Below are 115,343 nucleotides of genomic sequence, written 5' to 3'. Positions count from 1 at the left end.
TTTCGAGTTCCTGCATCGTTTCGATCGTAAAGTGTGCCCCGTTTTCAATGAAACGATTACGAACCACTTCCATTTTTCCGCGAAGCTCTACCGGATTCATATTTTCAACTTCCTCTTCCGTTAAACCGAGCTCACTACTGCCAAGAATTACACCAACTGTCCACATTCCAGCATTTCTTCCCTCTTTCATATCTGATACCGTGTCTCCAACTTTCATCATATGATTCATTGGATATACACCAAGTTCCATCGCATTTTTATAGCACATCCACGGGTATGGACGACCTGCTGGAACATCATCTGGTGTAACGAGAAAATCAGGTTTATATCCTTGTAATGCTGCTCCCTTTGCTACAATGTCCATCATTTCTCTCGTATAACCAGTTGTTGAACCAATTTTAATGCCTTTTTCTCGTAATGAAGCAATCACTTCTTTTACTCCATTAATCGGCGACACATAGCGCGGTAAAATGGCGAAGAGAATTTCTTCAAATTCTTCATACATCTCATGAATGTCTGCTTCTGTTGGTAATTGTCCGAAGACACGATTCCACTCACTCGCAATACGAGGCATCTCTGTTAGTGCCCTTACATGATCTATTTTTAATAATCCCATTGGCTTACGAGCTTCTTCAGCTGTAATTTCAACACCACGTTTATGAAAAATCTCCATAAATACTTCCAGTGGTGCAAAACATCCGTAATCAACTGTCGTACCTGCCCAATCAAAAATAACTGCTTCCATTTTCATTTTATCCATCACCTTTCTTACTTATCTTTTTTGCCATTGCGACGTTCGGTTACGAAGAGCTTTCGTTCCCCATTCATATAAAACTCTCACTACAATATTTGTAACAACAATGAGTACGCTCATCGCAGCCGCTGGTGCCACATTTCCTGCATCATCCATATTTACAATTGATACAGCAGCTAGTTTAAAATCAGCTGCGTACAAGAAAACAACTGCCGATACGGTTACCATTGAATTGACGAAGTAGTACATAACCATTTCTAAAATTGCTGGTAAACACATCGGGACTGTTACTCGAAGGAATGTTTTATAAAACGGAATGCCCATAGACTGCGAAACAAGTTCAAACTCTCGATCTAGTTTCTTTAAAGCGGTCGTTGCCGTAACGAATGTTACAGAGTAAAAATGAATGATATTTACTAATACTAAAACGGCAATTGTGCCATATAAGGAATGAAACGGATTCGTTACTGAAAGTCCAAGGATTTGAATCGTTGGTTGACTAAAGAAAAAGACGTATCCTAACCCAAGCACTAAACCTGGAATCGCCAAAGGTACGATAGAGAAAAAGTAACCTGTTTTCCGGAAAAATTGTAGCTGATCTATTTTCTCAATTGCATATGCGAATACAAATGTTAAAATCGCCCCAATAACCGCTGTAATTGCTGAAACAATTACGCTATTTTTAAACGCTTCAAGTCCATCTCCTGTTAAACTTGAAAAATTAAAATGCTCAAATGTAAAGCTCATATTATATGGCCATACTTTCACACTTGCAGCAATGCCGACTGCAACAAACAAAAGAATAATCATAAGAGTAATTACACTACAATATATGAATGAGATTACATCTCTTTTCTTATTAGCTGTTATTCTGTATGGTACTGCTTTTGAAGATAAGAAATTCGCCTGCTTTCTTTGCGTAATACGATCAACTGCAAAAGCAAAAATAGCTGGGATTAATAAAATCATTCCGACAGTTGCACCCATCGGCATATTTTGCTGTCCAATTACTTGCTTGTATACGTCAGTAGCAAGTACATTATATTGCCCACCAACAATTTTTGGTGCTCCAAAATCAGTGAAACTAAGTGTAAACACAACGAACATTGCACTAATTAATCCGTACTTTACACTAGGTAAAGTAACAGTGAAAAACTGCTTTGTTTTACTCGCTCCTAACATATTAGAAGCTTCATATAAACGATAATCGGAGCCTTGAAAAGCAATTAATAATATAAGAAATGCTTGTGGAAATGTATACATGACTTCAGCCATTACAATTCCTACTGGGCCATATAAAGGGATTTGTATACCTTCAAATAAACCAAACATCCCTTTCGTTACTAACCCTTGATTACCAAATAAATAGGTAAGCGCAATACCATGCATCATCGTTGGCGCGAACAATGGCAATAATGCTACGTATTGAAATACACGCTTTCCAAAAACATTTGTACGAGCAATCGCATATGCATAAGCGAAAGCCAATGCAACTGAAATGATTGTTGTAGTGCCCGAAATCCATACGGTATTTTGTAATGACTGAACTAAAGTTGGTGTTGTGAAATATTTACTGAAATTCGCTAAACCAACGAAAGCTCCATCTTTATCATAAAAAGCTTGTGTAAATAGTTGTAATAGCGGTAATACAAGTATGATAAGAAAGGAAAGAATCATACCAATAATTACGAGCCTTTGGATCCATTCCTCTTTTCCTATACTTCTCTTAATCTTTTTTTTCGTACTTTCTACCTTATAGTTTTCTAACATCTCCATCTATACAATGACCTTCTTTCCATATGACAACATATGATTTTCTGAGAAAGAGATTTGAATGGGCTTTCCTTTTCTAATAGCCTTTGCCTCTACTTCCGATGCCAATATATCCACTACAATTTTATCATTATAAAGATGTGTTTTCTCTTCTATAACCCGCACTTCCGTCCGGTATACAGATCCACGAAACTCCATACTTTCCACAACTGTCTTAATTCCATCCTTTTGTACAACTGTTACATGTTCAGGACGAATTGCATGTTCTTCGTTATTTTTCGAAAAGAAATTAATAGAGCCAATAAAATCTGCCACAAACGGATTGGCTGGTCTTTGATAAATCTCCTCTGGTGTTCCAATCTGCATAATTTCCGCATGATTCATTACAACAATTTTATCAGCCATCGTTAATGCCTCTTCTTGATCATGCGTTACCATAATAGTTGTTACTCCTACTTTTTCTTGCAAATCACGCATTTCTCTACGCAATTTTTCACGTACTTTTGCATCTAAAGCAGATAACGGCTCATCGAGTAACAAAATATCCGGAGACAGAGCGAGCGCACGTGCAAGTGCTACTCGCTGCTGTTGTCCACCAGACATTTGAGCAGGATATTTATCTTTTACATTCAGCAAATCAACAAGTTCTAACGCAGCTAGCGCTTTCTCTTTTACTTCTGCTTTTCCATATTTTTTTGTCTTTAAGCCGTATTCAATATTTTCAAGTGCTGTTAAATTCGGAAATAATGCATATGATTGAAAAACCATTCCGAAGTTCCTCTTTCCAGGCGGCAATGCTGTAATATCTGTTCCATTCACAGCTATACTACCTGTTGTTGCCTCTTCTAGCCCCGCTAAAATTCGAAGCAACGTCGTTTTCCCACAACCACTCGGGCCTAATAAACAAACAAACTCATTTTTTTTCACTGTAAAAGAAATATCTTTTAACGCTGTAAACGCATCAAATTGCTTTTGAATGTGTTGAATTGATAAATATTCGCTCATTTTTCTCTCTCCCACTTACTTACTTTTTAGGTTCTGCTTTTTGGCCAAACTCTTTTTCCCAACGTTCTAAAATTTTGTCACGATTTTCTGCTGCCCATTTGAAGTCATTCTTTTTGTATAACTTTTCTGTTACATCTTTAGGGAATCCATCTGGAAGTTTATAATCATTTTTAATTGTCGCAAATCCGTTTTTCTCGAAGTATAACTTCATTACATCATCTGTAATTGCCCAGTCTAAAAATGCTTGAGCTAATTTATCATTTTTTGCATTATCTTTCTTAATAAGTGCGTTCGCTTCTACTTCCCAGCCTAATCCTTCTTTCGGTAAAACAACTTCAACAGGTGCACCTTTTTGTTTCTCTTTCAAAGCACTATAAACCATCGATACGCCAACTGGATATTCACCTGCACCTGCTAATTTCGCTGGTTTTGAACCTGAATGAGTATAAGTTGCCATATTATCATGAAGTTTCTTCATGTAATCCCAGCCCTTATCTTCTCCCATAATTTGTAGCCATGCAGAAACCGTCAAAAATCCTGTTCCAGAAGAAGCTGGATGTGGCATAACAAGCGTTCCTTTATATTCTGGTTTCGTTAAATCTTCATATGATTCTGGCATCGGTAAATTTTTCTTCTTTAACTCTTCTTTATTCACTGCAATTCCCGTCATAAATGCAGTATTACCTACCCATTTTTCTGGTTTCTTATCATCTTTAAATTGCGGAAGAACACGATCCGCTCCTTTAGGAGAGTACTCTTTTAACATATCTTTTTTCTCTAAAGCTAATAGACTAGACGCCGCAGTTCCCCATACAACATCTGCTTGTGTATTTTTTCCTTCAGCTAGCAATTTCGCTGTAATAACTCCTGTTGAATCACGAACAATGTTCAACTTCACATCTGGGTATTTCTTTTTGAAGGAATCAAGATAAATTGGTACAAGCTCTTCTTCAATCGCTGTGTAAACAGTTAATGATCCAGATAATTTATCATCTTTCACTTTTGCTCCAGCACTTTCTTCTTTCTTTGCACCACACCCCATTAGTAACGAAAATACCATTCCAGTTGCTACAGCTTTAAAGATTGTTTTTTTCACTGTTTCTCTCTCCTTTTACAAATCTTATGTACAACTCAAATATATACAACTAGTGTAAAAGCAGTATTAAACCAACATTAATCTTTTGTTTGTTGTTTGTTTTTGTGTAATACGTTGCTACTTCTATGTTTTTTCGCATTTTTCTGCCATTAATAAATGCGAAATTTACAAATAATTAAAAAAACCTTTATAATCCCACAAAAAAATGAGGCGTTTGTAAAAAACGCCTCATTTTTGTTTACCTTTTTTTGAATTACGATTAGCATACTTTGCACTATTTTCTCCTTCATACTCTAATGCAAATTCTGCATCTGGTAAGCTTTCTTTCGGAGTTTTATTATTATTAATTGCTGCATTTTGTTTTACTTTTCTTTTTACCAACGTACTCACCTGCTCTCACTAAATAACTTTCTATTCTAGTTTGATACAACTTAAAATAATTATTACTGGGAAGTGTTAACAAGTACATAAGAGCTTATAGATGGAAATACTACATACGAACAAATCATTACAAAAAGGAGCGATTACTTTGAAGGAGAAAGAAACGATCCAATCGCCAATTTTAGACGAAACGCTCCCGCATCAAATGAATTTCCCATCATTTAAAGGAACGGGAAAACAAATGCAACAACCTTTTGTAAATCAATACGACGTTGTTATTGGTGATAGTAAATATAATTCTGAAAACAGCCCTCTTACTAATTGGAGTGATGAGGTAGATCCTGCCATTATGGCTGGGGAAGAATGGATACACCCTACAAATGATATTGGGTGGATTTCAGAAGAAAATCAAGAACTACTAAAAAACGAGGTTGATAACAAAAATGATGCTTTTATGCATCCTCAATTTGGAATTAACGACTAAAAAACCATTCTACCTAACTAGGTAGAATGGTTTCATACTATCCAATAATAATTCGCTCTTTCGGATACTTATAGCGAGGTGGTTGCTCTCTTCCACCACTAGCTAAAATAAATGTCAAAATACCAACGCGTCCGATAAACATAAGTACGATTAATACAAGTTTACCAGCAGTTGTTAAATCTGGAGTAATACCTGTTGATAATCCAGTCGTCCCGAAAGCAGAACAAACTTCAACTATTAAGCTCATAAGTGGTACATTTTCCGTAATGGATAAAATAAATAGCGCTGAAGCACATAATAAAATCCCCATCGTCATAACAACTGATGCTTTCAATACATCTTCTTCATGTAGCTGACGTTTGAAAACTCGGACTGTTCTCCCGCCCCTTGCAAATGTATATAACGATAATATACTAACAGCAAATGTCGTTGTACGTATCCCGCCCCCAACTGAACTTGGAGATGCTCCTATGAACATTAATATACTCATAAATAAAAGCGTTGGTTGTGACAATTCACGTATATCCATTGTAGCAAGCCCACCACTTCGCGTCGTCACAGATTGGAATAATGTATAAAATACAGTTTCATGCCATGACTTCCCTACTAAGAAATGATTTCGTTCTAATAGAAAAATCATAATTGTTCCAACAATAACAAGTGCAAAAAATGTTGTTGTCGTCAATTTTGTAAATAACGAAAAGCGAAAGAGTTGCTGTCTCCTCTTACTCAGGAATTGCTTTACTTCCATTAACACTGGGAAACCAATAGCTCCTAGAATAATAAGCAACATATGAATCATCTGAACAATATAATCTTTTTTGTATGGAATCAGTGATTGTCCAGTTAAATCAAATCCTCCGTTCGTTGTTGCACTAACAGCGGCAAAAAAACCGTGAAAATACGCTTCTTGCCAAGTCGGAAAATACATTAGAAATCTTGTACCTAACAGTAACGCTCCAATAAGTTCTATTGAAATAATTACAATTAAAATGGAACGCATCAATTCCACAAGACCTGCCAAATTTCCTTGGTTATGGTCTGCCATAATTAATCTTCTTCTTTGCAAACCAATCTTTTTACCCGTTATAATCCAAACGAATGTACCAAGTGCCATAATTCCTAGTCCGCCTAATTGTAAAATAAGGGCTAAAACAATAATTCCTGCCGTTGTAAACGTATCTGGAATAGTAACAACAGAAAGCCCCGTCACACTTACAGCACTAACAGATGTAAACAGCGCATCTATAAATGTCCATTTCACACCAGGCTTCGTAACAAATGGTAAACTAAGCAAAATTACCGATACAACTACCGCTAGTAAATAAAATAAAACGATAAGCTGCACGGGACGTAATTTTTGTAAAAACTTTTTTATCTTTCTCATTCCATCACTTCGCTACCTTTTTTTCTATCGATTAAATAAAGAAAAATCATCACTTTCTTTATTTGTAAATAACTGCTGAAATAGTTTCGCAAATACCATTCCGTATACAGTTCCATTTCCCCCATACGGCAGTGCGTAATATAAATTATGTATCTTTTTATCTTCTTTTAAAATAGGAAGACCGTCATGACTACCACCAAATGCCGCTGCCCAATAGTATTCTGCCTGTATATTATTAAACTGTGGGAACATTTCTTTTACAATGTTAATAAGGATATCACGCTTATGCAATAATTTCGTATCACCGATATTTTGAATTTTCAGTGCCTCATCTAATCCGCCTACAATAATGCGATTTTGATACGTTCGAAAATACAAGTATGGACGTGCAGTTTCCCAAATTAATGATTGCTCATGCCAACCTTCAAATTGATCTATCGTATTTGTCACAACTGCATAAGATGTTTCTACTGTTGTGTTTTTTTCTTTCTTGCCAAAAAGCGGTTCATAACCTGTTGCCATAATAATATTCTTTGCTACGATTTTATTTCCTGTTTTCGTGTAACAAATTAAATCATTTTGGATTTGTTTAATATGTAATGCCTCTGCATGTTCATATATAGTAGCGCCCATTTGTTTCGCTTTATGCAAAAGACTATGCGCTAATAAATATGGATTCACTTCTGCATCACCGCTTGTATATAACGCTGCTTGTTTTGCAAATGAATAGCGTTTTTTAATATCAGACTCTGTAAAATATTCAACCGGAAATCCATAATGGCGTAACGTATTATATTCTTCTTGTAAAAATGAAACATCCTCATCTCTACTAGCATAATACAGACTCTTTCGCGGAATAAAATGGGGATCAATATCGAGAGTTGGCACAACCTTCTCCATTGTTTGCAGCGCTTCATAACAAATTCTATATGCTCGTACCCCTTTCTCTTCACCAAATGTATGAATAAAAGAGGTCAACGATTTATCATGAACAAATTGTAATAATCCTGTATTTGCAGCTGTGCTTCCACATGCAATTGCTCTTTTTTCAATGAGCATAACACGCATTCCAATTTTCGCTAACGAATACGCTATTTGAGCACCTGCTTCTCCACTTCCAATTACAAGCACATCACATATCATATCATTTTCTAACGTTGGATAACAAGGTACAGAAACTCCATCACTCCAAAACAACTTACCAGTCATAAGCTTCATAATTATACTCCTACAATGTAATTTTCACCTTCCTATGTTTCGTCATTTTTCATAAAAAAATCCAACTAACATACGCTAGTTGGATTTCTTTTCTTTAATTAGAACGCTCTTCAAGCCAATTTCCAACCGTCGGATATGTTTGCTTTACAGCCGTTCCACCATACACAATAGACATATGTCCTGTCGGTAAACATACATACTGTTTATCTGTGCTAGAAATATGATCAAGTAAAGCCTCTACTTGACATGGCAGAGCAATATGATCACGTTTCGCTGAAATATTTAAGACATTCGCCTTAATATTTGCAAGGTCTACCTTTTGTCCGCGAATAACGAGTTCACCCTTCACTAATTTATTATTTTGATAAAAATCACGAATCCATTGTCTATATGATTCACCTGGGAATGGAATGCCGTCACCAACCCACTTTTGAACTAACTTCCAGCTTTCGACGAAGCGCTCATTTTCTGAACGATCGACTAAAGCAACATATGGACCAACAAAGTTTGTAATTGGTTTTAACATCTTATTTCCGAAATCAATCATTTCAGGTGGAATATTTCCGAATGTATCAACCGCTTTATCTAAATTGAAATACTTCTCATCTAATAAAGGACCGTATAATCCTGTTTCAGAGAAATCAAAAGGACTTGTCATAAAAATCAAGTTACGAATTGGCATGTCCGGATGAAGCGCTGCATAAATAGATGTTAACGTTCCACCCATACAATAACCAAGTAAAGAAATCTCGTCCGATTTTGCAGTTCTCATTACTTTTTTCACTGCTTTTGCAATATAATCAAACACGAAATCATCAAATTTCAAATGACTATCTTCTAAACCAAATGTGCCCCAATCAAGCATATACACATCAAAACCACGATCTACTAAATATTCCACTAAACTATTTCCTGGAGTTAAATCCATAATATACGGTTTATTAATAAGAGCATATATTAATAAGATTGGAACTCCCTGTGTTTTTTCTTGTTTTGGAATGTAACGATAAAGCTTCGTTTTATTCTTCGTCCAAATAACCTCTTTCGGTGTTAAACCAACTTGTGGTTCTGGTTCGCGTAATAAAATTTCGCTCGCTCTTTTCACACGGCGATATGCTTTGCGATATTCTTCTGGGTACAACTCCAATTGCTTTTCCCATTCTGTTACGAATGTAGTCATTTTTTTATCTCCTTTTCGGTCGATTTCTTTCTAAAAAAAGAAGTGCATTCCTGCTATGGATATGCACTTTTTTCTTACCTTATTACATGTATAATCCACCGTTAATGTTTAATTGCTGACCAGTGATATACGCACCGTCACGGCATAGATATACTACACCTTTTGCAATTTCATCAGCTTGGCCAAAGCGTTTTTTCGGGATTTTCGCAACGATTTTTTGACGTACTTCTTCTGGTACCTCTGCTACCATTTCAGTATCAATAAACCCTGGGCAAATTGCGTTTACAGTTACATTTGTTTTTGCAAGTTCTAACGCTAATGATTTTGTAAATCCTAACATACCTGCTTTTGCTGCTGAGTAGTTTGTTTGTCCAAATCCACCAGCTTGACCAATAATAGAAGAAATACTAATGATTCTTCCTTCTTCTGCTTCCGTTATGTATGGAAGTACAGCACTTGTCGTATTAAATACGCTGCTTAAGTTCACGTCAATTACGCGCTCCCAGTCTTCACGATTTAACTTTTTGAATGTACGATCTCTTGTAATACCAGCATTATTAACAAGAATATCAACTTTACCAAAATGATTCACAGCTTCTTCTACAAGTCGGTTTGCGTCTTCTACTTTAGAAACATCCGCTTGAACTGCATAAACGTCATGCCCTTCTTTTCCTAGTTCATTTACTAAGTTTTCAGCTGCTTCTTTACTGCTGTTATAGTTAATAACAACTTTTGCTCCCTCTTGTGCTAATGCTACTGTAATTGCTTTTCCAATTCCTTTTGCCCCACCTGTTACGATTGCTACTTTGCCATTTAATTGAACCATTTCTTTTCCCCCTTAAATGAATTTGTGAGCGATTATTATAAATCATTTTGGTACTCATACTAATAGAGTCCATATATTAATTATGTTTCGTTGTTTATACATGAAAAAGAGATTCTCCCTCTCTCTTTTACACGTTATAAACAAACGCTATTATCATTTTTTATTTTCTGGCTTATTCGCAGGTTTTACCTCTTCTTTTACAGGTACTTGTAGTTTAGCTAGTACTGCATTTTGCTTTTCTAGCAATTCTAAAATTTGATCAACTTTCGTTTCTAACGTGCGAATATCTTGTTTCACTTTCGTAACATCACGCTTTAATGTAGGAGCTTGTCCTAATGAATCCACTTTCTCTTCTAGAACTTCCTCGATGTTATCAACTTTATTTTCTAAGTTAATAACAAGCGTAGCTACTCTAGCGATATCCTCTTTCGTTGGCACGTTCACTTGTTCTAAATAACTTTTTGTTGTATCATTTAATGCTTTTTGATAAAACAAATTCAAGTCTAGAACGCTGCCCATCCAAGCAGAATATTCTTCTGTTTTAATTGTTTCATTGAGCGCTTTTCCCCAAAATGTTTCGGTTTGTTCATAAGCATTTTTCCATGCTTGCAATGGATCGAATTTTTGATCAATCACTTCGCCTACACTCCCTTTTTCGTTTTTGAAACAATTCAACCTATTCACTATTTTCTAATATTCTGAAAAAAACTTCAAGTCTATATTTTATTTTTCTTTATTTTCCAACAAATGTATTGACATTAAAAACAGATAGGTGTAAATTGCACTTATAAGCAAAAAATTCCATCTAACTGATTCATGAGGTGATGCACAATCATGCTACATAATGAACCAGAACAACGCGAAAGTTTGGAAAACAACCAAACGAAACAACCAAACTCCATGCCAAAAAACTTCTTAGTTCCCTTCTTACTTCTCTGTCTAAAAGACTGGAGTCTTCATGGTTACAAACTTATTCAAATGCTAATGGATATCGGCTTTTCTTCTGTGGACCAAGGTAATGTATATAGGACACTACGCAAATTAGAAAAAGAAAACCTTATTTCTTCTACTTGGGATACAAGCGAAGGAGGGCCAGCAAAAAGAATTTATTCTTTAACTGAATATGGAGAGAAATATTTAGCAACATGTGCAACTTCTTTTGAGCATTACCAAAATATGCTGCGGACGTTTTTCACGTTATATACGAACGCTTTCTTTCCATTTGCCACTACTTCTCCAGAAAAGGATGAAAAGGATTCTTCATCTTCACCTGGTGGTACAGCAGAGTAATCTGCGTTCACAATATGCAAAAAAACATTTGGAGGTCAAACAATGGAAACTAAACCATACGAATTGGTCGATGCATTTTGGAAAAACTGGTCTCAATCTCTTTCCCTCTTCTCTTCAGCTGGGAAACAATTAGAGCAACTTACTTTAGAAACGTTAAAACAACAACAAGACGCTTTGCATAAATTAACATCAGGAGTAAATGAACTAGAAAAAGAATTACAACAATTCACAGCTCAGTTCAATAACCAATATACAGATTACGTGAAGCAATTAACTGGAAACTCCTTAAATGATCAAATTAACGAGTGGCAAGAAAAATGGAATGAACTTTCTACTCAAATGCACCAACTTACTGTTTCTCCTACGAAAACATCTTTGTCTATTCTTACTCAAACTAGCGGTCAATTTGAAGAAACAACAAAGCACTTTATCGAGCAACAACAGTCGCAACGTGAAGAGGTTCAAAAACAGTTAGAAGTTTTTTTGGGAGAGTTCAAGTCCAAACAACTCGAACTCGCAAAGCAGTTCGAGGAAAACTCAAAAAATCTATTTACTTCCATCAAGTAAGAAAAATGTGGCAACTAACTGCAGCACAAACAAAACTCTTTCTTCCTCCTACTACATCAAGATGGCTTACATTTTTCGATATGGAAAAGAAGGAGGACAAAATGAATCCATTTCAAGAAGCACAAACTGTTCCGGAGCTTCGTTACGATGAGATTCAAGTCGGTGATCAAGCATCACTAACAAAAAAAATTACGGATGAGGATGTTATCAATTTTGCAAAATTGACTGGAGATGTAAATCCTATTCATATTTTAGATTCTTTTGCAAAAACGACAATGTTCAAAGAACGTATTGCCCATGGCATGCTCGTTTCAAGTTTTATTTCTACCATTCTTGGCACGAAACTCCCTGGCAAAAATACGATTTATTTATCACAAAACGTTTCATTCCGTGCTCCTGTCAAAATCGGAGATACACTTCGCGTTGTGGCAGAAGTTATTAAAAAACGTGATGATAAAAAAATCATTACATTGCAAACAAACATATATAATCAATCCGATGATATTGTCGTGGAAGGTACAGCGACAATACTGAAAAAAGAGTAGCAAATTTGCTACTCTTTTTTCTATCCAAGAACTTCTAATCACACCGATTACTTCCGTGTATGAGTACGTCGTTTCCACATAAAATAACGGTACCAGTTTATATAGCACTTAAATAAAGTGAAGCTTTAATCCGTGTAATTTGTTTATCACCACTGATTATTAGCCTTCGCCAATCGAGCTTTTATAGGCAGCTCGCCAATAGTGGGATAAACTGGACTACTAAGAAGGATGTGTCTCAACATGGTAAAAACAAACAAATTACTAGTTCCAGGTGCAGAACAAGCGCTTGAACAATTTAAATATGAAATCGCTCAAGAATTCGGTGTAAGCTTAGGATCAAATACAGCATCTCGTTCTAACGGCTCTGTTGGCGGTGAAGTAACGAAACGTCTTGTTGCTTTAGCTCAGCAACAATTACGTGGATGATCATATAACATATGGCTTAGAGGCAGATATTCTCTGCCTCTTTCTTTTTTAACATACATAATAATGCTTTTTCACATACTAGTAAGAACAAATTGAAAGGAACGATATGTAACATGAAACGGATTAACATTAGCATGAGTCCTCCCCGTGTTCTTACTCTATCTTTTATTATGTTATCAATTATCGGTACATGCCTATTAAAATTACCAATTGCTACAACAACGTCTATTTCATGGCTCGATGCCTTATTTACAACAGTTTCTGCTTGTACTGTTACAGGACTTGGTGTTGTGGACACGGGAAAAATATTTACCTTGTTTGGACAATGCGTCATTTTAACACTTATACAAGTTGGCGGACTTGGTATTATGAGCTTCGCCGTTTTAATCGCAATTATGCTCGGTAGAAAAATCGGTCTTCAAAATCGGATTTTATTACAACAAGCATTAAACCAAACAAATGTCGGCGGAATCATTCGCCTTGCAAAAGCATTATTTATATTTTCTTTTACTGTAGAATGTATTGCCACTTTACTTCTCTCCTTTGAATGGGTACCAAAGTACGGGATTGCCAAAGGAATATATTACAGCTTTTTTCATTCTATCTCAGCCTTTAACAATGCTGGTTTTTCCGTGTGGAGTGACAATTTAACGTCCCACTCCCATAGCATTCTCGTCAATCTCGTTATTTCTTCACTCATTATTTTAGGAGGGATCGGTTTTACAGTTATCGTAGATATAAAAAGAAAGAAAAACTTTAAAAACCTTACTTTACATTCAAAACTTATGCTTACTTCTACTCTTATCGTAAATATTATTGCTACAGCTTTTATTTTTATATTCGAGTTCCATAATTCACTTTCCATGAAAGGTTTTACCCCATTTGAAGAAGGTATGGCTGCTTATTTTCAAGCGATTTCGACGCGCACTGCCGGATTTAATACTGTGGATATCTCTGCATTATCAAAGCCTTCTCTTTTATTAATGATGCTTCTTATGTTTATTGGCGCTGGCAGTGCTTCAACTGGTGGCGGAATTAAGTTAACGACTTTTTTAATTATGTTTTTAGGCGTATTTAAATTTTTGCAAGAACAAGATGATATTGTCGTGTTTAAAAAATCCATTAAAGATACGCTCATTGTCAAATCATTAACCATTACCATTATTTCAATTTCGTTTATTTTCCTTTCTATTTTAATTCTAAGTATTACTGAGCGAGTTCCTCTACTAATGAGTGCTTTTGAAGTATTTTCAGCATTTGGAACTGTCGGTCTTAGCATGAATTTGACGCCACACTTAACAATTATCGGTAAAGTAATTATTATCTTTATGATGTTTTTTGGAAAAATGGGGCCTTTAACATTAGCTTTTTCATTTGCACGTAAAAAGCAAAGAAAAATAAAATATCCAAACGAAGATATTTTAACAGGTTGACAACCGTATAAATTATCCATATAATGAAAATACAATAACATATCTCCAAAGGGGAGTAGCGTCCAAGAATATTTCTTGGAAACAAAGTCGTCATTACGTAGAACATAGTTCTTCCGGCTTTGTTGACATTTTCATTACATATGTCTAGCAAGACCTTTGCCTATCAACGGCAGAGGTCTTTTTTGTTTTTACCAATTCCTTCCACCGTTGATGCGCGGGAGTATGGGGAATCTAAACAGTGGGGAAATTCTTCACTTGTTTAGAATTTAGAGAAATGAGAGGAGAATGTACATGGATGTATCATTATTATTGGAGTATGGTTGGGTATTACTCATCCTAATTGCACTAGAGGGGATTTTAGCAGCTGATAACGCCCTCGTTCTTGCAATTATGGTAAAACATTTACCAGAAGACAAACGAAAGAAAGCACTATTTTACGGATTGGCAGGAGCGTTTGTTTTCCGCTTCGGATCGCTATTTATGATTTCATTCTTAGTCGATGTATGGCAAGTGCAAGCGATTGGTGCAATTTACCTTATGTTTATCGCTGGTAATCACTTATTTAAAACGTACGTTAAAAAGAATACACATGAAGAAACAGAAGAAAAAGAAACAGAGAAAAAACAAGAGAACTTTTGGTGGACTGTATTTAAAGTCGAAGTTGCTGATATTGCCTTCGCAGTCGATTCAATTTTAGCGGCTGTTGCATTAGCAATGACATTACCGAAAACAGGATTAGGTACGATTGGTAGTCTTGATACTGGGCAATTCGTCGTTATCTTTGTAGGTGGACTTATCGGATTAATCATTATGCGATTTGCAGCATCTGCTTTCGTACAAATATTAAAACGTAAACCAGGACTTGAAACGGCAGCATTCTTAATTGTAGGCTGGGTTGGTGTAAAATTAGCAGTTTATACGCTAGCACACCCTGCTTTAGGTGTCCTTCCGCACTCATTCCCAGAATCTACTCCGTGGAAACTTACATTCTGGAGCGTATTAATCGGAATCGCAGTTTGTGGTTGGTTCTTCTCGAAAGAGGTAGAAGTAAAAGTCGAAAAGAATTTAGACGAAAAAGCGCTGTAATTATAGCGCTTTTTCTTTTTCTCTCGTTTCAACCTCCTCACTATTTTTAGAAAAAATTCCATTATACCGCCTTTTGTAAACGCTTCCTTCATAGATGTATGTCCTTTTTGTGAAACATTGAACAAACTTATTGAAACTGAGAACAAATCCATGTACTTTATTCATATAAAGAGTATTTATAGACGATGTATTAAAGGAGCGTATTACTCATGCTAGAACAAGGATTAGACTACGTTGTAAAACTGGCTAAGAGCAAAAAGCAAATGCTAGATACAAATTCAATGCAATATTTCATTCGCGCTGCACTTGCTGGCATTTATATCGGTTTTATTATTGTACTATGTTTTAAATTAGGTAACTTTTTTCACATTGCAGATTCACCAGCAACTTATTTAGCTGAATCCATGTTTTTCGGAATTGCTCTCGTACTTATTATATATGGCGGTGCTGAGTTATTTACTGGCAATACAATGTACTTTACAGTGGCAACTTTAAGAAAAGAAACAACTATTTCTGATACACTTCGTAACTGGGTTGCTTGTTATGCAGGTAACTTAGCTGGCGCTTTATTCTTTGCCTTACTATTTTACGCAACTGGAATTTTCCAAGCAATTGATCATGGTCACTTAATGAATAAAGTAGTTGAAGGAAAGATGAATACACCTACAATGCAATTATTCTTTAAAGCGATTTTATGTAACTGGCTCGTATGTCTTGCTTGCTTCTTACCTTCTCAAGTAAAAGGTGATACAGCAAAAATAATGATGATGATGCTACTTGTTTTCACATTCTTCTTATCTGGTTACGAGCATAGCATTGCAAACTTATCACTGTTTGCTTTATCTTTAGTATCACCACATCCTGATACAATTTCTTTTGCGGGTGCTATTCATAACTTAATTCCAGTTACACTTGGTAACATTATTGGCGGATCGGTATTTGTCGGTATGGTATATCATTACTTAACAAAGAAAGCACCTGATGTTAAGCAAGAAGAAACTGAATTAGTAGCCGCTCAAACAGAGGAAATCATTCCTTTACAAGCTCATGTGAAACATTAAAAACTCCAAAGTCTTACTTTGGAGTTTTTAACTCCCTACATATTTAACGACAATATGAGGATGAATTTCCCCTTTTTCTTTCGCTTTCTCAATTCTCTGCTTCATCTGGTGCATACCGATGACATCATTTGTATGAAGGTGAATCTCATTAACATATAAACCTTCCGTACAAAAGGCTTCTACAAAATCTAACCCGCTCTTTTGCCTCCATCCCATGTTAAAGTCAAGAGAAAGGATGTTTACCTTATTACTCCGAACAAATTGTAACGCAGATTCTACTGTAGTTGCCAAAGCATATCCGAACGGACAACTTCTTTGATCATCCATATATACATTCATTTTCTAGCTCCTTTCTATTTTGCATATACAACTAACACATAGCATATTGCTCCAAGGCTAATAAAAGGGCCAAATGGAATTGGGGTTCTTACTTTTATGCGCTTTAATGCTATACCAATTCCAAAAATACAAAGACTAAAGAAAGATGCTAAAAATAAAGTCATAAAAATACCTTTCACTCCTATTATAAATCCGAGCAACGAAAGTAATTTCACATCACCTCCACCAAGACCATCTGGATAAATCCTTTGCATGCAATATAACAAAATGAATATAGTTCCACTACCAGCTATACTATCTATCCAAGTAACTAACGGTACAAAAATACATTCTAAAATAAGCAAAAGTGCAAACCAAATTAAAATACGATTAGGTATTAACATATACACAAAATCTGTAACTGAAATAATAAGTAGTAAAGAAAGAAGCGATAAAATGATGATGAGCTCTCGTTCAATTCCAATTACATATACAGTAAGAAAAAATAAACTCCCTGTAACAAATTCAAATGTTATGTACAAACTTGGGATTTTTCTTTTACAATTCGTACAACGCCCTTTCTGCATACAAAATGAAATGATTGGAATAAGTTCTTTTGGCTTTAACGTATATTTGCAGTAATGACAATATGAACGTGGTGTAATAATAGATTCACCCACTGGAACTCTCATCGCAATCACCATAAAGAAAGAACCAAACACCATCCCTGCTAACAATGCATATAAATAAGTGAACATCCCTTCCTCTCCTTTCCAAAAGAACATAGCAAAAAAAGGAGAGAACTTCTACTTCATATTATCTTTATTCTATTAAAAAAGCAGGCCGTTTTCCGGCCTGCTTTCCCCTATTTTATACGATGAAATATACTGCTTTTAATGGTCCGTGTACCCCGACAACAAGATTCATTTCAATATCTGCGGAGTTACTTGGTCCTGTTATAAAGTTGATACAAGATGCCACTGCTTCGCCTTTTTCCACACGAGAGTTCATATGTTGAACTGCTTGCGTAATACGAGGTACAAGTGTTTCACGTGGAATAATAGCAAAGTATACAGTTGGTAAAAAATGCAAAGAACGCCCTTGTCCTTTATGACTTTGTACAACAATCGTACCAGATTCAGCTAAAGTATAATCACTAAATGCGATACCGATATTCGCTTTTTCCGCTAAACGCATATTCTCTTCTTTTTTCTCAGGATCCCATACATTTACTTCAACATTTTGTTTCGGAAGCTCTTCTTTAAATAAAGAAGTCAATCCATATGAATCAAAACGTTCGTCTGCTGATAATATAATAGGTCCCCCGCCGTTTTCAACGATTACTTTTTGAATATCTTCACGTAAACGGTCGTTTGTCGTTTCCACAACAGTTGTATGAATGTTTGTACATTGATTTTTAAATACTTCTAACAATTCTTCTTGTGAATAATCTTTTAACGTTTCTTCATTCACATTATTTTTCCATACTGGACGTTCTACACCTTCTGTCTTCCGCCCACGTCCGAGTTCTTTTGCGATATTATCTAGAAAGGACTCACGGTTTTGAATTAATCCTGTCATTATTTATCCCCGCCTTTCTTATGATCTTTATACCAATCACGGAATCGTTCTTTACTTGGCGCCGGGAATTCACGAATATCTGTCCAGTTTTTAAGTGGTCCAACACCTTTTGATACGCGGTTACCAGATGTAAATGGACTCATTGCTGCCGGTGCCATTTTCGATCCCATTTTATATAAAGCTGCTGAAGAAGCACCCATGCTAAACATTTTCATTGCTAATTTTTCTGCAAGTGGGGCACGGCCTTCTTGTTCAACGATAACTTGACGATGTTTTAACAATAAATCATGCAATGGAATTTTTACTGGACAAGCTTCTGTACATGCTCCGCATAAACTAGATGCATATGGAAGTTCTTTGTAATCATCATATCCACCTAGAAGTGGTGTTAATACTGCACCAATTGGTCCTGAATAAATAGATCCGTATGAATGTCCACCAACGTGACGATATACAGGACATACATTAACACAAGCAGCACAACGAATACATTGCAGCACTTGACGGAATTCAGATCCAAGAATTTGAGATCGGCCATTATCAACAACGACTAAATGAAACTCTTCTGGCCCATCTACCTCTTCCTCTTGAATTGGTCCTGCTACCGTTACATAACTTGTTAACTTTTGACCTACTGCACTACGACATAGTAAACCAACTAAAACATCTAATTCTTCCATTGTCGGAACCATACGTTCCATACCCATTACTGCAATTTGTGTTTTCGGAATCGACATAACAAGATCGGCATTACCTTCATTTGTTACTAAACAAAGAGAGCCAGTATTTGCAACAGCGAAGTTACAACCTGTCACTCCAATTTCTGCATCCATAAATTTCTCACGAAGTTGTTTACGAACAAACTTTGTCATTTCGTATGGATCATCAGAATTTTCATATCCAAGTTTTTCTTTAAACACATCACGAATTTGCGTTCTGTTTTTATGAAGTGCAGGCGCAATAATATGTGAAGGCGGATCGTTATCTACTTGCAAGATATACTCTCCTAAGTCACTCTCTAACACTTCACAACCGATTTCTTCAAGCGCATGATTCATACTAATTTCTTCAGTTACCATTGATTTTGATTTTACAACTTTCTTCGCTTGTTTCTTTTTCGCAACGTCTTGAATATACTTTGCTGCTTCCTCTTTCGTTTTCGCAAAGTAAACATGACCGCCTCTTTTCGAAACATTTTCACTTAACTGCATTAAGTAATAATCAAGATTTTCTAGCGTATGCTGGCGAATTTGTTCACCAAGTTCACGCCACTCTTCCCAGTTTCCTAATTCTTCCGCTGCTTTTAATCGATTTGTATATAAACGAGTTTGTGCAGATGATACAGCCCCGCGCATAAACGAATCTTGAATTCCATCGCCTACGCGATCATTAAATTTTTTCTCACTGATTTTCATAGACATAGCTTATGTTCCCCCTTCATGAGCGGCTATTCAATACCTCAGCAATATGCATTACTTTTACTTCTTTACCTAAACGCTCAATACGTCCGCCAATGTTTAACAAACACCCACAATCTGCACCGATTAAATAATCAGCACCTGTTTCCATAACACTATCAACTTTCTCATCTACCATTTGCTCAGAAATAGGTGTCATCTTAACTGAAAACGTTCCCCCAAAACCACAACAATTTTGTACGTTTGGTAGTTCTCTTACAGTTAATCCTTTTACATTTGATAATAAAATTCCTGGAGCCTCTTTTACTCCAAGCAGACGTGTCATATGGCAAGATTTATGAACAGTTGCTATCCCAGGTAAACTTGCGCCAACATCTGTAACTTTTAAAACATCTACAATAAATTGTGTAAATTCATATGTTTTATCAGCTATCTTTTGTGCACGTTTTGCCCATTTCGGATCATCTTTAAAAACATGTGGATACTCGTGAAACATTGTCGCACAAGAACCGGATGGCGTAACGATATATTCTGCATCTTCGAAAGTTTCAATCATATGTTTCATCGCTTCTTTTGCTGCTTCTACATGGCCGCTATTATAAGCAGGCTGACCACAACAAACTTGTGCTTCTGGAAATTCAATTTCACAACCTAAACGCTCCAATACTTCTACTGTTGCCTTACCGACATTTGTTTCAAACATATCGACTAGACAAGTAACAAATAAAGTAACTTTCATAATTATTATTCCCCCTCATTACAACTTCGCCAACAATCATATGGTCATCAGATGACTTGCAAAGAAGAAATAGGCTCAACCATAGCCTAACTCTCCCTCTTCTAAAGAAAACGCTTACTCAATCTTTCTCTATTTTATCAGAAAAATGGAATTTTAAAAGATTAAATTACGAATTTATATCGCTTTTACCTATGACAATATGTTCTACATTTGTTAAATGATCTAGCATTGCTTGCTGTGCTAATTCCACATCTTGCTTTAACACCGCATCATATATAACTTGATGCTCTTCTAAAAGTCGTTCTGCTGTTGTTTGTTCACCATATAAAATAATGCGTCTTGATTCACCAATCGTTTCAGCAATCATTTCTGAAACATGATTCATAAGTTCAAGTAGGATGTTATTATGTGAAGATTGTGCAATTCCCATGTGGAACTGAAAGTCTGCTTTTTCACCAGCTTTCTCATCTCCAACGCTCTTTGCCATTTCATCTAACCAATGCTTCATATTTTGTAAATTATCTTCCGTACGTTTTGCCGCAGCTGCTCGAACTGCCCCCACTTCAAGCACCTTTCGTACTTCTAATAAGTTCAAAATATCCTCTTTCTTCATTAACAACCTATTATTTAATGATTTCGTTAATGAAGAAGAATCGAAATTCTTCACATATGTACCTTCTCCTTGCTTCATTTCAATTAAGCCCATTGCCCTTAGCGCACTTAGCGCTTCACGAACAGCAGATCTACCAACTTGAAACTGCTCGGCTAATTGATGAACAGGAAGTAGTTTGTCACCAGGTTTTAGTGTGCCATTTTTAATCATTGTTAAAATAGCTTCAGATACTTCTTCGTAAATTTTTTTCGGTTTAATAGATTTGTACTCCAGTTAAATCACCTCAGTATCTTCCAAACAACAATTGAAACGATTTATAAGAATTTAGCATCCATAACTATTTTAGAACGAATTAGTAAGAAGTACAAATGTTTTGTTCATAAAATAGTCAAATTCTTAATATTTATTGGATATTAATCAATATCTTTCCGTGCAATTATTAACTCTCAATATAGAGAGCATGTCCCCAAAGTTAGAACATGCTCTCCTCATCTTGTACTTTTAGTGTAATAATAACTGTCGTGCCCTTACCTTTTTCACTTTCTATTCTCCACTGTCCATCATGTATATGAACAATTTGCCTTACAATAGCAAGGCCTAAACCTGTTCCACCATGCTGACGACTTCTAGCTTTATCTACTCGGTAAAAACGCTCACCAAGATTTTCTAAATGCTCTATATCAATACCTATTCCCGTATCTTTTATTTTCAGCTCACAATAATCATCTTTCTTATCTAAGCTTATTATGATATCCCCGTTTTGATTTGTGTACCGTATCGCATTGTCTAACACGTTGTGAAGTACTTGTTGCATACGATCCTCATCAATCATTACGATAATTTCAGGATTTAAATCCGTTGAAATACGAAGCTTTTTTTCTATAAATTGTAACTCATAAGTATCTAGTACATCTTCAATAAGCTGTGAAAAAACGATAGGTTGCTTCTTTAGAGGAAAATGTTCACCTTCTAATTGTGCTAAATCTAATAAATCATGAACGAGTCGCTGCATGCGATCTGCTTCTTTATGGATGAGCTGCGTTACTTTTTCCTGCTGCGGCCCTTTTGCTACACCGTCTAAAATGGCTTCACTATATCCTTTAATATAACTAAGTGGTGTTCTAAGTTCATGCGAAACATTAGCTAAAAACTCCTTACGCTTTACGTCTTCTGCCTCTAAAGAATTTGCCATTTTATTAAATGCTTTTCCCAATCGTCCAATCTCATCTTCTGAAGAAATCGTAATCCGTTCTGAGAAATCTCCGGTAGCAAGATGATTCGCGACCCGTTCCATTTGTGAGAGTGGCTTCGTAATCGCAATAATAATTTTTCTACCAACCCATATCGTAATTAAAATCATTGCAATTGCTAACGGCGCTAAAATAAGACCCATATCAAATATCAAGTCTTTTATACTTTTTAAAGGAATATAAGAGTATACAATTCCAACTAATTTTTTATTATCTAAAACAGGGATGACAACACCCATAATATTACGATCAAAATGCTCTTCATATCCTATCTTTGTCACAGTTTTCCCATCTAATAGTGCTTGTCTATCTCCTTCACTTATAAGAGAATGATGGTGCACATCAAAAGGCAAACAAGCGCTTAAATCACGTGGATTATACACAAAAAGGACGTCTGAACTAGATATTTGATCATATGCCCTTACTTTCTCTTCAAAAGTGGATATTCCTTCCCGTTTATCATATTGCGTGGCGAGACGCTTTCCTTCCATTACTAATGAATCTTTTAAATTATCGACGTATAACTTTTCATACGAGTATAAAGATACAAAATAAAGAAAGGAGACTGTTACACATACTGCACATACTACTGTAAGCCAAAGCTTTTGTACCATCGTAAACATACGTTACACCTCAAATTTATAACCTACACCCCAAACGGTTTGAATGTAGTTTCCACTTTCTCCGAGCTTCAAACGCATCGTTTTCACATGCGTATCTACTGTTCTTGTACTTCCTGCATAATCATATCCCCACACCTTTTCAAGTAATTGCTCACGACTAAATACTTGTCCATTATGTTGGCAAAGAAAATATAGTAAATCAAACTCTTTTACCGTAAGAGAAATCGACTCTCCATTCGTCTCGATTCTCCTACTTTTTTCATTTATAAGAATCGGTCCAAATTGAATCTCTTCTTGCTGCTCTTGCTTTGTATACCGTCTTAAAACAGCTTCCATACGAGCAATTAGTTCACCGGGACTAAATGGCTTTACAATATAATCATCTGCCCCCATCCGTAAGCCGTTCACCCTATTCCACTCTTCACCTTTTGCAGTTAAAAATATAATAGGTACATCTGACGTTTTTCGAATCTCTTTACAAACTGAAAGCCCATCCATCTCTGGCATCATAATATCCAATACAACGAAATCATAATGATCCGTCTCTAAATTTCGGAGAGCCTCTTTCCCATTTTCAGCTTCTCCCCACTCGTATCCGAAGTTATCCAAGTACATACCGACAAGTTGCCTCATATCACTTTCGTCATCTACAACTAGCACTCTATATTTACTCATTGTCCTTTCCCTTCTCTCTCTATGAGCTGAAACGGCCCTTTTCCGACTTTAATTGTTTGTTTTATTTTCATATTCTTTATATCCATTACGCATACTTCATCGCTATCATAACTAGCTACATATCCTTCTGCACCGCTTTTCAAAAATGCAAATGGATTAGATCCTACTTCTGTAGATCCTACCTCTTGATACGTACTTGCATCAAACTTTCTAAGCGTATTAGAACCATGACTTAATGCATATACGTACTTATCATCCCTCGTTATATTCACAGGCATAAACGGAGCGTGTAAAGAGCGTACCATCTCTCCACTCTGTAAAGAATACACTAATACTTTCTCATTCACTTGATTTCCATCACCATGTCCGCCAATCCATATTTCTTTCCCATTAGCACTAACCGTTGCTCCTGTTGATGCCGGTGGAATCATAAAGGATTGTATAACTTCTTTTTTCTTCGTATCAATTGTCGTTAGTTTCGTATCATAAAAGTTCAATACAGATAACTGCTTATTATGCTCTACCATCGTTAACGGTCCTTTTCCTGTTGAAACACTACCCATCTCTTTCCCTTTTACCGTAAAGAACCTTACCTTTTGTTCATTTTGATCGGCAGCAAATAATTGTTTTCCATCTTCTGATGCGATAACATTAGCAATTCCTTTTCCCGTCTTGTATTTGTCTACTTGTCTTCCTTCTGCCAGTGAGTATACATACATATATTCTAACTGCTTGCCATAAACAAGTATGTCCTCACCATCTCGAAGTAGTGTAACCCCCGTAATCGGTTCATTCAATTCCCATGTTGTTATTAGCTTCTTTGTTTTTTTATTAATAAAACTAATACTACCTTCTTTTATATTAGTTGTTATAATAACACTTTTATCTTTAGCAATTGGTGTATACGAACTTCCTTGGCACCCTACTAATAGAAATAAAAAACAGAGAAGAAAAAGATACTTTCTCAAAAGATTCCCTCCATCTTCGGATGATTTCGTTATAATTGTAAAATAACAAATAAATGTGTGGAAAATGTGAAATCTTCCATTATTAATAAACTTACATATATAATGTACAACAAATAGAATTTGAGGTGTGCAAATTATGCTTTTTCCTGATTTAGCAAATAAAATTGTACGTGAAGTACGCAGACTAATTACTGAAAATATTATTATCATTAATATACAAGGATTTATTATCGCAAGTACAGATGCGGAAAGAATCGGTCAATTTCACGAAGGGGCGCTCCGCTGTGCGAAACAAAAGAAAACTGTCATTATTACAAAAGATGATGAACGACGTTTGCAAGGCGTGAAGGCTGGGATGAATCTCCCGTTACTATTCCATGACGAAGTAATCGGTGTCATTGGAATTACAGGGGAACCTAGGGATATTTCCCAATACGGAGAAATATTGCGCAAAATGACCGAATTGTTAATTCACGAAAATTATTTTTTAGAACAACTAGAGCTTGAGCAACGTTCTTATGAAGCATTTGTTTTTGATTGGCTTCAAAGCACAGACTGGTCTCCAAGTTTTCTTGATCGTGCAAAAACGCTTGGCATTGATTTATATAAAAAGAAACAACTTATTTTATTATCAATCGCCCGAGATAATACGATGCTCCAGCGTAAAATTTGGCAACACATGCGCAACATTTTAGCAAAAGAAGATTTATTTGTTCGCTGGGGAAATGATCGGTTTATTTTATTTACAACAATGCAATCTAAAGAGCAAACCTTTCAATTTTTAAAACGGTTAAAACAAGACTGTGAAACTTTATTTTCTATCACGCTATATATCGGAATTGGACAAACAGTTATCCCGAGCGATATGAATGTATCATATGAACAAGCATTACGCGCTCTTTCTGTTTCCCTTGAAACAAAAGGAATTGTATTTTAATGAAGATTTACGTTTAGAGATGTGCTTACAAGATATTTCTACTGGAACTCGGAAAGAATTTCTCCAGCGTACAATTGAAAACTTATTATCATCTAATGAGCTTATGCACACTTTGCACTTATTTATTGATTACAACCAATCTTATAAACAAACAGCAGAAAAATTACATATACACATTAATACGCTGCATTATAGATTAAAAAAAATCGAGGAACATACAGGACTTGACCCTAAACAATTTAAAGATTTAAACGTTTTGTACTTTGCACTTCTATTATTAGATAATCATACAAAAAAGAATGAGAAAACAGACTAATCTTTAGATGATTAACCATAGAAAGAACCCCCCTACTTTTTTTATCATTATAATGAAAGCACTGTTACAACGTTTTTTATTATTACTAAATACGTTAACAGTTTGAGGGGGATTTCTAATGTTAGAAAAGCAAATTATTGATTCATTCGTATCCATTGTTGGCGAAAATAATGTAGATACATCCAATATGGGGCGTTTAACTTATAGTTATGATGCCACTCCAAACTTCCAAGCGATGCCTGATGCAGTCATTGCTCCTCGTAATACAAATGAAATAGCCGAAGTGTTAAAAGTGTGTAACACTCATAAGATCCCTGTATATATTCGTGGCTCTGGAACCAACCTTTGTGCAGGAACGTGTCCATTAGAAGGCGGTATCGTCCTTATTTTCCGCCATATGAACAAAATTTTGGAAATTGACGAAGAGAATTTAACAATTACTGTACAAGCTGGTGTTATTACACTTGATATTATTAAAGCAGTAGAAGAAAAAGGATTATTTTACCCACCAGATCCAAGCTCTATGAAAATTTCTACAATTGGCGGTAATATTAATGAAAACTCGGGCGGATTGCGTGGTTTAAAATATGGCGTAACACGTGATTATGTAATGGGGCTTGAAATTGTCTTACCGAATGGCGACATCATTCGCACTGGTGGTAAATTAGCAAAAGATGTAGCTGGTTATGATTTAACTCGTTTATTTATTGGTTCTGAAGGTACACTTGGTGTTGTAACAGAAGCGATATTAAAACTTGTTCCTATGCCTGAAACGAAGAAAACTATGCTCGCACTATATGAGGACATTAACGAAGCTGCACGTGCTGTCTCTTCCATTATTGCAAATAAAATCATTCCAGCGACACTTGAGTTTTTAGATCAACCGACAATTGAAGTTGTAGAAGAGTTTGCACAAATCGGTTTACCAACTGACGTAAAAGCAATTTTATTAATTGAACAAGACGGTCCACCTGAAGTCGTCAATCGTGATATTGAAAAAATGGCTAACGTTTGCCGCACCATGAACGCGGTTGATGTTCGCGTTGCAAAAGATGAAGCAGAAGCAGATGCGCTTCGTACAGCACGCCGTAGTGCATTGTCTGCACTTGCAAGACTAAAACCTACAACAATATTAGAAGATGCAACTGTACCACGTTCACAAATCGCTCCAATGGTTGAAGCAATTAATACGATTGCAAAAAAATATAATATTCCTATTTGTACTTTTGGGCATGCTGGTGATGGCAACCTACATCCAACTTGTATGACAGATGCCCGTAACGAAGAAGAAATGCACCGAGCTGAGCAAGCTTTCGCTGAAATATTTGCGAAAGCGATTGAGCTTGGTGGCACGATTACTGGTGAACATGGTGTTGGTGCGATGAAAGCTCCATATTTAGAAATGAAATTAGGTAAAGAAGGTATTGCTGCAATGCAAGGTATTAAACAAGCCTTTGATCCAAATAACATTATGAATCCTGGAAAAATGTTCGCGAAAGACTCTCGTAAAAGAGTGGTGGTTGAGCGATGACAACATTAAATAAGGAGAAAATTCAAAAGGAATTTAAAGAACGATTAAATGAAGATGAACTATTAAATTGTATGCGATGCGGTTTTTGTTTACCTACTTGTCCTACTTACATTCAATCTGGATATAAAGAATCACACTCACCACGTGGACGTATCGCCTTAATGAAAGCAGTCGTTGATGGCTTAATTGAACCCGACGAAGATGTTGAAAATACATTAAACGTCTGCCTTGGTTGCCGCGCTTGCGAACCTGTTTGTCCATCCGGTGTGAATTACGGACATTTATTAGAAGAAGCTCGCGACATTATTAATCAAAATAAAAAATTTTCAATGCCAGTGAAAGCCGTTCGTAAAGTAGTATTTGAAGGGTTATTCCCTCATCAAAACCGTATGAGAACACTAACTGGACTCATTGGATTTTATCAACGCTCTGGTTTGCAGACGCTCTCACATAAAACGGGGATTATGAAGCTATTCCCTGAAACACTGGCAACAATGGATCTTGTCTTACCGAAAGCTCCTAAAATGAAAGAAATGAAAAATCGCCCTGAATTTTTACATGCTGAAATTACAAAGAAAAAACAAGTTGCTTTCTTCACTGGTTGTTTAATGGATACGATGTTTTTAGAAACAAATAACGCAACGATGAAACTTCTTCAGCTTGCCGGTTGTGATGTCGTTATTCCAAAAACACAAAGTTGCTGCGGGGCATTACACGGGCATGCTGGTGAAAAAAGTGGTGCAAAAGAATTAGCAAAACGAAATATACAAGCATTCGAAGATTTACAAATCGATTATATCATTACGAATGCAGGTGGCTGCGGAGCTTATCTCGTAGATTATGATTATTTATTAAAAGATGATCCTAAATGGGCAGAGCGCGCAAAGCAGTTTGTTTCTAAAATTAAAGATATTACTGCTATACTAGTAGAACTAGATTTCCATAAGCGAACTGATTTACGACTTTCGCCACAAATTATTACGTACCAAGACTCTTGTCATTTACGTAATGTTATGCGAACATCTTCTGAACCTCGTATGTTGCTTGAGGCCATCCAAGGCGCAACATATCGTGAAATGAAAGATGCGGACCGTTGCTGTGGTTCTGCTGGTATTTATAATATTGTTCATTCAGAGTTATCAATGGACTTTCTAGATTACAAAATGGACCGTGTGAATGAAACAGATGCAGCGACAATTGTTACTGCAAATCCTGGGTGTCTATTACAAATGAAACTAGGTATTGAACGCGAAAAACTCTCTCATAAAATGCGTGGAATTCATATTGTAGACTTATTATTAGAAGCAATTGAAACCAACTCGTAATAACTCGTAACATACGTAACAATAGGAAAACGGCTATCTCTTCCGTCTATGTAAAGAGATAGCCGCTTTTTTGTCCGCTACAAAATTAAGAATATGTTACTTTATAATAAAAAAGAACAACAGAAACATTACAGTTTTGTAAAAAACAATCCAGTATATTCCTCAAAAAAACACATGAACCGTTGATACAATAGGATTCTCATTCTTTCATATAGGAAACTTCATCCAAAAAATCTCCATTTTTAGTAAGGATGAAAATGCGGAAAATTCCTTTTATACTCTAGCTTTCTCCTCTCTCCTCTTCTCTACTACTCTAGGATAAATTAGGTAAATTTTAAGTCTATGAATTTTTTTCCATCTTTTTTCTTGCAAATTATATGCTACGATAAATTTGTCAGTCGGACAGGCTGTCAAAAACAAATCGTGTGAAAACAATTTAAAACTTTACATAGGGGGACACACACATCATGAAAAAGCGTGTTTTATTATCTGTAGCTGCTGCAACAGCTCTTACTCTAGGAGTATCATCTTTAGATGCACAAGCTGCAACAGTACAACCATCTAACATAAAGGTTCAAAATATTCAGCATTCTAGAGTTGTTATGAAGCAAATGAGCCAACAAGAATTACAAGCATTCTTACAATCTATGGGAATCGAATCTTTAGCACAATGGAATCAAGGACAGTTCCAACAAGGTTGCTTCATTCCTGGTCAACAGCCTACTGAAAATGTTGTTACTGAACAACCAACAGCTAAACCAGAAACTCAAAAACCTGTAGAACAAAAGCCTGTAGAACAAAAGCCTGCTGAAGAAACAGCTAAACCAGAAGCTCAAAAACCTGCTGAAAATAACGGTACACAAAACAATAACAATCAAAACGAAACTCAAAAACCTGCTGAGCAAAAGCCTGCTGAAGAAGCAAAATCTTTAAGCGAATTCGAACAACGCGTTGTTGAATTAACAAACGCAGAGCGTACAAAACAAGGCTTACCAGCATTAAAAATCGATACCGAATTAAGCAAAGTAGCACGTATTAAATCTGAAGATATGCAAAAGAATAACTACTTTGATCATAACAGCCCTACATACGGGTCTCCGTTTGACATGATGAAGAAATTTGGTATTTCTTATAAATCTGCGGGCGAAAACATCGCTCAAGGTCAACGTACACCAGAAGAAGTTGTACAAGCTTGGATGAACAGTGCTGGACACCGTGCAAATATCTTAAATAGCGGCTTCACTCACATCGGTGTTGGCTATGTAGAAAGCGGAAACTACTGGACACAACAATTTATTACGAAGTAAATAGAAAAAAAGAGTCTTCTCCTAGAAGACTCTTTTCTATGTTTCATAGCTTTCTAATATGTATGCGTATAAAATGTAGAACATAAACAAAATAGACCCACAGCTTATTACACTAATTAACAGATAAAATCCCCACTTCAAGTTCAAAAATAACGACAACAATATGCTGCATGCCATCACTTGAAAGATTCGTCTACTAACTAAACGAATTTTTTGTAATTTAATCGGTTCTTTCTCAGTACCCTTCGCCTTTTTAAACTCTTTGCTAAGCATAAAAAGAAACATACTAATTCCAATTGTTAGTCCTGTTTGAAAGGATATAATATTTCCTAAATTAATCAAGAGAATGAGCATATGGATAAACAACATAAATAAAGTAACACTCTCTATAAATCCACTTATAATGAACTGCTCTCCTTTATTAAACTTATATATATTATGTGAAATAATATACACTAATCCATGTAAGAAAATAATAAGACAAGGAATAAATAATATAACAACTTGTTTACTCATATACTCGTTTGGCACACCACTCTCGTTCCAATGTACTGCCATGCGACTTGATAAATATGGATAGAGGCATAGAGTAAATAAAAGACAAGCGAAAAATATTCCTAGTATATATTTATATTTGACCAAGTGATTCTCACCTCTCTTTTCTCTTTACGGCTTCGCCTCTTTTAGAGAAATCCCTGCAAAAATCTACCTTTCTCAATGTAAAACTTACATTTTACGCATTTGTTCTTTGAAATTCTTTCATTTTATTGTTTAAACTTGTAGGGAACGGTACTTCAACTTCGATCTCTTCTTTCGTAATTGGATGCAAAAAATTAATTTTCATCGCATGCAACGCTTGACGGGACATATATTTTGTTTGTCCACCGTATAATACATCCCCAACTAATGGATTTCCATTATAGCTCATATGAACGCGGATCTGATGGGTTCTACCGGTTTCTAATTGTAACGTTACAAGGGTAGTATCTTGCTTCTTAAAATATTTCTCTACTTTATAATATGTTATAGCTTGGTCACCCTTTTCAGATACGCGGCGCCTTGTAGCGTGATGTCGATCTCTTCCGATGGCCACGTCAATTGTGCCCTGCTTCTTTTTTACTTTCCCTTCAACAAGTGCCGTATACGTTCTTTTAATCTTTCGTTCCATTAATAGACGATCCATAATCGCACCAGCTATTCTATGCTTCGCGAATACAACCCCACCTGTCGTATCTTTATCTAGCCGATGAATATGACGAACCTTCGTCTCTAAACCTTGCATTTGAAAATGAAAAGCAACAAGATTTGCAAGTGTTCCCGTCCCATTTTTTTCAGAAGGATGCGTATCCATTTGCTCCGGCTTATTTACAATGATTACGTGATCATCTTCAAACACTACATCTAATTCACCGTATTCCGGCTCTACGCCGTACTCCTCCTCCATAAACATATGAACTTGCAACTTATCTCCTTCTTTTAAAAGTTCACTCCATCTCCTCTGTTCGCCGTTAATTGTAACCCCCTTTTCCATACGAAGCTGATGTAATAACTTTTTCGGTACTTCCCATTCTACTTTTAACAACGACTCAATGCTTATACCATTCCATATCGCTGGAACCGTAATTTCGCACCATTCGCCCTTTTTCTTCGTTTCCATACTATATCACCTTATTTCTATTGATTCCCCTATTGTAACGGAAAACACTATATGATGCACCGTCAAAAATAAAGGGCAGCCTACAAACAGACTGTCCTTTACGCTCTAATCCTTTTCATTTCCTGCAACACTTCTTCAGCTTTTTGTTCATACGATAAATCTTTAAAGAAATCTGCCAATCGTTTATAGTCGTTGTACGTATCTAATAAGTCGTCTATCTTCTCCACTTTCATAACTTGCTGTTTTTGCTTCATTTTTACTGGATAACGATACCCCGATACTTCTTGTATTTTGTAATATTCTTCTTCTACTTGAATAACCTTTACAAGTTCCTCCTCTTCCGCATCCATCGTATACCCGTCAAATTCTCTAAGCAACTCATATATAATATGAGTCCATTCATCTTTTGGATAAAACCCTTTTTCTAACCGATAACCGACAATGCGATACATATGCCCATCGTTTTCAGCAAACTGTACTGTATCATTTAGCTTAAACTTAAAATAACGAAACATTGCCTTCACCTACTTGTATGTATTGTTCTTATCACATACTATTTGCAAAATATAGGCCTTGCTATTCATAAAAAAATACTCATCTTATAGATGAGTATTTTTTTATGATGATTTTTCTCTTTTCTTTCGAAATGGTAACCACCAGTTCCAATCTCCAAACAATTTCATTAAACTTGGTACAAGCATAAGTCGAATAATTGTTGCATCAAGAAATATCGCTAACGCAACACCAATACCCATCTGCTTTACTGGTAAAATATCAGTAAAGGCGAATGCACCAGTAACAACAATCATAATTAAAGCAGCGGACGTAATGATGCGGCTTGTCGAGACAAGCCCTTCTAGCGTTGCTTGATCGTTATCTCCTGTTTCCTCATATAACTCATGCATTCGTGAAATAAGAAATACTTCATAATCCATGCTTAGTCCAAATACGAGACCGAAAATGAAGATTGGCAAAACAAATAGAACTGAACTCTCATCTAATCCGAAATGACCACCTTCAAATAACCAAATAACAATTCCAATTGTTGCACTTAAACTAAGTACATTCATAATAATCGCCTTTATTGGAATGAGTATAGAACGGAATGCGAATAATAAAATAACAAAGGTTGATCCAAATATAACAGACATACCAATTGCAACTTTATCTTTAATTTCATCTTCTAACTCTTGTTGGAACGTTGTCATCCCGCCTAAATAATAAGTAACATCGTTTTCTTTATAATTCTTTTTGAAATCACGAACCCATTGTTTAGCTTTTTCCGTACGTGGTTTTGTATCTAGGAAAACTTGAATTGTCGTCTTATTCCCTTTCGTATACGCTTCAAATACAGGAGCTATTTTCGCCGCTTCCGGTGATTGTAACATTCCCGCAACTTGATCTGCTTTCATCCCATTTAGCTCGTTATATACACTTTTCACCTTATATACTTGCTTATCATCTTTTAACTTTTGAACGACATTTTCTACCTTTTGTAAGCTTTCTTTTTCTGTTATATCATTCTTCGTCTCTACTACTAAAGTAACATCGGCGTGTGTTTTGACAGTCTTATTAAAGGCTTCTTCATACTTCTCAAATGCAACTCTCGTATCACTCTTTTCTGGTAATGCTTCGACACCAGGAAACTGCAAATTAGCTGTACGTAGTGGTAATAAGCAAATAACAATAAATGTTGTAACAGCAACAATCATTACGATTGGATGTTTCATTACAAACTGCGCAAATTTACGCCATACATTCGATGGAGTAGGTGCTACCTGATTCTTTTTTAATATTCTTTTTCCGATTAAAGATAACAGTGCAGGAAGGAGTGTGAGTGAAAATAAAATGCTCATAATGACAACAATCATCCCGCTAATGGCAACAGATTGAATATAGTCTATCTTAAAGAAAAATAAACCGGATAAACCGACGAATACACATAACCCTGAAAATACGATAGCGCGTCCCGCGGTTTGATACGTAATCGCGATTGCCTCTTTCACTGTTCTCTTCGCAACTTCCTCTCGAAAGCGATTTACAAATAACAGTGCAAAATCAATTGATAATGCGAGCCCAATCATCGGTGCAACATTTAACACGAAAATAGATAGCTCTTTATCAATACCGATAAAATATAAAATCCCCATCGTACTAATTACACTTAGTAGCCCATTTAAAATCGGTAAAATAGACGCAAGCAGACTACCAAATGAGAATAATAGTACGAGAAAAGCAATAGGTAAACCGATCATCTCTGCTACTTTTAAATCATTTTGTGTTCTTTCATTAATCTCTTGATTAATTTTCGGATACCCTGTCGATGTTACTTTTAATACTGCACTACTTTCTTTCTTGATTTCATCAGCGAATTGCAATGTCTTTTCCATTCGATCTTTATTTGTTTTCCCGGAAAATAAAATCGTCGCATAACCGATATCATCTTGTAGCATCTCTTTATTTTCTATTGGATGATGGAAAGACTCATATGTTTCTTTCTCTTGAATATGTTTTATAATTCCCTCTATACCTTTTTGAAACTGCTCATGTGAAGCATCCTTGTTCTTCTCAAAGATGAGTAAAAGTGTATCCTGAGACTGCTTAAAATCTTTATCTAAAATTTCTTTCGTCTTTTGATAATCTCCTTCCGTTTGGAAACCATCACCACCTAATACTCCTGGAAGTTTCGGAGCAAAAATACCGAGCGCTATCGCTAATACTATTAATGCTACGATTACTGTATAACGGAATTTATACAAAAAAGCCCCTAACTTCCCCCACTTATCAATTTTATGTACATTTGTCTTCACACATTTCCACCTACTTTATATAATTCCATTGTCACTTATACTGTATCATATCTTTGTATAAACAAAAAATGTCTGGAAACACTATAATGATAGTTTTTCCAGACATTTTTCTATCTCTCTTTATTAAGCTGAAGCCTCTCGGTAAGTAAACGATGACAATAAATCGCTATAATTAACAAAATCCCACCTACGCAGTAACCAGCTAAAATATCAGTCGGATAATGAACATTTAAAATAACTCTACTTAATCCAATCAATATAATTAATATGCCCAGCAAAATCGTAATACCACATTTCCCAGCTACACTCTTCAAATTGGCAGCAATGATATAGGCAAGAAAACCAAATGTCATAATAGATAGCATTGCATGTCCACTTGGGAAGCTATATCCAAGTGCGTCAAGTGCCTCATTTAATGACGGACGGTCTCTTTTTACAATTTCTTTTATCCCTTTATTAACAAGATGTGTCGTTAATATAGCCATTGGATACACAATCATAGCAGCATAATAACGTTTTTTCCAAAAAACGAGCAAACTTATAATTAGTGTCGTTATAACTCCAATTGCAGATCCTAACTTTGTAACGTATGTGAAGAATGTAAGTGAGCTTTCTGTTTGTAATCCTTTTACCATCCCGCGGACATATGTATCCACTGCTGTAACTCCGCATGCTTGTACTCTCCAAGCGATAATGCCGAATAAAGCAAGTAATAAAATCATACACATGAACTCATATCGATGTAACTTTTTCTTCAAACGATTTCCTCCTACTTATGAAAAAATGCGATTTCTATTCAGAAACCGCATTTTCTTACTTATTTACCTTTTGTTTTCAACTCTGTCCAGTAGCGATCGTAGTCTTTTAACTTATCGTCTACATCAACAAGCCATTCTGTACGATTTAATTCTTCTGGTGATAAGAAGATCATGTGGTTATCACGATATTCTTTACTATGAAGAGAACGAGCTTTTTCATTTGGATTACTGTAACCAATTGACTCGTAGTTTTTCACACTTACTTTTTCATCTAATAAGTAGTTCATAAACTTCTCTGCAAGTTCTTTATGTTTTGCACCTTTTGGAATCGCTAACGTATCAGCCCAAATTGTACCGCCTTCTTTTGGTACAACATATTCTACATCTTTATTATCTTTTGCGATAAATGCTGCGTCTCCAGACCATACAGTCCCGATCCACGCATCTTCAGTAATGAATTTTTGTTTAATGTTATCTGTATCAAATGCTAGTAAGTTTGGAAGTAGCTTCTGTAAATCAGTAGCTGCCGTCTTTAACTGCGCATCGTCTTTTGTACTATTAGAGAAACCGTTTTTCTTAAGTCCCATTCCTAATACTTCACGAGAATCATTTAATAAAGTAACATGTCCTTTATATTTATCGTTCCATAAATCAGCCCAGCTTGTAGGTGCTTCTTTCACATACTTTTTATTGTATGCAATTCCTGTTACACCCCAAGTATATACTAGAGAGTATTTATTCTCTGGGTCAAATGGAGGTGTTTTAAAATTAGAAACTAGATTTTCGATATTTGGAATATTCTTCTTATCTAGCGGCTCTAATAAGTCCATTTTCGCCATTGTTTTAACCATGTAATCAGACGGCTGAATTAAATCGTATTTCGCACCGCCAGCTTGTAATTTTGCAAGCATTTCTTCGTTACTTGCGTATTTATCATAGTTAATTTTCACGTTATATTTCTTTTCAAAATCCTTTAGAACTTGCTCATCAAAATTATCAGCCCAGCTATAAATATTTAATTCTTCTTTCTTCTCGCCGCAACCAGCAAGTACACCTGCAACAAGACTGAAGCTAATTGCTGCACCAGCTAATCTCTTCATTAATTTCATCGGTTTATTACCCCCTCGTACTTTCTATATCATTCGTATTATAAAGGAAGGTGTCCTCCAGAGTTTTCTTCACCATCTGCACCTTTGTTACGGAAAATTTCAGATAAAACCATTAATCCTACGATAACAACAATTAAAATTGTAGAAAGGGCATTAATTTCAGGCGATACTCCGCGCTTAACCATACTGTAAATGTATAATGGCAATGTTGTTGATCCTGGTCCTGATACGAAGAAACTAATTACAAAATCATCAATTGATAATGTGAATGTTAATAGTGCTGCTGAAACAACTCCCGGCGCAATGGCTGGAAATGTTACATAGCGAAATGTTTGCCACGGTGTTGCCCCTAAATCATTTGCAGCCTCTTCTAAATCACGTCCCATACTAGAAAGACGTGCCGCTAAAATAACAACAACAAATGAAATACTAAATGTAATGTGCGCAATAATAATCGTTACTTGTCCAAGTTCGATACCTAATTGGCTAAATAAGATTAGTAAAGATAATCCCATTAAAATATCAGGAATTAAAATTGGTAAGTATACAAGGCCGTTAATAGCTCCTTCAAAACGATATTTATAACGATGTAATGCAATCGCAAAAATCACACCAAGAATGGTCGTTACAACCGTCGTTATAATCGCAATCGTCATACTATTTATAAACGCATCAATAACATCTTGTTTTTGAAATAAATCTGTATACCAATGGAATGTAAAGCCTTCCCATTCCGCATTAATACGGGAATCGTTGAAGGAATATACCATTAAAACCATCATTGGAAAATACAAGAATAATAAAATTAACCAAGAATAAGAAACTAAAAACTTCTTCATCGTTGCCTATTCCCCTCCGTTCTCATCATATTTATATACCTTCGTTGCACGATAATATAAGTAAATTAACAGAACAGAGAATAGAACAACGATAATTGATAACGCAGAACCAAACGGCCAGTCACGCGCACCTAAGAATTGGTTTTGAATTACGTTTCCGATTAATGCTACTTTCGATCCGCCCATTACATCTGATACAACAAACATTCCAATAGAAGAAACGAATACTAAAATAGAACCAGTAGCAACTCCTGACATTGTCATCGGTAATGTTACATTCCAAAATGCCTTTACTGGTGTTGCACCTAAATCATAAGCTGCTTCTAGCTTGCGCTTATCAAGCTGCTCAATAGCCGCATACACTGGTAAAATCATAAATGGTAATAAAGAATAAACCATCCCTAGTACTACAGAAGGTGTGTTATATAGTAAATTTAAAGGCTCACTAATAATACCTAGTTTCAATAGCAATGTGTTCACAAGACCTTGTGAACGTAAAATAACAATCCATGCGTATGAACGAACAAGGAAGTTAATCCAGAATGGAATCGTTGCTAATAATAATAGAATGGAACGATATTTACGATCAACAATTGTAATTGTATACGCAAATGGATAACCGATTAATAAACATAGTACTGTTGTAATAACAGCTATCTTTACTGTTTCCCATAACGTACCCATATACAGCGGATCAAACACACGCACTATATTATCTAGCGTAAACTGCATTTCCACTGTCCCGTATGCTCCGCGCTGTAAAAAGGCGAATGCTAATACGAATAGAAGCGGAAATAAGAAAAAGATTAACAGCCACGTGACCGTAGGTAATGCGAGTAATTTCCCTTTTTTCAATTTAAGGTCACCTCGTCCTCTTGCTCCCAGCCTACGTATACATTATCTCCAATGCTCCACTGCGCTGCTTCTTCAGCAGTTTGGTATGCCATTAGTAATTCCGATGTTTTCTCATCACGTACATAAAGCTTTTCCATATTTCCAACAAACTCAATATCTTCAATATGCCCAAGATGGTATTCTTTTAAAATTGGTTGCTCAACCGAACGAACTTTTACATTTTCAGGGCGAACTGCTACGTAGTTTTCCCCATTTTTCACTATATTATTTTCACCGATGAACGTTGCAACGAACAACGTTTTCGGTTGATTATAAATTTCTTTAGGCGTGCCGACTTGTTCGATATGCCCTTTATTCATAACGACAATACGATCACTCATGCTCATCGCTTCTTCTTGATCGTGCGTTACATATATGAACGTAATTCCTAAATTACGTTGTAAGTTTTTCAATTCACGTTGCAAATCTTTTCTTAACTTAAAGTCAAGCGCTCCAAGTGGCTCATCTAATAGTAATACACGTGGGTTGTTTACAATTGCCCTAGCAATTGCTACACGTTGCTGCTGCCCACCAGAAAGCTTCGAAGGTTTACGATTACGGAACTCAAGTAACTGCGTTAAACGCATTGCCTCTTCAGCACGTTCTTTCTGTTCTGCTGCTGGTACTTTTTGCATTTTCATACCGAAACAAATATTTTTTTCGACATTCATATGTGGGAATAGTGCGTAATGTTGGAACACTAAATTCATATGACGCTTGTACGGCGGCAAATCATTTATTTTTTCATCGTCTAATAAAAGATTCCCTTTAGTTGGAGTTTCAAAACCCGCGATCATACGAAGTAAAGTCGTTTTCCCGCAACCACTCGGTCCTAAAATCGTTAAAAATTCTCCTTCTTTAATGTCTAAAGAAAGAGGTGGGATAATCACTTGATTTCCAAAATGTTTTTCTACTGCTTCAACTTTAATAATCTTTTTCATTTTCCCGTCCTATCTACCTTAAATTTAAATTTTTATATTCATGAATAAATATTTATGTTCTATAGACTATTTTTTGTTTCGATCCAAACAAAAATGGTTATTTAGCAAGCGTTCTCTTCTATTCTTTATGTAGTATGTTTGATTCATTTTCGCACGATACATATGTCGAACAGAAAAACCCCTTCCATTGCGAAGGGGCTTTTATCATACGGCTACGCCTACTGATAAACACCATCATCATTTTAACAACTTTCGTATAAATTTTAAAGCACTTTTTGTAGAAGAATAACGAATTTTCATATCGAACGCTGTAGATTGGGACAAAATGCTTTTATAATGGGAAAAAGTTCGAAAACTTTCTTTACCATGATATCCTCCTAATCCACTGCTTCCAACGCCCCCAAAAGGTAAATATGGCGTTGCAAGATGATATACAACATCATTTATACATCCTCCGCCATATGAAATATTTCTAGTAACCTTCTCTTGTACACCTTTATCCTCAGAAAATACATATAGTGCTAACGGCTTTGGATGTTGCTGAATCGTTTCAATTACATCTTCTATTTTGTCATATTCTAGTATTGGTAAAATCGGGCCAAAAATTTCATCTTCCATCACAGAGTCTTGCCATGTAACATTTGTTAATACTGTCGGCTCAATATGTAACGTTTCTTTCTTATAATTCCCACCAATCACTGGATTACCGTCTTGTAAAAATGTACATAAACGTTCAAAATGACGCTCACTCACAATTCGTACGTAACTGTCATTTTGTAAAGCATCTTTTCCATACTGCTCTGCAATTTCATGTCGCAATGCCTTGATTAACTGTTCTTTCACTGACGAATGAACGTACATATAATCAGGCGCCACACATGTCTGCCCAGCATTCAAAAACTTGCCCCAAACAATACGTCTTGCCGTTACATCTAGCTTTGCATCTTTATGTACAATGCATGGACTTTTCCCGCCAAGTTCTAGCGTAAGAGGCGTTAAATTTTTCGCCGCTGCTTCCATGACAACTTTCCCCACACCAACACTACCTGTAAAGAAAATATAGTCAAATGGTTCCTTTAACAAAGCCGTACTTTCTTCAACACCACCTTCTACTACCGCCACAAGTTCTTCTGTAAATAACTCTTCTAACATTTTCACAAGAACCTTTGAAACATTTGGTGTTAACTCAGAAGGCTTTAAAATAACTGTGTTTCCCGCTGCTAGGGCTCCAACAAGAGGCGCGATTGCTAATTGAAACGGATAATTCCATGGTGCGATAATAAGCGTTACACCGTACGGTTCTGGTACTATTTTCCCCTTTGATCCAAAATGCGTAAGAGCTGTTCGAACACGTCTTGGTTTACTCCATGATGAAATATGTTGCATTTGAAAAGAAATTTCTTTTAGCACATATCCGATTTCTGTTGTAAACGATTCGTGAATTGACTTATTTAAATCTACTTTCAGTGCTTGAAAAATTTCATCCTCAAAACGCTGAATCCCATCATAAAGCTTCTGTAAATTACTCTTTCTTATTTCTACACTTCTCGTATGTCCTTTATAAAAATATTCCTTTTGCTTATTTACAATAGAAGAAATACTCATTCATTCACCTTCTCCCACTATTTTTATCCAGTTCTTTCATTATTTATATAGAAACAACATATAAAACTTTTTTATTCGTAAAGTTACATTATATATAACTTTTTCTTTTATATAAAATTCATTGCTCAAAAAAACTACCGAAAGAAAATCCCTCGGTAGTTTTACTGTATTAACGATATAAACGAACAGCACCTGCAGAATTATCATCAGCTTGTCCTACTACTTCAAACTTCAGACCAAGATTCGGTAAAATACGTCCTGCATCTGGAATCTGCTGATTAATATACGTCTTAGAATCATCAAACTTCGGTACGCCCGCTAAACCATTGTACGTGAACGTTCCGCGCGTTGGAGATACAACTTTCCAAGCTGGCGTTTTATCGAATGAGAACGCCGCATCAGCGATTTGGAATCGTGTACTACTCTTAACTGTTGGTTTACCATTTAAAGTTCCTACAATTGCTTCTGGGTGAGAATCAACTACACCAAGGAAACCGTGTCCTGGATGTACACCCACCCAGTTATCTGTGTAAGCTGAATCCGCATACCATACCACCATACCAGTGTTATATTCTGGACCACGAGCAAATTTCAATGCTTTATCTGCACCAGCATAGTTTCTCCACTCTACATAGTAGTTATGTTTTTTCTTCTCTGTTCCATTAGATACAACGAAACCATTTAATTTTAATTGTGGTGTACCTTCTGCATCATCAGAGAATGCAACTTTACCATCTACTGTTAATGACGCATTATCAAGAGCGAATCCATTTAATGCTAGACCACCATCAGTAATGTAATCAAATGTTAATTTCACTTTCTTACCTTTGAACTGACTTAAATCGTATGATTTGTCAATCCATTTTCCATTTGTCGTATCTGCATTTCCACTATTTGCTTTCTCACCAAGACGTTCAATTAACGTTTGTTTACCGTCTTCTGTTACAGCGTGTACTTCAAGGAAATCGTAACCTGCTTCAATTTCATATAATGACTTGAAATCGAATTTCGCATTCGTTGCATTCGTTAAATCGAACAGCGGTGTCTCCATTTTTGTGTGAAGGTCATCACCTTTTGTGCTGTAATAATATTGTTTACCGAATGCTGGCTCAATCGTTTTTACATCTTTATCTGGTAAGTTAACACGAATCAGGCCTGGACGATCCGACTTCGTAACACTTTGATCTAAATACGTTGCAAAACCGATACCTTTGTTTAACTTATCGTAATCTACCTCTGCGATATTCGCCCAGCTACCACCGATTGTTTTTTGGAAAAACTCTTTATTTTGCGGTGAAAAACTTGTTGGCGTTGTTCCTGCGATTTTACCAGCCCAGCTTCCGCCACTCATAATAGACCAAGCTTCAACCGGCTCACCATTACCGCTATATTGTGTATCATACTCATCTGGAAGACCTAAGTCATGACCATATTCATGTGCGAATACACCAACTGCGCCATCTTCTGGTTCAATTGTGTAGTCAAACGCAGCCATCTTCCCGCCCCAATATGGAACTTTCGCTTTCGTACCTTCGATTTGGAATGGTTTTGGTCCAACTGTCCAGCGATGTGACCAAATTGCGTCGTCGCCTAATTTACCGCCACCAGCTTCTTGTCCAACACCAGCATGAATAATCATTAAATGATCGATTAAACCGTCAGGTTGATTTTTATTTCCATCTTCATTTACATCATATTGATCAAATTGATCAAACTCTGATAAATCAATACCGCTATCTACAGCTGCTTTTAGTGCATCTTTTACTAAATCACGCGGTCCTTTTGGTCCTTTATTATCATGGCCGCCATTTGGAGAATCTGCACCATAATCAGCTGCTTTACCTGGAACTGTTAACCATTTTGTAACTGTTCCATCCACTGTGTAGCTACCACCAGATTGTTCTTCATAATATTGTTTAAACGTTTCAATTTTACTTCCATCATCTAACGTAAACGGCTCGTTACCGAATAACATTTTTTCATAATGTTCTTTATTAAAATCGTTCGAATACATATAGCCAGGTTCTTTATCAATATTGTTATGTTTGAAATCAGCGTACTCTACAAGTAAAACGAGTACTTTATCTTTACGAACTTCACCGTTATACTCTTTTTGTTTTGCTGATGAAGTTGGTACTTTACCATTTAGTCCGCCTTTAACTGGGCCTGTTCCTGCTGCAGTCCCGTTTGCTGGCTGCTCTAATTTTTCTTTCGTCTCTGCCTTTGCATCTTTTACTTTCTTTAAAAAGTCAGATGCTTCTTTTGTAAGTTGGTCCCCATTTGCCTGTTCTTTGCCAGGATTTTCACCCTTCTTGTTCTCTACATACTTTTCGACCGCTTTTTTTGTCTCTTCACTTGAAGCTGACTGATCAATTACCCCACGTTTTTTTAGCGCATTTGCTAATCTTTCTTCTGGGATTAAGTGGTCATCAACTGGGCTCGTAGCTGTCTTATTCACAGGCGTTTCTGCATACGCAGATTGGCTTCCAGCTCCAAATGAAAGGCCTAAAGCAGCTGTCAAAGCAATTGTTGATAACACTTTAAATGGTTTCTTTTTCATCCCTTATTTCCTCCCCTAATAAAAAATATGTATTACATATTGAATTTTATTAAAAATTCAATATTTTTTCAATATTTAGTCATATTATGTAATTTTTTTAATATATTTGTAAAAATTTCTTAGTTAGTATACGAATATATCACAATTTATTAATGTTTTCTGAAAATATTGATAAATTATAGCGAACACTTTATAATTTTTACTGAGGGAATTTAATGGGGATTTTATCTACACAATATTCGATAATTTGACACATAAATATAAAATTCGGTTCAATTATCGTCTACTATGTAGCTGCAATTATGACCAATAATTAGGGAGGAATCACACTTGTACAAAGATAAGGCGGACTCACTAGATCCAGAATGGATTGATTTAATACTTGAAGCCCTAGATTCTGGTATTGCCCTGCAAGAGATCGAATACTTTTTTCAACGTATGAAGCAAACGAGCCAAGCACAATAGCCTCGTTCTTTTTAACGAAGTTTATGTTATAATAATGACATCATAAGACGACTACACATTGATAGAAAGGTGCGCAAATATGATTGGAGAACGTATAAAACGCCTTCGTTTACAAAAAGGGATTTCATTAACAGAACTCGCCGAAAAAGCTGGTGTCGCTAAATCTTACATTAGTTCCATAGAACGGAATTTACAAAAAAACCCTTCCATTCAGTTTCTTGAAAAAATTGCAGCAGTTCTACAAATTCCAGTTGATACTTTACTTCATGATGAAACAACAACAGAAAGCCACCTGGACTCCGAATGGACACAACTTGTTAAAGATGCAATGAGCTCCGGTGTCTCAAAAGAACAATTCCGTGAATTTCTAGAATTTACACAGTGGAAGCAAAATCAAAAATAATATATATGAAGGAGCATATAAAACTAGCGCTCCTTTTTTCTTTATAAAAAAAAAGCGGGAGATACCCGCTTTTTGATTTATTATTTTTCTTCGCCATCTGTTTGGCTCGCGTTGAATGTCCATTCTAAGTTTAATGAATCGCCTTGGAATTTATTTTGATCTTTACCATCATCTTCGAATACAAATTGTACCCATAGATAGTCTTCTGATCCAGCTTCTAAACCACCTTTTTCACTCCATTCAGGAGCAAAAACATCTTTAGCAACAACGTCTGGATCTAACGTTTGTAATTCTGCTAATGTTGTTTCATAAACAGGTTCACTTTGTTTATCCCAGTTCCAAATGAATTTCACTTTAATATGCTTACCAAAGTCTTCTCCAGCATTATCGCCTTTTGCATCTTTCACAGAATACTTTGTCGCTAATTTAACGTCTTTAATCGCTAAAGTACCGCTATTCTTTAATAAGAACTCTTTCTTAACAGAATCCCCTGGTTTTAAATTATCAATATTTACAAGCGTTTTAGGGTTTAATGTAAGATCTAACGTCCCAGCTGCAAATGTATTGTTTGATACTTCTTTATCGCTAAAGTAAGCGAATGTTCCTCCACCAATTAAAGATAACCCCAATGCTGCTGATGCAACTCCCATACCTAATTTCTTTTTCAGACTCACAATCAATTCCCCCTAGCTGTTTTTTGTATTTTTACATTGCTATCTCTTATTTGAAATAAGAGATATAACTAAAACTATATTAGCTAAGCTAATATTTGTTCTTTCTAAAGACCTTATGTTCATTATAACGAACAAATCTATGTAAACACAATATATATTTTCAAGTATTTTTATTTCTCAATATTGTTTTGATTTTTCAGAAAATAAAAGATTAATACTTTACTAATTTAGCACTTGCTCCACACTCAAATACATTTTATAAGAAAAAGAAAGTAAGACAAAAAGGTGAGGGCTGACGTTCCCTCACACTCATATAAACATTAATATTTTTTATAGCTATTTGCAGCTTATTCATTCGTTTTCTCTTGCACCACATTATTATTTTTCAATTGTTTCACTGGATCAGTTGAAGTAGCCTTTTCATACTCCATTTGATCAGACTGTTTATCTGTTTCTATTTTTTCTGTTCTTCTAGCTTTTTCTGCTCTTCTACTTTCTTCTGTTCTTCTGCTTTCTTCTGTTCTTCTGCTTTCTTCTGTTCTTCTGCTTTCTTCTGTTCTTCTACCTTCTTCTGTTCTTCTGCTTTCTTCTGTTCTTCTATTTCATTCTGTTTCTTTACCGTTTCATCTTTTAATAGTTGTTGTAGAGCCTGAATTTGTTCATCAATTGCTGGCAAACTAGCCTCTTTATCAACATAATCACGCTTCTCTTTAATACTATGAAAACCTTCGTTCACATACGAGGATACTTGCTGAATTGATTCACTTTTATTCACTTTTAATTCTTCTTGTATTTGATTGTAAGGAGTTTCTATTAAAGTATATACTTTTTGTAAAGCCTCCTTCTCAGAAGCAATTTTCTCACGTCCTTGCTGCCATACAACAATTGCCTGTTCTATTTCTTCAATAGAAGTAACTTTCAATTTCGCTTTCATTTCTCCATACTCATGTCCAATATACTGTTTATGTTGCTCAGCTTGCTCCTTTAACGTATCAACTGTTTTCGGAAATATAATCGCTGTAGAAAGAGTGGCTTCTACTTTCGTTTCATGAATAAATGCAGCTTCTGTATACGTCATCATTTGAGAGCCTAAATAAAACGTAATAGAGCACATACACGGCAATATAAGCATCTTTTTTAATTTGCGAGGTGTTTTCAGCATCTGAATCTCTCCCATCGAACAATGTGTTCTTTATACAGAACGTTACTTTCATTATAATAAAGACTTGTACAAAATGATAGCCATATCCTAGAAAATACATTCCAATCCACGCTATTTAACTGTAAAAGGGGCTATCAAGGTGATAGCCCCTTTTATATTATATTATCTTTCTGTACCATCTGTTTGTTGTGCATCAAACGTCCAAGTTAAATTTAGTTTATCGCCTTGGAATTCATTTTGGTCTTTTTTATTATCAACAAACTCGAATTTCACTGTAAATTTATCCGACTTACCTGCAGAAATACCTTTTTCATCCCAGAACCAAGCAGATAAATCATTATCTACCGCTGTAAGTGTGTCACCCTTCAATTTATCTAGTGTTGTTTCTTTTACAATTGTTTCATGCTTATCTACATTTTTTAAGAATGTTACTTTAATATGTTTACCAAAATCATCTTTATTGTCGCCCTTCGCATCGATTACTTTGTAATCTGTTTTTAGTAAAACTTTTTTAATGTCTAAAGAGCCTTTATTTTCTAGTTTAAAATCTCTTTTAATTGTATCGCCAGGCTTTAAATTCGATACATCAACAACTGTCGATGGGTTTGCCGCTAAATCAAGTGTACCAGCCGCAAATGTATTGTTTGACACTTCTTTGTCGCTAAAGAATGCAAATGTTCCTCCACCAACTAATGCTGCTCCTAGTACTGCTGATGCGATACCCATTCCTAATTTTTTCTTTAAGGTCATGTCCAAATCCCCCATAATATATATTTGTTAACTTCCTAATAGGAAGATATAACCAAAATAACTATACGGATTGTTCTACTTTTTTATCTTTCTTTTCCCCATCGATACTACGAATAGCACCAAAAATAGAAATTGCGGAATAGCCAAGTAAAAAGACTCCAGGAATAATAAGAAGTAATGCAGCTCCCGCTTTTGAATTCGCATAATTCAGTAAATAACCAACATACGGTACTGTAATGTCTCCGTACTTTCCAATTACGTTCTCTGCAAGTACTGGCTCTAAATCTGCTCCGTTGTTGTTATCCCCTTTTGTTTCATACATTACTTTTCCATTTGTATCTTTCACACCGATAATACGGTGAGTGATAATTTTGTTATCTTTCTCTTTAAACGTAATAACATCGCCTTTTTTATATTTAGAACCATCTTTAGTTGGCTCTACCGCAATAATTGATCCTGTTAAAAATGTCGGTTCCATCGATCCTGATAACACTGTTTTAAATTGATATCCCATCACAGTCGGATCCCCGCCACTCGCTTTTGACGAAATAACTACAAAAGCTAAAAAAACCATCAATGCAAATAAAACAAATGAGATAACGTTGCTAATAATCTTCCAAACTAATTTCATCGTATCTCTCCCTCTCCGCTGTTTTATATTATTTTGAAATTAATAACATCCATACCGTTCTTCAAAAAGAACATATACAAATAATATAACGAACAAATAAGAAATGCAAGGTCGAAATTTACAATTATTTGTAAAATCCGAATTTTTAATCAACATCTCTTTTTAAATATATGTTAATACAACAAAAAACTGCGAACAAATTTCTTCGCAGTTTTCATAACAACTTACTTTTCCTCTGATTTAACCCCTTGTTTATTACGACGCAAAATTACATATAGTAGTGCGCCAAATAATACAATACCTCCTATTCCAATACTTATCATTTTTACATTCGAGTCCTTTACTTCAGGCTCCACTGTATCTTTTTTTGGCATCGCAAAAGTAACATCTTCTTTTGAAAGAACGTTAATAGTCGCGATCGTTTGATTGTTTTTCGTAATATCAACTGCACCAACTATCTCACCACGATGAATTCCTTTATGATACAAAGATTCTTTATCTAATGACGCCGCTCGGAAAGTAGTTTTCACATTTTTCCCTTCATCTTTCTTAAGCATAAGATCTACACTTTTTTCAAGTTCACTATCAACATCTTTATTTAAATACGTTGTCTTTTGATGCCAATTATTTTTATCTAGTACAGTTTGTTTCGCAAATTGGCCAAAAGAATATTCAGCCATCTGCTTTAAATCTTCATAAATTTCAGGTCTTTGAGAAGCCATCACTACATTTATTATGCGATTTCCATCTTTCTCATTTAATAAAACGAGCGTATTACGCGCTTCATTCGTAAAACCCGTCTTACCACCAATACTATATGGATTTTCAAAATAAGTAGACTTATTAAAAATAGATACTGTCTGCCTAGATGTCGTAACCGTCGTTCTTTTCGTATTCATCGCTTGCAAAATTTCAGGATACTTTTGCACACCTCTCGTAATCATTGCCATATCATACGGCGTCGTATAATGATTCGGATCATGCAACCCATTTGGCGTTACAAAATGACTATCTTTAGCTCCTAATTGCTTCGCCTTTTCGTTCATCATATTGGCGAAATTTTCAACACTTCCTCCAATATGCTCCGCAATCGCATACGATACATCATTCGCACTTAACACCATTAAAATCATAAGTGCAGTATCTCTATTAATAGTCTCACCAGCTTGAAACTCAATTTGATAATTACTCTTCTCTTGATCTAATGCTAATTGCGAAAACGTAAATTGATCCTCTGGCTTCGTATGCTCCATCAGCAAAATCGCCGTTAACACTTTCGTCATACTAGCAGGAAACGCACGATGATGTGCATTTTTGTCATATAGGACATCTCCTGTTTTCGCATCAATCGTAGTCGCAAACTGACTAAATACATTTGGCCCTTCCGCAGGTGGCGGTGCCACTTGCTCTGGATTCACTCCAACATTTGTCTCAGCATATAACGTCATAGGTGTCAAAAAAAATAAACAAATAACTATAACAAAAGCCGAAATTTTCTTAAAATTAACCATATGACTCTCCCTTTTCACTTTACTTTCACACTCTATCAAATGACTCTACCAATCTATATGTAATTTGTATTAAATTGGAAGAATATTCACTATTTTTTACTATATCATATTTTTACGATAAAGAACATAAATATACAATAAAAAATAAGAAGGAATTACTCTTTCTTATCCTTCTCATCGATCAACGAGTCTATTAACTTTTGTCCAGCTTCCTCGGCCGTAATCTCATCCGTCATCCCCATAAATGACCAACCTTTAGAATCGACCCACTCAACAAACTCTTGCAAAAACTCATCATGTGTAACATCCACATCAAGAATCGAACCATTAATCGAAATCGTTCTATTTCTAGACACACGCATCTTAAACGTTTTTCTTACCATTACAACTATTCTCCCTCTACTCCTGTATATTTATAAAATAATCTTGTACTTCTGTTATACATGATTTCTTGAAAATTGTAAAAAGGATATATTGGCCAATTTAAATATTAAAAATAAAAATCTCTTATCCTACATAACCTTCATCCGATATATAATTGGTCATAAATTACTGAATACATCCATATAAAAACAAAACAACTTACATTTTATCACACCAAATACACTTGACTTTAGTACAATAAAATGGAATATATTAGAAAACATTAAATTGAGGAGGAACTCCATGGCGCGTTGTACATATTGTAAAACGAAGTGGAAAATAAAAGACGTATGGTCGATACTCGTGACTTTTGAAAAAGATTGTCCATATTGTTTCGGAAGACAATATCTATCAAAGAAAACATTGAACGCTATGCCAGAACTTATAAGCTTACCTTTACACTTCTTATTCCCTTTTCTTGTTGATTTAAGTGATGAAAGTCCTTTGGATTGGTATCGGAAATAATATAACAGCTACATTCAAAACCTACTTTCTATTAAATTCCCTTCTTATTAATTATCCCTTTATTCATTACTAGTATGATTGCACATGCTCCCCCTTTAAAAACTTACTATAAGAATATTGTAAAATTTCAGTTAATTATATATAATTACTTTAACATAATTATTAAAGATGCTAATACATAAGCATTTTTGAAGATCCCGTAGCTCAGCAGGGAGAGCGCCACCTTGACAGGGTGGAGGTCGTGAGTTCGAGCCTCTCCGGGGTCATACAGTTAATTATATCAAGGGTTTGAGTACGTTTCTTAACAATTAAAAATGTTATGGTCATTACCAAACCGGTACGACTAAACGAAAACCACTTCGCAAAAAAATGCGGGGTGGTTTTTTGTTGTTAAAATTTGCTGTCCTTGATTTTTTGGACGATAGAGAGTTTAAGAATGTTACACCGAAAACGCTACAAAGCTATCGGGATATTCTGAAACAGTTTGAAAATTTCTGTTTAGAACATGATGTTATCAATGTCGAGGATATTACTTCAAGTATTATGAAGCGATATATCTTGCATTATCAAAAGAAAGGAAACAACGCAACCACTACAAACTCTAAGTTGCAACGTATTCGTGCTTTTCTTAATTATATGATTGAATGTGAAGTCATTAAGAATAATCCTGCTAAGAAAATACAGAAAGCACGAGAAGATGTACGTATTGATGTATTTACGGATTATCACATTAAACAAATGCTTAACTACTATAGAAGGATTAAACAGCGTGAAAAAACCTTTTACGCATATCGTGACTATTCCATTATCGTTGTTTTACTTGGTACAGGGTTGAGACAATCTGAATTATGTTCCCTAAAGTGGACTGATATTGACTTCAAATATCAAACTTTATCTGTATTTGGAAAAAGTCGTAAAAGAGAATCTATTCCTGTTGCCGATAAGGTAATTATGGAGTTAGCAACATACAAAACATTTTGCGAACAGATCTTTGTAGAAAAAGGACTTTCAGAATACGTTTTTTCAAACCGTACTAATAAACAATTAACTCCTAATGCGGTACAAAACGTCTTTAAACGTCTAGCCAAGATTATGAATTTTAAAGATGTACGTCTTTCCAGCCATACATTTAGACATACATTCTGTCAACGCTGTATCCAATCGGGAATGAGTACATTTGCGGTTCAAAGGTTAATGAGACATTCGTCCATAGTAGTAACAGAAAGATACGCAGCTATGTGGGGAAATGACTTAAAAGAACAAAACGACAAGTTTAATCCTTTAAATACGATAGATATATAAATAGGAAAAAAGCCACCTACGGCAATAGGTGACCAAAATTCAAATTCAAAACTAAATAACGGAAATTCCGTACATTCAGCACCTCCATTATAAATTTTTCAAAAATATAATGCAAGAGGTCTAGTTTCCTATTGTCTTTTTTAGCTAGTGTACAGAGATTTTCGAATGTGGGAATGACCTAACACCACACTAAACACTTGAACAGGTTAGCTAAGCCAATGTCATAAAATTAAGCGTCCTAACAGATAACGGTTCCTTGTTTACGTTGTTAAGAGTCTAGGTGAGAACGACCACTAACGGTTCGGCTGGTTGCTTGGTGTACTACGGTACAGGTAGCAACGAATAAGAAAAATCATATTAGGTTACGAGTAATTAAGGGTATGTCAGTAGCACAATTCCTTCCCTAAGTTTTTCAGCATGTTGGACAAGCATGACATGTTAAAAGTTCGTTGCAGATGAAAATCTAGCGTTCAAACAAGGTGATACGATGGAAACCTCAGCAAACTCAGTTTAATTCAGTATTAAAGAACGTCTACTTTTATAGTACTTTGTTTTTTGAAGTGTTATAAAGGTAGTCATTCTTCTGTCCAATATTTCCTAGACAAATCTAGTTAATTCAGCGAAAAGGAAAACCTAAAGTCAAGAGATTCAAATCATTTTAATTACCACTAAATACGGATATTTGTAGAAGAAAGTAACTACTAATCAAATCTATTTGTCCTATTTTACTCTTTTCCTGCAAGTAGTTAAGTGTAAGACAAATCTTACAGAACTATATGAGAAAAGGAGTTTAGGTATGTTATTAAAACATCCAGTACAAACAAAAATTAACATCATTGACTCAATTATGGGTAGTGGTAAAACTAGTTGGGCAATACAGTTCATGAAAAACGCACCAGCATATCAAAAGTTTATTTACATTACCCCCTTCAAAAATGAGGTAGAACGAATAATTACTTCTGTTAATCGTAATTTTCAACAACCACAGGCTGATTGTAAAGGAGAAACAAAGCTAGAAGATATAAAACGTCTCATCTCAGAAGGTAAAAACATTGTTTCTACACATTCACTTTTTAGAAATATAGATAATGAAGTCATTGATCTGTTAGACATGGAGAATTACACGCTAATCCTAGATGAAGTTATGGATGTTATTGAACAAGTAGATGTTTCAAAAGATGACTTGAAAATGCTAACAGAAAACGAGGTAATTGGAGTAAATCAAAACGGTGTTGTTCACTGGAAGCAACTTGATTATAGAAAAGGATATTTTGAAAAATTGAGGAACCTAGCTTATTCAGGGAACTTAATGATGTATGAAGACAAAGCAAATGAACCGAGTGCAGTATATTGGATCTTCCCTGTGGAAATATTTAAGTGTTTTGAGGAAGTTTTTATTCTGACCTATATGTTCGATGGACAGATTCAACGTGCTTATTTTGATTTATTTGGTCAAGAGTATATCTATAAATCAGTTGTAAAGGAAGGTAGTAACTATAAGTTAGCACCATCTGTGTCTTTTAAAAATGAAGACCGTTCACATTTGAAGGAACTGATTAACATTTATTATCTTTCACCTAAAGATAAAAAGGATATGAACAAGATGGGAAATAAACATAATTATTTTAGTGTGTCTGATTTAAAAAAGAAAACTAAAAATAAGGATACAAAGAAAGTCATTAGAGATAACGCTTATAACTTCTACCGTAATAAATGTAATGTACCTACAAATGAGGTCATGTGGACTACTTTTAAAGAGTTTAAAGATAGCCTAGCACCTATGGGGTTGAAAGAACACTTTGTAAGTGTAAATGCACGTGCTACAAACCAATTCCAACATAAAAGGACATGTATCTATTTAGCTAACATTTATACAAATCCTTTGATAAAACACTTTTTTAATAAGCAAGGTATACAGCTTAATGGTGATTTATTTGCATTATCAGAACTACTTCAATGGCTTTTCCGCAGTCGTATTCGTACAGGAAAGTCAATAGATGTTTTTATTCCATCTAAGCGAATGAGAACGTTGTTGGAACAGTACCTCAATAATGAAATTTAATTACTTTCTCTACTTTTATTGCTTAGTAAAGAAACGTTGTAACCCTTGATAACACTGGGTTTCTTGAATATTCCCTTATAAGAAAGATATAAAAATGTTATAAGTATTAAAAGACAATCCCGAATAACACTACAAGGGATAGCCTAAGCTACCCCTCTTCGTGATTATTCAGGGCATACTTTAATAGCTATATAGAATAGTATTATTTCTAGAAATAGTGGTGAGGGCATTCTTTGCCCGAACACGAGGCGTAGCCGAGGTAGAATAAAAAATCAATAACATGATATAAGTGCTTTAATAAGTATAGGAGGAAATAGCTTGGAACTAGAACGATATTCTTACAATCCATATAAGAAGAAATACAAGGGGCATTGGCACTATCGCTGTAGACATTGCGACAAAGTTATATATGTTCCTAAAGAACCTGAGGGTGGTGGATATTATATTTGGATTTACTGTGACGAATATAGCCCGACAGGTTCAATGTTCTGTTCAAAGGAATGTATAGAAGAAGTTGACCAAGAATATAAGAAAAGACGAGGATGGACATAGTAGCCGATCCTTTTATTTTTTATCATTAAATCTTCCCACGAGAATAGCAATGGGAAAGCATTAAGAATCTGAATCATAAAAAAGATTTATTAGTAAGGTTACTTCAAGATCAAGCTTTTTCATGTAATGAATATAACTTTTTTGTGTTCTTATAAAAATTTTTCAATTTGATGTCCTATTATGAAATGAAATTGCAAGTACCTAATTGTAAGGGCAATAACAAGCCCACAAAAAAATACTTGGAGGTACTAACAATGAAAACAAACGTTAAGAATAGCATTATTTATTTAGGGGAGTTTGCTACAGACACAGAAACTATTCGATTAGGGGACTGTGATATTTTAGGACTACAAATAGAGACAGAAAGTGATGGAGGTTGGTTTTCTGTACTTGGTGAAACAGATGAAAAAGGAATTGTTAAGCGTTTAATTATAGACCTAGAACCAATTGATGAGAATCCAGATGAAGAAGATTATGATAATTGAATAAGAAAGGCGAATTAAAAGGCTAAATTATTTGGAAAGGAAAGGCGTTTATGAATGGTATTGGATTTAACAACATAAAATTGACAGATAGAGACGTATATAAAATACTGTATCTAAACAAGGTAGAAGGATTACAATCACACCAGCTAGAAACAATGTTTCCTGTCACTAAGGCAACTATTAAAAGTATTGTAAACGGTAAGAGTCGAAAAGATTGTTATGGCTTGTTTATGAAATACAAAGATAGCCACAGTGACGAGTTTATGAAACTAGCTAAATAGTGACTAGCGTAATCTTAATAGTATGTGAAACCTCTCAGGTTATTTCTGAGGGGTTTTACTATATATCGTAATTTCATGAATCTTATGTGTGAATTCAGCTATAGAATGCACAATCAGTGAAATGTAAAAAAACAGTGTTCATTCCTTAATACGACTGCATTCATCAGAATGGATTAGTTGTGCTTTTCTGTGCAAATCTCACTTTTTTCGCTTCCACTCCCTCTTTATACAGTCGCCTCAAAATTATTTTTTCTGCACAAACAAGAGGCCATTATTTAGCCCCTTGTTGTTCTCTGTATTCTTTTAATCTTCTCTTAAATGTAGCAACACTACACTTTGCAAATTCAGCCCCCTCAGGCTGTGATATTGTACCAGCTTCAACTTGCTGAATGGCATTTAATAAAGCCCCTTCAATTTTATGTGTCTTAGATTTTCTACCAAACTTAACGCCCTTCTCTTTAGCCTCTTTAATGCCTTCCTGAGTTCTTTCAAGTATCATAGAACGTTCAAATTCAGCAAACGCCCCTAATACATTGAATAATAGTTTTGTCATAGGGTTCTCCATTGTCTCAGCTGTAAACATTCCCATATTGATTATATGTACCGCTACACCTCTATTTGTTAACTCAGTAACGATTGTCTCTAATTGTGATAAAGAACGTGCTATACGGTCAGCTTTAGTTACTACAAGCGTGTCGCCAGCTTTAATTACTTCTAATAGATTGTTAAGTTCTTTCCTGTCAGCTTTTGCCCCACTGATCTTTTCTTTATATATCTTTGTAGCACCTGCTTCTTTCAGTGCTTTAATTTGAATATCAAGTTCCTGTTTATTTGTACTTACACGTCCATAGCCATAAATCATTGTAATTTTCCCCTTTATATTGTTTTCTATTTGATACGACTTTTTGATACTTTGTAAATCCTATAATACAGCCATTCTTTATGAGTGTCAAAAAGTGTAGACTTTATGATACATTGTAGGTGAAAACAATCACTGAAAGCCACGCTGTAATTCCTTCCAATCAATAGTGTCAATCAAAAACGTATTACTAGAACATCGATAAGTAAAGGCTGTATAATACCAATACTGGTCGGTACTACGTTGGTAAGATAATAGGTTAAGGACTAAGCTGGGGTACTATATACCCTACTATCATTGCCAAGGATACCAGTAAGATAAAAGGAAGTAACAAGCATGGCACACGAGGCGAGGTGAGGGCAATAGATAAGCAATGAACAAGTAATGAAGGTAATCAGCATAGACAGTTGCGAGGACGCTGGGCGTTACATTGGGATTCGCTATTATTTGTATCCCTAACCCCCCCACCATAGGGGGCAGGGGGTCTTTTTTGAGGTCGTCTAGTGGTTACTAAATATACGAGGCGGTTTCTAAACCTTTATGGTAAATATTAGAATGCCCTATAGACGATTCTGAGGTGATTAACTTTTGATTCGTGGGCAATGTAGCACCTAACGTTGAGGAAGGAGAACAAGGTTCAGCAAATGTTGATTATAATAATCTACCTGAATACCTTAAATATGATTTTCTAGGAGGAAGCAACTAATGGGAAAAGCTATGAACGTATCTAAATACAATAACGTGATTACATTGGAGGAAATAACAGTCACTATTGAGGATAATGAGGGCGTTACTGAGGAACAAGGTCTCTGTTTTATGGACAGGTGGGGTAAAATCATTTCACCTGAAAAAGCAAGGAAACTTATTACTGACTTAGAAACCTTTTATGATTCTGAGTGTGATGAATGGATTAAGGAACACAATAAGGAAATTGATAAAGAACTAGAAAAACAAATGAATGGTCATGCGGAATAACCTGTAAGAATTTTTTTGTTAATCACAATTTTAATGTCCTAAAACTTGTGCCTTTTGCAAGTGCCTAAATGTAACGACAAAACAACTACATTTAGGAGGACATTAAAATGCAATACCCGATTCTTAAAAATAAAATTTCACCAATTTTCCAGGAACATTTAGGGAGGGCTTGCTGCAATGACTAAGAAAATGACAGCCGATGAGATTCTAGTAGCTATGTATAAAATGGATGATACTGAGAAATTTGAATTGTTAAAGGTATTATCAGAAAAGCACTTTGGTGGTACTAAGTCAGTTGAAGAAATGATTGAATACATGAAACACATGGAGAACAGTGAGAGGGGGAGATTTTTAGATTATCTTCTCCATAATCACGTCGATTCAAGTACAATGAGGAATGTAAGTACAGCCACAAGGGCTTACATTGAGGGGTATCTACAACGTGAACTTACAGATGAAGAAATTATAATCATGAAGTTAGCTTATGACTGGGGTCACTTTGTTGGGGAAAAACGTAGAATGAAACAAGTTTAAAAAGGGATGAGGATAAAAAGGGGTAAGGATTTACCCCTAATTTATTTAAGCCTATCTTTTAGTATAACAATTTTTTCTTTAGATAATCTTCTTCTATATTGTATTTTCTAATATTACTGCATTGAGAACACGACCGTCCTTCTTAAAAAGGTGTTCAATAACCTCAATCTCTTTACGCATGTCCCTTATAAATCTATCTAATTTAGTGATTACTAATGTGTCACCATTGGAAAGATGACTTAAAACTATATTGAATTGGGATCTATCAGATGTAGTTCCAGTAAAATTTTTAGAGTAGATTTTTCCGCAATTTTTGTTTTGTAGTGCTTTCAAGTTGTACATCTAAACCTTGACCTATTATAGACACTTTAGCATATCTGTATTTTTCTATATGGATGTATACCATTAAGTTACGATACCCGTGGATACCTTGATATTACAGAGGGAGTTTATGTGTGTTAATTCTCTTAAGTTATGACACCACTTTAAATAACCCTCTAAACGAGGGGGGGTTCACTTCTACTCTAATTCTATCCTAATTCTTATGTATCAAGTCTTGTGTTTTGATTGTAAATAATAATACGTATATTTAAAAATCTATCTTAGATTCTATATTTTCTACAAAGGTATATACCTTCTTTGGATTTCAAACAACAAAAAATATCCAACACCTTCAATTCAAGATGTTGGATGACTTATGTAAAATATTAAAGAGATTTGAACCCGTGGCCAGAAACTCCAGCACTCAAGTTTCTACGCATTTATCTTGCTTATGTGGTCTTCACACAGCATTATGCCAATACCTACTACTGTAAGGACTCGGAATATATTCCGCACTTCTATATTTAACTATTTTCTCTAATAGGCAGTATTACATATTCACAAACTTAGTTCGGAAACCTAATTTTAGAATAACTTAATTCTAAACAGTTTCAACCGCTATACCGTTAACACATTGACTAATAAATGAAAGCCACTTTCCTTCAATATCATTTTCTGTATCCATTTCTCTAATCTGTTCATATGTTAAACGTTTAGCAACATGATTATTCAATTTTTTCTTTACATTACTCTCTCCATATACAGTTAGGCTGGCCACCAAATTAGGCACATCATCATTAGGACCAAACATCAATTCAGCTAATCCGTAAAACTCTTTTATAGCCTCTGGATGAATGTAGTTTTCAATCTCTCTTTTGGTCGTTAAATAAGCTACCGAACCATCATTTCTTTCTCTTACTTTTTTACACCACTTTTCATACTTCGGTTCTTTACCCTCTTCCATAATATCTCTATCATAAATATGTATCTCGGGTACATTCAATTGTTTCAAATATTGATTTTCAACCCAACCCCTTAATGTATCCCCTCCACAAGGAATAATCACTACATCATCAGAAGTAGATAAATCTACGATTTGAGGATTTTCTCGGGCAATTATTGAACTTAATATTTTTAGTATACTTAGATCATTAGGTCCCTCAACAAAAACAGCCACTTTTACTCCTCTACTAATAGGTGATGCAAATACACCTAAAGTTTCAGCTATTTTTTCTAATACTGATTCATTAGTATTAGAACTTAAAATACTTTTACCTTGTTCCGAATTTACAATTAATCTTAAAGAATCTGTTGGCAATAAGCTGGCGAATGCAGGGACATGCGTTGTTAATATAACTTGTGTGTTTTCTTTCTTACTTAATTTCAATAATGCCTCTGCCAACATAATTTGATTAGACGGATGTTGTGCAGTTTCAGGTTCTTCAATTGCATAAATTATATTCCTGCCTGTACTACTATCTTGCTTTTCAGCAGCAGCCCTAAAGAAATTCAAAAGAATTAACCTTCTTACTCCACTTCCTCGTTTATTTATAGGAATCCCCTCATCTCCTTCTAGTGTTAATTTAAATACATTCGGCCATTTTGGGGTTTCCGAGATACTAGGTGTTAATTCATTTGCTAATAAAGGGTCCATTTCTTTTAATTTTTCTAATGTTAAATTAGCAACAGTCATCGCTTTTTCTTGAACCAATTTCTCAATATCTTCTAATTGTTCCCGAACATCTTCCAAGGCTTCCTTTATAGCTACTTTCATAGGGTCTTGAACTTCTGAATCTCCATCTAAACTTGGTCTATCTGATTGGAACAAAGTAAAAATAGGTAACGTTGGATTTATTTTCTCCCATACTGTACCACTATCTCCCTTATTTAAGGCTATAGGACGAATAGCTAAATTCGTTAAGTCTATCGAACTAAAAATATCTTTTCTCATTAAATGATTTGTCCTTAAATCTGTAGGGCCATTTTCTAAATCTATAGACTTTACTTTTCGTTGCAATTCAGTTTGCGTTAACTGAATTAAAGCTTTATCTTTCTCTATAGCCTCATTAGGATACAATGCTTTTAAATAAATTTCTGGTTTAATTGTTTTTTTAGAACAATCATATATTTTATGAACTTCTAACATTCCACCTTCATTAAGTAAAAATTCATCTTTAAAAGTTGTAGGTGCAGTCTCATCTAAAATAATTTCTTCTGCAAATCCAGAAAAAACACATCCAATCAACACATTAGGATCACCTGTTTTTACACAATAATCTTTCGCGTCAATTTTTACTGTACTATTATTAAAGAAAATCTCTAAAGCTTCCAAAATAGTTGATTTACCTACGTCATTTTTCCCCACAATAGTCGTTAAATCATCAAATTTTATCTCGGTATATGTGTCATACGAACGAAAGTTTTTTATAATCACTTTTTCTAACTTCACGCAACTCACTCCTTTAAGGTTATAAGTAAATAATACCAAATTAAAATTGAAATATTTACTATAATCTTACAGGAATCGATAATTATTTACCTATATCTACATTTCTTACGGATTGATACATCAACTTCATGTTAAATAAGCGGTAATAGTAGCACTTAGTTATAGTTAAAACAATGTTGTTTAATTCTCCATCCCTCTAAAAAAATTAGATTATGAATATAAATGACTTAAAACTAAATCTATAACTTCGTCATAGGTTTTAATCATAATGTTTCTATAATCATTTTCTAACCTTCTCCAATCTGGGGTATCTAGCATCCATCTTCTTCCCATTACCAAAATTCTTCTCGGGTAAAGAACGTTTATATTATGCTTTTTTTCTGCAAACTCTCTATTTTTAGGGTCTTCAAAATAATACTCATATTCTCTTGTTTGACTAATATATGAATTAATCTCCGCACTGAAAGTTTCTCTATTCTCCCGCCCTACTATGTTATTTATATTTTTTAAATTAGGTAATTTAAATTCAACAATGTCCGAATAACCATTTGACCCTTCTATAAAAAAGTCTGGTCTAATTGCTTTACGTTCTTCTGATTGCCATTCTAGTTCACATTCAGAAGATATTTTTTTACCCATAAAAGCCATTTTTAATATAAATTGATTTTCAGGTTCAGCTAGAAAAGCTGTTATTTGAGGTTCACTCGTATCCTTAGAACTAATCAACTCAACAAAGCGATTTAAACTATACCATTTTTCTTCCCTAAATCCAGAAGGGAGAGGATATTGAAAATGGACATCATGCATTATGACTTCTGCAATATTAGGCCACAAACAAAATTCCAATGCACCTCCTTCTACATCTGTATCATCTATTTTTAATGGAAACAAATCTAGCCACTTTACATTTCTGGTAACTAGACCAGATTGGTTAGTTCCATAAAAGAAACCGTTAACTATTCTATGGCACATGCCTTCCTGTAATACAAATCCGCTTGTATTGATACCCAATATCATCGACTGGCCAAATAAATTCCAACCATTCCCAATCATAATGTCCATTGCCTCATTAGTGGGAAAAATCAGGTCTTCGTTATACGCAGGTAATCCCATTACTGGACCTGTTTGTTTACTAAAATCAATGCCCAATATGTCTGTTAATAGATTCTCTCCTTTTGAATAGTCTAAAATTTGAATATCAGCGTTATTTCTTGAAATAATTTCTTGAGAATTAACATCCCCTATATACTCTACACCCCAATGGGTTTTGCCCAAATATAATATTACCCTCTCTGGATTCAATAAGAATTTTGTGAAATTCTTTTTTAAATCAGGATTTTTTTCTAGAAGAATCCATAATTTCCCCCAATACTTCTTCATTAGCATTTCACATAATGAATTAGCAATATCCTCCAATGTTAACGCTTCTTTTTCCTCCATCTTATCATCTCCTTTTAAAATTGAACGAGATGCTGTATTCTTACTTTTCCGGAACATCAATACAACAAGTCATATTTATTATAAATAATATAACCAAAACTTAACACTACTGATTGAAGCTACACAGCACCGCAATGACACAGGATTCCCTTCAATCAAAAGTATACCCGCTAGGAAATCGCTATATAGGGCGTTATAATACGACTACTGGATTGCTATGCTGGTTGGATAATGGGCTAGATGTACTGTATATCACATACAGAGGCAAGGAACAGCTAGGCTGAAGTGCAAGACAATGACAGTAGCGAGGCGAGGACAACAACAATGAAAGAAGAAAGACGAACGAACAAACGAATAAAGAAAAGAAACAAGCAATCAATGAATGAGTAATGAACGAGATCAGCAAGGACAGTTGCAAGAACGTTATGCGGTGACGTTGCGACGCCTATTATATTTCTATATACGGATACGACACCCTACGGGGGCGGGGGTGCCTAGGAGGCGGTCTGCTGTCTGGAAAATATATGCTATAGTTTGCGGAATCTATATGGTATTAAATGGAATTCATCTTCCTGTATCTACAACAAGTTAAACTTTTAGTGCGGAAGATTAGGGTTCTACTAAAATTTAAAAATTACTTTTTTAGAAAAAATCAAAGCAAGTTTTATACAATAATTTTTATATTTATCAGTGTTAACCTGTGCATGTCAGTGTAATCCAGTGAAACCTCGTGTAATCTACTAACTTCTAATTATATAAAAATGGGTATTAAAGACGCTGGTGGGGGGATATTAGTAATAGGACGTCCTAATAAATTCGCTAGGAGAGATTAAATTGAAAATACCACGTCAAAATCCTGATAATTTTGAAGGAGATATATTGACTAAATTGATTAAGCAGAGTAGTAACGGATTTTTATACTGGAACATTTGGAAAGATGGAATGACATTAAAAGTTCATTCTGGTTCTGTTGGAGATATAGGAGAAACAAGAGAAATACAGTTGTCATTATCTAAAAAAGCAAATGAATCAATAGATGAATTAGTTAATCAAAAGATTAAAGAAGGGTTTCGATATATAGAAGAACATGACCTAATTACTCTTTTAGTGGAATATAACTACAAAAAAGATAAAATCCAAGAAACACTCAAAAAAAGACATTACATGCAAGATATAATTGATAGAAGTTTATTTTGGACTGGGAACGGCCATTGTGATGGTGGAGGAATGGGAATGGCGGTTGCCCAAATTTTTAATTATGTAATAGATGTTAAAAAGGCTGCAAAAGAAATTATCAAGGAACTTGAAAATGAAAACTTGGTTGAGGGAGTAGAAATTTCCTATCTTAATCCCTTAAATGTTCATATCACTTTGTATCCTAATTGATTAGAACAATAACCATGAAAAGAGTATTGAGTAATCTCAATACTCTCTTTTTATTATGCGGGGAAGGATAGTAATAGTGACGAGGTAAATATTGTAGAAAGTGGTCAACCGCAAGTCATTAAGCTGTATGGCTGGATAGTCTGTCTGAATATCGAACTTACTAAACGAGGCTTGGAGGTGCTGAAATTCGCAATTCTAGACGATTAACTTGTGATTCGTGAACAACTACTCATTAACTTTGCTGTACAGCGATTTAGGGAATGGTGGTGGTTACGAATTTTGCTGAAATTGAATAGTCGTATCTCAAGAAAAATTTTCACGACGGTTTCTGAAAACTTTTTAGGGGGTCTAGCTGCAATGACAGAAAATGAAAAGAGATTGATTCAACAGATATATGAGAAGGTCTCCGCAATGGAGAAGAAGGTAGATAAGTTAGATAATAAGATAGATAAATTAGATGGTAGAATGGATAACTTAGAGGTGAAAATGGATAGTTTGGAAGGGCAAATAAAAAGAAAAGCGGAGAGACAATTAAATTAGTCCCTCCGCTTTAAAGTAGTCCACCACCATCCAATGAGAAATACTTAATTCTTTAGCTATTTCATTTGGGGTGTAATCATTTATAACCATTCCATAGAATTGTTTTCCAGTAGCTACAGAATTCTTCTTTCGTTTTTGAGGTTTTACCTTACTATGACTAACCCTACTTAACCTTTTGCCAGTTCTATCACCATAAGGCATAGTACAAATATGTTTTTGATGGTCTTTTCCAATCATGTAACCAGCCTTGTTATAAAACTCTGCACCGCACTTATCACAGTGGAAACACATTGTAGCACGTTCATTTATATATCGTGTCACGGACGTTACAGCACCGTTATATATATTGTTTAATCTTTTCTCAAATTCTAACTTATCCATAATAGTTCCCCCTTATTTACTTGTTAAAAATGTAGCTAGGTGGTAGGTTTGTAACCTTTAAACGTATGGCAATGGTTTTACCATCGGAATCATTTCCCTCATAAGAAACCGATGCTATATAGTCTTTTTTCAACCTCTTAATGTGCTTAGGAACGTTTGTATGTATGTCCCATAAGTTTGTAGCCGGTTCAAATACAATTACTGTTTCTTGTTCTTCTTTATCGTAATAAGCCATTGTTTCTATCTCCTTAAATTAAAAAAGATCACCAGCTATTCACCAGTGACCTCTTTTTTTATTTGCTTTGCCAGTACTACCTTGTCAGCGTGTGCCTTTTCCTCGGCCTCAATCTTTTTAATCAGCATTTCTTTGACGCCACTGTCTTTTAAACGATTAAGGACAGCCTCATTTAATTCTTTATCATTTACTTTTAATTCCTCGATATAGCCACCAGCTTCATTTTGTAACGCCAGTCCATATTTCATAGCTAAAACTGGTGGTAATCCTTTCAATACGTCTGTATTGCCTTTTCTCAGTTCTGTCAGTACGTCTTGTTTTACAATGCTAGTTAAGTTCACTTATTTAGCCTCCTTAGGTACTTTTAAATGTTCTGGAAGGTTGCCACGAGTAGCGGAAAACACTTCATTCTTAGAAACAACAGATGTTTCAAACCAACTAAAATACGGTCTGTATTGGTCTTGTTCAAAAGAATGTTCTAATCGTGGGAACTCTTCTTTAACTTTTGGGTCGTCGAATACCTCATAAATATCAGGTGCAATTGCATGGTATTGTTTTTGGAATTGCTTACCTACACCAGCTATCTCAGTTAACAACTCGTAACGGTGACGGATAGCAAGTTCTGTCATATCATACTCATTAGTACTAGAACGGTCTTTTCTTAATACATCTTGAAATACTGGAACATAAGCCAGTTTTAAAGATGTGCTTTTCTCGTCCAGTTCTTCTAACATAGAATGAATGATTTCCACCTTAGAGTTAATTTCCTTTGCCTGTGCTTTTAAATAAATACGTTCTGATAAGTTAGCCCCCTCAGAATCTAGGGAAATCGCTGTCATTTCTTCCTGTAACGCCCCTAGTTCTGTTTTTAGTTCCTGTTCTTCTTGATTTAATACCTCAGTTTTTTCCTTGTACTCATTTACAATTTTTTTAGTTTCAACGAATAAGTCTTTTACTTCCATTTCCCATACCCCCAATAATTATTTGTATCCTCGTTGTTCTTTCATTTCTAAAATTCTACTGACACTTATCAACTCAATATTAGAAATTCCTATTTGTTTAACAGCATCCTTAAACTTGCTTTGGTAAAGCGGTGTGAACTCTATTTCACCCCGTTCTAGTTTTCCAATGGTACTTCTATCAACGCCCATGACCTGTTCAAAGTCTGATTGAGTCTGATTTCTCAACTGTCGGACAGGTTTAATAAAACGATAGTCAAAGCCCTGTTTGTATTCCACCTTATTCACCTTCCTTTTTTGGGAACTTCATATAAATAGAAAAAGGCATGTCATACGACACACCTTAACTAATAGGAGATCAATTCAACTATCATTATCCGTAGAAAACCATTTAAGGCTTCCCCTATTTTAATATCTTTGAAACCATAGGGCATTACAGGTAGAAAAGCAATCTTTCAAACAGTTTTTTAAAATAAAGGTTCTTTATCACTAAAGAATATGTATATAGCGAATAGAATTACGAAAAAAGATATTCCTTGAAGGCTTAGCCACTTTACAACAGTAAATGACCCTTTTATAATAAAATTAGTAAATAATTCATGTGAAGTGGTTTTTCGTTAAAAACGTAATAAAAATACTTGATATACATAAAACCCCAACTCCCAAACCTTGACAGGGTGGAGGTCGTGAGTTCGAGCCTCTCCGGGGTCATATATTACGATGAAATGGCGTTCTATCAACGGATAGAGCGTTATTTTTATGCGATGATTTACTCGTTGATTTAACCGACAGGGTTACGGTACACCGCCAAACTGTATGTCGGTATGGAAACCTCCTATTTCGTTATAAAACGGAAAGGGGGTTTTTTGTTTGTCTTCTAATCGTTTGAAAGGTAAACGTATAAAACAGACGCGTGCCACTCGTCGTACTTTAGACGATTTACACGTTCTATTTACAACATTCACTCACGTAAAAGAAGCCGAAGGACGGGCACCTGGTACCTTACGTCAGTACCGCGAAAGCTTTTATTATTTTATCGAGTATTTAAACGAAAAAGATATACCACATGATTTGCCTGCTCTTGCTACGGAAATAATTCGAGGCTATGTCCTTTATATGCGAAATGAAAAAGTAAAATTTGAGGGGCATCGTTTTAAGAAAGAGGAACACATGACAGTTGGTTTATCGGAATCTATCATAATACATATTTTCCTCATTTAAGTATTTACATATTTACCCTTTCGGCTCATAATTTTAATCGGGGAAAGGAGGAAATATATGGTTCAGATTAAAGTAACGCCTGAAATGCTAGAAGAAGTCGCAAAACGGGCATTTAACACAAGACATGCGTTAGAATCAATTCATCAAAATTTATGTGATCAAATTGATCACCTGTGCTATCAATGGATGGGTGCTTCTAATCAACATTTCGTTCAAATGTTCAATGATGCGAAACCAAAAGCATTTACTTCTATAAATGCAATCGCAAATGTGGAAGAATAATTAAAACGAATTGCTGAGAAATTCCGTACCGCAGATGCTTCATATGACGTAAATCTCGAAGAAGGGGCAATGTGTGGTCCATTAAATAGCAAGAAAAATGATGGTTCTTTACTTGACAAAGTTAATCACGGTCTCAAAGAAACTTATGAGGATCTTAGCAAAGTAAAAAATGCTGATGAGTCTTTATATGATAAATTTAAACATGGTGTCGAAGCGGCTTATAAAGATGTGAATAAAATAAAAGGCGCTATAGATGATGAAGTCGAATCTACTTTTGAAAAAGCTGGATTAGGTGTACCATACCATTTTATAAAAGGAGGTCGTGAAGCTCTTGGTGATGAGATAGAAGGACTTTTAGATTCAGCCATCCACCCAATAGATAGTATTAATAATACGATTGAAGCTGTTTCTCACCTAGACGAAACATTTAATGCAATAAAACAAACAATTTCAGATTCATGGAATACTAACGTTGTAAACGGAGACTGGAATAGTCGAGCTGAATTGTATGGAAGTATAATGTCTCATGGTATGTTTGCTTTGTTAGGGGCAAAAGGTGTAGATAAGATTGCAATGTTGAAACCTGGTACTACATTAGCTGAGGTTTCTCGAAATGCTAAACAAAGCTTGCAAGACGCCGCTTCTTTATTCAAGGGGAATCGCAGTCAGCTTGCTTTTGCTGACGGAAGTGGTGGACTATCCAGAATTAATATACCTGAGTTTAAACAAGCTAAAGATACTTTCTTATTCTTTGATAAATTCAAATCTCATCCTAATTCTATTTATAAAAACAATGGTACGGTTGAACATATATTTCACGGGAATCTAAATAAAGCAGGAGCTGCTGGAGGGTATCATCATAAAAGTATGATGGCCGAAGGAGAAATTCTAAGAGTTACAAGATCACCAAACCGTTATGGCGTATACGAAGCTGAAGTTTCAGTAAATGGTGTACCTAAAACATTACCTTCAACATTTTTCCCGGATCATTGGGGTAGAACAGAGGTCCTCAAAGCCATTGAAGTAGCATATAATAATAAAGTTTACTCCGGAAGAGGGAATAGGTATATTGGTACCGCTCCAAATGGTATGAAGATTAGATTATTTATTGATTCAAACGGAAGAATCATTTCAGCATTTCCACTCTACTAATTTATAAAGGAGACAATATTTACTTATGAAATATACATATAGGATTTATGAGGGTCCCTTAAATACCCTAATGATTGAATTACCAGAAAAAATTTCTTTAGTTGCAGATTTATTAGAAGATGATATTCATAGCAATCATGGTATACAGTATTTAGATAAAGTATTAAATAGAGAATTAGATTTTCTTGAGATAAGCGGAAATAGTTGTAACTTAGAAATACAAGCAGATTACACAAAAATTTTACACCGTTTTTATGAAGATGGAGAAAATACTTGTGAAATTGAAACTATTGAATTAAAAAACTTGATGTTAGTATGGTTAGCAGAGTATGAAAATCACTTGCGAAACCGTGACTCTAACTAGAATAGGGTATTTATTAAAGCCAACTCCTGACAAGGAGTCGGTTTTTCTTTGTTATTTCATGTAAACATACACATCACTAGCTGAAATCTACTACATGTTTCTTTTGAAATTTCTCAGATTTACACATGATCTTATATTTTAAAGACAGTTCCCCCTAGACAATCATCAATTACTGCGTTACTGCCTTGAAAATGAAACTTATATTTTTCTGATGTATTTATTTTTAACTCTTCTAAGTTATTGATTATATCTAAAGAGTTGAAGATTCTTCTGAAAAAGTGCTCGTGTCCATCTTCTCCATAAGGTATTTCTTTGAAAAAATTTTCGTTATGTACTTTAAAACAGCTTATAACCGCTCCACCATGTAGGTTTTGTTCCTTGAATGTATGTATAAGTTGCTCAATAGATGAATCCTTCGTTTCTATTTTTTCAAAATTTCCCGCTTTCCACCTCATGATATTCACTGCCCTCTATCAAAAAATTTCTCTTCACTTTATACTATAGTACTTGTTTTAACATCGGCCTGACTATTCTATATTCTTCACTATAAGGTTCTTTTACAACTAAAGGTGTTTTATCATCCTCTTCTTCTAAAATCATTGCGAACACTTCTGTTTTTTCTTGTAATATATTAGATTCACTATTTTCAGTAGGCTTTTTGCTTGTTTCAATTTTCTTTGTAACTTCGCCAAGCCTTTGCCCAATTTCTTCTGCTTTTGCAGGTTCATTTGTAACGTAGTATTCCTGATCCTCCCATACTAATATAGGTGGTACTTGTTCTCTCTTGTTACATACTATATAAGTAATACTAGCTACAAGTAGTAAACATGTTAATAAAAAGAAGATAGTTTTTTTATTCATATACTATTCTCCTTAACTATCATTTTATTGGATTATATAATACACGATATAGTCAGTAAATAGTTCTTATGGTAATTTTTAGTTTTAATTTCAAAAAGAAAGACCTTACTAAATGTAAGGTCCCATTTTTAATTTCTATAATGACTTATTAATTAAAACAACTAACACAACGATCGCTATAAACATAACGACTAAACAGCCGATTAATTTATAGAACCCTCTTTTCGTTAACGTCCCGCCTTGGACGTCTTTACGTATGAATAAGAATACCGCCAAAAATAAAACAAGCCCCATACCAAAAGCGTATATCATTTGCATTTATTAATCTTCCTTTCTCTCTTACATCTTAATATCTTTTAGACAAAACAACAAATGAGATAAAGACTGTACTCATCGTTAGTGCCATTAATATGTTCAATAGTTCAGTTGCAGATGGTGTAATTACTTTTAAGTTTAAACCAATAGAGAAAAGAAGATAATATGCCGTTAGTGCAAAAAAGGTGAAGAACATTCCTTTATAACGAATGAGTTTCATTCGCTCATCTTTTTCTTTAAATTGCGGGTGCAAGTAGCTTAAGCAAAAACACATGATCATCATCGCAAGTAATGGATAAGTTATAGCTGGTGGTGCAGAATGCGTCATTATACCTGTTAATATCATAAATCCACTCATAACTAGAAAAATAATTCCCATAACAACAAAGTACTTTTGTGAATAATTCATTCCTACTCCCCCTCTTCTTTTCCTTCATAAATAAATACATGTTCTATCGTTGTCTGAAATGCTTTTGCGATTTCAAATGCTAACGGAAGTGATGGATCATATTTCCCCTTTTCAATTGAGATAATGGTTTGTCTGGAAACCCCTAGCTTTTCAGCCAATTTTTCTTGAGATAGTCCAAATTTCTTTCTGTATTCGACCATTTTGTTTTCCAAGGAAATTTCTCCCTCCTTCCTTATACCGAGTATATATGTAAAGGAGACTTTACGTCAAGGTTCCTTTACATTCATATGGATTATTTTGCATTCTATTTATATAGAAGAAACTTTTTCAATTTCAACACGTCTATTTTGAAACGGAACATGGAACAATGTATATATCCGTTACTATATCTCCTCCCCGCTTTTATAAAAATTTAATATCTCCATATGTGTTTTATCTTTTTAAACCATTTCATTCTTCTCTTTATTCAATGAAATGTGCTGTTGTTTTTACGGTGTTTTTCGCCATATTTATAGAAACTAACGGTTTATGAAGCATTTTTTATGTATAGCCACTTTTTTTGTAGAAATCCTTCATTTTCCTTTTAATATTTAACACTATCGAAATAAAGTTTATGCTAAATTCATAATTTTTTATTTTTTATACTATATTCCGTTGTATTGTTGTATAATATCAATGAAAGCGCTTATTATTTCAATATACATAATTCGAACGAGTTTTTATCGAAACATTCCAACGATTATACCTATATTTAAATGCAACAATTATAGTTATTAATGTAGGTATACCAAATATATCCACCCCCTTTTTTTGTAAAATTACTTTATAACATGAAAGATTAACTTGGGTGATAAGTTATTGTGAATGTTTTTTTACAAAACAGATAAGTAATAGTGTTTGGTATTATGTAAATTATTGTAATAACATAAGAGTAAAGAAAACATTTACATTGATTATTGGTTCATCAATTATTGAAAAGAGCAAAATGCACCTTTTTGTATGGAAAAGGATTATATGCATTGGGAGGTTTAAACAAATGACGAGGAAGAATACAACGACAAACCCTTGGGCCAAGTTCCATGGTCCGAACCTTGGTTATGTTATTGAACAGTATGATCTTTACGTAACTGGCGCAGGTTCTGTTGATCCGGAATTACAAGAGCTTTTTGAAATTTTTGGAGCTCCTTCGTTCCAAGATGATGTCGTAACAGGGGACAACACAGCAACAAATTTTTCTCCTCAAAACACTGGAAACATTGAAAAAATTCTTAAGGTCGTTCAACTTGTCGAGCAGATTCGTTCTTTCGGGCATACGTTGGCTCACATTAATCCAATGGAAGATGCTGCAAATGGACAATCTCTTATCGAGAAAACAATGAGCGAACTTAGCGATGCTGATTTGAAAGCGATTCCAGCTAAAACAGTATGGCAAGATGCACCAGAAGGTATTCACACTGCACTTGATGTAATTCATAGATTAAAAGACGTTTATACAAAATCTTTAGCTTATGAATTTTCACATATACAAGATAGTGAAGAACGCGCGTGGTTGCATCAAATGGTGGAATCAAATTCATTGCGTCAACCATTATTAAATAAAAAACGAACTGCTCTTTTAAAACGTTTAACAGCTGTTGAAGGTTTCGAGCAATTCTTGCATAAAACATTCGTTGGTCAAAAGCGTTTCTCTATCGAGGGTGTTGATATGCTTGTACCTGTATTAGATGAAATTGTTCGAGAAGGTGCTAAAAACGGCGTAGAAGATGTCATGATTGGTATGGCTCACCGCGGTCGTCTAAGCGTACTTGCTCACGTATTAGAGAAACCATATAGTCACATGTTTGCTGAGTTCAAACATGCAAAAATAGAAGGCGTAAAGGCAAATGCTGGCTGGACTGGCGACGTGAAATACCATTTAGGTAGAGAACAAGTCGTTGGTAATGAAGAAGTTAGTACTCGTGTTACTTTAGCAAATAACCCAAGTCATCTTGAGTTCGTTAATCCTGTTGTGGAAGGTTTCGCACGTGCGGCTCAAGAGAACCGTAAAAAATCTGGTCTTCCAGAACAAGATACTTCAAAGTCATTCGTAATTTTAGTTCATGGTGATGCTGCATTCCCTGGTCAAGGTATTGTATCTGAAACATTGAACTTAAGTAGATTGAACGCATATCAAACTGGCGGAACGATCCATGTTATCGCAAATAATGCAGTCGGCTTTACGACTGATAGCTATGATTCTCGTTCTACGAAATATTCGAGTGACCTTGCAAAAGGATTCGACATTCCGATTGTTCACGTGAACGCTGATGATCCGGAAGCTTGTCTTGCTGCTGCTAACCTTGCGATCCAATATCGTACGCTGTTCCAAAAAGACTTCTTAATCGATTTAATCGGTTACCGTCGCTACGGTCATAACGAAATGGATGATCCAGCAGTTACGCAGCCACAAGTGTACAAAAAGATTAAAAATCACCCAACTGTAAGAGCAATTTATGCAGATCAATTACAAGCTGCTGGCGTTCTAAATGCAGATGAGGTTGAAACAATTACTCAGTTTATACAAGAGCAATTAAAAGCTGAATACGCACAAGTACCACCTGCTGATACAAGTGCTGCAACAATTCACGTTAAAGTTCCAGATGTTGTTGCAAGAGGCATCCAGCCGATTGACACTGGTGTTGAACTTGACTCACTTCGTGCAATTAATGAAGGTCTATTATCTTGGCCTGAAGGCTTTAACGTATATCCAAAAGTGAAGAAAATTCTTGAGCGCCGTAAAGATGCTCTTGAAGAGAACGGTAAAATTGAATGGGCACTTGCTGAATCGTTAGCATTCGCTTCTATTTTACAAGAAGGTACGCCAATTCGTTTAACTGGTCAAGATTCACAGCGTGGTACATTCGCGCATCGTCATATCGTATTACACGATACTGATACAAACGAAACATATTCACCATTACATCGTTTACCAAATATCAATGCTTCATTCTCTGTTCATAACAGTCCGTTATCAGAGGCTGCTGTTGTTGGTTACGAATATGGTTATAACGTATTCGCTCCAGAAACTCTTGTTATGTGGGAAGCGCAATACGGTGACTTCTCAAATACTGCGCAAGCGTTATTTGATCAATATGTTTCAGCAGGAAGAGCAAAATGGGGTCAAAAATCAGGTTTAGTTCTTCTATTACCACACGGTTATGAAGGTCAAGGACCAGAGCATTCTAGTGCACGTCCAGAGCGTTTCTTACAATTAGCTGCTGAAAATAACTGGACAGTTGCAAACTTAACGAGCGCGGCACAATACTTCCATATCTTGCGTCGTCAAGCATCTATCTTAGGAACAGAAGCTGTTCGACCGTTAGTAATTATGACGCCGAAAAGTTTATTACGTCACCCACTTACACTTTCAACAGGTAGTGAGTTAAGTGAAGGACGTTTCCAACCTGCTTTAGAACAAGAAAACCTTGGTATGAAACCAAACAAAGTAAAACGTCTTGTTTTAAGCACAGGTAAAATGGCGATTGACTTAGCAGCAGAGATCGACAATGGTAAGCATGAGTACAGCTTAGATGAAGTTCATATGATTCGTATCGAGCAGTTGTACCCATTCCCTGCTGAAAAAGTTCAATCTATTATTAAACGCTTTAAAAACTTAGAAGAAATCATTTGGGTTCAAGAAGAACCTCGTAATATGGGTGCATGGCATTACATGGCTCCAATTCTGTTCGAGCTTGCTGGCGATAAAGTGAAAACAGGTTATATTGGACGCCCTGATCGTTCTAGTCCATCTGGTGGCGATCCATTCGCTCACAAAGCTGAGCAAGAACTAATCGTTGCGCACGCTTTAGACGTGAAGTACAACTTCCGTCAAGATAAACAAGAAATTGAAGTTTACAGCAACTGAAAGTAACAATGAATTTTTCAGGCTCTACTTGGGCAGATATTCTGCCCAAGTCGGGCTAATAAATGGAGATTACCGAAGATTAAAGAAGACAAAACACACCGTTAGGCAAATAAGGGGAGGACATTTAAAATGATCGAAATTAAAGTACCTGAGCTTGCAGAATCTATTTCAGAAGGAACTATTTCACAATGGCTTATCAACGTAGGCGACAAAGTTGAGAAAGGTGGCAGCGTTGTTGAGCTTGAGACTGACAAAGTCAATGTAGAAATCATTGCAGAAGATTCAGGTATTGTATCGAAATTACTAGGCGAACCTGGAGATACAGTTGAAGTTGGCGCTACTATCGCAATTTTAGATGCTAATGGCGCAGCAGTTGCAGTAAGCACACCTGCTCCAGCTGCTGAGCAACCAAAACAAGAAACTACTGAAGCACCAAAAGCTGAAGCGCAAAGTGCTGAACAAAATAAAGCTCTTCAAGGTTTACCAAATACAAATCGTCCTATCGCATCACCAGCTGCTCGCAAAATGGCTCGTGAATTAGGAATCGACTTAAACGATGTGCGCAGCACAGATCCACTTGGACGTGTGAGACCGCATGATGTACAAGCTCATGCTGCAGCGCCAAAAGAAGCACCAGCTGCTCCAAAAAGTCCAGCTCCTGCTCCAGCTGTAAAAACTGAATTCGAAAAACCAGTTGAGCGCGTGAAAATGTCCCGCCGCCGTCAAACAATTGCAAAACGTCTTGTAGAAGTTCAACAAACATCTGCAATGTTAACAACATTTAACGAAGTTGATATGAGTGCAATCATGGAATTACGTAAAGAACGCAAAGATGCTTTCGAGAAAAAACATGATGTACGTCTTGGCTTTATGTCATTCTTCACAAAAGCAGTTGTTGCAGCATTAAAACAATTCCCATTATTAAATGCTGAAATTCAAGGCGATGAGCTTATCATTAAAAAATTCTATGATATCGGTATTGCAGTAGCAGCTCCAGATGGATTAGTTGTTCCAGTTGTACGCGATGCTAACCAATTAAACTTCGCTGAAATCGAAAGCGAAATTCGTGAATTGGGTAAAAAAGCACGCGATAACAAACTTTCATTAAAAGAATTACAAGGTGGTACGTTTACAATTACAAACGGTGGCGTGTTCGGTTCTCTAATGTCGACACCAATCCTAAACAGCCCACAAGTAGGTATTCTAGGAATGCATAAAATCCAAGTACGCCCAGTTGCAATCGATAACGAGCGTATGGAAAACCGTCCAATGATGTACCTTGCACTATCTTACGATCACCGTATTGTTGATGGTAAAGAAGCAGTTAGCTTCCTTGTTGCTGTTAAAGATATGCTTGAAGATCCAAAATCATTATTATTAGAAGGTTGATAGACTAAGAGTCTATTAAAGGCTGTAGAATGAATCCATTCTACAGCCTTTTTTTATGCTCATAAGGGACAAATCGCACTACATAGACTAATAATGTATGCTTACAAAACATAAGGGGGATAAAAATGAGTACTCTTCCGACTCACACGAAACTCAAAACAAATAAAGATACTTTCTTCCTCCCCGATTCAAACGGGGGTGTCTATTTTCGAAATAACTCCAGTTCATTCCGTATGGATGGTGCTGGAATTTATAACTGGATTGAGAAATTAATGCCTATGTTTAATGGTAATCACTCTTTAGAGGAATTGACGGATGGTCTCCCTCTCCCCTATCAAAATCGAGTGTTTGAAATTGGAGAGATTTTATATGAAAATGGTTTCGTTCGTGATGTAAGCCAAGATGCTCCTCACGAATTAAACGATGCACTGCTCGACAGATATGCTTCACAAATTGAATTTTTAGAAGCTGATTCCCATTCAGGTGCTTTAAAATTCCAAACGTACCGCACAGCAAATGTACTTATAATTGGTTCTGGGGATATGCTTACTTCCCTAATTTCTTCTTTGCTTGAATCCGGCTTACCTACATTTCATTATCTTGTTACAGATCGTGCCGAAACAAACTACGATCGAATTCATGAACTAATAGAACGTGCCTATGCAAATGATGATCATGTACTTATACAAGAAATAGATACTACAATCGATCGTCCTTTACATGAAGTATTCGAGCCTTTCGACTGGATTTTATACGTTTCTCAAAATGGAGATATTGAAAGTTTAAGAGCAATACATGCTATTTGTAGAGATGAAGGAAAAAATTTCATCCCTGCTATATGCTTATCAAGAATCGGTTTAGCTGGACCTGTCGTAATAGCAGAGCGTGAAGAATGCTGGGAATCAGCATGGCATCGGCTACATGAAACCACTTTACAAAATGAAAATCCAACAGAGCCTTTCTCACCAATTACAGGTGCAATGTTAGCAAATATTATCGTTTTTGAATTATTTAAGCATGTCGCTGACGATTCACATCGGCAGAATAACCCGCAATTCTATTTATTAAACTTTGAAACACTTGAAGGAAAGTGGCATCCCTTTATAAAGCACCCTCTCGCAACTGATGAAAGCTTTACAATTGATACGGTGCAAAATCTTCATGAAAACCTTGCACATCGTTCCGAACAATTTGATTCAACTGAAATTTTCCGCTTTTTTGATACATTAACATCTAGAGAAGCTGGTATATTCCATATGTGGGATGAACAAAATTTATATCAATTACCTTTATCACAGTGCTATATTCAAGTCGCAAATCCATTATCAGACGGACCTAGCGCTCTCCTCCCTACTATAACTTGTGGTGGACTAACTCATAATGAAGCGCGCCGCGAAGCTGGTTTAACAGGGATTGAAACATATGTAGAGGAAATCATTCATCGTCTTATTCCTGAACATAATGATATCGGTATTGGTGCTGGTGAAACGATGACAGAAGGTGTATACCGCGCACTACAAAAACATTTAAACAATAAGTTGTGTGAGCGGCAATCACATATGCTAGAAGAAATTACAGAACTCGATTTAACCGAAATACATGATAACCATTGTAGATTTTACTACAATGCTCTCTCTACAATTCATGAAACGCCTAAAGTTGGAATAAGTGAGGAATTACTTGGTTTTCCTGTCGTTTGGGTCGGTATAAATGATAGATGGTATGGTGCAGCAAATATTAATATGACATTGGCACTAAGAAACGCTCTGCAACAAGCACTCCTTCATATTCAAAATGAAGAGGTTCCTTATAGAGCTAATATTTTGCCAGAATCATCCATTATTTTATGTAGTACTGATTCTTTTAGGGTAGAAATACAAGAAGAGCAAGAAGTTCCAGGCGTACAGTCTTTACAGGTTGCCCTGCAAAATTTAGCAGAAAACAATTTTTATCCATTCGTTTTTGATTTAGCAATTGAGTCATTTCTAAAAGATAACTTAGATGGTGTATATGGGGTATTAATTGAGGAGGGTGAAAGCAAATGACTCAAAACATACTACTAATAGGAGATGGCCTACTCGCAGACTATGTACATGATCAATTGTGTAAACAATACTCCATCATCCGCCAACATACAATTACAGAAACTCTCCCTGAAAATATTCATCTCGCTCTTGTATTACATGACGGCTCTCCTTCTTCCGTTCATCATGATGCCGAACTTATCTTTCGCTCAAGTAATATTCCATGGCTTCGGGGGTTCACTTCATTTGGTGAAGGGATTATCGGCCCTTACATTCACCCTCTTGCCACAGGATGTACCAACTGCGCTGATGGCCGTCGCTTTATAGCTGGCTTTGATCAACGAGAAATGTGGGAATTACAGCGAAAATATGCGTTAAAAGCAAATGATGTGACGAGGCGTGATGTACGCGCCACCCAAAATGGAATTTTACAAATGTGCCAGCTCATTCATGCTGAAACAGAGAAAATATTATCTACTGAACATTCTTCTTTAGAAAACGAACTTATTTTACTAGACTTACAAACATTACAATGTACCCGGCATTCCTTTCTTCCAGATCCTCTCTGTCCAGTATGTAGCAATTTGTCTGACGATACAGCCGATGCATCAAAGATTTCTTTACAACCGAGTTTGAAAACGAGCAGTGAGGCGTATCGCTGTCGTTCGATTCATGAGCTAAACACATTTTTAACGAAAGATTATTTAGATTATCGAACCGGAATTTTAAACGGCAAAATGCAGCATTCTTTATTACCGTTCGCTGATGTCATTATAAATATGCCGTTAATGTTTGGGAATGAAGGTGTCGCGGGCCGAACTAATTCATTCGCACTCAGTGAATCAACTGCTATTTTGGAAGGATTAGAACGATATTGCGGCATGTCACCTCGTGGCAAAAAGACAAATGTACATGGTAGTTTTCGTGAACTAGGGGATATCGCACTGAATCCCCTCACACTTGGTGTACATACAAATGAACATTATAATCGTGATCCTTTTCCATTTAAACCATTTGATCCTGATCATCAGCAAAGTTGGGTATGGGGATATTCTTTATCACAAGATAGACCACTTCTAGTCCCAGAATCAATCGCCTATTATAGCCTTGGTCATCGAGATGCTTTTGTGTATGAAACATCAAATGGATGTGCGATTGGTGGTAGTTTAGAAGAGGCCATTTTTCATGGCATATTAGAAATCGTAGAGCGCGATGCTTTTTTACTCACATGGTATGCAGAATTACCTCTTCCTCGTCTTGATCTTAGTTCGGCAGAGGATACTGAATTACAATTAATGATTGAGCGCTTGCGTACGATTACTGGATATGAATTACACGTTTTCAACGCAACGATGGAACACGGTATTCCGAGCATTTGGGTGATTGCGAAAAACACGAGGCAAGATGGGATGAATCTCGTCTGTGCTGGTGGTGCTCATATGGAGCCCATTCGAGCAATCAAAACTGCGATTCATGAAATAGCTGGCATGTTACTTATATCAGATGATGATCTGAATCAAAACAAAGAAAAATATGAAAACTGTTTACGCGATCCTTATCTTGTTACGCAAATGGGCGATCATAGTATGCTATACGGATTGAAAGAAGCTGAAGAACGTCTTCACTTCCTTTTACGTGACGATGCTCCGGTGCAAACGTTCCAAGAAGTGAATGCATTACAATCATTTGATATGGATTTAACATCTGACCTGAATCAACTTTTAAACCGACTACATCAATCTGGGCTTGAAGTAATTGTTGTAGATCAAACTGTCCCCCTCATAGAAAAGAATGGATTACATTGTGTAAAAGTAATTATTCCAGGTATGTTACCGATGACGTTTGGTCACCACCTCACTCGTCTTACAGGACTAGACAGAGTATATACCGTACCGATGACACTCGGCTATACAAATGAACCTTTAACGAATGAGGGATTAAATCCACATCCGCATCCGTTTCCATAATTTATAGTAAGGGGGGAATTTGATGCAACTAGATACTTTTTTACACCATCTCCATTTCTCTATTAATGAAATTATGCCGCCCGATAAAGAGATTGATTGGGAAGATGCGCCACTTCCTTATAAATTATATCGAAATTTACCAGTCATCCCTCTCTCTTTAGAAGTCCCGTTAACATTACGTAATCCTTCTACTAAACCTAACCTAGAGGAAATCGGTCATTATCTTTGGTACTCGTTTGGTTTAACACAATTATGCCAACCTACTACTAGCCTAGAACATAATAAAACAACGACTCTATTCCGAAGATTCATCCCTTCAGGGGGGGCTTTATATCCAAATGAATTATATATGTATTTAAAGATTGACCATTATCCAGACGGAATTTACCATTATGACACCGCACACCATCGTCTCGTCTTACTTCGCGAAGGAAATTTTGATTCTTATCTTACAGAAGCACTCGGCAATCGTTGCAACATGCATTCTTGTTTTGGCGCTGCATTCGTATCTACTATGTTTTGGAAAAACTTCTTTAAATACAATAACTTTTCATATCGTCTGCAAGGGTTAGATAGTGGCGTTCTAATCGGACAATTGCTTGAATGCGCAAAACAATTCGGCTACACAAATGGGGTATATTTTCAGTTTCTAGACCGGGCGATTAATCATTTACTCGGACTATCAGAAAATGAAGAAAGTGTATACGCGGTCGTTCCTTTAAGTACAGAACCACATACAGATTGGTTTCACGATGATCATCATGAAAATAAAACAGTTACTTCTCATGACTTACTGCAGCAAATTCCACCTTTAACACATGAGCATTTCGTTCGCTCAAAACATGTAGATGAATATCCGATGATAACAAAAGTAAACGCGACATCTATGATTGAATCGACAGAACACTTCCAAACATTAACTCATGAAGAACGACATCAATATAATGCCCACACTTTACAACTACCAAAAGTAGAACGTTTATCATATGATTTCTTGCACCTTTGTAAAAAACGATATTCACCTGATGCCGACTTCATTTTAACGAAATGGGATGCAGTCGAGCTCGCTACTTTACTACAAGAAGCGAGCCTCTCCTTCCCTTATTACAACGACCTTGATGGTAATTACTTAAATGAAAATGCACGAGTCTCATTATATGGATGCTTTTATAACGTAAAAGATATAGAAAACGGCGCTTACGCTTATAACAGTCAAACACATTCCATACAGCCAATACGGCATGGAGACCTTCGTTATCCCCTCCAATCCAGTATGACGATGGATAACGTAAACCTGTTTCAAGCACCACTTTGTCTACATGTAATTGGAAATAAAGATTACTATAAAAATGAATTAGGATATAGAGGATACCGTATTCACCAAATGGAAGCTGGTATACTCGTTCATAAACTCGTTTTAGCTGCGACTGCTATGGGAATGGGCGGTCACCCTTTACTTAGTTTCGATACAAATTTATGTAATCAATTGTATGGAATAGATGGCAGAAATGAAACGTCGCTCATTCAAATTCCAGTTGGAGCGTATCGGGCGCGGAATTGGCTAAAAGGATACTTGCATAATTAGAAGCACGCCAATTGATGGCGTGCTTTTTTAAAGGAGTTAAATTATTAGAAGCGAAATAAGTACATATTCTTATATAAAAGGAGAGTTTGAATTGAGTATTTTACAACGATTAATCGAGCAAGCGAAAAATCCTCATGGGACAATCGGTTCCTCTATGCTTTGCATTATGAATGCTGCACATACGAGACTAACAATTTGGGCTTTACAAAAAATACATATACGTGAAGATGCAATTATTTTAGATATTGGTTGTGGAGGTGGTAAAACAATACATACACTTTCAAGATTAACTCCCCATGGGAAAATATATGGGATTGATTACTCCAATCAAGCTGTTGAAAACTCAAAGAAAGCAAATATGAAGGATGTAAAAGCAACGAAAGTAATTATTCATCAAGCAAGCGTCTCCTCTATTCCATATCATCCGGACTTCTTTGATCTCATTACCGCTTTTCAAACCCACTACTTTTGGCCTGATGTTGAACACGATATAAAAGAAGTGTTTCGCGTCTTAAAACCGAACGGATCCTTTTTATTAGTCGCTGAAACTTTCAAAATCCAATATCATATGGATACATTTAAAGCGACCGAAGAATTAGTAAACCTCTTTTATAAAACAGGATTTAAAGGTGTGAAATGTTATGAGGAGAGAGGTTGCCTTTGTGTAATAGGAAACAAGTAAAAAAGCAGGCCGTTCAAAGCCTGCTTTTTTACTAGATTAATTTAAAGATACTCTTAATTTGTCTTGCAAATAACCAGTTTTTCGTACCGTAGTTATCATTTAAACTATCTAAATTGATAGCTTTTCCATTAGAAAACTTCAATTCTAATGTAGTATTTTTATCATTTGTTTTTAAATTACTATTTGTAATATCAGCATACTTTAACTTCTCAACTTCGACATACTCTTCCTTCTCTTGTCCGATAACAACGTGATCTTGGAAGAAGAAAAATACTTCTGCTTTCTTGCCGAAACAAAATACATTTTTCGTATAAATTAACGTCGCGTTATCAAGTCCGACACATACTTCTTTCATCTCTTCAACAACGTGTCCAAAGTCTTCTTCATGTCTTGTATTTGATTCAGCAATCCATTCTTCGATTGTTTTCATATTTATTGCCATGTTGTACCCCCTGGTTCGTTCATTGCTTGTTAAAAAAACAAATACTATATGACAATATAAGCGATAACTACTATACTTTTCAAGGGTGAACGCTATATTCAAAATAAAGTGAAACTTTAATCAGCAAGGATTTTGCCCATCCCCCACTGATTATTAGCCCTCACCACAATCGGGCTGCCCGTTAACGCGGATAAAGTTAAACTTCAAAGTAATTGTAAAGAGCACCAATTTCATTATATTTTAAACGTCTGAACGAGACATTCTTCATCATCAATTAGTTGCTCTCTTTCATCAAATTCAATATTCAGTTCTTTATATACTTTCTTCCAAAACGAAACTGCTGGTACATTTTCCACAAGTTCGATAACGAAATATTGTCCTCGTTTCTCTTCTAGTAAATTCTCAATAACTTGTTTACCCATTCCTTTTCCTTTATATTGATTCAATATGAAAATATCATTAATACCAAAGTCATTTTCTTTCTTCAAAAATGGACGTTCTAATAACAATAAAAACCCTACGATACTATTATCAACTTTTATGAAATATGGAGTGATTCCATCGATTTTCCAAAACGTGTCCAAATCTTCGTATTCAAAAAAAACCATCCGCTCCAATAGTTATATTAGTAGTGAACCTAGAGAGGTCATGAAGATATAGTGAGTACAAATTACGTAAAATCGTTTTTTCTGATTCTTGAACTTGTTGAAGTGCTACAACCATTTTTAATGATCCCCTTCCCTATATGTAACTATTTTCCAATCCTCTTTATTCGACAAAAATGATCATTCCCCTTTAACGAAAAAATAGCACTTAAAAAGTGCTATTCCGCTCTCCTTGCCGCTTGTTGAATTGGATCCCAAACGCTGTTATATGGTGGTGCGTAACTTAAGTCGACATCTTCTAAATCGTGAATGCTCATTTTATTGAAAAGTGCCATTGCGATAACATCAATACGCTTATCTACACCTTCTTCACCAATTACTTGCCCGCCTAATAATTGTTTCGTATCAGAACGATATAGTAATTTCAAATAAAGTGGTGTAGCACTCGGATAATAGCCCGCCATATTGGTTGAATCTATTTTTACTGTTTTATACGGAATATTTAATCCGCTCGCTTCTTTTTCATTTAACCCTGTTCTCGCTAATGTAAGATCCATAAATTTAATAATTCCTGTACCTAAAGTACCTTTAAAGGCTCTTCGTTTATCAACCATATTTAGCCCTGCAAGTCGCCCTTGTTTATTTGCGGTCGTTCCAATTGGAATATGATCATGAATCTCTTTTATAACGTGATAATGCGTTGCACAATCTCCTGCTGCATATACATCTTTCACATTCGTTTGCATATAAGCATTTACTTCAATTGCACCTTTATTATTTTTACGTATATTTGTCCCCTCAAGAAAATCAGTATTTGGCTGTACACCGACAGATACTAAAACGAGATCTGTTTTATACGTACCTTTATCCGTCTCAATTAGCTCTACTCTCTCTTTTCCTTTAAACGCTTTTACATTTTCATTTGTTAAAATTTCGATATTATGTTTATCCGCTTCTTTATGTATATATTCCGCCATATCGGCATCATAAATTGTGCCAATATGATTGTTTCGCTCAATCATTCTTACTTTCTTTCCTAGTTCTACAAATGTTTCTGCCATCTCTAGACCAATTGCACCGCCGCCAATAATCGTTACTTGCTCAACACTATTTGCTTGTAACGTGTCTAATATACGCTCAGCATCCGGAATTGTTTTTAAAAGATGAACACCTTGTAAATCCCTTCCTTCCCAATCCGGCATAACAGGTCGTACACCAGTCGCAATTAATAATCGATCATATGGAAATTCAAAGGCATCTTTCGTCTTCGTATGTACTGCATACACAATTTTATTTTCAGTATCCACTTTCGTTACTTCATGACGCACTTTCGCATCTATTCCGTATTTATCTCGAAATGTCTTTACATTGCGTGCGATTAATTTTTCAGTTGAAGCAATAGCACCGCTAATCACATACGGTAGTCCGCACTGAGCGTATGAATATATTTCACCTTTTTCTAACGTCACAACATTTGCAGTTTCATCGTTTCTAACAATTTGCATCGCTGCACTCATACCAGCTGCATCTCCGCCAATAATGACATAGTTCACTTTACCACTCCTTCTTTTTACATACTCTTTACGATTTCCATATTTTATAGAAATAACACCTACTTCTATTGTAAAGAAAGAGAATTCCCTCTACAAATTTGTGGCACAAGATATTTGGAAAGCCACTCGCTTCGCCTCAGCATCACACACCGGTAAGTCCATATTTCCGGTCGGTACTGTTAAAATTATTAACTTATCTCCAAATACAATAACGGTTACTACATCAGGAAAAGCAAGCAGAGTCACATTCCTCTTTCATATTTTTTTCTCAAGAGATCCTAATCCAGCTAAATAACTATAGAAAAGGTACAGTAATATGCACTGTACCTTTTTCACGCACTCTATTCTCTTGATTTGATAAGTTCAACATTATAAGATTCAATATTAGTTAACGCTCCTGTAAAATACGGATTTTCTCTGTACCAAGACTGTTTTGAAAAGTACGTTTGCATATCTTTCGTTTGAAAAATATGTCCATGTCTTGCGTATATTTCATTTCTAGCAATTTTCAATTGTTCTTTCGTTAAATATCCCAAATCCGCACTCGTTAATTTACGAATATCACTATCAGGGAAAATGAAACCATTATATACATATTGAGTCGTAACTGGCGGGGTGACATTGTAAATAACTGTTTTTTCTGCACCTTTCTTTTGAAATGGAAGACTATAAGTCGACAGTGCGGTGACAGTTTCCACCTTTGTCATTTCTCTTCCGTTTTCACCATTTCGTTCTAAATAAATCGTTGCACTTCCATCAGTAGATATAGGCCCCCACGTAATCTCTTCTCCGGTCAACGTTGTAACTGGCTTTTGATTCACATATAATGTCGCACCAGGCGCATTCGTTTGGACTGTAATATATTGTCCTTGTAACGTTAAATCTACCGTTACATTATTTTGGCTTTGTTTCATAAGTACAACCTTTTCTTCACGAGATAGTTTCACATATTCATTTTTATATTCTGATTGAAACAGTTGTACCCCTGGAAGAAACGGTCCATATTGCTTATCAAACTTTTTATCATTCGTCTTATCAAGCTCTTTTCCGTTCACCTTTAAAAATGTATCTTTTTCATTTGTAAGTAACGTTGCATAATACGTCTTCGCTTTCAATTTATACCGATCAAATAAAAAGAAATACTTCCCGTCTTTTGTTAAAGAAAAATCTACTCTTTCTATTCCCTCACCCTGCTTTTGTCCTTGCTTCATATAACCTTTCAATTCATTAACGTAAGACGGATTTTCTTTTATATATGAAAATAGAGGCGCTAAACTCTCTCTCGTTACAATAACCGCTGGATCATCTGTCGTGACCATCTCAGCCAGTTGCTCCCCGTTCCTCTCTTGTAAAACAGCAATCATACGGTCTACTTGCGCTGATTGCGAATAATATGAACCACCATACATATACAATCCGCCCATTACTATCACAAAAAGTGCTAAAAGTATAATTCCAATTTTTGTCCCTTTGCCCATTTTCTGCTTTTGTACTACAGGACGTCCCCTCTTCGTCCCGCAGTTTTGGCAAAATTGCACTCCGTCTTCAAACTGAGTTCCGCACTTTGTACATACATTCATCCGTTCAACCACCTTTTCATTAGAAGCCAGTTAATCCTCTGGTAAAGGTTTGAATTATCGTGTTAATGTAAGACCAAAGTACAATCCATGTTGCAATCCCAATGAAAACATTTGCGATAATAAGTGTGTAAACAGGATCTAAGCCGCCGTTGTCTAGTTTTAATATAGCTACAATTATACTAATCCCTATATATGTTGTAGCTACCCATAGTAATATCGGTAAGAAAAAGATTAATAAGAAACTAAAAAGAAACGAAAGGACTAATATAGCAATAGCCGGAGTCACTATCGTTCCCCATATACCGAATACTTCAAGAAAAGAAAAAGATGATTTCATCATCTTACCACTTACAAAAATAATAAATCCGACAAATAAAGTTAAAATTAATAAAAATAAAAAGACCGTTACAGATTCTCCAAAAAATGTGGGAGTAGATATATCTGGTGCAAATGTTCTCGTAACGGCTGTTGCTGCGCTCATTATTCTATAAAATATACATGCTCCTAAAAAACAAATAAGCACAAGACTCACGATCCCATTTCGCACTTCAATACTTCCACTTTTCATAATCGCTGTCGGTGCTTTTAACGCATTTTGAAAGAACTGAAAATAACCACTTGCAAATTTTTTCGCTTGCTCTACCGTTTCATTCGGCCGACTTTCCTTTACTTGCGCTGCGCGCGATAGTTGCTCTTCTTCCTGTGTACCACTTGCTTCCGCTTCTTCCGTTAACGAATGTCCACAATTCCCACAAAACTTTGCCTCCGCTGCATTTTCTGTACTACACACCGGACATTTCATTCTCTCATCCCTCCTTAAGCATATACCTTATAGGGTGTTACAGATTCAATATATGACTTTGGACATAAAACATGACTACAAGAAAAAGATTATGAAATCCTCCCTTCGAAAGAAAATATATGTACTAGTAATCTAGAAAAATAATGCTATTATGAAACATAGCAAATAAAGTGAAACTTTAAACAGATTGGATGAAAGACAATGGAATTTGTAAACTCAATTTTTCAAATACTCCTTACAAGTGTGCTCCAACTATTTTCTTTAATTGGAGTCATCATTGTAATTGGATTTCTATTAGGTTATTTAGAATCTCTCACACGAATGTATTGGTCAAGGGCTTTCGGAAGAAAAGGATTCCTATTAACTGCGTGGATCGGTGTTCCTATTCATGAACTCGGACATGCAATTATGTGCGTACTATTTCGTCATAAAATTGTAGCAACGCAGTTCTTCCCAACAGATACAAGTCAAGGTGCTCTAGGTTACGTACAACACCAATACAATCAAAAAAGTGTATATCAGCGAATTGGGAATTTCTTTATTGGAATCGGCCCTATTATTTCTGGTATTACTGCATTAATCCTTTTAATGCGTTATTTCGTACCAGATTCATATTCTCTATTTAATACAACTCTCGAAAAAACGATTGCCTCTACTTCTATTAATGTAGAAATGGTCCAAAACATGCTACTATCAACGTTTGTATTATTGAAAAATTTATTTACGCTAAACAATTTATTAAATCCTTCATTTTGGTTATTTTTATTTATCGCTATTTGTATTTCCGCACATATCGCTTTAAGTAAACCAGACATTAAAGGATCAATAGACGGTGTCATCGTCATGTTTATCGTGTTATTTTTATTCAATATAATAGCGGGACTCTTTCAGTACGATAGTAACCAACTAATTGGTAAAGTAATGAAATATAATATGTATCTCATTGCGTTTTCTAGTGTGGCGCTGCTGTTCTCTTGTATTTCTACACTTGTGAGTTTTGTATTTTATAAGATGAGAAGAGGGCGTTCGTTTTGAATATAAAAGGTATCCAAAGAAATTTGGATACCTTTTTATTTCAATACATGTTTTTCATAAAGATACTTTTTTGGTGATACTATTTCGCAATTTTCCCCTTCTTCAAGAAACCTACTCACAATCGAACAATGCGACACACCCACTATAAATAAAATGCGCTCCTCAAGTGAGTCAATTAAGCGAACGATATTCGAATACATGATTAAGTTTCTTTTGTACCACCACGTTAACCATTCCATTCCAACATAATGACCAAAATCACCGATACGTGCCATGTTTACATATAACTTATGCAGCTGATTAAATATCTCCTGATTATTCATTTCTTGATAAAACTCTAGTACACTTTTAGTATCTGTTAAGTTTATTTCTGGTACTAAACTAAATATTTCTGCGAATAGTTCTGGCTGATTTTCTTCCACCCATTTATGTACATCCCAGAAGTTAACAACATCACTTCCACCCATCCAATCAATCGCATATACTTGTTCATGCTTTAAGTTTGCTGCCATTCTAAAAGCAATTTGATCTATTTCATTTAATGCCAATTCATATGTACCTAACTTGTACTGCTTAAAATTCTCATTTAATTTATCCTGATTATCTGTAATGCTTTCAACTGCAATTTTTGTTGGCTGGAAATTCTGCACGATAGAAACAAGTTCTGTGATTTCAGCTTGTCTCTCGTCCGACAATAATTCTTCATGCTCACTCATATGGCATGATCCTAGTATTAGGACTTTCGGTTTGTTTTCTGTCATTTTATCCCCCTCCGCCTATAATTTTCAGTCTATTCAATCATATCAAATCTAATTGTAAATAATTGTATCACCCCAAAAAAAGACCATCTAACTTGCGATGGTCTTTCTATTTCTAAAAAACTATCTCTCACTTCTATAATCACAATTCTCAACCGGAACACGAGCATGCCCCTCTTCATCGGTACACCATGACTGTGACTGAAAGGTAAGGAAAATACCTATCCACTCTTCCCTCTTCTCAAAATGAATGAGCAAACCTCCATCTTGCCATATACCGTCATCACCTTGCCATTTCTCTACATTCCCTTGATTCATATGAATATCGTGTATACCGTTTCCAGGTGTAAAGTGGAAATATGAATCCGGAACCTTTTCTTCCGGTCCCCACCTTTCACCAAACGCATAAATAATTGCTTTCTCATCTATTGCTCTTTTTATATAATGTTCTATTTTCTCATTTAAATCATTATCAGATCCCGATTTTTCAGCCGGCAAAGGAATCATTTGTTTTGAATGAAATAAATTACCCCTTACATAATCTAAGGCAACTCTCGGCTCGTTATTTTTCACTTCCGTAAATCCAAACGGTAATGTCGGTAAAATTCGAATAGCTTCTGAATCAATATGTTCGCTCGCAAAATATAAAACTTCTGACGGATAACTTTGCGATTTTACGTTAATTGCAATGCGATAATCTACTCCTACTTCGCCTTGTAAATGAACTTGATAATGAGGTGTTTTCCCTTTTCCTATCTTAGATTGTATAACTGTACCTTTTAACACACCGTAGTTTTTTAAGGGCATCTCTTTCATCTCCTATTCATTTAGTAGCAGCTTTACATACTTACAAATTATCCAATCATAAAGAAAATCCTCCTATGTTAGGAGGATTTTTCACTTTATCCCGCATTAACGGGCAGTAAGACCCCCTACAAAAAAATCCAGCGGGAGCCTGACCGCCCGTAAAAGCCCGATTGGTGAGGGCTGATAATTAGTGGGGCTGAAAAACGCTCTCCACTAATTAAAGTTTCACTTTATCAATACGTACCAAAAAATAACTTCTATCACTACAAGTAACACCGCACCAAAAATCATTAACGTCGTTTTCTTTAATAGTTCATTTTCACGATAAGGGATATTACATAAATAAGCACCAAGTGTAATACGTGATGGACAAGCGATTGTCGCTACTGATGATGCGGTGTTTTGAAGCGTTGTGACGTATTGCCACGGGAGTGCTACGTTTTGAGCTGTTTGCATTTGCAGTTTTATAAACATCGCATTTGATCCTGCGTTACTACCTGTTAAAAAGCCACCAATTCCGCCGATGAATGGCGCAACGAAAACGAAAAAGGTACCAAATGTTTCACCAGCTGTTTTTGCGAGTAATGAATGCATACCAGATGCTCCCATTAGTTCTGAAATTGCAATGAACATCGTCGTTGTAATAGCGAAAGGAATCCATTGTTTTATCGTTTGTGAGATTGATTGTTTAATAATAGTAGATGGAATGCGGAAGAAAATAATTGTAAATAAACAAGTCATACCGAGCCAAAATCCTGGCGAATACAGCATTTCTAATTTGTAAGAGTATGATTTTAAATCGAGAACCGCATATGACCTAAGCGAATCATGTAATGCTGGAACGAGGCGAGAAAGTAAAATACAAACTGTTAAAAAGATATAAGGGCTAATAATTTTTATAATGGATACTTCTCTCTCTGCAGCAGCCGCATGTTCCGTTAAAAGGTTTTGCTCACTTTTCCCTTTTAATTTAATGATAAGAAAGCCAAATGTAATTGTAACGATAGAACTTAATATCCCTGCTAATTCAACACTTACGTACGCGTTAGAAAGATAGATTCCTGTAGAAAATAATAGAAAGAAACCTACTCCTTCCTTCCACTTTTCCATAACTGCCTGAAAGCCACCAACAACATATAAAGACAGAATAATAAAGTAAGCAAAAATCGGGATGCTTAATAGCGCTGTATTTGTGCCAAGAGTTGTGAGCGGCATGTTAATAAGCTGAGAACCGATAATTGTACCCGTTGCCATCGCGCCCCATGAACTTGCGAGTAAACCGATAAACGAGAGTAGTACAGCTTGAAACGGTTTATAACCGAGAGAAAGAAAAATAGGAGCTGCGACCATAAAACCAATCCCGAATCCACTCACTGATTCAATAAGTGGACAAATCCCAAAACACATAAGAAGCATTTGCAATAATCGATCGTGCGTGACTTGTTCTAGAAATCTCGCTACTTGATCGATATACCCCATTTTGTTCATGAGGTGAAATAAAAAAATACCGAAAAACAAAACGTATCCGACAATAAAACAAATTAACCAACCTTTAATCGTTGCGTGTACAGTTTCACTTATCCCTAATTGAAACGTTGGCGAGAGTAAAACGATTCCGACAGAAACGGCATAAGAAATTAATGAGGCTCTTAATGACGTTTGTTTAAACAAAAATAAACAAATGAAAATCATCATAATCGGGATAAGTGCCAACAATATTGCCATGCTATCATCTCATTTCGTAAAAAATGCAATTTTAACTATTATATAACAGGTGTTATATTTTTCAATTAATTTTATAACAGTTTTTCTCGTTATTGTTAATGAAGTGAATAACCGAAAAAATGTTACACTTTAAGAAATACATTTTTCCGAGGTGTTATACATATGAATAAAGAACAATTTTGGCAATTTATTTCTGAAATGAATACAAAAGACGAAACGAGTGATTGGTTAATTAAACAATTATCTAAAAAGCCTACAAGTGAAATTATAGATTTTGAGATTCATCTCCAAAACGCTTTAAAGCAATCTTATACGTCTAGCCTATGGGCTAGCGCTTATATTATTTTAGGTGGATGCTCTGATGATTCATTTGATTACTTTAGAGGCTGGCTTATTGCATGTGGACAAGAAATCTTTGAATCCGCAGTAGAACACCCTGAGTCCCTAGCAAACTTAATTCCGGAGTTTTATGAAGAAGATGAGCTTATTCCAGAATTCGAGGAAATGCTATCTGTCGGACTTGAAGCCTTCTCTTTAAAAGAAATCGGTGATACAGAATGGGACGATGATCTGTGGAATAAATTTGATTCCCTATTAGATGAAAAAGGGCATGATTCATCTATGCCTGAACTGGAATTCGATTGGGAAGATGATGAAGATGAACTAGCGGAGCGCTTTCCAAAGTTATGGGAGCGTTTCGGCGAGAACCCATTAGGTTAAAATAGTAAGAGGCCCCTATTAACAGTAGGCCTCTTATTTATCCTGAAAAACCGTCTGCTGCCCAAGCATCTTTTCTAAAACAGCAAACACAATATAAGTACATACTACTTGCAGTACAATATTCCCAAATTTCATTAATGCAAATGAATGAATCCCCCGGAATAATTCGTTTAATAATACAATCGAAACGATACTAAATAGTTCTATAATAATTGAAAATATACATACTTCTAAAATAGATTGCTCTTGAATCCGCTTTAAGTTGGAAAAGATGAATACATACCCTAGAAATAGAGCCAATAATTCTATTTTCGTCATGCTAATAAGCCAAGCGTATAGTGGTACGGTTAAAAAAAGATATAATAGTTTACGTCTTAGCATGCCTTCTCACCCTCTAAACTATATGTATTTTCTGTATATTTTAACATTTCTTAAAGGAAACAAAAAGAAGAGACTTACGCCTCTTCTTTTTGTTTTACTGCATGTATTAACTCACATATTTCCTCTTGCTTTTCATTTTCTAACAGCTCAATGACTTTACTTCCTACGACAACACCGTCGCATATTGTAATCATTTCTTCTATTTGTTCTCGTGTTGAAATACCGAATCCTGCAACTACCGGTAAGTGGACGTGTGATTTTACTTTTTCTAAGTAACTATGAATCTCGTCTTTAAAGTTTTGACGTACTCCCGTTACCCCCGCTACTGTAACAGCGTAGACGAATCCTTGTGATTCACTCGTAATTTTTTCAATCCGCTCAATTGGGCTCGTTACGGTTACGAGTGGAATTAAAGCGATATTCGCATCGCGGAGAAGCGGCGCAATAATATGTTGTTCTTCATATGGTAAGTCTGGAACGATAATGCCATCCACACCTGCCTCAAGACAACTCCCGATGAAACGTTCTTTTCCAAATGCGAGTACTGGATTTAAATATGTCATGAGTACAAATGGAATTTGTACTTCTTTCCTCACTTCAGCTAATGTTTGAAAAATACCTTTTAATGTTACCCCGCTATCTAACGCTCTTTTTCCTGCTCTTTGAATAGTTGGACCGTCTGCGACTGGATCTGAAAATGGGATACCAATTTCAACAATACTTGCCCCCGCTTCATCTAGAAAACGGATTTGTTCTTTTAATTTTCCAAGGCCACCATCTCCACCCATTACATACGGAATAAATGCTTTCTTGCCATTTTCAAACGCTGCTTTAATTTTTTCTACTCCCATTTTTTACACCTCTTCCATATAACGTTTTATGCTCTCTACATCTTTATCACCACGGCCGGATAAACAAATGACAAGTCCTTCGTCTTGCTTCATTTGCGGTGCTAGTTTTAAAGCGTATGCAACAGCATGTGAGCTTTCTAATGCCGGGATAATGCCTTCTTTTTTCGTTAATAATTGGAACGCTTCTAATGCTTCATCATCTGTAATCGAATGGTAAGAAACGCGGCCGATGTCTTTTAGTAAACTATGTTCTGGCCCAACACCTGGGTAATCCAGTCCTGCCGAAATAGAGTGCGCTTCTTGAATTTGTCCTTCTTCATTTTGCAGAAGGTACATCATTGACCCGTGTAAAACACCGACGCTTCCTTTCGTTAAAGTCGCTGCGTGCTTTTCTGTATAGACCCCTTTTCCAGCTGCTTCTACGCCGTAAAGAGCCACTTCTTCATCGTGTACGAACGGATAAAACATTCCCATCGCGTTACTACCACCGCCAATACAAGCAACGACTGCTTCTGGTAATTTCCCTTCTAACGCTTCATATTGCTTTTTCGTTTCTTTTCCAATTACACTTTGGAAATCACGGACAATTTGCGGGAATGGATGTGGTCCGAGAACTGATCCCATAATATAGTGCGTATCATGCACGTGTGAAACCCAGTAACGAAGCGCCTCGTTCACAGCATCTTTTAATGTACCGCTACCGGCCGCTACGCTTTCTACTTTCGCTCCGAGCAATTCCATTCGGAACACATTTAATTTTTGACGTCTCACATCTTCTTCTCCCATGAAAATGACGCATTCTAAACCGAGAAGTGCACATACAGTAGCTGTTGCAACTCCATGTTGTCCAGCCCCTGTTTCAGCGACAACTTTTTTCTTACCCATTCTTACCGCAAGTAGTGCCTGGCCAATTGTATTGTTAATTTTGTGAGCTCCTGTATGATTCAAATCTTCACGCTTTAAATAAATCTTTGCCCCGCCGCAATACTTCGTCATATTTTCCGCAAAATATAGCGGTGTTTCTCTTCCAACATACGTTTGTAAATAGTGATTTAATTCCTTTTGAAACGCTTCGTCTTGCATCGCTTCTTTATATGCTTCTTCTAGTTCTAATACGGATTGCATTAACGTTTCTGGAACGTATCGTCCTCCGTATATACCGTAATGACCTTTTTCATCTGGATATGCATAATTCATTTGGAACACTCCTTCGCTTTTTGTATAAATTGTTTTATTTTCTCTATATCTTTCTTTCCTTCTGTCTCTACTCCACTGCTCACATCGATCATATAGGGCTGAACGGTTCGAATTGCTTCTTCTATATTAAGGATGTTTAATCCACCAGCTAATATCGTTTTCTCTCGTAACCCGTTTGGCATATGTGCGAGTAACTCCCATGAGAATGTCTTACCATTTCCTCCATGAAACCTTTCTTTCGGGCTATCAAATAATACATAATCAGTTTCGTATATATTTGCGTTTTTAATTTCACTCTCCGCAACTACTCCTACCGCTTTTATAGACGGAATATTCAATCTTCTAATGTAATAATTTTCCTCATCCCCATGTAATTGCACATGTGTTAACCCGCATTCCTTTGCAATTTTCTGGATCATCTCTACTGATTCATTTACGAAAACACCAACTTTTAAAACGTGCGCTGGAAGTTCCTGAATAATTTCTTTCGCTTGCTCGGAAGTGATTTTTCGTTTACTTTCTGCAAAAACAAATCCGATTGCATCTGCACCGTATTCGCACGCACTTTTCGCTGTTTCAACATCAGTAATACCGCAAATTTTCACTTTCATATTTTCACCTTACATTCATCGAAAAAGCTGCTAATAGAAGATGTTGTCATAAGTGCTTCACCAACTAATACACCTTTTGCACCAGCTCTTTTGATGCGAATAATATCCTCTTTTGAATGAATGCCACTTTCGCTAATCCATAGTAATTTTTCCTCATTCAATCGTTTTCCGAGCTTTTCTGTTTGGCTTACATCTACTTCGAACGTTTTTAAGTTTCGATTGTTAATGCCAATAACATGTGGATTTAATTCAATTGCAATTTCTAGTTCTCGTTCATCATGAACTTCAACAATCGCTTCTAATCCTATTTCTAGTACGTAGTTATAAAGCTCTTTTAACTTCTCTTTCGTTAACGCCGCTACAATTAATAAAATAAGATCTGCTCCTGCTTCATACGCCCTATCAATTTGAATTTTATCGATTATAAAGTCTTTGCATAAAAGCGGAATGTTACTTTCTGCTCTTGCAGTTTGTAAGTCGTGAAACGATCCTTTAAAAAATTGACTATCTGTTAAAACGGAAACCGCCCCAGCACCACATTCTTCATATGCTTTAACTTGTCTTGGTACATCAACATGTAAATTTATATCACCTTTTGATGGAGACGCTCGTTTCACCTCTGCGATTACAGTAAACTGCTCTAAAGCTTTTACAAGTGAGTGTGTTTGCCTTTTTGCTTTTACTGGTGAATACGTTTCATATAACTCCGCAACTTCTACTTTCTTTTGCTCTACAATTTTGTCTAAAATCGTCCCCACTTTAATTCACCCTTTCTAATTTTTCATAACTTGCTGTAATTAATAAGTTTAATTTTTCTAATGCTTTTCCAGAGTCAATGCTATGTGCCGCTAGTTTAATTCCTTCTTCAATCGATTCTGCTTTTCCGTTTGCGAAAAGAGCAAGCCCTGCATTTAATAAAACGGTATCGCGGTATACGCTTTTTTCTCCGCTTAATACTCCGAGCGTAATCTTTGCGTTTTCTTTTGAATTCCCGCCTCTAATGTCTTCATTTTTCACTCTTGAAAAACCGTAGTTCTCTGGTGCAATACTCGTTTCAATTATTTCATTATCTTTTAAAATAGCGACGTAGTTTTCGCCTTGTAATGATGCTTCATCTAAAAATCCACTTCCGTTTACAACGAGCGCTTGTTTTCGTCCGAGTTTCTGTAATACTTCTGCTACGGGCAATAACATATCTCGTTTATAAATACCGACAAATTGTGTTTCTAAATTAACTGGATTCGTTAACGGTCCAATTAAGTTAAAGATTGTCGGAACGTTTAATTCTTTTCTTATTTTCATAATGCGTCGTAATGCTGGATGCATCGCTGGTGCGAATAAGAAGGCAATTCCTACATTTTCTAATAAGTAATCAATCTCACCAGGCGTACAGCTAATGTTTACACCGAGTTCTTCTAATAAATCAGCACTTCCTGTTTTACTAGAAACTGCACGGTTTCCGTGTTTCGCAACCTTTACGCCAGCTCCTGCAAGTACGAATGCCGATGTTGTACTAATATTGAATGTTTGCGCACCGTCACCACCTGTACCGCAATTATCCATCGCGCCTTTTATATGATTCGAAAACGGCAATGCCTTTTCACGAAGAGCACGAACGAGACCGTATATTTCTTCTGCTGTTTCCCCTTTCGCTTTCAGCAGTGCTAAAAAGGCAGCAATTTCGCTTTCTAATATGTTTTCACTTAATAAAAGGAGCCCTGCTTCATACATTTCTTCTTCTGTTAAATGCTGTCCCTCTACTAATTTTCGAAGATAACTGTTCATACTCTTTCCTCCTCTTTCACTTGTGCTAAAAAGGCACGTATTAATTTCCCGCCTTCTTCTGTTGCGATTGATTCCGGATGAAATTGTAATCCGAAGAGCGGATAATAGTTATGACGAACTGCCATTATTTCTCCGTCATCCATCGCTGTCGCTAATACGTCAAAGCATTTTGGCAAACTATTTTGCGCTGCGACGAGTGAATGGTAACGCATTGCCGTAAGCGGCTGCGTAACGTATGAAAAGATTGACGTTCCGTTATGTTTCACTCGCGATGTTTTTCCGTGTTTAATGCGCTCTGCTCTAACAATTTCTCCTCCAAATGCAGATATAATTGCTTGATGACCGAGGCAAATACCTAAGATGGGAACGTTCTTATAAAAGTGACGAATGATCTCGATACAAACCCCAGCTTCTTCTGGTTTCCCAGGTCCTGGTGAGAGCACAATTCCTTTCGGCTTCATCTCCTCTAATTGTTCAATTGTTATTTGATCATTTCTTACGACAACAATTTCTTCCTCGTACTCGCCTAATAGTTGATACAAGTTATATGTGAATGAGTCATAATTATCGATAAGTACAATCATTTCATTACCTCCAAAAGCGCTCTCGCTTTATTTAATGTTTCTTCATATTCAGCTATCGCGTCTGAATCGTAGACGATGCCCGCTCCTGCCTGAACGTACGCTTTCTCATCTTTCACAACCATCGTTCGAATTGCTAGCGCCATATCAAGGTTTCCTGAGAATGAAATATATCCAACTGCTCCGGCGTATACATTTCTTTTTTCATGCTCTAATGTATTGATGATTTCCATCGCTCTAATTTTCGGAGCACCTGATACTGTGCCAGCTGGTAAACAATACGCTAATGCATCAAATCCACTCATTCGTTTTCGCAATGTTCCGTAAACTTCAGATACGATGTGCATAACGTGAGAGTATTTCTCTACTTTCATATATTTATCTATCGTCACAGAGCCAATTTCACTTACTCTGCCAATATCATTTCGGCCTAGGTCTACAAGCATCATATGCTCTGCTCGCTCTTTTTCATTTCCTAACAGTTCTTTTTCGATTTCCTCATCTTCCTTCTTCGTTTTCCCTCTCGGCCTCGTACCAGCAATCGGATTTGTCATCACCTTATCGTCTCTTACTGACAGTAAACTTTCTGGTGAAGAACCGAGAACGACGTAATCTTGAAAATCGATATAGAACATATATGGCGATGGATTCGCAATCCGAAGTTTCCGGTATAATGCAAATGGATCTCCTTTACATTCACTTCGCAAACGCTGAGATAATACAACTTGAAAAATATCTCCGGCCCGAATGTATTCTTTCGCTGTTTCTACCATTTCACAAAATTCTTTTTCAGTTACTGAAGAAGTAAATGATAAAGGTGATAGCACTTCACTTACCGCGGCCTCTTCTCCACTTAGTACTTCCTCTTTGTATACTTGTAATCTTTCATAGACTTCTTCATAGGAGCTAGAATCGTCTTTCTTGTATACATATACAAACGATAATTTTTGGCGTAAATGATCGTAAACGATAGACTCGCGATACAGTAGTACGTGTACTTCTGGGATATTTAATGGGTCAATTAATTCCTCTCCTATATTTTCATACTGCCGAATTACGTCGTAGCCGATATATCCAATCGCTCCTCCGCAAAACGGGAATGGACTCTCTACTTGCTCTGGTGCGAGCGTTTCTTCTAATACGTGTAATACATTTTTTTGAAGTTTTTCAGTTTGACCATTCAACGTTATTTCTACGACTGTACCAACGCTTTTCACTTCTCCATATGGATTACACCCTAAGTAAGAGTAGCGTCCTTTATCTTGATGAAGCTGTGAACTTTCTAATAAAAACTTGTTCTTCCCTTTCAAACGTCTATATAAAGAAATTGGCGTAATGCTATCTCCTTCTTCTTCAGCAATTATTAAAAATGGTTTTCCTAGTTCTTTTTCCTTCAAAAATTCCTCTTTTGTCATCATGCCTTTCACCTCACTCTGAAAAATAAAAAAGTCCCCTACATATCGAAATATGTAGAGGACGATAAATTTACCGTGGTACCACCTCATGTTGGATGCAAAAGCATCCCGCTTTATTCAGGTACAAAATATATACCTTATCCTTGTAACGGCGGAACCCGGGTTGCCTACTGAAAACAATTGTTCAGCATACCTCTCGTAAGCCCATTCCGTATATGGCACCGCACCGGGCTCCCACCTATCCCCGGCTCTCTGTAACGTCTCCATTATACGTACTCTTCTTACTTAAACGATTTAACATATTTAATTTTTATAAGGCTTTCAACAATTTTTTATACACAAAAAGGGAGTACTCATCCTATAGAAAGGACGGGTACTCCCGTGGTGCCACCTTAATTCGTTACGAATGTAACGCACTTTACCGTATCAAAAACAATACGTGTCTCTTGTATCGATGAGATCATGTCGCCAAAGCCTACTTCTTTCGTTTCGGTTTGGAAGCTCCGAAGCCCATTCCACATCAATTCCATACTGATTCGCACCAACCATCAGCTCTCTGACATGTTCATCATGTGTACTCTTCTTCATCAACGCTTGCATTTTTTTAAGTTGCACTCATTATATTCCTCGTTTTTCAAATAAGTCAATACTTTTTTCAAAAAAAATATTTTTTCTTCATTCAATATTATATTGACAAAACAACCTGTTTTTATGTAAATATAATAAATACTCTATTAAAATTAAGGTTTTTTGTCAGAAAATTATATATTACAAAAGTGAATCATTGTCAAAAAACGCTTACATTTCAGAAAATTCATATTTTCACATGGATTTTTCTGAATAATCATGATAGATTATACATATGCAAAATGCATCAAAAGACATGACAAAAGGAAGGGGAACTACATGAGTACGCAGATGTTAACTTTAACTTCTATCTCTATTTACATGCTCGGGATGTTAGTAATCGGCTATTTCGCCTATAAACGAACGTCCAACTTAACAGATTATATGCTTGGCGGGCGTACACTAGGCCCCGCAGTAACAGCATTAAGTGCTGGAGCATCCGATATGAGTGGTTGGCTTTTAATGGGATTACCCGGTGCAATGTTTAGCGTTGGATTAAGTAGTAGTTGGATTGCGATCGGCCTAACACTAGGCGCATACGCAAACTGGCTTTATGTCGCTCCTCGCTTACGTACCTACTCTGAAATGGCAAACAACTCTATTACTATCCCAGAATTTTTGGAACACCGTTTCCACGACAAATCTCACATGCTACGCTTAGTATCCGGACTTGTTATTATGATTTTCTTTACTTTCTATGTAGCTTCAGGATTAGTTTCAGGCGCTGTATTATTTGAAAATTCATTTGGTATGAACTATCATGTTGGATTATTCATTGTTGCAGGCGTTGTTGTAGCTTACACACTATTTGGTGGTTTCTTAGCAGTAAGTTGGACAGACTTCGTGCAAGGAATCATTATGGTAATTGCTCTTATTCTTGTTCCAATCGTAACAATTATGAATTCGAACGGACTTGGACCTGCATTTGATACAATTCGATCTGTAGATCCAACACGTTTAGATATTTTTAAAGGTGCCTCTACTTTAGGAATTATTTCTTTATTCGCATGGGGTCTTGGTTATGTTGGACAACCTCATATTATCGTACGCTTTATGGCAATTTCGTCTGTAAAAGAAATTAAAAGCGCACGAAGAATTGGTATGAGCTGGATGATTTTCTCTGTTGTCGGAGCTATGTTTACTGGTCTTATCGGTATTGCTTACTATTCACAACAAGGGTTAACATTATCTAACCCAGAGACAATTTTCCTTGAACTTGGAAAAATTTTATTCCATCCACTTATTACTGGATTTTTATTAGCAGCTATTTTAGCAGCTATTATGAGTACAATCTCATCTCAGTTGCTCGTTACTTCTAGTGCTATAACAGAAGATTTATATCGTACATTCTTTAAACGTTCTGCTTCTGATAAAGAGCTTGTATTTGTCGGTCGTATGGCTGTACTTGTTATCGCCTTAGTTGGGTGCGCATTAGCGTTTAAACAAAATGATACGATTTTAGCTCTTGTCGGATACGCTTGGGCTGGATTTGGTTCTTCATTCGGACCTGCTATTTTATTAAGCTTATATTGGAAACGTATGACGAAATGGGGCGCGCTTGCTGGTATGATTTCTGGTGCCGCGACTGTTATTATATGGACACAATTTAAATTCTTAAAAGACTTCTTATATGAAATGATTCCTGGTTTCACTATTAGTTTACTAGTAATCGTAATTGTTAGTTTACTAACACAACCTTCAAAAGAAGTTGAAGAGCAATTTGAGGATTTTGAAAAACAACATAGCCTATAAAAATAACCTCCGCTTTTAATATACAAGCGGAGGTTATTTTTTATTATAGACAGTTTTCTTCTCGAATTTAACAATTTCTTTATGTTTCGTTAAATTTACTATAACATTCTTCCTTTATATTATTAATATCGACACTTATACAGAAAGGGGACTCCAAAATGTTAGCATCTTTACAGCGACAACATATAAGAAAATTTTCACCTATCACAAATACTTCTGCTTCTTGCTTAAACATACAACCAAATCCACCTAAAATTTCAATTGCTCCTTCTGTTATATCTGTAATTGGTATTCATATACAAAAAAATAAGCTGAAAATAAAAATGGGACAAAGCGCTGATTTATCAGCTTCCGTTTTACCAATGCAGGCAACGAATAAAGAGCTTATATGGACAAATATGAATTCCGACGTCATCACCATATATCCAAAAGGTGGGACTGTAACAATTACAGGAAAAAGTGCGGGAAGAGCAGTTGTTATTGTCACAACTGCCGAAGGAAAATTCCGTGAATTATGTATCGTTCACGTACAATCTTATATAACAAATCCAAAGTAAAATAAAGAGAGTGGATACGAAGCCACTCTCTTACTTTATTTCTATTTGAGGATTTTTTCTTTTTAACAACGAATTAAATTCTTCTTTATTTCTTGGAGAAATAAGTTCTGTTTCATATGATCCGTATAGAATTTCTAATCGATCAAATGATAGTGCATAGGCTGCTAACGGATTTTTCGTATTAGAAATTTTCTTTATATCTTTTATAAAAATCTGCTTCTTAATAGGTCCTGATTTAATAATGATTACTTCTTCCTCCACAATATACTTTGTCGTAAACCAGCTCCAAGTAAGTACCATAGCTAACGGAATTGTAAAAAACATAAGAAAATATTCTCTCCCTGCAAAGATTGGAGCAATGCATGCACCAATAACAACTAGAAAAATTGGATATAACCATGCGTCTTTTTTTTGATGGAAATTCCACTAAACTTCTCCTCTCTTGATTTAAGTCAATGAACCCCCTTCTCTTTCCTATTACAATGAAAGCAACATTAAAATAGGAGGACGTATTATGACTGAACGAAAGTATGCCTTATTTGCTGGTACTTCTCTTCTTGCTATGACATTCATTGCATTTTTTTCTTACGGTTTTGTTCACGCAAATCTCGTTGTACAAGGAGATGCGAGCACGACACTCCATAATATTCAAAATTCAAATTCACTTTTCAAAGCGGAAATCTTTGGATGGATTATCATTTTTATTACTGATATTATCGTCGCATGGGCTCTTTATTTCTTTCTAAAGCCTATCCACGCTAGTCTCTCATTACTAACTGCCTGGCTTCGTCTTATGTATACAGTACTACTTGGAATTGCTATATTCAATTTAACATCTGCATTACTTCTTTCTAAAAGTACAGTCGCTAATCCAGAAGCATATATAATGTTATTTCTAGAAGCTTTTGAATACATTTGGTCTGTTGGATTAATCATTTTCGGCTTACACCTTCTCACGTTAGGATATGTAACCTTTCAATCTAAAAGAATACCGAAAACTATTAGTGTATTACTGCTCATTGCTGCAATCGGTTATATCGTCATTAACGTAATGAATACGATGTTTTCGCAATATGATGCAATCATTTCGTTTACTAAAGTTTTATTCCAATTGCCTATGATTGCAGGTGAATTAGGACTTAGCATATGGCTACTTCTAAAAGGTGGCAGAAAATCTATTACTTAAGTCTTTTCTTTATTCTGCTTAACGATTCTGGCGTAATACCAAGGTAACTTGCCAATTGATATTGAGGAACACGATCGATTAAATGAGGTCGTTTTTGTAATAATGATTTGTAGCGTTCTTCTGGTGTCGATGCAATAAATAATATAAGCTCTTCTTGTATTTCACCAAAATTGTATTCAATCATTTTGCGTGTCATTTCTTCTAACTGTGAATATTTATTATACATGTCCTTTTCATTATTAAGGTCACCCACGACTACTATACAGTCTTCTAAACACGTTAACGTATGTGGGGATGATTTATCTTGTTTATGATGGTTAAAATTTGAGATCGCTTGTTCTTCTGTATAAAAATTTGATGTAACTTCTTTTCCAGATTCATCTATACAATGTTGCCTAATGCATCCTTTTAATACAAAATAACATTTAGACGGAACATCTCCTTGTCTTAAGAGCACTGTTCCTTTTTTATATTCTTCAATTTGTAACTCTTCCACGATCATGCGCTGTTGTTCTTCACTTAATGTTGTAAGATTTGTCATGTATTTTATTAAAATTTCTTTCATCTTTGCTTCCCCTTCCCTTTGTATGAGAAACGTATGATTTAACTCCACTATATAATCTCTTTTATTTTCAGCATAGAACAAAAAAGAGAAGTTACCAATAACCTCTCTTTTCTCATATTACAATAAATTCGTTATAGTTCCTGTGTATACACCTGCTCGTTTACCACATTTTTTGATGTTCGTTTTTGTTGCTGTAGTAAGAAAACAGATACACCAAACAATACGAGCATGCTGCCGATAATTTGCATTGCGTTTAATTTTTCTCCAAGTAAGAAGAACGCTAGTATAGATGCCCCAACTGGTTCTCCTAAAATACTCATTGAAATTGTTGTTGCATTTACGTAGTTTAATAGCCAGTTATTAATTACGTGTGACACTGTTGGTACAATCGCAAGTAAAAGAAAAATAGTCCAGTCCCACTTCGTATAACCTGTAAAAGGCACTTGCAGTATGGCATTATAAATTCCCATGAAAATACCTGCGAATGCAAAAACTGTAAAGCTATAAATCCAATGCGATACTTTCTTTACTGTCGTTTGTCCGATAAATAAATAACCGACAACCGCTATTACACTTAAAAAGGATAATATATCTCCATAAATTGCTTGTTTACTTAAACCTAAATCTCCCCAGCCAATACACATTACACCTAATATAGCGATACCCATCGTCGCAATTGCTGAATAGGTTGTTCTTTCTTTAAACAGAAAAAAACCTCCAACTAAAGACACGATCGGTTGAAGTGCTAAAATAATTGTCGAACTAGCAACTGTTGTATGCTTTAAAGACTCAAACCATAAAAGAAAATGTAGCGCTAAAAAGAATCCAGATCCAATTAAAAATCCCCAATCTTTTATTTGAATCTTACTAAACTCTTCCCGTTTTTTCCAAACGATAGGCAGCATAATGAGTACAATAATCCATAAACGATACATACTTAAAATGGAAGATGGTGCTGAGGACATCTTTACAAAAACTGCTGCGAATGAAATGGCTATAATGGAAATTGCTAATGGTAGTGCGATTGACCTTTCTTGTTTCAAATCCTGTCTCCCCTCTCACCTGTAAAAAATCCCACTTCATTATATCCGTTTTCTTTCATAACTTAAATACAAATTTTTAGATTCTTCGTACCATTATGGTAAAATAGAAATGAAAGCACCTATTAGTGAATATTTCTTTCCTTTTCACTACAAGCGTCGCTCTTACAATCATTACAGTAAATTTTTATTTAGGGGGATATACATGAATCAAACAATAGGGAGAATTGAAGAAATTTCATTTTTTAGTACATCACTTCAAGAGGAACTTACACTTCTTGTTTATTTACCAGTAAATTATACACCTCTCCATAAACATACGGTTGTTATTGCGCAAGATGGTAGAGATTATTTTCAACTTGGTAAAGCGCACCGTGTAATTGAGCGTCTTCGTGAAACTGAAGAAATTGACCGCACAATTATTGTCGGTATTCCATATAAAAATGTACACGATCGTAAGGAGAAGTATTTCCCGAACGATGTAAAGAATGCTGCTTACATTCGTTTCCTTGCTCATGAGCTTGCTCCATATATTGATGCAAATTATCCAACGTATCAAATGGGTAAAGGCCGCGTTTTAATTGGAGATTCTCTTGGCGGTACCGTTTCCTTTATGACTGCGCTTATGTATCCGCATACATTCGGTAAGGTCGTTATGCAATCACCATTTGTTGATGACACAGTTCTTAACTTAGCGAAAGATTTCAAAGACCCACAAGCACTAGAAATTTATCATGTCATCGGTACAGAAGAAACAAATGTAAAACGTACAGATGGACAAACATCTGATTTCGTAGAACCGAATCGCGAGTTAAATAAACTTCTTTCAGATAGAAATTTCATCACGCATTACGAAGAGTTTGAAGGTAATCACACTTGGAAGTATTGGCAAGCAGATTTACCGAAAGCATTTTCTCATATTCTATCAATGAAATAATAGAGAGCAGTATTCAGAATAATTTGATATAATAGATAAAGAGATTTATTCTCAAAATCTAACTAGACTTGCAAAGGGAGGAATTGGAACATGAAATTAGGCATTGTAATTTTTCCATCAAAAATGATTCAAGATAAAGCGAACGGATTGCGTAAACGTTATGATCCGCATTACGCATTAGTTCCGCCACACATTACATTGAAAACACCCTTTGAGACGCAAGATGAGCAATTAGAATCGATTGTAGATGAGTTACATACAATCGCAAACAAAACGAATCCATTTACCCTTCATGTTGGAAAAGTTGGTTCATTCGCACCTGTTAATAATGTTCTTTATTTTAAAGTAGAAAAAACACCTGAACTTACTTTCTTAAATGAAGAAATGCATAATGGATTCTTTACACATGAACGCGAGTACGCTTTCGTACCGCATTTAACAATCGGTCAAAGCTTATCAGATGCAGAGCACGCTGATGTATTAGGTCGATTACGTATGAAAGATTTCTATTATGAGCAACCAATCGATCGTTTCCACCTTCTATATCAATTAGAAAACGGAACTTGGACTGTACATGAAACATTCCACCTTGGAAAGGGGAACAACTAATTTGCACGCACAAATCGTACAAACAGACGAGCAGCTAAGTGATGCATTCTCTGTACGTAAACAAGTTTTTGTAGAAGAACAGCGTGTATCGTCAGAAGAAGAATACGATGAATTCGAAGATACTTCGGCGCACGTTGTTGTATATGACAATGACATTCCAATCGGTGCGGGTCGCTTTCGCATTGTTGATGGAGTTGGAAAAATGGAACGCATTTGCGTACTAGCTTCCCATCGCAAAAAAGGAATTGGTAAAATCATTATGGATGTACTTGAAGCGCACGCAAAGGAAGAGTCTCTACCAAAATTGAAACTCCATGCGCAAACACATGCTGAAGTTTTCTATAAAAAACTCGGATACGTGACGACTTCTGATGTATTTATGGAAGCAAATATCCCGCACATCGTGATGATAAAAGAATTATAATTTTGTAGCAGGAGGTACCCCCTCCTGTTTTTTACATTGCTATTTTCTTTTTCTTCCGCTAAAGTTAAATGTTGATGCTATAGTTTTGAAGGTGAATATATGACACAAGAAAAATTTTCACAAAAATCGTTAACACACGCTGGCATTCCGCAAGCGACGTATCATATTCCGAAAACATCTACCCATTTAATTATGGAAGAAGATGCAGATGCGGCGTATTTCCGCGCTTTAGAACAGCAAGGTGTTTATTTAAATGAGAAACAGTTAGAAGCAGTGCAAACGACAGAAGGACCTGTCCTTACACTAGCTGGTGCTGGAAGTGGTAAAACATCTGTTTTAACAACTCGCGTTGGTTATTTAGTTAATGTAAAACATGTTCATCCACGAAATATTTTGCTACTGACGTTTACACAAAAAGCAGCTGAAGAAATTCGAAGCCGTGTAGCGAATTTGCCTGGTATGAATCATGCCGCAAGTAGCTATGTCGTTGCTGGTACATTCCACTCTGTCTTTTTAAAATTGCTTCGTAGTCAAGGATATAATCAGCAAATTTTAGCAAATGAAAAACATAAACAAATTATGATAAAGAAAATTTTGAAAGAATTGCGCTTAAAAGACGATTATGATGCTGAAACGATACTCGCTATGATCTCACTTGAGAAAAACAAATTGAATCGTCCGAAAGATGTACAAGCGAAAACACCGGTTGAACAAGAATTCAAAGAAGTATATGAACGTTTTGAAGAGGTAAAACAACGATACAATTATATCGATTTTGACGACATCTTATTAGAAACATATTATATGTTAGAAAATAATGCTCCCCTGCTTACGCAATTACAAGAGCGTTTTCATTACATTGAAGTAGACGAGTTTCAAGATACATCGTATGCACAATATGAAATTGTAAAATTGTTAGCTTCACCAAGAAATAATTTGTTTATCGCAGGTGATGACGATCAGGCGATATACGGATGGCGAGGAGCAAGCCACCAGATCATTTTATCTTTTCCGAAAGAATTTGATAACACAACGATTATCGCCCTTAATACGAACTATCGCTCCAATCCATTTATCGTTGGACTTGGGAATGAAGTCATTAAATTAAATCAAGAACGCTTTGATAAAGAGCTGTATTCTGTTCGTGAAGAAGGTGTACAACCATTTTACGCAAGACCCGCTACGACTCTTGATGAAGCAAACCAAATTTTGCAACTCATTCAAGAAAAAGTAGATAGCGGTGAACGAAACTATAAAGATTTTTGTTTATTATATCGTACACATTCTGTAAGTCGTTCTTTACTCGATCAGCTTACAATTCATAAAATTCCATTTATAAAACATGGGGCGAGCCAATCGTTCTACGAGCATTCTTTAATTAGGCCCGTATTAGATCATTTACGATTGGTGCTGGAACCGTTCCGCCTCGAATCACTTTCAAATATATTACCAACGATGTATATTGGCCGTGATGAGTGCATTTCATTTATTGAACGTGAACAATGGAAATATGGTGAGGGCCGCTTCCCTTCTCTTCTTCATTTCCTATTACTAAATCCAAGCTTAAAACCTTTTCAAGTAAAAAAAGTAAATGAGCGAATCGATTTTATTAAATTTATAAAAGAACTTGAACCGAAAAAAGCATTGAAAGAAATTATTCATGGTAAAGGAAAATATTTAGAGTACTTACAAAGTAATGATCGTTCTTCCTTTACGATGCATAAGGACATACAAGAAGAAATGCTAGAGGAATTAATGGAATCAGCCACTCGCTTTACGGATATTCCAGCTTATTTACAATTTATTAATGAAGCAATTCAAGGTCAAAAAGAAATGGAAGCATTAAAAACAATGCCGCAAAAAGATGCCGTATCGCTTATGTCGATTCATAATGCGAAAGGCCTTGAATTCCCATGCGTCTTTTTACTCGGAGCAAGCGATGGCATTCTGCCTCACACTTCTTCTTTAAAAGACGCAAATGACCGTGTAACTGAGACTTCTGAAGCATTAGAAGAAGAACGACGATTACTGTATGTCGCAATTACACGCGCAAAAGAAGAACTTTACATTTCCTCTCCGCAATTTTTCAGAGGAAAAAAACTAGATATATCTCGTTTTTTATATACTACGCGAAAAGATTTACCTGAAAAGACATCCACAAAATAAGGATGTCTTTTTTCCATATCACGTTATGTACATCCCCTCTATATAAATTCCCTGTTTCTATCCTGAGAATTAACGTAATATCAACCATATCCCACTCATATTGTAATAGTGTATGTCAGAACTCACGATAAGGAGTGAACATAATGAGCTGCAATTGTAACGAAGATCATCATCACCATAATTTTGATTTCAACTGTGTATCTAATGTCGTTCGTTTTATACATGAACTACAAGAATGTGCAACCACAACATGCGGATCTGGGTGCGAAATTCCATTTTTAGGAGCACATAATAGCGCAGCAGTTGCAAATACGCGTCCTTTTATTTTATACACAAAAGATGGAGAACCATTCAAAGCATTTGCACCATCAGGAAATTCTAAGCACTGTACGTCTTCGATTTTCCGCGTTGAGAGCATAGATGATGACGACTGCGCTGTGCTACGCGTATTAGTTGTTGTATTATGTGATGGCTCTCCTGTACCAGCTCATGATGATCCAATCTGTACGTTTTTAAATGTACCAAATGCGAAATTAAAATCGACCTCCTCTTGTCTTACTGTCGATTTAAATTGCTTCTGCGCTATTCAATGCTTACGCGATGTTTCTATATAAAACTACACAATGATTTAAGTATGGATTGGGTGGCAGAGAACTCTGCCACCCAATCCATGCTTAAAAGGTATTATTATGTATTTTTCATAAAATTTGGAACTTGTCCACTACATTAACTGAGAGTAGAAACAGATAAAAGAGTGAAAAACACATTCTCTTCTGATTGCGAATTTACTAAAATTGATTGCGAGGCGAAACCAGCTAGTACACTAACTGCCTTCGGTTTTGCTTTTAATGCTTTTGCGCCTCAATTCGCTTCATTATTCACACCATTACTATTACCTAGCACAAGTCCCAATCCAAACATTACGGTTCCGATAATAAACGATACGGTAAGTATAGGAGATGGTATTAAAATTCAACTACCTGGTATTTATCAAATCAGTTATAAATTATCAATAAGCCTTGATAATTCCAATGCAATCCCTGAAGCTAATCGTTTTTTCTTATCATTAGATACACCACACAATATTATTCCAGGCTCAAGTACTGCGGTCCGCTCTAACGTTATTGGCACTGGTGAAGCAGATATCTCCAGCGGTGTTATCCTTATTAACTTAAACCCTAGCAACTTCATTCAAATTGTACCAGTCGAATTATTCGGTAGTGTAGATGTTCGTGCTGCAGCATTAACAGTTGTACAAATCGGTTAGTAAAAAGCGGTATTTCTTAACCGAAATACTGCTTTTTATTTTTATAATAAAAAACACTCACAGTAACATGAGTGTTTCATTCTTCATATTATTTTAATATGTTCTTCTTTTCCCACAGTTACATCCCTTTTTCTTCACAAATCCTTGTTGCTGTAACTGTTCTTGATATGCCTGTTGTTGTGCTTGTTGCTGTTGCTGTTGCTGTTGCTGTTGCTGTTGCTGTTGCTGCTGTATATTATACCACTGCTGTAGGTCATATGAATTCTGACTTGGATTATTACTCACAGCAAACATCTCCTCTACTATCAATTCTGTCTATTTACTATATGAACAACTCCTTATTTCCGTTCCCTCATCCTCTTAAACTCCGCTTTTACTAGCATCATGAAGATTTATCCCGATTGGTGAGGGCTAATAGTTAGTGTGGATGATCCCCAGTTTCATTTTATTATTCTCCCATAAAATATCCTGTAATTGTTTCAATGATCGCCGCTGCACCTGCAATGGCTAATAATGCTAGTACAGGCTCTGCAACAATAGGAATCCATTTATATAAAACTAATAAAAAAGCACTGACCCACACACCTGTACACCAATAGCAGCTTAATAATTCTCCAATCCACTTTCTTAATCCTTTCCCTTTCACCTTTGTAAAAGTCGATACACTTCCATCTGGTTCCGTAATCTCTAACTCCTCAATAAACGGTCTTCGCAAAAAAGCTGTAATTTTATCATACACAATGAGACGAGTTAACCTAAAAGCCGCTAGCGCGAAAATAAAAAATAAAAGCCAGCTTGTAACTAACATACTTCCACCTTCCCTATCTTCTTTAGCCTATTTAAAAAAAAGGTCTTGAGACTGTGACCAAATCTCTCCTACTCCAATATCTTATTAATGTAAATACAAACAAGAAGATAAGGAGTGACATTAATGAGCTGTAACGAAAATAAACACCATGGCTCTTCTCACTGCGTAGTTGACGTCGTAAAATTCATCAATGAACTACAAGATTGTTCTACTACAACGTGTGGATCTGGTTGTGAAATTCCATTTTTAGGAGCACATAACACTGCATCAGTAGCGAATACACGTCCTTTTATTTTATACACAAAAGATGGAGAACCTTTTAAAGCATTTGCACCAGTAGCAGTAGGAGAAGCTAAGCACTGTACGTCTGCAGTTTTCCGTGTTGAGAGCGTAGATGACGGTAGCTGCGCTGTGCTACGCGTATTAGTTGTAGTATTAGGTAATGGCTCCCCTGTACCAGCTGATGATGATCCAATTTGTACGTTTTTAAATGTACCAAATGCAAAGTTAAAATCAACACCTACTTGTATTACTGTTGATTTAAGCTGTTTCTGTGCTATTCAGTGCTTAAGCGACGTTTCTATTTAATAAGTAAACTAAAAAACTATTGGGGGGGAGGTAGAGTCTTTCTACCACCTTTACATATTTATAAACCGGCCATATCAATCGATTTTATTTCTTTTATAGGTAACTTAATGTCTCTCATACTATTTGATGGCATAATTGATACGACTCCATTTTGGTACGATATAATCGACCCTACATATGATATCGTTGCTGTTTTTATTCTGCATCTTACTTTCGGAATGTAATGAGGGCGGTTTAATAAGAAGTTAATTTTTTCTTTATTGCTCATAGCCTTAAACGATTTATTGTGCGGGACTGTCCTCACCTGCTCTTCTTCTTCTTTTTTTTCCTCTTCTTCTACTTGATGCCCCTCTTGCTCAAGCTTTTCTTCTACCGTCTCTTCCATCGCACTACTGACAATACTTTGATCTCTATCGAGCTGCTCACGCCTACCATCATTTTTAAAGTTTGTAAGAATAATTCTTTTTATTTTCGGTGCAGCAAGTTCTAAATTTACTTGTGCAATATATAACAACGGTTTTCCAACTGTTGAACTTTTATTTTTATTCTTCACACTCGTCCCTCCCACTTCCATACATAGCTGGATAAATCGTGTACTATTATAGTTATATTCATAACAATGCAAGAACTTTCGTTAAAAATCGTTCTTTCCTAGGACAATTAAAAAGGACAGTCTCAATATTTAGAGACTGTCCTTTTTAAAAAACTATAATCAATATTATATTTATCCTAGAATATGATATCCTGAATCAACATGAATGTTTTCACCTGTTACTCCGCGTGCTAAATCACTGAATAAGAATACTGCTGTATCTCCCACTTCTTCTGGAGTTGTTGTGCGACGAAGTGGTGCGCGCTCCTCAATTTCTTTTAAGATTGAGTTAAAGTCACCTACACCTTTCGCAGATAACGTACGAATTGGTCCTGCAGAAATAGCGTTGACGCGAATGCCGTGTTGTCCTAAATCGTTCGCTAAATATTTTACACTAGCTTCTAATGAAGCTTTCGCAACACCCATAACGTTATAGTTTTTCACAACGCGTTCGCCGCCAAGGTATGTTAAAGTTAAAATATTTCCGCCTTCTGTCATCACTTTCTTCGCTTCTCTTGCTACAGCTGTTAAAGAGAATGCACTAATATTTTGTGCAAGTAAAAATCCATCGCGAGAAGTATCTACAAATTCACCTTTTAAATCATCACGATTTGCAAAAGCAATACAGTGTGCAACACCGTGAATTGTACCAACTTCTTGCTTAATAGTTTCAAAGCAAGCTGTAAGTTCCTCATCATTCGTTACATCACAAGGTAATACAAGTGATTCTTGCCCTTCTAATGTTTCCGCTAATTCACGAACGTTTCTTTCTAAACGCTCTCCTGCATATGTGAATATTAATTTTGCACCTGCATTATGCAAAGAGCGAGCAATTCCCCATGCAATACTTCTTTGGTTCGCAACGCCCATAACAACAAATGTTTTCCCTTGTAATAGTTCCATGATATATCCTCCCAGAAATACTTATACTTGTTATTAGTACCTGATACTATAATTATAGTACCATAAAACCTCTTAAAGGCAAACAAAAAAGTCATTAACATACATTTGTTAATGACTTTTTGTTTCTATAAAAAACCGTTCTAATCCTTCTTCCCAAGAAGGCATTTGTAAAAAAACATTTAATTGTAGCATTTTATGCTGAAAGATCGAATATTTCGGTCTCGCTGCCACCGATCCAAATTCCTCAGTCGACACAGGTAACACATTCACTCTCATTTTTGTGTGCGAAAATATTTTTTGAGCAAATTCAAACCAAGAACACGAACCGAGATTTGATACGTGATATGTACCGTATAAGGACGTATGAATGAGCTTGTTAATCACAGTAATTAAATCCGCCACGTACGTAGGAGAACCAACTTGATCAGCTACAACAGATATGTTTTCTTTCTCTTTTCCTAAGCGCAGCATCGTTTTCACAAAATTATTTCCATATTTTCCATACAGCCACGATGTACGAACTATGAAATATTTATTATGTAACTCTTTTACAAACTGTTCTCCTGCAAGCTTAGAATATCCGTATATATTTATCGGTGCTGGATTATGAAATTCATGATATCCGTTCGGCCTATTACCTGGAAATACATAATCGGTACTGATGTAAACTAATTTAGCCCCTACTAATTGTGAAGCAACTGCTACATTCCGAGCTCCAATCGCATTTATTAAGTACGCAAGATTCTGTTCTTTCTCAGCAGCATCTACCTTCGTATACGCTGCGCAATGAATAATTGTATGCGGCCTTATTTCTTGTACGACTTGCTCAATTTGAGATATATTTGTTACATCAAGTGACTTCTTATCAAATGGATACATGTCATATTCCTCAGAATTCAACTCTTCTTGTAGTTGCTTCCCCAATTGACCGTTAGCTCCCGTTATGATAATCCGTTCTTTCATCTACATGCCCCTTACTTTTCTTTTAGTGGTTTCCACCATTCCGTATTGTTTTCATACCATTCCACTGTTTCTTTTAATCCTTGCTCGAATGTATACTTCGGTTCCCAATCAAACTCATTCTTCATTTTATGTGCCTCAATCGCATAACGACGATCGTGACCTAAACGATCTGTTACAAATTCAATATCTTTTTTTGTTTTTCCTAAAAGTTCTATAATTTGTTCCACAACATCTACATTTGTCTTTTCATTATTTCCACCAATATTATATACCTCTCCTACACGTCCCTTATGCAAGACGGTGTCAATTGCACTACAATGATCCATTACATGCAGCCAATCCCTTACATTTAATCCATCACCATATAAAGGTAGTTTCTTTCCTTCAAGTGCATTCGTAACCATTAACGGTATTAACTTCTCAGGATATTGATACGGTCCATAATTATTAGAACAACGCGTCACAATAACTGGTAATTGGTATGTTTTATAATAAGATAAGGCTATCATATCCGCGCTCGCCTTACTTGAAGAATATGGACTATTTGGCGCTAATGGGGTTTCCTCTGTAAATTTCCCCGTTCTCCCTAAAGAACCGTATACTTCATCTGTTGATACTTGCACGAGTTTAATATGTGGATATTTTTTCACTAACTCCAATAACGTAACTGTACCTATTACATTCGTATCATAAAAAGGGATTGGGTTTTCAATACTACGATCCACATGTGATTCAGCCGCGAAATTTACAATTACTTGCGCGTCACATTCATGAATAACATGCTCTAGCATCTCTCCATTTTGAATTTCCCCTTTTACGAATGAGTAGTTAGGATTATCTTGAATAGACTTTACATTATTTAAATTCCCGCTATATGTTAATGCATCATAATTAATAATTTTATATGTTTCATATTTTTTTAACATATAATGTATGAAATTACTTCCAATAAATCCCGCTCCACCTGTTACTAATATATTCATAAACAACTCTCCTACTTAAAAACTATCTTCATATTCCTGGAGTAATGGTAATATTCGATCCTTATCAGACAAGATAGGATTTGTTACCGGCCATGGAATTGCTAATTCTTTATCTTCCCAAAGCAAACCTGAATCGTGATCAGCACTATAATACTCATCTACTTTATACATAACAATTGTATGAGGTACAAGCGTACAAAAACCATGAGCAAATCCTTTTGGCACTAATAATTGCCTATGATTATCCGCACTTAAAATATACCCTCTCCACTGTTTAAAAGTTGGTGATTCTTTTCGCAAATCAACGATAACATCATATATTGCACCTTGCATAACTTGAATAAGCTTCGTTTGTGCTTTCGGATCTTTTTGAAAGTGTAACCCACGAATCGTTCCCGACCTAGCTGAATAAGATACATTATCCTGTACAAATGAATACGTAATCTCTAACGTTTCTAGTATTTTCTTATTATAACTTTCTGTAAAAAAACCTCGCTCGTCTTCAAATAACCTCGGTTCTAACAATTTCGCATCGGTAAAATTTGTTTCTACAACTTTCATATTTTCACCTATTTTCCATTAAACTGTTTCCCAAAGTTTATATCTCGCGCTAACGTATTCGCTCTTTGAAGAGATGCATAAGTTCCCGCATCAGTCCACCAACCGCTCATTTCATTATAAGTAAGTACCCCTCGTTTTAAATACCAATTATTTATATCTGTAATTTCAAGTTCCCCTCTTGCGGAAGGTTTTAATTCTTTTATATAAGAAAAGACTTTCGAATCATACAAATAAATTCCCGTCACAGCATAAGAACTTTTCGGCTCCTTCGGCTTTTCTTCAATTTCAATTATTTTCCGCCCTTGAATATGCGCTACGCCAAATCGTTCGGGATCTTCTACAGATTGAAGCAGCACTTTCGCACCTTCTTTTTGACTTGTAAACTCTTCAACATATGGACGAATATCATCTGAAAAGATATTATCTCCTAATATAACTACCATGCGATCATTCCCGACGAAGCCCTCACAAAGCCCTAACGCCTGTGCAATCCCGCCCGCCTCATCTTGCACACGATACGTAAAGGACACGCCAAATTCTTGACCACTTCCTAGAAAGCTAACAACATCTCCCATATGCTCTTTACCTGTAATAATCATAATATCTGTAATTTCACATTGCTTCAGCTTATATACCGCATGATAAATCATCGGATATCGCCCAACGGGAAGTAAATGTTTATTCGTTACTTTCGTTATTGGATATAGTCTCGACCCTGTCCCGCCTGCTAAAATAATCCCTTTCATCCTTCATCACGAACAATCATACATAAGCTAATTGTAATTTCATGCTTGTTCAATATAATCACCCGCTCCCCACTCAATCATATGTTATATATACAAAAAACTTCCCCTTTTTTTATATTATTCAATATATTCGAGATTTCTTTTCAATCCTTCTAATGTCGATGGTATTTTCTCACTAATTCCCACCTACTATATAATGAGAGATTTATGGAGGTGACTTTATGTCCAATCATACTTATTCAGATGGTTTAAATCCGGATGAATCTTTATCCGCCAGTGCATTTGATCCTAATCTCATAGGACCTACATTACCGCCAATTCCACCATTTACTTTTCCTACTGGACCGACCAGTATCACTGGGAACTCCGGGCCGACTGGCACTACCGGCGTCACTGGACTAACTGGCGATACTGGCACTACCGGAACTACTGGCACTACCGGAACTACTGGGGCTACCGGAACTACTGGGGCTACTGGACCGACTGGAGCTACCGGGACCACTGGCACTACTGGAGCTACCGGAACTACTGGCAC

Annotated in this window: 120 protein-coding genes, 1 tRNA gene, 5 pseudogenes, 1 riboswitch and 2 other annotated features (1 of these 129 running past the window's edge); of the genes and pseudogenes, 49 read left to right on the top strand and 77 right to left on the bottom strand. The window is 35.8% G+C overall.

Features of this window, described 5'->3' with window-relative positions; all coding sequences use genetic code 11:
- The 5 genes from phnX to BAU28_RS30555 form a co-directional block, all read right to left on the bottom strand.
- A protein-coding gene (phnX, locus tag BAU28_RS23345; protein ID WP_071720160.1) for a phosphonoacetaldehyde hydrolase crosses the window boundary here: on the bottom strand, positions 1-751 show its 5' portion. It extends 44 nt beyond the left edge of the window; the window shows 751 of its 795 coding nt (coding positions 1-751); its start codon is at positions 749-751; its stop codon lies off the left edge, out of view.
- A gap of 21 nt (positions 752-772) precedes the next feature.
- Positions 773-2,530, bottom strand: coding sequence for a putative 2-aminoethylphosphonate ABC transporter permease subunit (locus BAU28_RS23340; protein ID WP_071720158.1), 1,758 nt, complete (start codon positions 2,528-2,530; stop codon positions 773-775).
- The gene (locus BAU28_RS23335) at positions 2,531-3,532 is read right to left on the bottom strand and encodes a putative 2-aminoethylphosphonate ABC transporter ATP-binding protein (RefSeq protein ID WP_071720156.1); all 1,002 of its coding nucleotides are present in this window, start codon (positions 3,530-3,532) and stop codon (positions 2,531-2,533) included.
- Positions 3,533-3,551: 19 nt separating this feature from the next.
- Positions 3,552-4,628 carry a putative 2-aminoethylphosphonate ABC transporter substrate-binding protein gene (locus tag BAU28_RS23330; protein WP_025150987.1) on the bottom strand — a complete coding sequence of 359 codons (1,077 nt, stop codon included), beginning with the start codon at positions 4,626-4,628 and terminating at the stop codon, positions 3,552-3,554.
- Positions 4,629-4,856: 228 nt separating this feature from the next.
- Positions 4,857-5,009 carry a hypothetical protein gene (locus tag BAU28_RS30555; RefSeq protein ID WP_000240799.1) on the bottom strand — a complete coding sequence of 51 codons (153 nt, stop codon included), beginning with the start codon at positions 5,007-5,009 and terminating at the stop codon, positions 4,857-4,859.
- A 100-nt stretch (positions 5,010-5,109) separates the two neighbouring features.
- On the opposite strand from BAU28_RS30555, the gene BAU28_RS23315 reads away from it, so the two are divergent.
- Positions 5,110-5,493, top strand: a complete 384-nt coding sequence (locus BAU28_RS23315) for a DUF3905 domain-containing protein (protein WP_002170965.1) — start codon at positions 5,110-5,112, stop codon at positions 5,491-5,493.
- 37 nt (positions 5,494-5,530) lie between these two features.
- Here BAU28_RS23315 and BAU28_RS23310 read toward each other — a convergent pair whose 3' ends face one another.
- The 5 genes from BAU28_RS23310 to phaR form a co-directional block, all read right to left on the bottom strand.
- A complete protein-coding gene (locus BAU28_RS23310; RefSeq protein WP_002170964.1) occupies positions 5,531-6,880 on the bottom strand; it encodes a TrkH family potassium uptake protein in 1,350 nt (449 codons plus the stop codon).
- Between the two features lie 24 nt (positions 6,881-6,904).
- Entirely contained in the window at positions 6,905-8,098 is a 1,194-nt protein-coding gene (locus BAU28_RS23305; protein WP_071720155.1) for an NAD(P)/FAD-dependent oxidoreductase, read from the bottom strand.
- A 94-nt stretch (positions 8,099-8,192) separates the two neighbouring features.
- Positions 8,193-9,278: a class III poly(R)-hydroxyalkanoic acid synthase subunit PhaC gene (gene phaC / locus BAU28_RS23300; RefSeq protein ID WP_071720153.1), complete on the bottom strand. Its 1,086-nt coding sequence runs from the start codon at positions 9,276-9,278 to the stop codon at positions 8,193-8,195.
- An 82-nt stretch (positions 9,279-9,360) separates the two neighbouring features.
- Positions 9,361-10,104, bottom strand: coding sequence for an acetoacetyl-CoA reductase (locus tag BAU28_RS23295; protein WP_000250412.1), 744 nt, complete (start codon positions 10,102-10,104; stop codon positions 9,361-9,363).
- A 153-nt stretch (positions 10,105-10,257) separates the two neighbouring features.
- On the bottom strand, positions 10,258-10,740 hold the full coding sequence (gene phaR / locus BAU28_RS23290; protein ID WP_000566960.1) for a polyhydroxyalkanoic acid synthase subunit PhaR: 483 nt from the start codon (positions 10,738-10,740) through the stop codon (positions 10,258-10,260).
- Between the two features lie 198 nt (positions 10,741-10,938).
- On the opposite strand from phaR, the gene phaQ reads away from it, so the two are divergent.
- The 7 genes from phaQ to BAU28_RS23255 all read left to right on the top strand — a co-directional run bounded on the left by phaQ (position 10,939) and on the right by BAU28_RS23255 (position 16,512).
- The gene (gene phaQ / locus BAU28_RS23285; RefSeq protein WP_025150992.1) at positions 10,939-11,394 is read left to right on the top strand and encodes a poly-beta-hydroxybutyrate-responsive repressor; all 456 of its coding nucleotides are present in this window, start codon (positions 10,939-10,941) and stop codon (positions 11,392-11,394) included.
- Between the two features lie 42 nt (positions 11,395-11,436).
- Positions 11,437-11,961: a polyhydroxyalkanoic acid inclusion protein PhaP gene (gene phaP / locus BAU28_RS23280; protein WP_025150993.1), complete on the top strand. Its 525-nt coding sequence runs from the start codon at positions 11,437-11,439 to the stop codon at positions 11,959-11,961.
- Positions 11,962-12,062: 101 nt separating this feature from the next.
- The gene (locus BAU28_RS23275) at positions 12,063-12,506 is read left to right on the top strand and encodes a MaoC family dehydratase (protein WP_001067911.1); all 444 of its coding nucleotides are present in this window, start codon (positions 12,063-12,065) and stop codon (positions 12,504-12,506) included.
- 240 nt (positions 12,507-12,746) lie between these two features.
- Positions 12,747-12,932: an alpha/beta-type small acid-soluble spore protein gene (locus BAU28_RS23270; protein ID WP_000241212.1), complete on the top strand. Its 186-nt coding sequence runs from the start codon at positions 12,747-12,749 to the stop codon at positions 12,930-12,932.
- A 113-nt stretch (positions 12,933-13,045) separates the two neighbouring features.
- Positions 13,046-14,365, top strand: a complete 1,320-nt coding sequence (locus tag BAU28_RS23265) for a TrkH family potassium uptake protein (RefSeq protein ID WP_071720151.1) — start codon at positions 13,046-13,048, stop codon at positions 14,363-14,365.
- A gap of 38 nt (positions 14,366-14,403) precedes the next feature.
- Positions 14,404-14,577: riboswitch (yybP-ykoY riboswitch) on the top strand.
- A gap of 79 nt (positions 14,578-14,656) precedes the next feature.
- Entirely contained in the window at positions 14,657-15,451 is a 795-nt protein-coding gene (locus tag BAU28_RS23260; protein WP_071720150.1) for a TerC family protein, read from the top strand.
- Positions 15,452-15,660: 209 nt separating this feature from the next.
- A complete protein-coding gene (locus BAU28_RS23255) occupies positions 15,661-16,512 on the top strand; it encodes a formate/nitrite transporter family protein (RefSeq protein WP_048369510.1) in 852 nt (283 codons plus the stop codon).
- Positions 16,513-16,539: 27 nt separating this feature from the next.
- On the opposite strand, the gene BAU28_RS23250 is transcribed toward BAU28_RS23255, so the two are convergent.
- The 9 genes from BAU28_RS23250 to BAU28_RS23210 all read right to left on the bottom strand — a co-directional run bounded on the left by BAU28_RS23250 (position 16,540) and on the right by BAU28_RS23210 (position 24,697).
- Entirely contained in the window at positions 16,540-16,851 is a 312-nt protein-coding gene (locus tag BAU28_RS23250; RefSeq protein ID WP_048369512.1) for a cyclic-phosphate processing receiver domain-containing protein, read from the bottom strand.
- Between the two features lie 14 nt (positions 16,852-16,865).
- A complete protein-coding gene (locus tag BAU28_RS23245) occupies positions 16,866-17,588 on the bottom strand; it encodes a prepilin peptidase (RefSeq protein WP_002170955.1) in 723 nt (240 codons plus the stop codon).
- Between the two features lie 112 nt (positions 17,589-17,700).
- Complete coding sequence (locus BAU28_RS23240) at positions 17,701-18,411, bottom strand: LutC/YkgG family protein (protein WP_025150999.1); 711 nt, start codon at positions 18,409-18,411, stop codon at positions 17,701-17,703.
- On the bottom strand, positions 18,411-19,832 hold the full coding sequence (locus tag BAU28_RS23235) for a LutB/LldF family L-lactate oxidation iron-sulfur protein (protein WP_002170953.1): 1,422 nt from the start codon (positions 19,830-19,832) through the stop codon (positions 18,411-18,413). The genes BAU28_RS23240 and BAU28_RS23235 overlap by 1 nt, the downstream gene beginning before the upstream one ends.
- Before the next feature lie 16 nt (positions 19,833-19,848).
- Complete coding sequence (locus tag BAU28_RS23230) at positions 19,849-20,568, bottom strand: (Fe-S)-binding protein (RefSeq protein ID WP_002170952.1); 720 nt, start codon at positions 20,566-20,568, stop codon at positions 19,849-19,851.
- 166 nt (positions 20,569-20,734) lie between these two features.
- Positions 20,735-21,424: a FadR/GntR family transcriptional regulator gene (locus tag BAU28_RS23225; protein WP_255300125.1), complete on the bottom strand. Its 690-nt coding sequence runs from the start codon at positions 21,422-21,424 to the stop codon at positions 20,735-20,737.
- A 229-nt stretch (positions 21,425-21,653) separates the two neighbouring features.
- Positions 21,654-23,054, bottom strand: a complete 1,401-nt coding sequence (locus BAU28_RS23220) for a sensor histidine kinase (RefSeq protein WP_071720146.1) — start codon at positions 23,052-23,054, stop codon at positions 21,654-21,656.
- 3 nt (positions 23,055-23,057) lie between these two features.
- Positions 23,058-23,729, bottom strand: coding sequence for a response regulator transcription factor (locus tag BAU28_RS23215; RefSeq protein WP_048369519.1), 672 nt, complete (start codon positions 23,727-23,729; stop codon positions 23,058-23,060).
- Complete coding sequence (locus BAU28_RS23210) at positions 23,726-24,697, bottom strand: YncE family protein (protein WP_071720144.1); 972 nt, start codon at positions 24,695-24,697, stop codon at positions 23,726-23,728. The genes BAU28_RS23215 and BAU28_RS23210 overlap by 4 nt, the downstream gene beginning before the upstream one ends.
- Before the next feature lie 136 nt (positions 24,698-24,833).
- Between BAU28_RS23210 and BAU28_RS23205 the strand changes: the two are divergent.
- From BAU28_RS23205 to BAU28_RS23190, 4 genes and pseudogenes are all read left to right on the top strand, one after another.
- A pseudogene (locus tag BAU28_RS23205) lies at positions 24,834-25,950 on the top strand (CdaR family transcriptional regulator).
- A gap of 118 nt (positions 25,951-26,068) precedes the next feature.
- Positions 26,069-27,481 (top strand): glycolate oxidase subunit GlcD, encoded by a 1,413-nt coding sequence (gene glcD, locus BAU28_RS23200; RefSeq protein WP_071720143.1) that lies wholly within the window; start codon positions 26,069-26,071, stop codon positions 27,479-27,481.
- Positions 27,478-28,806 carry a (Fe-S)-binding protein gene (locus BAU28_RS23195; protein ID WP_071720141.1) on the top strand — a complete coding sequence of 443 codons (1,329 nt, stop codon included), beginning with the start codon at positions 27,478-27,480 and terminating at the stop codon, positions 28,804-28,806. Before glcD ends, BAU28_RS23195 begins: the two co-directional genes overlap by 4 nt.
- Positions 28,807-29,273: 467 nt before the next feature.
- Complete coding sequence (locus tag BAU28_RS23190; protein ID WP_071720140.1) at positions 29,274-30,113, top strand: CAP domain-containing protein; 840 nt, start codon at positions 29,274-29,276, stop codon at positions 30,111-30,113.
- 36 nt (positions 30,114-30,149) lie between these two features.
- On the opposite strand, the gene BAU28_RS23185 is transcribed toward BAU28_RS23190, so the two are convergent.
- From BAU28_RS23185 to inhA1, 11 genes are all read right to left on the bottom strand, one after another.
- Positions 30,150-30,755 carry a DUF1648 domain-containing protein gene (locus tag BAU28_RS23185; protein ID WP_071720138.1) on the bottom strand — a complete coding sequence of 202 codons (606 nt, stop codon included), beginning with the start codon at positions 30,753-30,755 and terminating at the stop codon, positions 30,150-30,152.
- 91 nt (positions 30,756-30,846) lie between these two features.
- Complete coding sequence (locus BAU28_RS23180; protein WP_071720136.1) at positions 30,847-31,770, bottom strand: RluA family pseudouridine synthase; 924 nt, start codon at positions 31,768-31,770, stop codon at positions 30,847-30,849.
- A 98-nt stretch (positions 31,771-31,868) separates the two neighbouring features.
- A complete protein-coding gene (locus tag BAU28_RS23175; protein ID WP_002170941.1) occupies positions 31,869-32,285 on the bottom strand; it encodes a hypothetical protein in 417 nt (138 codons plus the stop codon).
- 102 nt (positions 32,286-32,387) lie between these two features.
- Positions 32,388-34,580, bottom strand: a complete 2,193-nt coding sequence (locus tag BAU28_RS23170) for an MMPL family transporter (RefSeq protein WP_071720134.1) — start codon at positions 34,578-34,580, stop codon at positions 32,388-32,390.
- Positions 34,581-34,690: 110 nt separating this feature from the next.
- On the bottom strand, positions 34,691-35,338 hold the full coding sequence (locus BAU28_RS23165; RefSeq protein WP_071720133.1) for a phosphatase PAP2 family protein: 648 nt from the start codon (positions 35,336-35,338) through the stop codon (positions 34,691-34,693).
- Positions 35,339-35,397: 59 nt separating this feature from the next.
- On the bottom strand, positions 35,398-36,447 hold the full coding sequence (gene potD / locus BAU28_RS23160) for a spermidine/putrescine ABC transporter substrate-binding protein PotD (RefSeq protein ID WP_048369538.1): 1,050 nt from the start codon (positions 36,445-36,447) through the stop codon (positions 35,398-35,400).
- A gap of 38 nt (positions 36,448-36,485) precedes the next feature.
- Complete coding sequence (gene potC / locus BAU28_RS23155; RefSeq protein ID WP_048369540.1) at positions 36,486-37,286, bottom strand: spermidine/putrescine ABC transporter permease PotC; 801 nt, start codon at positions 37,284-37,286, stop codon at positions 36,486-36,488.
- Between the two features lie 6 nt (positions 37,287-37,292).
- Positions 37,293-38,141, bottom strand: coding sequence for a spermidine/putrescine ABC transporter permease PotB (potB, locus tag BAU28_RS23150; RefSeq protein ID WP_025151014.1), 849 nt, complete (start codon positions 38,139-38,141; stop codon positions 37,293-37,295).
- Entirely contained in the window at positions 38,138-39,121 is a 984-nt protein-coding gene (gene potA / locus BAU28_RS23145) for a spermidine/putrescine ABC transporter ATP-binding protein PotA (protein WP_025151015.1), read from the bottom strand. Before potA ends, potB begins: the two co-directional genes overlap by 4 nt.
- A gap of 237 nt (positions 39,122-39,358) precedes the next feature.
- Entirely contained in the window at positions 39,359-40,726 is a 1,368-nt protein-coding gene (locus BAU28_RS23140) for an aldehyde dehydrogenase (protein ID WP_048369543.1), read from the bottom strand.
- 169 nt (positions 40,727-40,895) lie between these two features.
- Positions 40,896-43,286 (bottom strand): M6 family metalloprotease immune inhibitor InhA1, encoded by a 2,391-nt coding sequence (gene inhA1 / locus BAU28_RS23135; RefSeq protein ID WP_071720131.1) that lies wholly within the window; start codon positions 43,284-43,286, stop codon positions 40,896-40,898.
- A 330-nt stretch (positions 43,287-43,616) separates the two neighbouring features.
- Here inhA1 and BAU28_RS23130 point away from each other — a divergent pair, with 330 nt between their 5' ends.
- Both BAU28_RS23130 and BAU28_RS23125 read left to right on the top strand, forming a co-directional pair.
- A complete protein-coding gene (locus tag BAU28_RS23130) occupies positions 43,617-43,751 on the top strand; it encodes an anti-repressor SinI family protein (RefSeq protein ID WP_002170932.1) in 135 nt (44 codons plus the stop codon).
- 79 nt (positions 43,752-43,830) lie between these two features.
- A complete protein-coding gene (locus BAU28_RS23125; RefSeq protein ID WP_002170931.1) occupies positions 43,831-44,154 on the top strand; it encodes a helix-turn-helix domain-containing protein in 324 nt (107 codons plus the stop codon).
- 80 nt (positions 44,155-44,234) lie between these two features.
- Here the strand turns inward: BAU28_RS23125 and calY are convergent, their stop codons facing one another.
- The 6 genes from calY to BAU28_RS23095 form a co-directional block, all read right to left on the bottom strand.
- A complete protein-coding gene (gene calY, locus BAU28_RS23120) occupies positions 44,235-44,828 on the bottom strand; it encodes a biofilm matrix protein CalY (RefSeq protein ID WP_002170930.1) in 594 nt (197 codons plus the stop codon).
- 454 nt (positions 44,829-45,282) lie between these two features.
- Positions 45,283-45,990, bottom strand: coding sequence for a DUF4047 domain-containing protein (locus tag BAU28_RS23115; protein WP_071720129.1), 708 nt, complete (start codon positions 45,988-45,990; stop codon positions 45,283-45,285).
- Positions 45,991-46,152: 162 nt separating this feature from the next.
- Positions 46,153-46,740 (bottom strand): CalY family protein, encoded by a 588-nt coding sequence (locus BAU28_RS23110; RefSeq protein WP_048369551.1) that lies wholly within the window; start codon positions 46,738-46,740, stop codon positions 46,153-46,155.
- A 61-nt stretch (positions 46,741-46,801) separates the two neighbouring features.
- The gene (sipW, locus tag BAU28_RS23105) at positions 46,802-47,371 is read right to left on the bottom strand and encodes a signal peptidase I SipW (protein ID WP_071720128.1); all 570 of its coding nucleotides are present in this window, start codon (positions 47,369-47,371) and stop codon (positions 46,802-46,804) included.
- 224 nt (positions 47,372-47,595) lie between these two features.
- A complete protein-coding gene (locus BAU28_RS23100; RefSeq protein ID WP_071720126.1) occupies positions 47,596-48,882 on the bottom strand; it encodes a D-alanyl-D-alanine carboxypeptidase family protein in 1,287 nt (428 codons plus the stop codon).
- 155 nt (positions 48,883-49,037) lie between these two features.
- Complete coding sequence (locus tag BAU28_RS23095) at positions 49,038-49,265, bottom strand: hypothetical protein (RefSeq protein WP_000251863.1); 228 nt, start codon at positions 49,263-49,265, stop codon at positions 49,038-49,040.
- 283 nt (positions 49,266-49,548) lie between these two features.
- On the opposite strand from BAU28_RS23095, the gene BAU28_RS23090 reads away from it, so the two are divergent.
- The 7 genes from BAU28_RS23090 to BAU28_RS23060 all read left to right on the top strand — a co-directional run bounded on the left by BAU28_RS23090 (position 49,549) and on the right by BAU28_RS23060 (position 54,452).
- Complete coding sequence (locus BAU28_RS23090) at positions 49,549-49,770, top strand: hypothetical protein (RefSeq protein WP_048369557.1); 222 nt, start codon at positions 49,549-49,551, stop codon at positions 49,768-49,770.
- 193 nt (positions 49,771-49,963) lie between these two features.
- A tRNA-Val gene (locus tag BAU28_RS23085) sits at positions 49,964-50,036 on the top strand.
- Positions 50,037-50,154: 118 nt separating this feature from the next.
- The gene (locus tag BAU28_RS23080) at positions 50,155-51,072 is read left to right on the top strand and encodes a tyrosine-type recombinase/integrase (RefSeq protein WP_338062018.1); all 918 of its coding nucleotides are present in this window, start codon (positions 50,155-50,157) and stop codon (positions 51,070-51,072) included.
- A gap of 796 nt (positions 51,073-51,868) precedes the next feature.
- Positions 51,869-53,134: a DEAD/DEAH box helicase family protein gene (locus BAU28_RS23075; RefSeq protein ID WP_071720122.1), complete on the top strand. Its 1,266-nt coding sequence runs from the start codon at positions 51,869-51,871 to the stop codon at positions 53,132-53,134.
- A gap of 318 nt (positions 53,135-53,452) precedes the next feature.
- Positions 53,453-53,686, top strand: a complete 234-nt coding sequence (locus BAU28_RS23070) for a hypothetical protein (RefSeq protein ID WP_071720120.1) — start codon at positions 53,453-53,455, stop codon at positions 53,684-53,686.
- A 254-nt stretch (positions 53,687-53,940) separates the two neighbouring features.
- Entirely contained in the window at positions 53,941-54,171 is a 231-nt protein-coding gene (locus tag BAU28_RS23065; protein WP_001973030.1) for a hypothetical protein, read from the top strand.
- A gap of 50 nt (positions 54,172-54,221) precedes the next feature.
- Positions 54,222-54,452: a hypothetical protein gene (locus tag BAU28_RS23060; RefSeq protein ID WP_071720117.1), complete on the top strand. Its 231-nt coding sequence runs from the start codon at positions 54,222-54,224 to the stop codon at positions 54,450-54,452.
- Between the two features lie 271 nt (positions 54,453-54,723).
- Here the strand turns inward: BAU28_RS23060 and BAU28_RS23055 are convergent, their stop codons facing one another.
- On the bottom strand, positions 54,724-55,314 hold the full coding sequence (locus tag BAU28_RS23055) for a recombinase family protein (protein WP_071720116.1): 591 nt from the start codon (positions 55,312-55,314) through the stop codon (positions 54,724-54,726).
- Between the two features lie 702 nt (positions 55,315-56,016).
- Here BAU28_RS23055 and BAU28_RS23050 point away from each other — a divergent pair.
- Positions 56,017-56,286, top strand: a complete 270-nt coding sequence (locus BAU28_RS23050) for a hypothetical protein (RefSeq protein ID WP_071720114.1) — start codon at positions 56,017-56,019, stop codon at positions 56,284-56,286.
- Between the two features lie 177 nt (positions 56,287-56,463).
- A complete protein-coding gene (locus BAU28_RS23045) occupies positions 56,464-56,820 on the top strand; it encodes an MEMO1 family protein (RefSeq protein WP_071720112.1) in 357 nt (118 codons plus the stop codon).
- Positions 56,821-56,913: 93 nt separating this feature from the next.
- Here BAU28_RS23045 and BAU28_RS31620 read toward each other — a convergent pair whose 3' ends face one another.
- From BAU28_RS31620 to BAU28_RS23030, 3 genes are all read right to left on the bottom strand, one after another.
- Positions 56,914-57,162: a recombinase family protein gene (locus tag BAU28_RS31620; RefSeq protein WP_071720110.1), complete on the bottom strand. Its 249-nt coding sequence runs from the start codon at positions 57,160-57,162 to the stop codon at positions 56,914-56,916.
- 580 nt (positions 57,163-57,742) lie between these two features.
- On the bottom strand, positions 57,743-59,590 hold the full coding sequence (locus BAU28_RS23035) for an ATP-binding protein (protein ID WP_069355241.1): 1,848 nt from the start codon (positions 59,588-59,590) through the stop codon (positions 57,743-57,745).
- Between the two features lie 210 nt (positions 59,591-59,800).
- Positions 59,801-61,030 carry a Shedu immune nuclease family protein gene (locus BAU28_RS23030; protein ID WP_071720109.1) on the bottom strand — a complete coding sequence of 410 codons (1,230 nt, stop codon included), beginning with the start codon at positions 61,028-61,030 and terminating at the stop codon, positions 59,801-59,803.
- Between the two features lie 834 nt (positions 61,031-61,864).
- On the opposite strand from BAU28_RS23030, the gene BAU28_RS23025 reads away from it, so the two are divergent.
- Together BAU28_RS23025 and BAU28_RS30755 are read left to right on the top strand one after the other, a co-directional pair.
- Positions 61,865-62,416, top strand: coding sequence for a hypothetical protein (locus BAU28_RS23025; protein WP_083594897.1), 552 nt, complete (start codon positions 61,865-61,867; stop codon positions 62,414-62,416).
- 210 nt (positions 62,417-62,626) lie between these two features.
- Positions 62,627-62,956 (top strand): hypothetical protein, encoded by a 330-nt coding sequence (locus BAU28_RS30755; RefSeq protein ID WP_069355239.1) that lies wholly within the window; start codon positions 62,627-62,629, stop codon positions 62,954-62,956.
- On the opposite strand, the gene BAU28_RS23015 is transcribed toward BAU28_RS30755, so the two are convergent.
- Genes BAU28_RS23015 through BAU28_RS22995 form a run of 5 tightly spaced genes read right to left on the bottom strand, consistent with a single transcriptional unit; the run spans position 62,948 to position 64,810 of the window.
- On the bottom strand, positions 62,948-63,337 hold the full coding sequence (locus tag BAU28_RS23015) for an adenylate kinase (RefSeq protein ID WP_069355238.1): 390 nt from the start codon (positions 63,335-63,337) through the stop codon (positions 62,948-62,950). The genes BAU28_RS30755 and BAU28_RS23015 overlap by 9 nt on opposite strands.
- Positions 63,338-63,353: 16 nt before the next feature.
- Complete coding sequence (locus BAU28_RS23010; RefSeq protein WP_071720108.1) at positions 63,354-63,572, bottom strand: hypothetical protein; 219 nt, start codon at positions 63,570-63,572, stop codon at positions 63,354-63,356.
- A gap of 35 nt (positions 63,573-63,607) precedes the next feature.
- Complete coding sequence (locus BAU28_RS23005; RefSeq protein ID WP_069355236.1) at positions 63,608-63,913, bottom strand: hypothetical protein; 306 nt, start codon at positions 63,911-63,913, stop codon at positions 63,608-63,610.
- Positions 63,914-64,534 (bottom strand): hypothetical protein, encoded by a 621-nt coding sequence (locus tag BAU28_RS23000; RefSeq protein WP_071720107.1) that lies wholly within the window; start codon positions 64,532-64,534, stop codon positions 63,914-63,916.
- Positions 64,535-64,552: 18 nt separating this feature from the next.
- Positions 64,553-64,810, bottom strand: a complete 258-nt coding sequence (locus BAU28_RS22995; protein WP_232339737.1) for a helix-turn-helix domain-containing protein — start codon at positions 64,808-64,810, stop codon at positions 64,553-64,555.
- A gap of 591 nt (positions 64,811-65,401) precedes the next feature.
- On the opposite strand from BAU28_RS22995, the gene BAU28_RS22990 reads away from it, so the two are divergent.
- From BAU28_RS22990 to BAU28_RS22980, 4 genes and pseudogenes are all read left to right on the top strand, one after another.
- Positions 65,402-65,752, top strand: a complete 351-nt coding sequence (locus BAU28_RS22990; RefSeq protein ID WP_244158180.1) for a hypothetical protein — start codon at positions 65,402-65,404, stop codon at positions 65,750-65,752.
- Positions 65,753-65,809: 57 nt separating this feature from the next.
- A pseudogene (locus BAU28_RS31685) lies at positions 65,810-66,119 on the top strand (WXG100 family type VII secretion target); the annotation flags it as partial.
- Positions 66,104-67,186: an EndoU domain-containing protein gene (locus BAU28_RS22985; RefSeq protein ID WP_476995477.1), complete on the top strand. Its 1,083-nt coding sequence runs from the start codon at positions 66,104-66,106 to the stop codon at positions 67,184-67,186. The pseudogene BAU28_RS31685 and the gene BAU28_RS22985, both read left to right, overlap by 16 nt.
- Positions 67,187-67,211: 25 nt before the next feature.
- Positions 67,212-67,550, top strand: a complete 339-nt coding sequence (locus tag BAU28_RS22980) for a hypothetical protein (protein ID WP_071720106.1) — start codon at positions 67,212-67,214, stop codon at positions 67,548-67,550.
- Positions 67,551-67,711: 161 nt separating this feature from the next.
- Here BAU28_RS22980 and BAU28_RS22975 read toward each other — a convergent pair.
- From BAU28_RS22975 to BAU28_RS22955, 5 genes and pseudogenes are all read right to left on the bottom strand, one after another.
- Positions 67,712-68,005 (bottom strand): annotated as a pseudogene (locus BAU28_RS22975) (hypothetical protein); the annotation flags it as partial.
- A 43-nt stretch (positions 68,006-68,048) separates the two neighbouring features.
- Positions 68,049-68,411, bottom strand: a complete 363-nt coding sequence (locus BAU28_RS22970) for a hypothetical protein (protein WP_071720105.1) — start codon at positions 68,409-68,411, stop codon at positions 68,049-68,051.
- A gap of 135 nt (positions 68,412-68,546) precedes the next feature.
- Entirely contained in the window at positions 68,547-68,729 is a 183-nt protein-coding gene (locus BAU28_RS22965) for a DUF3976 domain-containing protein (protein WP_071720104.1), read from the bottom strand.
- 28 nt (positions 68,730-68,757) lie between these two features.
- Positions 68,758-69,135, bottom strand: a complete 378-nt coding sequence (locus BAU28_RS22960) for a hypothetical protein (protein ID WP_048369563.1) — start codon at positions 69,133-69,135, stop codon at positions 68,758-68,760.
- A gap of 2 nt (positions 69,136-69,137) precedes the next feature.
- Entirely contained in the window at positions 69,138-69,347 is a 210-nt protein-coding gene (locus BAU28_RS22955) for a helix-turn-helix transcriptional regulator (protein WP_002170904.1), read from the bottom strand.
- Between the two features lie 824 nt (positions 69,348-70,171).
- Here BAU28_RS22955 and odhA point away from each other — a divergent pair.
- The 6 genes from odhA to BAU28_RS22925 all read left to right on the top strand — a co-directional run bounded on the left by odhA (position 70,172) and on the right by BAU28_RS22925 (position 80,686).
- On the top strand, positions 70,172-73,039 hold the full coding sequence (gene odhA, locus BAU28_RS22950; RefSeq protein ID WP_071720103.1) for a 2-oxoglutarate dehydrogenase E1 component: 2,868 nt from the start codon (positions 70,172-70,174) through the stop codon (positions 73,037-73,039).
- Positions 73,040-73,168: 129 nt separating this feature from the next.
- On the top strand, positions 73,169-74,428 hold the full coding sequence (odhB, locus tag BAU28_RS22945) for a 2-oxoglutarate dehydrogenase complex dihydrolipoyllysine-residue succinyltransferase (protein ID WP_048369566.1): 1,260 nt from the start codon (positions 73,169-73,171) through the stop codon (positions 74,426-74,428).
- Between the two features lie 125 nt (positions 74,429-74,553).
- Positions 74,554-76,473, top strand: coding sequence for a putative thiazole-containing bacteriocin maturation protein (locus BAU28_RS22940; RefSeq protein ID WP_071720102.1), 1,920 nt, complete (start codon positions 74,554-74,556; stop codon positions 76,471-76,473).
- On the top strand, positions 76,470-78,419 hold the full coding sequence (locus BAU28_RS22935; RefSeq protein ID WP_071720101.1) for a TOMM precursor leader peptide-binding protein: 1,950 nt from the start codon (positions 76,470-76,472) through the stop codon (positions 78,417-78,419). Before BAU28_RS22940 ends, BAU28_RS22935 begins: the two co-directional genes overlap by 4 nt.
- Positions 78,420-78,441: 22 nt before the next feature.
- Positions 78,442-80,004 (top strand): SagB family peptide dehydrogenase, encoded by a 1,563-nt coding sequence (locus tag BAU28_RS22930; protein ID WP_071720100.1) that lies wholly within the window; start codon positions 78,442-78,444, stop codon positions 80,002-80,004.
- A 91-nt stretch (positions 80,005-80,095) separates the two neighbouring features.
- Positions 80,096-80,686 (top strand): class I SAM-dependent methyltransferase, encoded by a 591-nt coding sequence (locus BAU28_RS22925; RefSeq protein ID WP_071720099.1) that lies wholly within the window; start codon positions 80,096-80,098, stop codon positions 80,684-80,686.
- 31 nt (positions 80,687-80,717) lie between these two features.
- Here BAU28_RS22925 and BAU28_RS22920 read toward each other — a convergent pair whose 3' ends face one another.
- The 3 genes and pseudogenes from BAU28_RS22920 to BAU28_RS22910 all read right to left on the bottom strand — a co-directional run bounded on the left by BAU28_RS22920 (position 80,718) and on the right by BAU28_RS22910 (position 83,286).
- Positions 80,718-81,128 carry a DUF3908 family protein gene (locus BAU28_RS22920; protein ID WP_048369578.1) on the bottom strand — a complete coding sequence of 137 codons (411 nt, stop codon included), beginning with the start codon at positions 81,126-81,128 and terminating at the stop codon, positions 80,718-80,720.
- Positions 81,129-81,361: 233 nt separating this feature from the next.
- Positions 81,362-81,851: pseudogene (locus BAU28_RS22915) on the bottom strand (GNAT family N-acetyltransferase).
- Between the two features lie 100 nt (positions 81,852-81,951).
- Positions 81,952-83,286, bottom strand: a complete 1,335-nt coding sequence (locus BAU28_RS22910) for an FAD-dependent oxidoreductase (protein WP_071720098.1) — start codon at positions 83,284-83,286, stop codon at positions 81,952-81,954.
- 103 nt (positions 83,287-83,389) lie between these two features.
- Here BAU28_RS22910 and BAU28_RS29430 point away from each other — a divergent pair.
- Positions 83,390-83,581 (top strand): annotated as a pseudogene (locus BAU28_RS29430) (hypothetical protein); the annotation flags it as partial.
- Positions 83,582-83,627: 46 nt separating this feature from the next.
- Here BAU28_RS29430 and BAU28_RS22905 read toward each other — a convergent pair.
- Both BAU28_RS22905 and BAU28_RS22900 read right to left on the bottom strand, forming a co-directional pair.
- Positions 83,628-84,866, bottom strand: coding sequence for a TcaA 3rd/4th domain-containing protein (locus BAU28_RS22905; RefSeq protein ID WP_071720097.1), 1,239 nt, complete (start codon positions 84,864-84,866; stop codon positions 83,628-83,630).
- Between the two features lie 19 nt (positions 84,867-84,885).
- Positions 84,886-85,668, bottom strand: a complete 783-nt coding sequence (locus tag BAU28_RS22900) for a zinc ribbon domain-containing protein (protein WP_071720096.1) — start codon at positions 85,666-85,668, stop codon at positions 84,886-84,888.
- Between the two features lie 201 nt (positions 85,669-85,869).
- Here BAU28_RS22900 and BAU28_RS22895 point away from each other — a divergent pair, with 201 nt between their 5' ends.
- Positions 85,870-86,703 (top strand): hypothetical protein, encoded by an 834-nt coding sequence (locus tag BAU28_RS22895; RefSeq protein WP_071720095.1) that lies wholly within the window; start codon positions 85,870-85,872, stop codon positions 86,701-86,703.
- A gap of 35 nt (positions 86,704-86,738) precedes the next feature.
- On the opposite strand, the gene BAU28_RS22890 is transcribed toward BAU28_RS22895, so the two are convergent.
- From BAU28_RS22890 to BAU28_RS22880, 3 genes are all read right to left on the bottom strand, one after another.
- Positions 86,739-87,464 (bottom strand): DUF5694 domain-containing protein, encoded by a 726-nt coding sequence (locus BAU28_RS22890; protein ID WP_071720094.1) that lies wholly within the window; start codon positions 87,462-87,464, stop codon positions 86,739-86,741.
- 120 nt (positions 87,465-87,584) lie between these two features.
- Entirely contained in the window at positions 87,585-88,277 is a 693-nt protein-coding gene (locus BAU28_RS22885) for a DUF2278 family protein (RefSeq protein WP_208610976.1), read from the bottom strand.
- A gap of 216 nt (positions 88,278-88,493) precedes the next feature.
- Positions 88,494-89,993 (bottom strand): L-lactate permease, encoded by a 1,500-nt coding sequence (locus BAU28_RS22880; RefSeq protein WP_071720092.1) that lies wholly within the window; start codon positions 89,991-89,993, stop codon positions 88,494-88,496.
- A 162-nt stretch (positions 89,994-90,155) separates the two neighbouring features.
- On the opposite strand from BAU28_RS22880, the gene BAU28_RS22875 reads away from it, so the two are divergent.
- A complete protein-coding gene (locus BAU28_RS22875; RefSeq protein ID WP_071720091.1) occupies positions 90,156-90,713 on the top strand; it encodes a DUF4240 domain-containing protein in 558 nt (185 codons plus the stop codon).
- Between the two features lie 33 nt (positions 90,714-90,746).
- Here the strand turns inward: BAU28_RS22875 and BAU28_RS22870 are convergent, their stop codons facing one another.
- From BAU28_RS22870 to trpE, 8 genes are all read right to left on the bottom strand, one after another.
- Positions 90,747-91,094 (bottom strand): DUF4029 domain-containing protein, encoded by a 348-nt coding sequence (locus BAU28_RS22870; protein ID WP_071720090.1) that lies wholly within the window; start codon positions 91,092-91,094, stop codon positions 90,747-90,749.
- Between the two features lie 74 nt (positions 91,095-91,168).
- Complete coding sequence (gene trpA, locus BAU28_RS22865) at positions 91,169-91,945, bottom strand: tryptophan synthase subunit alpha (protein WP_071720089.1); 777 nt, start codon at positions 91,943-91,945, stop codon at positions 91,169-91,171.
- 3 nt (positions 91,946-91,948) lie between these two features.
- Positions 91,949-93,142 (bottom strand): tryptophan synthase subunit beta, encoded by a 1,194-nt coding sequence (gene trpB, locus BAU28_RS22860; RefSeq protein ID WP_071720088.1) that lies wholly within the window; start codon positions 93,140-93,142, stop codon positions 91,949-91,951.
- On the bottom strand, positions 93,139-93,753 hold the full coding sequence (locus tag BAU28_RS22855; RefSeq protein ID WP_071720087.1) for a phosphoribosylanthranilate isomerase: 615 nt from the start codon (positions 93,751-93,753) through the stop codon (positions 93,139-93,141). The genes trpB and BAU28_RS22855 overlap by 4 nt, the downstream gene beginning before the upstream one ends.
- A complete protein-coding gene (gene trpC / locus BAU28_RS22850; protein WP_071720086.1) occupies positions 93,750-94,511 on the bottom strand; it encodes an indole-3-glycerol phosphate synthase TrpC in 762 nt (253 codons plus the stop codon). The genes BAU28_RS22855 and trpC overlap by 4 nt, the downstream gene beginning before the upstream one ends.
- 1 nt (position 94,512) lies before the next feature.
- Positions 94,513-95,538: an anthranilate phosphoribosyltransferase gene (gene trpD / locus BAU28_RS22845; RefSeq protein WP_071720085.1), complete on the bottom strand. Its 1,026-nt coding sequence runs from the start codon at positions 95,536-95,538 to the stop codon at positions 94,513-94,515.
- Complete coding sequence (locus tag BAU28_RS22840; RefSeq protein WP_071720084.1) at positions 95,535-96,122, bottom strand: aminodeoxychorismate/anthranilate synthase component II; 588 nt, start codon at positions 96,120-96,122, stop codon at positions 95,535-95,537. The genes trpD and BAU28_RS22840 overlap by 4 nt, the downstream gene beginning before the upstream one ends.
- On the bottom strand, positions 96,119-97,537 hold the full coding sequence (gene trpE, locus BAU28_RS22835) for an anthranilate synthase component I (protein WP_071720083.1): 1,419 nt from the start codon (positions 97,535-97,537) through the stop codon (positions 96,119-96,121). The genes BAU28_RS22840 and trpE overlap by 4 nt, the downstream gene beginning before the upstream one ends.
- Before the next feature lie 51 nt (positions 97,538-97,588).
- Positions 97,589-97,833, bottom strand: a binding site (T-box leader).
- Between the two features lie 63 nt (positions 97,834-97,896).
- Positions 97,897-98,134: a binding site (T-box leader), on the bottom strand.
- A gap of 306 nt (positions 98,135-98,440) precedes the next feature.
- On the opposite strand from trpE, the gene putP reads away from it, so the two are divergent.
- Entirely contained in the window at positions 98,441-99,913 is a 1,473-nt protein-coding gene (gene putP, locus BAU28_RS22825; RefSeq protein WP_048369608.1) for a sodium/proline symporter PutP, read from the top strand.
- A gap of 158 nt (positions 99,914-100,071) precedes the next feature.
- A complete protein-coding gene (locus BAU28_RS22820; RefSeq protein ID WP_071720082.1) occupies positions 100,072-100,470 on the top strand; it encodes an Ig-like domain-containing protein in 399 nt (132 codons plus the stop codon).
- Positions 100,471-100,500: 30 nt separating this feature from the next.
- On the opposite strand, the gene BAU28_RS22815 is transcribed toward BAU28_RS22820, so the two are convergent.
- Entirely contained in the window at positions 100,501-100,857 is a 357-nt protein-coding gene (locus tag BAU28_RS22815) for a PH domain-containing protein (RefSeq protein WP_071720081.1), read from the bottom strand.
- Positions 100,858-100,984: 127 nt separating this feature from the next.
- Between BAU28_RS22815 and BAU28_RS22810 the strand changes: the two genes are divergently transcribed.
- Positions 100,985-101,656 (top strand): DUF4386 domain-containing protein, encoded by a 672-nt coding sequence (locus BAU28_RS22810; RefSeq protein ID WP_071720080.1) that lies wholly within the window; start codon positions 100,985-100,987, stop codon positions 101,654-101,656.
- Here the strand turns inward: BAU28_RS22810 and BAU28_RS22805 are convergent.
- Both BAU28_RS22805 and BAU28_RS22800 read right to left on the bottom strand, forming a co-directional pair.
- Positions 101,649-102,221 carry a Crp/Fnr family transcriptional regulator gene (locus BAU28_RS22805; protein WP_071720079.1) on the bottom strand — a complete coding sequence of 191 codons (573 nt, stop codon included), beginning with the start codon at positions 102,219-102,221 and terminating at the stop codon, positions 101,649-101,651. The genes BAU28_RS22810 and BAU28_RS22805 overlap by 8 nt on opposite strands.
- A gap of 131 nt (positions 102,222-102,352) precedes the next feature.
- Complete coding sequence (locus BAU28_RS22800; protein ID WP_025149165.1) at positions 102,353-103,264, bottom strand: DMT family transporter; 912 nt, start codon at positions 103,262-103,264, stop codon at positions 102,353-102,355.
- A 202-nt stretch (positions 103,265-103,466) separates the two neighbouring features.
- Here BAU28_RS22800 and BAU28_RS22795 point away from each other — a divergent pair, with 202 nt between their 5' ends.
- From BAU28_RS22795 to exsF, 6 genes are all read left to right on the top strand, one after another.
- Positions 103,467-104,198 (top strand): alpha/beta hydrolase, encoded by a 732-nt coding sequence (locus BAU28_RS22795; protein ID WP_071720078.1) that lies wholly within the window; start codon positions 103,467-103,469, stop codon positions 104,196-104,198.
- Between the two features lie 90 nt (positions 104,199-104,288).
- Positions 104,289-104,807, top strand: a complete 519-nt coding sequence (locus tag BAU28_RS22790; RefSeq protein WP_071720077.1) for a YjcG family protein — start codon at positions 104,289-104,291, stop codon at positions 104,805-104,807.
- Position 104,808: 1 nt separating this feature from the next.
- The gene (locus BAU28_RS22785) at positions 104,809-105,231 is read left to right on the top strand and encodes a GNAT family N-acetyltransferase (RefSeq protein WP_025149163.1); all 423 of its coding nucleotides are present in this window, start codon (positions 104,809-104,811) and stop codon (positions 105,229-105,231) included.
- Positions 105,232-105,330: 99 nt separating this feature from the next.
- Positions 105,331-107,397, top strand: a complete 2,067-nt coding sequence (locus BAU28_RS22780; RefSeq protein WP_002170870.1) for an ATP-dependent helicase — start codon at positions 105,331-105,333, stop codon at positions 107,395-107,397.
- A 143-nt stretch (positions 107,398-107,540) separates the two neighbouring features.
- On the top strand, positions 107,541-108,011 hold the full coding sequence (locus tag BAU28_RS22775) for a CotY/CotZ family spore coat protein (protein ID WP_002170869.1): 471 nt from the start codon (positions 107,541-107,543) through the stop codon (positions 108,009-108,011).
- A gap of 140 nt (positions 108,012-108,151) precedes the next feature.
- Positions 108,152-108,664, top strand: coding sequence for an exosporium protein ExsF (gene exsF, locus BAU28_RS22770; RefSeq protein WP_071720076.1), 513 nt, complete (start codon positions 108,152-108,154; stop codon positions 108,662-108,664).
- A gap of 93 nt (positions 108,665-108,757) precedes the next feature.
- Here the strand turns inward: exsF and BAU28_RS22765 are convergent, their stop codons facing one another.
- Positions 108,758-108,958 carry a cytochrome C oxidase subunit III gene (locus tag BAU28_RS22765; RefSeq protein WP_116500455.1) on the bottom strand — a complete coding sequence of 67 codons (201 nt, stop codon included), beginning with the start codon at positions 108,956-108,958 and terminating at the stop codon, positions 108,758-108,760.
- A 154-nt stretch (positions 108,959-109,112) separates the two neighbouring features.
- Positions 109,113-109,472 (bottom strand): DUF1360 domain-containing protein, encoded by a 360-nt coding sequence (locus tag BAU28_RS22760; protein WP_002170866.1) that lies wholly within the window; start codon positions 109,470-109,472, stop codon positions 109,113-109,115.
- Between the two features lie 123 nt (positions 109,473-109,595).
- Here BAU28_RS22760 and BAU28_RS22755 point away from each other — a divergent pair, with 123 nt between their 5' ends.
- A complete protein-coding gene (locus BAU28_RS22755) occupies positions 109,596-110,060 on the top strand; it encodes a CotY/CotZ family spore coat protein (protein WP_002170865.1) in 465 nt (154 codons plus the stop codon).
- A 58-nt stretch (positions 110,061-110,118) separates the two neighbouring features.
- Here BAU28_RS22755 and BAU28_RS22750 read toward each other — a convergent pair whose 3' ends face one another.
- The 6 genes from BAU28_RS22750 to BAU28_RS22725 form a co-directional block, all read right to left on the bottom strand.
- Positions 110,119-110,634 (bottom strand): CotO family spore coat protein, encoded by a 516-nt coding sequence (locus BAU28_RS22750; protein ID WP_083594891.1) that lies wholly within the window; start codon positions 110,632-110,634, stop codon positions 110,119-110,121.
- Positions 110,635-110,784: 150 nt separating this feature from the next.
- Positions 110,785-111,555: an enoyl-ACP reductase FabI gene (gene fabI / locus BAU28_RS22745; RefSeq protein ID WP_025149155.1), complete on the bottom strand. Its 771-nt coding sequence runs from the start codon at positions 111,553-111,555 to the stop codon at positions 110,785-110,787.
- 108 nt (positions 111,556-111,663) lie between these two features.
- Positions 111,664-112,518 (bottom strand): dTDP-4-dehydrorhamnose reductase, encoded by an 855-nt coding sequence (rfbD, locus tag BAU28_RS22740; protein WP_071720074.1) that lies wholly within the window; start codon positions 112,516-112,518, stop codon positions 111,664-111,666.
- A gap of 11 nt (positions 112,519-112,529) precedes the next feature.
- On the bottom strand, positions 112,530-113,501 hold the full coding sequence (gene rfbB / locus BAU28_RS22735; RefSeq protein ID WP_071720073.1) for a dTDP-glucose 4,6-dehydratase: 972 nt from the start codon (positions 113,499-113,501) through the stop codon (positions 112,530-112,532).
- 15 nt (positions 113,502-113,516) lie between these two features.
- On the bottom strand, positions 113,517-114,062 hold the full coding sequence (rfbC, locus tag BAU28_RS22730) for a dTDP-4-dehydrorhamnose 3,5-epimerase (RefSeq protein WP_071720072.1): 546 nt from the start codon (positions 114,060-114,062) through the stop codon (positions 113,517-113,519).
- An 8-nt stretch (positions 114,063-114,070) separates the two neighbouring features.
- Complete coding sequence (locus BAU28_RS22725) at positions 114,071-114,808, bottom strand: sugar phosphate nucleotidyltransferase (RefSeq protein WP_071720071.1); 738 nt, start codon at positions 114,806-114,808, stop codon at positions 114,071-114,073.
- A gap of 221 nt (positions 114,809-115,029) precedes the next feature.
- Between BAU28_RS22725 and BAU28_RS22720 the strand changes: the two genes are divergently transcribed.
- Positions 115,030-115,343: exosporium leader peptide-containing protein (locus BAU28_RS22720; protein WP_116500453.1), on the top strand; the 314-nt coding region annotated here is incomplete at its 3' end.

This window comes from Bacillus paramycoides (assembly GCF_001884235.1).
Classification (GTDB): domain Bacteria; phylum Bacillota; class Bacilli; order Bacillales; family Bacillaceae_G; genus Bacillus_A; species Bacillus_A paramycoides.
Note: the sequence above shows the minus strand (reverse complement) of the source record. Positions and strands in the feature narration are given on the sequence as shown.

Bases quoted from the DNA above. Each gene is read 5' to 3' on its own strand.
- BAU28_RS23055 (WP_071720116.1), bottom strand. From the start codon at position 55,314: ATGATTTATGGCTATGGACGTGTAAGTACAAATAAACAGGAACTTGAT.
- potD (WP_048369538.1), bottom strand. From the start codon at position 36,447: ATGAAATTAATGAAGAGATTAGCTGGTGCAGCAATTAGCTTCAGTCTT.
- BAU28_RS23335 (WP_071720156.1), bottom strand. From the start codon at position 3,532: ATGAGCGAATATTTATCAATTCAACACATTCAAAAGCAATTTGATGCG.
- putP (WP_048369608.1), top strand. From the start codon at position 98,441: ATGAGTACGCAGATGTTAACTTTAACTTCTATCTCTATTTACATGCTC.
- BAU28_RS23265 (WP_071720151.1), top strand. From the start codon at position 13,046: ATGAAACGGATTAACATTAGCATGAGTCCTCCCCGTGTTCTTACTCTA.
- BAU28_RS23180 (WP_071720136.1), bottom strand. From the start codon at position 31,770: ATGGAAACGAAGAAAAAGGGCGAATGGTGCGAAATTACGGTTCCAGCG.
- trpB (WP_071720088.1), bottom strand. From the start codon at position 93,142: ATGAATTATGCATATCCAGATGAAAAAGGTCATTACGGTATATACGGA.
- rfbD (WP_071720074.1), bottom strand. From the start codon at position 112,518: ATGAAAGAACGGATTATCATAACGGGAGCTAACGGTCAATTGGGGAAG.
- BAU28_RS23065 (WP_001973030.1), top strand. From the start codon at position 53,941: ATGAAAACAAACGTTAAGAATAGCATTATTTATTTAGGGGAGTTTGCT.
- rfbB (WP_071720073.1), bottom strand. From the start codon at position 113,501: ATGAATATATTAGTAACAGGTGGAGCGGGATTTATTGGAAGTAATTTC.
- BAU28_RS23030 (WP_071720109.1), bottom strand. From the start codon at position 61,030: ATGGAGGAAAAAGAAGCGTTAACATTGGAGGATATTGCTAATTCATTA.
- BAU28_RS23090 (WP_048369557.1), top strand. From the start codon at position 49,549: ATGGCGCGTTGTACATATTGTAAAACGAAGTGGAAAATAAAAGACGTA.
- BAU28_RS23305 (WP_071720155.1), bottom strand. From the start codon at position 8,098: ATGAAGCTTATGACTGGTAAGTTGTTTTGGAGTGATGGAGTTTCTGTA.
- fabI (WP_025149155.1), bottom strand. From the start codon at position 111,555: ATGGAACTATTACAAGGGAAAACATTTGTTGTTATGGGCGTTGCGAAC.
- BAU28_RS22960 (WP_048369563.1), bottom strand. From the start codon at position 69,135: ATGAATTATTCACAAAAGTACTTTGTTGTTATGGGAATTATTTTTCTA.
- BAU28_RS22965 (WP_071720104.1), bottom strand. From the start codon at position 68,729: ATGCAAATGATATACGCTTTTGGTATGGGGCTTGTTTTATTTTTGGCG.
- BAU28_RS22935 (WP_071720101.1), top strand. From the start codon at position 76,470: ATGACTCAAAACATACTACTAATAGGAGATGGCCTACTCGCAGACTAT.
- rfbC (WP_071720072.1), bottom strand. From the start codon at position 114,062: ATGAAAGTTGTAGAAACAAATTTTACCGATGCGAAATTGTTAGAACCG.
- BAU28_RS23240 (WP_025150999.1), bottom strand. From the start codon at position 18,411: ATGACAGGATTAATTCAAAACCGTGAGTCCTTTCTAGATAATATCGCA.
- BAU28_RS22875 (WP_071720091.1), top strand. From the start codon at position 90,156: ATGAATAAAGAACAATTTTGGCAATTTATTTCTGAAATGAATACAAAA.
- BAU28_RS23250 (WP_048369512.1), bottom strand. From the start codon at position 16,851: ATGAATGTATATATGGATGATCAAAGAAGTTGTCCGTTCGGATATGCT.
- BAU28_RS31620 (WP_071720110.1), bottom strand. From the start codon at position 57,162: ATGTACAACTTGAAAGCACTACAAAACAAAAATTGCGGAAAAATCTAC.
- BAU28_RS23195 (WP_071720141.1), top strand. From the start codon at position 27,478: ATGACAACATTAAATAAGGAGAAAATTCAAAAGGAATTTAAAGAACGA.
- BAU28_RS22795 (WP_071720078.1), top strand. From the start codon at position 103,467: ATGAATCAAACAATAGGGAGAATTGAAGAAATTTCATTTTTTAGTACA.
- BAU28_RS23230 (WP_002170952.1), bottom strand. From the start codon at position 20,568: ATGAAAGTTACTTTATTTGTTACTTGTCTAGTCGATATGTTTGAAACA.
- BAU28_RS23220 (WP_071720146.1), bottom strand. From the start codon at position 23,054: ATGTTTACGATGGTACAAAAGCTTTGGCTTACAGTAGTATGTGCAGTA.
- BAU28_RS23190 (WP_071720140.1), top strand. From the start codon at position 29,274: ATGAAAAAGCGTGTTTTATTATCTGTAGCTGCTGCAACAGCTCTTACT.
- phaC (WP_071720153.1), bottom strand. From the start codon at position 9,278: ATGACTACATTCGTAACAGAATGGGAAAAGCAATTGGAGTTGTACCCA.
- BAU28_RS22885 (WP_208610976.1), bottom strand. From the start codon at position 88,277: ATGAAAGAGATGCCCTTAAAAAACTACGGTGTGTTAAAAGGTACAGTT.
- BAU28_RS22780 (WP_002170870.1), top strand. From the start codon at position 105,331: ATGACACAAGAAAAATTTTCACAAAAATCGTTAACACACGCTGGCATT.
- potA (WP_025151015.1), bottom strand. From the start codon at position 39,121: ATGAAAAAGATTATTAAAGTTGAAGCAGTAGAAAAACATTTTGGAAAT.
- phaP (WP_025150993.1), top strand. From the start codon at position 11,437: ATGGAAACTAAACCATACGAATTGGTCGATGCATTTTGGAAAAACTGG.
- BAU28_RS22880 (WP_071720092.1), bottom strand. From the start codon at position 89,993: ATGGCAATATTGTTGGCACTTATCCCGATTATGATGATTTTCATTTGT.
- BAU28_RS22805 (WP_071720079.1), bottom strand. From the start codon at position 102,221: ATGAAAGAAATTTTAATAAAATACATGACAAATCTTACAACATTAAGT.
- BAU28_RS23215 (WP_048369519.1), bottom strand. From the start codon at position 23,729: ATGAGTAAATATAGAGTGCTAGTTGTAGATGACGAAAGTGATATGAGG.
- BAU28_RS22750 (WP_083594891.1), bottom strand. From the start codon at position 110,634: ATGGAAGTGGGAGGGACGAGTGTGAAGAATAAAAATAAAAGTTCAACA.
- BAU28_RS23255 (WP_048369510.1), top strand. From the start codon at position 15,661: ATGCTAGAACAAGGATTAGACTACGTTGTAAAACTGGCTAAGAGCAAA.
- BAU28_RS23295 (WP_000250412.1), bottom strand. From the start codon at position 10,104: ATGGTTCAATTAAATGGCAAAGTAGCAATCGTAACAGGTGGGGCAAAA.
- BAU28_RS23000 (WP_071720107.1), bottom strand. From the start codon at position 64,534: ATGGAAGTAAAAGACTTATTCGTTGAAACTAAAAAAATTGTAAATGAG.
- glcD (WP_071720143.1), top strand. From the start codon at position 26,069: ATGTTAGAAAAGCAAATTATTGATTCATTCGTATCCATTGTTGGCGAA.
- BAU28_RS22840 (WP_071720084.1), bottom strand. From the start codon at position 96,122: ATGATTGTACTTATCGATAATTATGACTCATTCACATATAACTTGTAT.
- trpA (WP_071720089.1), bottom strand. From the start codon at position 91,945: ATGGGAGTAGAAAAAATTAAAGCAGCGTTTGAAAATGGCAAGAAAGCA.
- BAU28_RS23095 (WP_000251863.1), bottom strand. From the start codon at position 49,265: ATGGTAAGAAAAACGTTTAAGATGCGTGTGTCTAGAAATAGAACGATT.
- BAU28_RS23275 (WP_001067911.1), top strand. From the start codon at position 12,063: ATGAATCCATTTCAAGAAGCACAAACTGTTCCGGAGCTTCGTTACGAT.
- BAU28_RS23100 (WP_071720126.1), bottom strand. From the start codon at position 48,882: ATGGTTAATTTTAAGAAAATTTCGGCTTTTGTTATAGTTATTTGTTTA.
- trpD (WP_071720085.1), bottom strand. From the start codon at position 95,538: ATGAACAGTTATCTTCGAAAATTAGTAGAGGGACAGCATTTAACAGAA.
- BAU28_RS23310 (WP_002170964.1), bottom strand. From the start codon at position 6,880: ATGAGAAAGATAAAAAAGTTTTTACAAAAATTACGTCCCGTGCAGCTT.
- BAU28_RS22970 (WP_071720105.1), bottom strand. From the start codon at position 68,411: ATGAATAAAAAAACTATCTTCTTTTTATTAACATGTTTACTACTTGTA.
- BAU28_RS22765 (WP_116500455.1), bottom strand. From the start codon at position 108,958: ATGTTTGCTGTGAGTAATAATCCAAGTCAGAATTCATATGACCTACAG.
- trpE (WP_071720083.1), bottom strand. From the start codon at position 97,537: ATGATGACAAAAGAGGAATTTTTGAAGGAAAAAGAACTAGGAAAACCA.
- BAU28_RS23125 (WP_002170931.1), top strand. From the start codon at position 43,831: ATGATTGGAGAACGTATAAAACGCCTTCGTTTACAAAAAGGGATTTCA.
- BAU28_RS23260 (WP_071720150.1), top strand. From the start codon at position 14,657: ATGGATGTATCATTATTATTGGAGTATGGTTGGGTATTACTCATCCTA.
- inhA1 (WP_071720131.1), bottom strand. From the start codon at position 43,286: ATGAAAAAGAAACCATTTAAAGTGTTATCAACAATTGCTTTGACAGCT.
- BAU28_RS22920 (WP_048369578.1), bottom strand. From the start codon at position 81,128: ATGGCAATAAATATGAAAACAATCGAAGAATGGATTGCTGAATCAAAT.
- BAU28_RS22930 (WP_071720100.1), top strand. From the start codon at position 78,442: ATGCAACTAGATACTTTTTTACACCATCTCCATTTCTCTATTAATGAA.
- odhA (WP_071720103.1), top strand. From the start codon at position 70,172: ATGACGAGGAAGAATACAACGACAAACCCTTGGGCCAAGTTCCATGGT.
- BAU28_RS22980 (WP_071720106.1), top strand. From the start codon at position 67,212: ATGAAATATACATATAGGATTTATGAGGGTCCCTTAAATACCCTAATG.
- BAU28_RS22725 (WP_071720071.1), bottom strand. From the start codon at position 114,808: ATGAAAGGGATTATTTTAGCAGGCGGGACAGGGTCGAGACTATATCCA.
- BAU28_RS22820 (WP_071720082.1), top strand. From the start codon at position 100,072: ATGTTAGCATCTTTACAGCGACAACATATAAGAAAATTTTCACCTATC.
- BAU28_RS22790 (WP_071720077.1), top strand. From the start codon at position 104,289: ATGAAATTAGGCATTGTAATTTTTCCATCAAAAATGATTCAAGATAAA.
- BAU28_RS23340 (WP_071720158.1), bottom strand. From the start codon at position 2,530: ATGGAGATGTTAGAAAACTATAAGGTAGAAAGTACGAAAAAAAAGATT.
- BAU28_RS23050 (WP_071720114.1), top strand. From the start codon at position 56,017: ATGGGAAAAGCTATGAACGTATCTAAATACAATAACGTGATTACATTG.
- BAU28_RS23015 (WP_069355238.1), bottom strand. From the start codon at position 63,337: ATGGATAAGTTAGAATTTGAGAAAAGATTAAACAATATATATAACGGT.
- BAU28_RS23175 (WP_002170941.1), bottom strand. From the start codon at position 32,285: ATGTTTCGTTATTTTAAGTTTAAGCTAAATGATACAGTACAGTTTGCT.
- BAU28_RS23060 (WP_071720117.1), top strand. From the start codon at position 54,222: ATGAATGGTATTGGATTTAACAACATAAAATTGACAGATAGAGACGTA.
- BAU28_RS22905 (WP_071720097.1), bottom strand. From the start codon at position 84,866: ATGAATGTATGTACAAAGTGCGGAACTCAGTTTGAAGACGGAGTGCAA.
- odhB (WP_048369566.1), top strand. From the start codon at position 73,169: ATGATCGAAATTAAAGTACCTGAGCTTGCAGAATCTATTTCAGAAGGA.
- potC (WP_048369540.1), bottom strand. From the start codon at position 37,286: ATGAAGAAGTTTTTAGTTTCTTATTCTTGGTTAATTTTATTATTCTTG.
- BAU28_RS22755 (WP_002170865.1), top strand. From the start codon at position 109,596: ATGAGCTGTAACGAAAATAAACACCATGGCTCTTCTCACTGCGTAGTT.
- BAU28_RS22855 (WP_071720087.1), bottom strand. From the start codon at position 93,753: ATGAAAGTGAAAATTTGCGGTATTACTGATGTTGAAACAGCGAAAAGT.
- BAU28_RS22870 (WP_071720090.1), bottom strand. From the start codon at position 91,094: ATGCTAAGACGTAAACTATTATATCTTTTTTTAACCGTACCACTATAC.
- BAU28_RS23140 (WP_048369543.1), bottom strand. From the start codon at position 40,726: ATGAGTATTTCTTCTATTGTAAATAAGCAAAAGGAATATTTTTATAAA.
- BAU28_RS23110 (WP_048369551.1), bottom strand. From the start codon at position 46,740: ATGACCTTAAAGAAAAAATTAGGAATGGGTATCGCATCAGCAGTACTA.
- BAU28_RS23315 (WP_002170965.1), top strand. From the start codon at position 5,110: ATGGAAATACTACATACGAACAAATCATTACAAAAAGGAGCGATTACT.
- BAU28_RS23045 (WP_071720112.1), top strand. From the start codon at position 56,464: ATGACTAAGAAAATGACAGCCGATGAGATTCTAGTAGCTATGTATAAA.
- BAU28_RS22760 (WP_002170866.1), bottom strand. From the start codon at position 109,472: ATGTTAGTTACAAGCTGGCTTTTATTTTTTATTTTCGCGCTAGCGGCT.
- BAU28_RS22940 (WP_071720102.1), top strand. From the start codon at position 74,554: ATGAGTACTCTTCCGACTCACACGAAACTCAAAACAAATAAAGATACT.
- BAU28_RS22985 (WP_476995477.1), top strand. From the start codon at position 66,104: ATGTGTGGTCCATTAAATAGCAAGAAAAATGATGGTTCTTTACTTGAC.
- BAU28_RS23235 (WP_002170953.1), bottom strand. From the start codon at position 19,832: ATGTCTATGAAAATCAGTGAGAAAAAATTTAATGATCGCGTAGGCGAT.
- BAU28_RS22775 (WP_002170869.1), top strand. From the start codon at position 107,541: ATGAGCTGCAATTGTAACGAAGATCATCATCACCATAATTTTGATTTC.
- BAU28_RS22810 (WP_071720080.1), top strand. From the start codon at position 100,985: ATGACTGAACGAAAGTATGCCTTATTTGCTGGTACTTCTCTTCTTGCT.
- BAU28_RS23010 (WP_071720108.1), bottom strand. From the start codon at position 63,572: ATGGCTTATTACGATAAAGAAGAACAAGAAACAGTAATTGTATTTGAA.
- BAU28_RS23245 (WP_002170955.1), bottom strand. From the start codon at position 17,588: ATGTTCACTTATTTATATGCATTGTTAGCAGGGATGGTGTTTGGTTCT.
- phaQ (WP_025150992.1), top strand. From the start codon at position 10,939: ATGCTACATAATGAACCAGAACAACGCGAAAGTTTGGAAAACAACCAA.
- BAU28_RS22900 (WP_071720096.1), bottom strand. From the start codon at position 85,668: ATGAAATGTCCGGTGTGTAGTACAGAAAATGCAGCGGAGGCAAAGTTT.
- BAU28_RS22895 (WP_071720095.1), top strand. From the start codon at position 85,870: ATGGAATTTGTAAACTCAATTTTTCAAATACTCCTTACAAGTGTGCTC.
- BAU28_RS23075 (WP_071720122.1), top strand. From the start codon at position 51,869: ATGTTATTAAAACATCCAGTACAAACAAAAATTAACATCATTGACTCA.
- sipW (WP_071720128.1), bottom strand. From the start codon at position 47,371: ATGAAATTAGTTTGGAAGATTATTAGCAACGTTATCTCATTTGTTTTA.
- BAU28_RS23270 (WP_000241212.1), top strand. From the start codon at position 12,747: ATGGTAAAAACAAACAAATTACTAGTTCCAGGTGCAGAACAAGCGCTT.
- BAU28_RS23115 (WP_071720129.1), bottom strand. From the start codon at position 45,990: ATGCTGAAAACACCTCGCAAATTAAAAAAGATGCTTATATTGCCGTGT.
- BAU28_RS22890 (WP_071720094.1), bottom strand. From the start codon at position 87,464: ATGACAGAAAACAAACCGAAAGTCCTAATACTAGGATCATGCCATATG.